Source organism: Pseudomonas sp. GCEP-101 (assembly GCF_025133575.1).
GTDB classification, from domain to species: Bacteria; Pseudomonadota; Gammaproteobacteria; order Pseudomonadales; family Pseudomonadaceae; genus Pseudomonas; species Pseudomonas nitroreducens_B.
In genome coordinates this window covers 3,053,476-3,164,676 of record NZ_CP104011.1, presented here as the reverse complement: position 1 = coordinate 3,164,676, position 111,201 = coordinate 3,053,476, and the positions used below count along the sequence as shown (strand labels likewise).

Here is a 111,201-nt window from a genome sequence, read left to right as displayed (position 1 = left end):
GAACTTGGTCGCCTGCTGCGTGTAGCACTGGCACGACTGGCCGTTCTTCACCGTCTCCGGCGGTCGCCGCTCCACCAGCTTGGGATCACTGGTGGACAGGCAGTAGATGCGCGGCTTGCTGACCGGGGTGTTGAGCTGGTCATACACCGGGGCCGAGGCTGGCAAATCCGCGATGCGGGGTTTTCGCTGCTCGATGTACTGCTCGGGGGTGACCGCCTTCGGGGCTTCGCCGCCGCTGGGGCTGATCAGCGAGCCCACCATCGACTTGGCCTGATCGACCATGCCGGGCTGGTCCTTCGGTGCGATGGTGGTCGCCGCCGCTTCTGCCGGCTTGCTGCCCTGCTGGTAGCGCTCGAAGGCGCGATACACCATGAAGCCGGCGCCGACGATCACCGCCAACGCCAGGATCATTTTCTTCGGCGGCTTGAACTTGAAGTGGTGCTGCGCCTGGGTGCTCGTGTAAACCCCGAAGTACTTCTTATCGAGCTTGATGACCGTCTTGTCGGCGTCCTTAAAGGAGGTCTTTTTCTCGACTGCCTCGATGACCGCCTCGGACTCGAAGCGCAGCAGTTGCTGGCTCTTGAAGACCCGCCAGTAGTGGATGTGCCCATTGCACAGGCGGCGCAAGTGGACATCGATATAGCGCGGGTCCTGCGTCACCAGATGCACTTCGTGGCCCTGGTGGCGCATGGTTTCGAAGCGGGTGATGTGCTCCGGCGGGCGGTTGCGCGGATCGCGGGCGCCGAACCAGCCTTGAGCCTCGTCCACCACGATGATTGCGTCCTGGGGCAGCTCGTACCATTTGAACGGGTCTTCGAACTCGAACCAGGCCGCCTCCAGCTTCTCGGGCTTGAGGCCGGCGACGTTGTGGAAGTAGACGATGCGGCCTTCGGCTTTGGCTTTGGCGTCCACTTCGCGGATGGTGTTGAGGGTTTTGCCGTGGCCGGGCTTACCGGTGCGGATGTAGAGCATGACCGGTCCCCCTTAGGCGTCGATGTAGTCGCGGCCCGGCGGGTTCCACACCTGCCGACGGAGACGGTCCTGTGCCTTGAGCCAGCCCGCCATGAGCGCACGAGTGGTGACGGCCGCGAGGTACATGTTGATGGCCACATCAATCTTCGCGAGGCCGAGGATCTGCTGGATCGGCACGGCGACATTGCCCATCTGCGACATCAGGTAACTACGGGCCATGTCGATCAGCAGGTTGAAGCCGACGTAGCTGACGACCGCGAAGCCGATGGCGCGCAGGACCATCTTCACGATGGGGACGGCGATGATCAGTAGCATCTGGACGATAAAGGCGTATTGCATCATTCACCTCCGAGGGAGCGTCCGACGTAGAGGACGCAGAAAGCCCCGACCGCAATGACGATCAGGTAGCCAAGGTCAGTGGCAGCCGCGCACAGCGGCTCATAGGTCACGGCGAAGGTGCGGCCGCCGTTGGTTCTGAGGGAGAAGGTCTTGTCAGCCGGGCAGGACGCCGGGAGAAAGCGCGTGCCCTGGTTGATGAAGGACGGGATTTGAATCTCGGTGCTGTCGTCCATTTCGAACTTGGCACCGGTGACGGCGGCCTTAATGTCGGCCTCGTGCTTCTCGTAGTCACTCTGCTTTTCGTAGGCACAGCGCAGGGCTTTTTCCTGGGTCAGCACTGCGCAGTCGATGGCGTCGCCCGAGCAGGACAGCGGCACATCGCAAGGTTCGCCAGAGGCGAGGCGTTCGGGCTTTTCCTCTTCCTCCTTGTCCTTTTCGTCCTCGGGCTTTTCCTGCGGCTCACCTTCATCGGAGGTGGTTTGCTCGCCGGTCTTTTGGCCGTCCTGATAGGTTGTCGTGGTGGTGACGGTGTCGTAGTCGAAGTACGTATCGCCGTAGCGGATGTTGTAGGTGGTGTTGGTTGTCGTGGAGGTGTTGCCGAGGGTGCCGTCCGGCCGGTTGTAAGTGCCGGTGGTGGTTTGCTTCGGCCCCTGGACGGAGGTCGGCCCAGAAATGATGGCGGCACTCTGTTTCTGAAGACCGTCGTAACAGGACTGAGGATTGACACCGCCATACGTACCGCCGCAAACCTCGCTCAGAAGCCCCTTAAGCCACGTGGCGGACTGGGCAGCAACCCATGGATCAACGGCGTCCCAATCAGTTGGTGAAAGATCGGCCTTGGTAGTCGTGGCACAGGCAGCAAGAGTGCCGCTGTATGCGGTGCCGCCATAACAAGTAGTGCCAGTACGCCAGACGTCTGTGGTTACACCACCGAACTGAGCGCCGAGAACCGCACAGGTGTAGTGGGTGTCGTTGACCTTTGTAACGACAACCTTATCCGGACCGTTCTGGTTGTAATTAATTACGGTATCGCGATACGCGCAATACGCTTGCGGAGATGGAAAGGTGCCAGCGGTGCCATTAGTTCCAGAAGGACCAGCCATTGATACTGGTTCTTGTCGGCGACCGTATCGACAGGCATTACCTCTTTTTTCTGAATCTTGGTGTTGTCGTCCGACATGACCCAGCCCACAGCGGCGACAGCGCCGGAAACAGCCGCCCCAAGAACAAGCTGACCAGCATTTGTCTTCAGGCCAGCTTTCAACCTGGAAGAGAGCCCACCGACGGGAACAGTAACCTTGGGCTTGATGGTCACAGGCGTCTTCGCCGTGCCAGACCCCATCCAACCTTTGCGCTCGGCTTCGAGCAGAAGATCGGCGTTGGACTTGGAGGGCACGTAGCCTGTGATCGAGCCATTGGCGGCGCTGTAGCCCGGGCCGGCCTTGATGAAGGGATCTACCTTCACTCGCTCGGTGGCAATCGTCGGCGTGGCGACCAGGGCGGCAAGCAGCAGGATCAGGAAACGGCCCATGGTCAGACCCGCCCGAACAGGACCACGGCGAAGGCCACGGTGGAGACGATGAGGACGAACCATTGAACGGACATTGTTCGGACTCCAGAAGAAAGAACCCCGCCGGAGCGGGGTTCGGTGCTTCGGCTGTTAGGCCGGGTGGGCTTACAGGGCGCGGCGCATGTACTTGAACGCCGCGGCGGCAACCAGCACGGCGAAGACGGCCCAACCGATGGTGTTGGTGTCGTCGCCGGCAGTGGTCAGGGCGCCGGTGGCTTCTGCCGGGACAGCGGCATAGGCGGTGGCCGCCAGGGTGGAGCCGACAGCGGCGATGCCAACCACGGCTTGGCGGGCGCGACGGCCGTAGCCGGCGGCGCGGTTCTGCAGGTGGGTCTTGAGCTGTTTCATGGGTACTACCTCGCTACTTGAGCAGTCGTTTCAGGACCAGGAAGCCGAAGGCGATGCAGAACAGCGTGAGGACTTCGCCACGCAGTTCCGCGACCTGATCCCAGGTGAGTGCAGAGCCGAACTCGCTCTGCATTTCCTCGCTGGTGACTACGTGCAGGGTGCCGGTGCAGATGGCGGAACCATCGGCGCTGACCGCCCAGCTGCCGTCACAGGCGAGGAAATTCATAGGAAGCGCGCCACGCCATCGACCCAGCCCCACAGGTAGCCAGTGGCAAGGCCCACAGCGAACAGGGAGAGGTACTTAGTCATGGCAGCGCTCCCGAATTAGCTCTTGGCCGAGTCGCCGGGTTTCTCGGCGGCGGGCTGGGAGGGGCGCTGGGTTTGCTGGGGAGCAGCCGGGCGGGCGGGAGCCGGCGCGGCAGCGTCTTTGCCGGTGGCGAGCAGTTCGGTCAGCACCTGGGTGTTCTTGGTGTTGCCGAAGCGGTCTTTGGTCGGGCGGACCACGGTGGCGAACTTGCACAGCACCGGGGAGCCTTCGAAGACGATGCCGTCGAGCAGGGTCGGCTCGATGTCGTACTGGGTGATTTCGAAGCCACGGGCATTGCCACGTGCGCCTTCGGGTATCGGCGAAATCGCCTGGACACTGGCGAAGATTTCGCCGGAGGTTTTGGAGGTGAAGGTGTCGGTCTGGGTGACCCACAGTTCAACGATTCCGCCGGTGGTTGCAAACATGTTCATCTGAAGCTCCTTTGCCTTTTTTGGGCATGAGTTGGCCCGCTGCTGCAAATTGGGCGCGTTGGTGGCCGTCTTTCAGCGGGTGTGGTGGTGCCTGGGTTTTGCTTGGGTGCGGGTGGCGAGATTGGAAACACCAAGGGCGCTGCCCTTGTCATCCCGCTCTCGCCGCCGAGGGCTCAGGAGCGCGGGGCGGTGGTGCTGCCCCTTACTCCCGAGCGGAGGCTATTCAGGGCGGGGGACGGTCAAGGGTGCGCTTCGCCCGGCGCTCCGTTTGTCCGAACGGAAAAGCGCGTTCGGACAAGCCGGTGCGGCGGCCCTGGACCGGTTTGGCCTGAGTGCAGTTGTTGCGGTCGGCCCACTTCGAAATTTCGTGGGCCACGCACATCAGCGGAAAGCCCACACAGGTGAGGAGAGCGAACAGCAAGGTAAGGCTAAAGGCGGCGTCAGTGTGCATGGCTCAGGCCTCCAACTCGAAGGGCTCGCGGATCGGCACGAAGGGAGTCGGTTTGCCGCTGTCGTACACAACGTGCCAGTACTTCGGCGGACGGAGCGCGGGCATGTGTTTCGCGCAGGTAAAACCCGGTTCCACCCGGTACGTCGAGTGGATCGAGCGCCACACTCCCGCGACCAGCGCCATCGTGGTAACGACCGTGAAGACTCGCGTAGGGCGGCACTCGGTGCAGGGTGTGGACTGGAAGACTACGGGCTTCGCCAGTTCGCGACGGGACCAACAGACAGAGCAGTCGCAGTCCGGGGCGTGCGGTTGGTGCGGGCGGTTCGAGGGAATCATCAGCTATCGCCTCCCCTGCTTTCTGGCAGCGTTTGAACGCCTCCCAAGACGGCATCACAGGACCAGCATTGAGAGCGCTGGGGAATGGACGGCCGCTGTATCCGATCACGTTAAAAACGAGGGCTTCCATGCGGGAGAACTCGTCGTATCCGATCTCCCCAGCCATTTCGAGAGCGTCGATAAATCCCAGCAGACGGCCATAGCAACTGGCGTTGTGATCCCGCGCCCAAGTGCCGAGCTGCAAATCAGAGCAGCAAAAAAGAGTCAGCGTCCGCAGAAACTCGGCACGAATCTCAGCCTTCATGCCGTCCACTCCTGTTCCAGCAGCCACGTACGAAGCAGCGCGCTATTCACCATGCGAAGCTTGCCGAGCTTCACCGAGGGCAGGACGCCCCGGTACACCCAAGCGCGGGCCGTGCCGAAGGTGACGCCGTTGCGTTCCGCCCACTTCTCGATGGGCTCTACGTCCTGTTGCGGCCCTACCAGGGCATTGGGAGACAGCTCTTCCAGTTCCATGCTCGTTCCGTCACTATTCATTCCATTAGGACGAGAAGCTCTAATAAATTATTTATCACAGGCCAATCCTAGCACTGATAAATAATTCATCAATAAATTATTTATTATCTCTTAGAGCGTTTTGGAATGATAGAAGAGCGGGTTAGAACCCTTGTAAGGTTTATCGGTGCGACAAAACTGGCCGAAACCACCGCTATTACAGAGCGACAGCGCTGGCAGACCGTCGCGACTAACCGCAAGGTCAAAGCCCGCATAGAAGACTTGGAAGAGCTGTTACGAGTGTTTCCTCAATACGAGCTATGGCTTCTGAAAGGTGACGTAGATCCGGCTCGAGGTCAGATAGCCCCTGGCTACGAGGAAGCAGATGCCAAATTAGCCGTACCCGGCGCGGGATAGAGCTAACACGGACAGTGGCACTGCGTTGGTACGTCAAAAAAGGGAATTAAGCACAAGGAGTGTAATTAAATGCCTAGCTACCACGAATCACTTAAAAACCCTTTGCCCCTCTGCTTAACTCAGCACGACCATCTAAATTTCGCCCACTTTCATCGAAGCCATTGATATGTTGAATAGTACATTAATTAAGTGGCTGTCTAGAGATGTCCCGGACAAGAGCAGTGGACTGACAGCAAGAAAAAACATCGCACTATTTACGGACATTGGTTTAAAGAGATCACAGAACCAAGACCGCGTTGCCTGCTTAAAAGTTAGCGGGAACGAAAAAAATGACGGTGGCTTTTTAGCGATTGCCATTTCGGATGGAATGGGTGGAATGAAGGATGGAGCAGAGTGTGCTACTAGAGCAATAGCCTCCTTCTTCAATTCGCTAATAAAATACCGGCACCGCCCAGAAATGGAAAGGTTGCGGCAGTCGACCATAGACTCTAACGACTGTGTTTACGATTTTTCCGGTGGAGCCGGCGGCGCAACTCTTTCAGCATTACTAATAACAGAAAAACATGGAACATTTTCGGTTAATGTCGGAGATAGCCGAATTTATGCCGAGACGATTGAGTCACCTAGACAACTACGCAGACTGACGACAGATGATTCTTTAGCAGAAGCAGTAGGTGGTCATGGCCGAGAGCTACTTCAGTTCATGGGAATGGGCCCAGGAATACGGCCTCACATTAGCTTCATTAATAACACCTATAACCGCTTCCTCTTGACGACTGATGGCATTCATTTCCCTGAAGAGAGCATGTTTTCTTCAATCTTCATAAACTCTGCGGATATCTATCAAGCTGCTCAGCGACTGGGGACTCTCGCTCGCTGGCTAGGTGCTCCTGACAATGCTTCTGGCGCAGTCGTTTCTCTACAAGATGCAAAAGAACTCATCACAAAAGATGAATCCTCCATTCAAATCCTTGACCCATTCAGTGAACTTCACATTGCTTGGATCAAAGATGAGGTGAGAAATCATTCACCAAATGAACTCCGTCCTATAGAAAGACAACCACCGGCGCCTAGCTCTACGCCAGCATTGCCAGTCGAAATTGGTAACGAACCGGAAGCTAAAACTCCGCCTGACAACGACCAAAGACCTAGCCCAAACAAGAACAGAAAAAGCAAGGCAAAAAAGAAGACAAAGCTTCCAAAAGTTGAAGCACCAAAAGATGAAGATCTTCAAATCGTAATTGAAATGGATATAGAGCATAAGGATAGTGCTGATGATTCTTCCAAGTAGATATGAACTATCCGCCCCTTTGACTGCCGGCGGAATGGGTGAAATATATAAATGCACCGACACCCACCTCAACAGAGAAGTCATCCTCAAAGTCCTAAAAAAGGGCGAAGAGGCCCGTCGACTGCTAGATGAGCAAAAAGCCCTTCTTCAAATTCGCTCAAGGCACGTTGTTCAGCTTTACGACATAATTGAGATAAAAGAAGACGGAAACACAAACCAGGCACTAATTCTAGAATTTATCGATGGAGACACTCTCACACCCGGCTGCCAAAGCTTAGACAATGAATATTTGAAAACACTTTGGCAAATAGCTTGCGGACTCTCAGCCATACATGCTTCGGGAATTATCCACCGAGACATCAAACCTTCCAACATAAAAATTGACTCCAGTGGAAATCTGAAGATTCTCGACTTCGGACTTTCCCGGAGGCATGGCGAGGACGCAGCTACAGTTAACGCCATTGGCACCCCTATTTTTATGGCTCCGGAATTGTGGAAAAAGAGTGATGTCAGCTTCGATAACTCGATTGATGTATACGCCTTCGCAATAACCGCGCTTGCGCTGAAAAAGGATAAGCGAATCCCGGCAACGCTCACAGCTTACCCGCCGGGAAAAATAGAACCGGGAGAGCTGAATGAATATCTCAAAGGAATACCTTCCGACATTATAGGTTTACTTGAAGATTGCCTCAGCCATGACACACAAAAGCGCCCCCACATTAGCGAAATAGAGAAAACTCTAAATCGTCACTTGCTTCACAATAAGCATCGAGCACTGTTAGTTGCAAACGGAGCCACGTACGAACTGAATAAAGACTCGACTAACGTCAACGTAAAAATCGCATCACTCGGGGAAATAAGTATTAACTATGACGGCTATCAATTCATAGTCAAATCCCAATCCGGACAAGTCACCGCCAACAATAGAAATATCGCAAATGGTGAAGCTCTGCCTCACTGCTGCGTCCTGACATTCGGCACAGGATCTAGCAGAAGATTTATAACTTTCGACGTGTCTAATCCGGAGGTAATGCCATAATGAAAAAAGACCTTCTGATATCTAATAGATACCAAGTAATAAAACATATCGGCAGTGGCGGCATGCAAGATGTATATCTCGCAAACGATAAGCTACTAGGAATGCACGTCGCGCTAAAAACTCCACAAGCCGGGCAAGCCGAAAAACGATTCAAGAACAGCGCTATTATTGCGGCAAAAATCAACAATCACAATGTTGCAAAGACATTAGACTACATCGAAGAAGACGAGCAATTCTTCTTGATTGAAGAGTTTGTTGAAGGGGAAACCCTTGACGCGAAGTTAAAGAAATTTGGATTCCTTGACCCCCACTTAGCAGCACACGTTCTTCATCACCTAGCTAAAGGCATACTGGCATCGCATAGAGCAGGTGTAATTCATAGAGACTTAAAACCAAGCAATATCATCACCTCCCACGGCGTGAATTTATACGAATTAAAGATCACAGATTTTGGTATCGCCACCTTAACTGAAGAAGTTTTCGAGGACGCACATAGAAAGGGGGACTTCACCAACTCAACATCAGGAACAATTAAAGGAGCCCTTCCATTTATGGCTCCTGAAATGATGTTCAGAAAGGCAGGTGATCGGACTGAAAAACCAGTAGACATTTGGTCCCTTGGCGCAATGATGTTCCTTCTATTAACTGGCGAACACCCTTTTGGTTTATACCTAGATGCGGCGGTTAATGTTAAGACCAAGGATCGAAAACCGTGGCCGGCATTTATGACCTCCAACCCCCAATTCAAACCGCTGTCCGAAGAACTGCAAAGAATTGTAGATAGTTGCTTAGCCTACGAGGCCGAGAAAAGACCTACAGCTCTTCAACTCGCTCAAATGTGCCAAGACTTATGCTATTTAGGAACAGAACGAGAAGAGGCCACAGTTACCAATCTTATTCAGAATGGATTTAGTGGGTTCGCGGAGAACGATAAAAAATCTGTTTTCTTCAGTATGGAAAGCGTATACGGCCCAACCAGACCTAGCGCTGCAGCCAATAGCAATATTTGCTTTTCAAGCTTCCCTGGCCACCCTAGGGAACGGGCGCACCCCATTTTGGTACTCAAATAGACGAGTTGGGCCGGGATTCTGTGTCGAAAAAGTGTCGAAATAGAGGGGACACAATGGCATTAAATGAACATGGCAGGCGGCTGCATTCCCCCTAACGATACTCACTGGGATGCTCTAACACTACATCTTCGAGGGTTCGATTCCCTTCGCCCGCTCCAGAATCCAAGCAAAAGCCCCCAGCAGCGTAAGTTGCCGGGGGCTTTTGCGTTTTTGGTGCTGCCAAATCCCGTCTTGTAGAATCTCCATCTCCTCACATCTCGGACTCGCCGCATGCCCGCTCCCGCCCTGCACCGGCAATCCCTGTCCTGGCTCCTGCTCGCAGCTTTCCTGTTGTTGATCCGCCCCGCCTGGGCCGACTTGGTGGTCGATGCCACCAGCGTGACCACCCAACCGCTGACGCTCACCACGTACGTTTCAGTCCTCGAAGACCCGAGCCGCGCTCTGACGCTGACAGACGTGCTGTCCCCGGAGCAGCAGGCGCGCTTCGAAGGCGGCCAGCCGCCGGGCAGTTCGCTGGCGATGGGGTTCACCCGTTCGGCGTTCTGGCTGAAGGTGCAGCTGAGCAACCCGAGCGACGCGCCGTTGCAGCGTTTGCTGGTGGTGGAGAACCCGCGGGTATCCCATGTGCAGGCGAACATCACCCAGGCGGACGGCTCGTACCGGACCATCAACACCGGCAGCGATGTGCCGCAGTCGAGCAAGGTCTACCCGAATCGCAATTTCGTCTTTCCGCTGGACCTGCCGGCGCATTCGGAGCAGGTGGTGTACCTGCGGGTGGCGTCGAGCATCGGTTTGCTGGTGCCGCTGCAGTTGTGGCCGGTGGAGGCGTTCCACGCCTACGAGCGCGACGATTACACGGGCAAGGCGTGGTACTTCGGCATCGCCATGGCGATGATCCTGTTCAACCTGATGCTGCTGTTCGCGCTGCGCGATCCGATCTACCTGCTCTACGTGGTCTTCGTCAGTTGCACCGCCTCGGCGCTGGCAATCAAGAATGGCCTGGCGCCGGACTGGTCGATCCTCGGCGTGCCGCTCAACGCCAACATCGTCTACTACTCGGGCGTGTCGCTGGCACTGGCGGCGCTGCTGTTGTTCGCGCGGAGGATGATGCAGTTCGAACGCATCCTGCCGCGCCTGGATTGGGTGCTGCGCGGGATGATCGTGCTGTATCTGCTCAGCCTCGTCGCCTATGCGTTCTTCCTGCCGTACGTGTCCCGCGCCGGCATCCTGCTGAACTTCGCCACGGCGGTCATCCTGCTGGCGGGCGCCGTGGCCAGCGTATTCAAGCGCCAGCGCAGCGCGTTCTTCTTTCTCGCGGCCTTTGCGTTGCTGATGCTCGGCGGGGCGATGACGTCGCTACGGGCCATGGGTCTGGTGCCGACCAACCTGTTCACCGTGGATGGCCTGCAACTGGGCTCGGCGATGGAAATGATCGTGTTGGCCTTCGCCCTCGCCGACCGCTTCAACGTGATGCGTCGGGAAAAGGCGCGGGTGCAGGAGGAGTTGATCCGCACCCAGCAGCAGTTGGTGGACAACTTGCGCACCTCCGAGCACGAGCTGGAGCTGCGCGTGGCCGAGCGCACCGACGAGCTGCGCGAGCTGAACAGCCAGTTGCACGCCATGAGCCTGACCGACGCGTTGACCGGCATCGCCAACCGCCGCCGCTTCGACGGCGTGCTGGAGCAGGAATGGGGCCGTGCGCGCCGCTCGGGCGAGTGGCTGGCCCTGGCGGTGGTCGATGTGGACTGGTTCAAGCGCTACAACGATCACTATGGCCACCCGGCGGGCGACGCCTGCCTGCGGCGGATCGCCCAGACGCTGGCGGCCACGGTGAACCGCTCCACCGACCTGGTGGCGCGTTATGGCGGCGAGGAGTTCGTCTTCCTCGCGCCGACGACCGACCTCGCCGGCGTGCAAGGCATGGCGAACAAGCTGCTGCAGGCGGTGGAGGCCCTCGCCCTGCCCCATGAGTTCTCGCCGCTGGGGCGGGTGAGCGTGAGCATCGGTGTGGCGGCAATGGTGCCTGGGCAGGAAAGCGCCGCCGACGCGCTGGTGGGGCGGGCGGATGCGGCGTTGTACGAGGCGAAGAGGCAGGGGCGGAATCGGGTGGCGGGATGAAGCTCTATTCAAAAGGCCCGACAAGGCAGTAACGAATCAGTTGCTGCTGCACACTCTGCTTCTGCCGCAGCACCAGAATGACGGCGATTTCGCTCAGGTGTTCATGCACCTCATAGAACACGCGGTACGGCCCCGTGTTGAACTCGCGGAAGTGCAATACGCCCAGCAGGCTCGCTTGCTCGCTGACAGGATATCCTGCCGGCGCTCGCGGCAGCTTCTCTTCGATCTCGACGATCAGTTCAAGGAGCGAATCCAGGGCATTCTGCTGCCCCAGGAACGGAACCAGGTGATGAACCTGGTCCTGGATGCTCTGTTCTGCGGTGTGGGTAAATCGGACGACCAACCTGGACACGCTCGATCCTCAATCAGACGGCGAGAATCTTTTGGCAAGCCGGGCCTTGAGGTCGTCAGCTGAACTGTGTTTGCCCTCTGCATATTGCCGAGAGCCCATGGCCAACAGCTTGACCAGGGCAATCGCCTCGTCGCGCTGCTGACGCTCGGCGTAGGACTCGACAACATAGGCTGGCACGCCATTCTGGGTGACAACCATGGGCTCGGTCAGATCCAGGTCGGCAGCGTGACGCTTCAGGTAACTGATAGTCTCGACGCGCATGAGACATTCCTCCGGTAATGAAGGACATCCGCTTGGGATGCCCTCGGCCCGAGCACTATAGCCTGAATTCGGTCTGAATTTAAACCGAACCGGCTTCATCCCTGAAGCCGGACAATTTCATCGAGCGTCACGGGATTGGCTTTTTTCCCTCGTTCAAACCCCTGCCTTTCCCTGATCCCTCTCCTTCAACAACGCCTGGATCACCTGCTCCTGCTCCTCATACCCACCCTCGCCGATGGACAGGTGGCGAATCCGCCCTTGGGCGTCGATGAAGTAGTGCGCCGGCCAGTACTGGTTGGCGAAGGCATTCCAGAGGCGGTACTGGTTGTCCAGCGCCACGGGGTAGTGGATGTCGTGTCGCTTCACCGCTTCGCGGACATTGGCCGGCACGCGTTCGTAGGGGTACTCCGGGGTGTGTATGCCGATCACCACCAGGCCCTGGTCCGCGTACTTCTTCGCCCAGGCGTTCACGTACGGCAGGCTGTGCTGGCAGTTGATGCAGTCGTAGGTCCAGAAGTCGACCAGCACGACCTTGCCGCGCAGCTCGCGCAGGTTCAGTTCGGGGCTGTTGATCCACTCCACCGCGCCTTGCAGCTCGGGCGCCGGGCCGAGGTCGGGCAGGCGCTCGGCGCCGTGTGCCATGTCGCCGGGCATCAGTTGGCTGATCAGCGCGGGCACCCCGTCGATGACCTTGCGCTCCAGGCTGTTCACCAGCGTGGATGAGCGGCCGGCGGCCAGTTGTGCGCTGGCACCGCTGGCGATGCCGACGACGGCCAGCAGGGCGAGCAGGCCGGTAGCGCGGCGCAGCCCCTCGATGACCGCCATGCGCGGGCGCACGTGCTGCATCAGCCGGCGGCCGGCGAAGAGCACCACACCCAGCACCGTCGCGCTGCCCAGGCCGTAGGCGAACAGCAGCAGGCTGGTCTGCGCACTCGGGCCTTGCAGCATGGCGCCGGAGAGAATCAGCCCCAGCACCGGCCCGGCGCACGGCGCCCACAGCAGGCCGGCAGCGAAGCCCAGTACCCACGCGGAAACAGTCGGCGGCAAGCGCCGGGACTCACCGTGCAGGCGATCACCGAGCCACGCCCAGGGCTTGGCCATTACGTCGCTGAAGCGCGGCCACAGCAGCGCCAGCGCGGACACCGCGAGCAACACGAGGGCGACGTAGCGGCCCCATTCGCTGGCGGCGATCACCCAGTTGCTGGAGACGGTCGCCAGGCTCGCCAGCACGGCGAAGCCGCTGGCCAGGCCGAGCAGCGTGAACCAGGGCGACCACGCCGGGCCGCCGGCGCGCTGCAGCAACAACGGCAGGACGGGAAGGATGCAGGGGCTGAGCAAGGTCAGCGCCCCGCCGAGAAAGGCGATGAGCAACATGGGCACCTCGATGGGCCGTCGGCCCGGGAGTCGCGATGGTTAAGCGCCAGGGAAAAAACGTCGCGGCCGTTCCGTGGCCGCGGCCCAGGGGAATCAGCCGCCTTCGTTGCAGTTGGTGGCGAACTTGCGATAGGCCAGGCTGTGCGGCTGGCCGTGGGAATCCAGGTAGTCCATGCGGGCGTTGACGATGCCGCAGTCGAACGGCGAGGCGTTCTCTTCGTGGATGGCCAGGACGCGCTTCACGTCCAGTTTCTGTCCGTAGTGGTACTGCTCGGCGGGCGGGGTGTCGGCAGCCTGGGCGCCGACGCTGGCAAAGGCGGCGATGGCAGCGAAGAGGCAAGCTTGGGCGATGTGAGCGGATTTCATGGTGGTTCTCCTGTCCTGTGTCGGGTTTGATCGGCGGGGGGCTGTGTGCCTTGCCGTTGGTGCCCATTTCACGTTCAGGAGGTATCGGGCTTGTGTCGCGCAGGCCCTGGGTTTGCCGCGCCGGGTATCGCCGGCGGGGTTGGATACAGTGGAATACAAAGCACGGCAGGCAAGCACGGCGCTGCGCTATACACTCGCCTCAACCCACTACGAACGAGGCACCGGCATGGACCATGTCGATCACGTACTGATCGTCGACGACGACCGCGAGATCCGCGAGCTGGTCGGCAACTACCTGAAGAAGAACGGCCTGCGCGTGAGCCTGGCGGCGGACGGCCGGCAGATGCGCGCCTTTCTCGACGCCAACGCGGTGGACCTGATCGTCCTCGACATCATGATGCCCGGCGACGATGGCCTGAAGCTGTGCCGCGAGCTGCGCGTGGGCAAGCACAAGTCCACCCCGGTGCTGATGCTCACCGCGCGCAACGACGAGACCGACCGCATCATCGGCCTGGAAATGGGCGCCGACGACTACCTCACCAAGCCCTTCTCCGCCCGCGAGCTGCTGGCGCGGATCAACGCCGTGCTGCGCCGCACCCGCATGCTGCCGCCGAACCTGCAGGTCAGCGAGGCGAGCCGGCTGATCGGCTTCGGCCGCTGGAAGCTGGACACCACCGCGCGCCACCTGCTCGACGAAGACGGCACCCTGGTCGCCCTCAGCGGCGCCGAGTACCGCCTGTTGCGCGTGTTCGTCGATCACCCGCAGCGCGTGCTCAGCCGCGAACAGTTGCTGAACCTCACCCAGGGTCGCGAGGCGGACATCTTCGACCGCTCCATCGACCTGCTGGTCAGCCGCCTGCGCCAGCGCCTGCTGGATGACGCCCGCGAGCCGGCCTACATCAAGACGGTGCGCAGCGAAGGCTACGTCTTCGCCCTGGCCGTCGAACTGCTCGAGCCGAACGAATGAAATCCCTCCTGCACTGGCCACGCACGCTGGCCGCGCGCCTGGCGCTGATCTTCCTCGCCGGGCTGGTGTTCGCCTACAGCCTGTCGTTCTGCTCGCAGTTCTACGAGCGCTACCAGAGCGCGCGCAACATGATGCTGGGCAACCTGGAGACCGACGTCAGCACCGCCGTCGCCCTGCTCGACCGCCTGCCCCGGGACGAGCGCCAGGCGTGGCTGCCGATGGTGCAGCGCCCCAACTACCGCTACCTGCTCAGCGAAGGCCAGCCGGGCGAGCCGATGAACATGGCGCAGGCGCCAATGGCCGCCCAGTCCATTGCCGACGTCGTCGGGCCGCGCTACCCGCTGCGCTTCGAGAACATCCCCGGCGCCATCCCGCACTTCCAGGTGCACCTGACGCTCAAGGACGGCAGCCCGCTGACCATCGACGTGACGCCCAAGGGCGTGCCTGTGGCGCAATGGCTGCCGTGGGTGCTGCTGGTCCAGCTGGCGCTGTTGCTGTTCTGCACCTGGATCGCCGTGCGCCTGGCCATCCGCCCGCTCACCCAGCTGGCGCAGGCGGTGGACGACCTCGACCCCGACGCCCCGGCGCCGGAACTGGACGAGCGCGGCCCCAGCGAAGTCGCCTACGCCGCCCGCGCCTTCAACGCACTGCAGGGCCGCATCGGCAGCTACCTCAAGGAGCGCATGCAACTGCTCGCTGCCATCTCCCACGACCTGCAGACGCCCATCACACGGATGAAGCTGCGCGTCGAGCAGATGGACGACTCCCCCGAGCGCGAGCGCCTGTGGAGCGACCTGGAGGAAATGCAGCACCTGGTCCGCGAGGGCGTCGCCTACGCGCGCAGCATGGACGGCGCCAGCGAGGCGGCGGTGAAGGTCAACCTCGACGCCTTCCTCGACAGCCTGGTGCTGGACTACCAGGACAGCGGCCAGGCCGTGGAACTGCTGGGCAGCAGCCACGCGGTGCTGGAAACCCGCCCCCATGCCCTGCGCCGGGTGCTCACCAACCTGGTGGACAACGCCCTGAAGTTCGGTGGCTCCGCCCAGGTGGAGGTCGAGCGCGACACCCAGGGTACGGTGTATGTGCGTGTGTTGGACGACGGCCCGGGCATCCCCGAGGACGAGCTCGCCGAAGTGGTAAAACCTTTCTACCGGGTGGAAAGTTCGCGCAACCGCAGCACCGGCGGCACCGGCCTGGGCCTGGCCATCGTCCAGCAACTGAGCCAGGCGCTGGGCGGCACGTTGACCCTGTCCAACCGCGCCAGCGGCGGGCTCTGCGCGCAGCTGCAGTTGCGCCCGGCGCCGTGAGCGGTTTGTACAGAGCGATACAAGACGCCTGTCCCCGGACACATCCGGGATAAGCCCTGCCCCCAGGATGGCTCCACGAACAGCGGCGGCACCCCGCCCGCCGCGTTCCTCCAAGGAGCCCGCCATGAACCGTCCCGCCAACCCCGCCCGCCTGCATGGCTGGCGCCTGTTTTGCCTGCTGTCGCTGCTGGTGCTGATCGTCACCGTCCTGGCCCTGTGGTCCCAGCCGCAGTGGGTGGAAGCGCTGCGCAGCGCCATCCGCGTCACCGCCCGCACCTCCTTCGCGCTGTTCCTCGCCACCTTTCTCGCCTCGTCCCTGGCGTCGCTGCTGCCGGGCGACTTCACCCGCGGCCTGCTGCGCGAGCGGCGCTTTCTCGGCCTGGCCTTTGCCTTCTCCCACGCCGTGCACGCCGTGCTGATCGTCTTCTACGTAAAGTTCTTCCCCGAGACCTTCTGGCACGGCCGCAGCGCCGCCGCGAACATCCCCGGCTCGGTCGGCTACCTGTTCATCATCCTGCTGACCCTCACCTCGTTCCCCTACGCGGTGAAGCGGCTCGGCGCCCGCACCTGGAAGCGCCTGCACAGCACCGGCACCTGGGTCATCGCCCTGGTGTTCCTGCTGTCCTTCTACAAGCGCCTGCCGCTGGGCTCCTGGTACCCACTGGGCTTCGGCCTGATCTTCAGCGCCATCGCCTTCAAGCTCCTCGCCAAGCTGGCGGTGCGCCTGCGCCGTGGCGCCCGTCCCGCCCTGCCGAACGCCTGACTCCTATGCCTGCCACGACCGGGCCTGACCTGCGCCCGGCCGCTGATCCCCTGCCCACGACTCCGCCTTCGAGGTGTGCCATGACCCTGCTGACCCTGAACCCGATCAAGACCGTTTTCGCCCAACTCGACCGCCTCGCCGCCTGGGGCTGGGACATCCCGCTGCGGCTGTTCCTGGCCTGGGAATTCTTCGAGTCGGGCCTGGAGAAATGGCACGGTGACAACTGGTTCGAACAGATCCACGCCAACTTCCCTTTCCCCTTCAACCACTTCTCCGCCGGCTTCGACTGGCAGGTGTCGATGTGGGCCGAACTGATCGCGCCGGTATTGCTCCTGCTCGGCCTGGCCACCCGCTTCGCCTCGGCCTCGCTGATCGTCGTGACCCTCGTCGCGATTGCCGCGGTGCACTGGCCGGCACAGTGGTCGAGCCTGGCGGAACTGGCCCAGGGCTACTCGATCACCGACCATGGTTTTGGCAACTACAAGCTGCCGCTGATCTACCTGGTGGCGCTGCTGCCGCTGGCACTCAAGGGGGCCGGGGCGTTGAGCCTGGATGGAGTGGTGCGGCGAGTCCAGGGGGCTTCGCGGAGCGCCTGATCGGCTGGCCATTCGTCTGCTAGACCCGCAACGCCCTCTCCCTGTGGAGAGGGCGTTTTTGTTTGTCTGCGGGAAGTCGGTGCAGGAGGTTGAACGCGGACTTCGTCCGCCGTTCGCGGGCATGGCCCGCTCCTACAAGGTGCGAATTACCCTCGGGGTTTCATGCCAGTCCGGACACCGCCGCAGCGATCGTAGGGCGCATAACGCGCCAGCGTTATCCGCCGTCGAGGTATCGGCGGATAACCCGTTCCGGGTTATTCGCCCTACGTGCAGCCCTAGCTTTGGCTTTGGCTTTGGCTTTGGCTTTGGCTACTCAAGACGTCCAGAAGAGCATCCGCATGCTCCGAATGCCCCGTTCAGGAGGCCTCGTTGAAGCGGAGTTTCAGGGGTTGAGCGACATGGATGTCGCGAGAGCCGCGATGGGCCAGGGATGGCCCTTCGCGGCGGGCCCCTGAAACTGCGGTTCAACGAGGGCATTTTTCGCCCCAAGCGAAAAACCGGATGTCCGGGGCAAGCCTTTTGGTTATTTTTCGGCGTTTGGAAAAGTAACTCGCCCGAGGGGGCGAAACATGAAGCCTACGCGCAAACCGAGGCGGCGCAAAAACTCCCAGCCCGAAGCAAAAGCATCGCGGACAAAGTCCGCGCCTACGCGGTCGGGAATACCGGCGCCAACCTGCAGGAGCGCCCCATGGGCGCGATCGCGGGCATGGCCCGCTCCTACAGGGAAGCACCTCGCGCGCCGATGAGACACAAAAAAAACCCGCGCACCGATGAAGGTGCACGGGCTGCGCGGTGAGAAGGGATCGATCAGGGAATGACGAACCCTACCTCGATATTGCCGCGGGTAGCTTTGGAGTACGGGCAGATCTGGTGCGCTTCTTCCACCAGTTTCGCCTTGTCCTCGGCGGCCAGCCCCGGCAGGTGCACGGTGAGTTGGGCGGCCAGGGCGAAGCCGCCGTCGGCGGTGTTGCCCAGGGACACGTCGGCGCTCACCGCCACGTCGGCCGGCAGGCGCAGGTTCAGTTTCTGCCCGGTGCGACGCAGGGCGCCGATGAAGCAGGCGGACCAGCCGATGGCGAACAGCTGCTCGGGGTTCGTGCCGGGGCGGCCCGAACCGGGCGGGCTCAGGGGCAGGTCCAGCTCGCCGTCGGCGGTCTGGCCGCGGCCGTCGCGGCCGCCGGTGGTGTGGGTGTGGGCGGTGTAGATCACGGTTGCGAGGGTGTCGGTCATGGCGCTTCTCCTTCAGGGGCGGTGCAAGAGGGGACGACGGGGGGTGGTGCAGTTGGGGCGGGTGCCGAGCACCACGCCCTGTTCTTTCAGGCTGCGCAGCAGGGCGATGCCCTGCGCTTCGATGGCGGCCGCTTCGACGCCGGCAATTTCCGCCAGCGCCGTGAGGTGTTGGCGCCCGGTGAGCTGCCACTGTTGCAGCGACACCAGCAGCGCATGGGCCAGCGGTGCCAGACGCGAGAAGTACACCTTCAGGTCGGTATCCCGGCGCGCCAGCAGCAATGTCGGCTCGGCCGGCGCCTGCGACGGGAGGTGCTCGGGGCCGATATGGCTGACCGGCCAGGCGTAGGCCAGCGGCACGGCAAGGCTGGAAAGCAGCGGCACGCCGTCGAGCAGGTCACCGTGCGGATCATGGGGTGGCTCGGCGTTGTCGCTGAGCAGCAGCGCCGTCTCGATGAACTCGTAGTGCGCCAGTTCCGCCACCCAGCCGGGCTGATCGGTGCGCCCCTCCAGATATTCGACGAACTCGCCGGCAACCTCGGTGAACAGCGGCGTCTGGCAGCGGAAGGCCGCGTAGAAGTCCTCGGTCAGCGCCTGCCAGTGCTCGCGCGCCAGGCTGGCGTGCAGCACCGGGAAGTTGCCGGCGAGTAGCGACTGCAGGTTGCCGAAGAACAATTGCCGGTACACCGCCAGGCGCCGCGCCTCGATGCCGGGCGGCGGCTCGTTGGCCTGCGGGTCACGGATGTAGCGGGTCATGCGCAGTTGCTGGTCGCGCAGGGTCTCAGCCATGGCGCACCTCCGGCCGGCGCGCGGCGGCTTGCAGGCGGCGGATGGTGTTCACTTCGCCGAGCAGTTCGGCCAGCGGCGGCAGGTTGAAATCACGCTCGAGCAGGGTCGGCACCGTGCCCAGGTACTGGTAGGCGCTGGCCAGCAGGCTCCAGACGTCGTCCTTCACCTCGGCGCCATGGGTATCGATCTTCAGGTCCGGCGCTTCGTCGTAGTGCCCGGCGACATGCAGGCAGACGACGCGCTCGGCCGGCACGCGGGCCAGGAAATCGGCGGCGTCGTAGCCGTGGTTGTGGGCATTGACGTAGAGGTTGTTGACGTCCAGCAGCAGGTCGCAGTCGGCCTCGCCGAGCACGGCGCGGAGGAAGTCGATTTCGCTCAGCGCCTGGTAGGGCGCGGCGTAGTAGGAGATGTTCTCCACCGCGATACGGCGGCCGAGGGCGTCCTGCACTTCGCGGATGCGCCCGGCGATGTGGCGCACGGCCTCGTCGGTGAAGGGCATGGGAATCAGGTCGTAGAGGTGGCCTTCGTCGGAGCAGTAGCTCAGGTGTTCGCTGAACAGCGGCACCTGGTGCTGGTCGAGGAACTCGCGGATGCGGCCGAGGAACACGTGGTCCAGCGGCTCCGGGCCACCGAGGGACAGCGACAGGCCATGGCAGGACAGCGGGAAGCGCTCGGCCAGGCGGGCCAACCCTTCGCCGTAGGTGCCGCCCACGCCGATCCAGTTGTCCGGGGCGACTTCGAGGAAGTCCACGGCGCGGTCGTCCAGGGTCAGCAGGTCGGGCAGCAGGGCGCGGCGCAGGCCCAGGCCTGCCCCCTGTAGGGGTGCGGTGGTGCTCATGGCGGTCTCCTTGGCGAAGTGCCCTCCCCGGCCGGCGGCGCGGGGAGGTGGTCGGCTCGGCTCAGTTCCTGGCCTGGCTCAGCTTGCTGTACAGGTCGGACGGGAAGGGTTTGCCGTTGGAATCGAACTGGTGCTTGCGGAACTGGTAGACCTCAGCCTCGGAGAGGTAGCCGTCGTGGTTGGCGTCGATGGCATCGAACTCGGCATTGGCCTTGGGCGCCACGGCCAGCAGTTCGGCGCGGGAGACACGGCCGTCGTGGTCGGCGTCGGTACGGGCGAAGGAGGCATCGCCACATTTGCCTTCACCGCACTTGCCTTCCGCACCGCTGGCCTTGGCCTGGGCACCGTCGGCGCCGCATTTGCCTTCGCCACACTTGCCTTCGCCCTGGCTGGCCTTGGCCTTGGTCTGGTTGGCGCCGCACTTGCCCTCGCCACATTTGCCTTCGCCCGCCTTGGCGGCAGAGGCCAGTTGGTAGCCCTGGGGCAGGGCTTCGACAGCGAAGGCGGAGGATGCCAGGTTCAGGCTACCGGCCAGGGCGACAGCGAGCAGGCCCAGTTGAGTCTTCGAGGTACGGGTCATGGTGCTTCTCCAGATGCTGTGGCGCGGGCTGCGCCGGGGTCATGCCGCAAGGGCGAATCCCTGGGGACGCTGCGCTGGAGGGGTTGCCCTGCCCAGGCGCCGTGTCGTTCGGGTAGGGCTATTTCGCCTGGGCGATGTATCGCGGGCGTATCGGCGGCTGGAGGCTTTTGTATGCGTGTACCGGCGCAGGGAGTGGCAGATACACAGCAATACATTCGGGCGGCGGGATCGGAGGGGAGCGGTTCGCGAGCAAGGGCTGGGCGTCTGCCTCGCTCTACAGATCCGCGTTGCTCTTCGTAGGAGCGAGGGTGCTCGCGAACCCGCGGCGTCACCATGCAAGGGAGAAAAAAAGAAAGGGCCGCAAAGCGGCCCGATCGAGCGACGACGGGGAATCAGCCCGCGCGCTTGGCCGCGATGGCGGTGACTTCGACCTTCATGCCCTCGACCGCCAGCTCGGCGATCCCCACGGCGGCGCGCACCGGGTAAGGCTTGGCGAAGAAGCGGCAGTACACCTCGTTGAACGCGGCGCGCTCGGCCATGCTGGTGAGGTAGATGGTCAGGTGCAGCACGTGGTCCAGGCCGCTGCCGGCCTTTTCCAGAGCCACTTGCAGGCTGCGCAGGGTGGCTTCGCTCTGGGCGGTGATGTCGCCCAGTTCCAGGCTGCCGTCCTCGCGGGTGGGGATCTGCGTGGACACCAGCAGGCCGCCGAAGCCGGCGACGTCGGAGGAGATGGATTCGGGGTCCGCGTCGGGAATGAAGGTAGGCATCATGGGACAAATCTCTGCAATCGATGGGGGACACATCGCCGCATCGTGCGGCGACCGGGGCGCGCAGCTTAGCGTCATCGCAGCGCCGGCCGCCATGCCCATCGATATTCTTGGAGCTCCTTGCGCGGGCCCGCGAGTATTGTCGTCAGTCAATACTTCCAGTCCATGAGCGCGCACTATCCCCACTGAACTTCAGCGAGGGATTATTACACTTTGAGACATAGACCTTTTCATATTCCGTCATTTAAATCGGGCACTCGTTCGGCATTATGGGCGCTGGCTTTTACCGGTCTGGAGCGGACGGGTAAAAGTTCATAGCAACAATGCCAACGCAACTTCCTGCGATTTCCGTCGTGGTCAATCCATGTTCGGGTTCATTGTGCCTGCCTATAAAAATGTCCGGTTCTCACGCATCTCATCGAGCCGGCCCTCCAAGACTCTAGGGGCAATATCCATGAAGCACCTCAAACGCAGCGTCATCATGCTCGCTGTTTCCGCCGCCGCCAGCCAGTTCGCCAGCGCCGAACCCTTCGTCACCAGCCAGGCCGACGCCAAGGGCTTCGCCGAGGACGCCAAGTTCGACATCCTGCTGCGCAACTACTACTACGACCACGACGGCAAGAACGGCCGCGACGACAACCGCGACTGGACCCAGGGCTTCCTGGCGAACTTCTCCTCCGGCTACACCCAGGGCACCGTCGGCTTTGGCGTCGATGCCTTCGGCTACCTGGGTATCAAGCTCGACGCCGGCGGCGGGCGCACCGGCACCGGCAACCTGCCGGTGGACAACCATGGCGACCCCGAGGACGACTACGGCAAGGCGGGCGCCGCGCTGAAAGTGCGCCTCTCCAAGACCGAGCTGAAATTCGGTGACATGCAGCCGGTAGCGCCGGTCTTCGCGGCCGGCGGTTCGCGCCTGATCCCGCAGACCGCCTCGGGCTTCAACCTGCTGAGCAGCGAAATCGACGGGCTGGACGTGGAAGCCGGCCACTTCACCGCGGGCACCAGCCCGATCACCACCAGCCATGACGGCGGCCTGTACGCCACCTACGCCAACGTCGAGGCCGACAGCGTGGACTACGTCGGCGGCAAGTACGCCATCACCGACCACCTCAACGTGTCGCTGTACGGCTCCGAGTTCGAGGACATCTGGCGCCAGTACTACGGCAACGTGAACTGGTTGCTGCCGATGACCAGCGACCAGTCGCTGGGCTTCGACTTCAATATCTACAACACCCGCGACCATGGCCAGGCCAAGGCCGGCAAGATCAGCAACACCACCTGGTCGCTGGCCGCCGCCTACTCCTTCCTGCAGGCGCACACCTTCACCCTGGCCTTCCAGAAGGTCAACGGCGACACCCCGTTCGACTACGTCGGCTTCGGCGACAACGGTGCCGGCGCGGGCGGCGACTCCATCTTCCTCGCCAACTCCGTGCAGTACTCCGACTTCAACGGCCCGGGCGAGCGCTCCTGGCAGGCCCGTTACGACCTGGCGATGGATACCTACGGCGTGCCCGGCCTGAGCTTCATGGCCCGCTACATCAAGGGCGACAACATCGACGGCACCCACGCCGACCCGAACGGCCAGTACGTCGGCCTGTACGGCGAGGATGGCAAGCACCACGAGACCGACCTGGAGGCCAAGTACGTCGTCCAGGAGGGCCCGGCGAAGGACCTGTCGTTCCGTATGCGCCAGGCGTTCCACCGCTCCAATGGCGACCAGGGTGAAGCCGACAACAACGAACTGCGCCTGATCGTCGAGTACCCGCTGTCGATCCTGTAATTCAGCGCGGAAACTATTCGCTCATTCGACCGGGGCAACTTTCGGATTCATCTGAATGTTTGCCCCGCGTTCTGGCGAGATTATTACGCCCGTGCAGAAAGTCTCTTCCCGGATTAACGGTTTATCCCGCGCAGACAACTTTCTAGAATCAACTCCATCTTCCCGCTTCCGCACTTTTCCGGCGGAAGACACCTCCTGACGTTGATATTGTGATTGCTCCTTCGACGTCCTTCCGAGCCGCTCCCATGGAGCGGCTTTTTTTATGTCCGGCATTTGTCATCCCTATCCGGTGCCCGAATCGGCCACTGCGCATGCACCCGCCCGCCCGCCAGCTGCAACCCGGCAGATACGCACGTTCGTCGTCCGTGTCGCAGGCGGAGATTGTGGCCGCTCATCCGCCGTGATTTCATAAAGCCACTGCGTCGGCTCGCCGCATGTCCGGTGCCGACCATCACGCAGAATCGTGCCTATCCTCCGTCGAGAAGCTGCTATCGGATGCGAACTTCCAGTAATCCCGGGGTAAAGGAATACGAGCGATACGAGGGCCTGCTGCGGCTAGCCCGCCACGCCGGTGGGGATTGCGCCGTGCTGCTTATCGATATGCACGGCCAGTTGCTCGGCCAACTCGGCCTCGACGGCGCCGGTGCGCTTTCCCTCGCCACCCTGCTGTCACTCAATGCCGCCACCAGCCCGCTGAGCCATCAGGGGCAACGGCTGAACCTGCTGGCGAGCCGGGTCCTGCGCGACCCGGAAGGCTTTCCCCAGGCACGGTTGCTGCTGCTGGGCAATGGCGACAACGTGCTCAGCCAGGAGCAGCAGAACTTGCTGCGCGATGTGCTGGAACTGGGCGAGGCCCTGCTCGACCGCGCCCGCTCACCGCACAAGGAAAGCGCGCGGCGCATGGCCCTGGCGGTGGACGGCAGCGGCACCGGCATCTGGGACCGGCATGTGCCCACCGGCGAGATCCACTACTCCAGCGCCTGGAAATCCCTGCTGGGCTACAGCGAGGATGAAATCGGCAGCCGCATCGAGGACGCCTACACCCGGGTACACCCGGATGACCTCGACTATGTGCAGAACACCATGCGCGAGCACTTCGAGGGCCGCACCGAGGCCTACGAGGTGGAACACCGCCTGCGCCACAAGGACGGCCACTACATCTGGGTCTGCAGCCGCGGCAAGGTGGTCGAGCGCGATGCCGCCGGCAATGCCCTGCGCATGCTCGGCACCACCACCGACATCACCGCCCTGCGCAGCATGGCCGAAAAGCTGCGCGAGAGCGTCGAACTGCTCACCGACCTGACCAACGAAATCCCCGGCATGGTCTTCCAGTTCCGCCGCCAGCCCGACGGCACCGGCTCCTTCCCCTACGTCAGCGCGGGGGTGATGGACATCTACGGCGTGCCGGCCGAACAGATGCAGCAGAACTCGGTGTTCCTGCGCGACCTGATCCACCCCGAGGACCTGCCAGCCTGCCTTGCCTCGCTGGAAACCTCCGCCGCCCAGATGCAACCCTGGCGGCACGAATACCGCGTGCAGATCGCCGGGCGCGGCATCCTCTGGCGCCAGGGCAACGCGCACCCCAAGCGGCTGCCCGACGGCAGCCTGATCTGGCACGGCTTCATCACCGACATTACCGAACGCAAGCGCATCGAAGCCGAACTGCAGGTGCTGGCCACCACCGACTTCCTCACCCAGCTGCCCAATCGTGGCCACTTCATGCGCCTGATCGAGGCCGAACTGGGCCGCGTGCAACGCTCGACGACGCGTCACGCGGCGATCCTGATGTGCGACATCGACCACTTCAAGGCCATCAACGACCGTTGGGGGCACGCCGTGGGCGACGAGGCCCTGCGCCATTTCGCCTGCATCCTCGGGCGCGACATCCGTCGCGTGGATTTCGCCGGACGCATGGGCGGCGAGGAATTCGCCGTGGTGCTGGGCGACGCCGACGTCGCCGCCGCGCAGATATTCGCCCAGCGCCTGCAACAACAGCTGCAGGAACTGCCGCTGATGCAGGGTGGCCAGCGCATACCGCTGAGCATCAGCATCGGCATCGCCGCGCTGGAAGCGCACGACACCTCCGCCGAAGCCGCGCTGTCGCGCAGCGACACCGCCCTCTACCGCGCCAAGCAGAACGGCCGCAACCGCATCGAGTGCTTCTGATCGCCCCTCGTGGCAAACCCGCGCGGCAGAGCGTGCCGCCTGCGCGGGCGTTGCCGATCCTGCACAGGCGGCGTGAAAAAGTGTGCGGAATTTTTCACCATTATGACCGTGCGTTTTAAATAATGGACTTTTCAGAGCGCCGGGAAATTAATAAAAACCCTTTAAAAACAGTCAGATAGAAATATCCCGCCGCAGGATTTCGGCCATTATTTTTGACGCCCCGCGTCGAATTCGTTTGACATATTTAACGGCTCTGGCAGGCTGGTAGGCAGGTTTCGACCGGGAAACTTCGCCTTCTGTGCGCTCCCGGCAGTGCTCGAAGCCTCAGGTAGCGCGCCTTTTCGCTGCGCGCCTGCACAAAAACGATGGGCTGCAGCCCGTCCAAAGGTGACATATGTCCAACAGCAACATTGGCAACAAGAAACAGACCCTCCGTAAACCCGTCGTACTGATGTCCATGGGCAGCCAAGAGCGCAAAGGCCACGACTATCAGGTCATGACCCACAAATACATCGTGCCCCTGGTCGAACAGTCCGATTGCGTGCCGGTACTGGTACCGACCTGCTGCGGCATCGAAGACCTCGAGCAGTACCTGGACATGGCCGACGGCGTGTACCTGACCGGCGCCGGCAGCAACATCGATCCGACCCTCTACGGCCAGGAGAACCAGACTCCCGGCAAGGGCCAGGACAAGGACCGCGACAACTTCGACATCCCGCTGATCAAGGCCGCCATTGCCCGTGGCCTGCCGATCTTCGGCATCTGCCGCGGCATGCAGGAAATCAACGTGGCCCTGGGCGGCGATATCTACCAGAAGGTCTACGCCGAGCCCGGCTTCAACGACCATCGCGAGAATCCCGACGACCCGGTCGACGTTCAGTACAGCCCGGCCCACGGCGTTCGCCCGGTCCAGGGCAGCTGGCTGCAGCAGCTGCTAGGTGACGAGATCCGCGTCAACTCGCTGCACGGCCAGGGCCTGAAGAACCTGGGCAAGGGCATCGAAGCCATCGCCCACGCCGAAGACGGCCTGGTCGAGGCGATCCACGCACCGACGCTCTCGCCCTTCCTCTTCGCGGTGCAATGGCACCCGGAGTGGCAAGCCGCGAAGAACCCCGACTCGGTGAAGATCTTCCAGGCGTTCGGCGATGCCTGCCGCGCGCAGGTGAAGAAGAAGCAGGCCCGCGCACTCGCTGCCTGATTCGCTTCCCGCGTCATGAAAAGCCCGGCCCTGCGCCGGGCTTTTTCTTTTCCGCGGCGTTACAGAAGCCATCGTCTTCCCCACGGAGACCGTGCTTGGGTCCCCTCACCCCGCCCTCTCCTTCAGGGAGAGGGGGCAGATCGTGCCGGCTGACGCCACTGTTTCATCCTGCGTCCCCTCTCCCCCTGGGAGAGGGCTAGGGTGAGGGCCGGTCCCGAGCACTAGGCTACCGGGTAGAGGAAGGTCGATTTCCAGAAGACCTTGCGAGCACTCTGCTCCACGTCATCAGTCGCGCGAATGGCGCACCCTGCACGCCCTTGAGAGCACCTCGGGCTACCCTTGGCGGCCAGCGATTTCGCTCTGACGAACAAGGTGCAGCCATGAGCAACGACCTCTTCTCCCTCGCCGGCAAGACCGTGCTGGTCACCGGCGCCTCCAGCGGCATCGGCGCCCACCTGGCGCGCGTCGCCGCCGCTGCCGGTGCCCGTGTGGTGCTGGCGGCGCGGCGTACCGAGCGGCTGGCGCAACTGGCTGAGGCCATCCGCGGCGACGGCGGCCAGGCCCACGCGGTGGCGCTGGACGTGACCGACCGCGCCAGCGTCGAAGCCGCCTTCGACAGCGCCGAGGCACAGTTCGGCGTGGTCGACGTGGTGCTCAACAACGCCGGCATCGGCAACGGCCAGCGCGCCCTGGACATCAGCGAAGAAGACTGGCGCGCCATGCTCGCCACCAACCTCGACGGCGTCTGGCGCGTCGCCCAGTGCGCGGCGCAACGCCTGGCCAGGGCCGGGCGCGGCGGCAGCATCGTCAACATCGCCTCGATCCTAGGCCTGCGCGTGGGCGGCGGCTACAGCCACTACTGCGCGGCCAAGGCCGGCGTGGTGCAGCTGAGCAAATCCCTGGCGCTGGAGCTGGCGCGCTTCAACGTGCGGGTCAACGCCATCGCGCCGGGCTACTTCAAGACGGAAATGAACGACGCCTTCTTCGACAGCGACAAGGGCCAGGCCTACATCCGCGACACCGTGCCGATGCGCCGCCTCGGCCAGCTGAAGGAACTGGAAGGGCCCTTCCTGCTACTGGCCAGCGAGGCCGGCGCCTTCATGACCGGCGCGGTGCTCGCCGTGGACGGCGGCCACCTGGTGAGCAGCCTGTAGCGCACACCGCCTGGCCGCTGGATGTCCCGCGGCCACTCAGCGCTCCAGTTCGCGCAGCCGCTGCTCCAGGAAGCGCCGCTCCGGCTCCAGCTTCGCCAGCGCCAGGGCGCGGGCATAAGCTTCCCGCGCCTCGTCGCGGCGCTCCAGGCGCCGGCAGAAGTCGGCGCGGGCGGCGTGGGCCAGGTGGTAGTCCTGCAGGTCACCGCCGGCAAGGATGGCGTCCACCTGCGCCAGCCCCGCTGCGGGGCCATCGCGCATGGCCAGGGCCACGGCGCGGTTGAGCGCGATCACCGGCGAGGGCTGCATGGCCAGCAGCAGGTCGTAGAGACCGACGATCTCCGCCCAGTCGGTGCCGGCCATGTCGGGCGCAGCGGCGTGCACGGCGGAAATCGCCGCCTGCAGTGTGTACGGGCCGACGCGCCGGGTGGCCAGCGCGGCATTGATCAGTTGCTGGCCCTCGTCGATCAGGGCACGGTTCCAGCGCGAGCGGTCCTGGTTCTCCAGCAGCACCAGTTCGCCATCCTCGGCGGTGCGCGCCTCGCGCCGCGACTCGTGCAGCAGCATCAGCGCCAGCAGGCCCATGACCTCGGCCTCGGGCAACAGCTCGAGGAGTTGCCGGCCCAGGCGGATGGCCTCGGCGGACAGGTCGGTGCGGGTCAGCGAGTCGCCGGCCGACGCCGAATAACCTTCGTTGAACACCAGGTAGATGACCCGCAGCACGCTGGCCAGGCGCTCGGGCAACTCGGCGGCTTCCGGCACCTGGTAGGGGATCTTCGCGTCGCGGATCTTCGCCTTGGCGCGGACGATGCGCTGGGCGATGGTGGACGGCGTGGCGAGGTAGGCGCGGGCGATTTCCTCGGTCTTCAGGTCGCAGACTTCGCGCAGGGTCAGTGGCACCTGCGAGTCCGCCGGCAGCGCCGGGTGGCAGCAGGTGAAGATCAGCCGCAGGCGGTCGTCCTCGACGCTTTCGTCGGCCAGCTCCTCCACCGATTGCGCGTCGATCTCCAGTTGTTCGGCGATCTGCGCGAGCGAGGCATCGAAGCGCGAGCGGCGACGCAACCCGTCGATGGCCTTGAAGCGTCCGGCGGAGACCAGCCACGCACGCGGGTTGGCCGGCACGCCGTCGCGCCGCCACTGATCCACGGCGGCAAGGAAGGCTTCGTGCAGCGCCTCCTCGGCCAGGTCGAAATCGCCCAGCAGGCGGATCAGCGTGGCCAGCACCCGGCGCGATTCGCGGCGGTAGACCTCGTCGACCACATCGCGCTGGGGCTGCGGAGCGTAATCGTGCATGGGGCCGGACGTCCTTGGCGGGGTAAGGTCTGCCTATCCTGCACGGATTCCCTTCAGGGTGGGAAATGGTCGGACGGATGCGACGGGCGATCGTTGCGGGGGGTTGCGTTGGGGCGGGAAGGCCGAGCGGGGTGTTGCCCTCACCCCAGCCCTCTCCCAGAGGGAGAGGGGGCCGATTGTGCTGACGCCATGGTTTCATCCTGCGCCGAACGGTCCCCTCTCCGCTTGCGGGAGAGGGTTAGGGTGAGGGGCCTTTGCTCTTGCAGGAGCGGGCATGGCGCACTCCTGCAAGCCAACCGGGTTACGGCTTGGCATCGAACAGCAACTGCCCCGTCGCCGGGTCGAAGGGGATGGAGAAGTGCTCGTGGGCGATCTTCCAGCGCCCGGCCTCGCGGCGCAGGCCGACCGTCACGCGTGCCCAGGAAGCATTGTGCTGGCCCTTGTCGTCGGTGCCGCCGCAGTAGGCGAGGTAATGCCCGAACGCGGTATCGCCGCCGCTTTCGAAGCTCAGCTGGTGGATATCGAAGGTTGGCTCCCGGCACATCTGCGTACAGTCGCGCCAATGGCTGGCGTAGGCCTCGACGCCCTTGAACTGCAATTGTTTCACCGCGTCGAAGGCGAGGATGTCGCGGGTGTAATGGCTGGTGATGCCCTCGACGTCCGAGGCCCGCACGGCGTTCAGCCAGCTTTCCAGCACGGCGTGCAGCTCGCCGTGGTCTGCATTCTTGTCGCCAGTCATGGGATTTGCTCCTGTTCGAGGTTCAGGAACCGCAGCAGCTGCGCGGCTGCGGGGCGTCGTCGTATTCGTCGTGGAAGCGCGTCCAGTTCATGCCCTTGCCCTGGTAGTCGGGCATCCCGCCCCAGCCTTCGCCACGCCCCAGCGGGGTGAGGTCGAGCAGGTGGTAGGTGAACAGCGGCGCCTCCAGCCCGCGGCCATAGGTCGAGTAGCTGTGGTAGACCTGCTCGCCGTCGCGCAGGAACACGCTCATGCCCGGCTGCTCGCCGCGCACGTGGTAGCCCTGGCCGAGTCGCTCGAGCTCCGCCTTGTCACGATAGTTGTATTCCACCGGGGCGACGGACTCGTCGATGCTGACGTGGAAGTCGTAGTTGAAGTCGCTGCCGAACGACGAGTACCAGGGGAACTGCCAGCCCATGCGCGCGCGAAACGGCGCGATCTCCTCCAGCGGCGCGCGGGAGACCATGGCGAAGGTGGTGCCGCGGGCGTGCAGGTGCTCCAGCCGGCCGAGGTTGTCGATCAGGTAGGAGCAGCCTTCGCATCCCAGGCCGGTGTCGCGGTGGAACATGAAGTGGTAGACGATCAGCTGCGGCCGCCCCTCGAACAGGTCGAGCAGGCGCAGCGGGCCGTGCGGCCCTTCGAAGCGATAGTCCTTGTCGATGCGCACCACCGGCAGCTCGCGGCGTTGGGCATTGAGCGAATCGCGAGCGTGGGTGGCGGCCTTTTCCTGCTCCAGCAGGCGAAGGCGCGCCTGCCGCCAGGCGGCCGGGGAAACCACGCGGGGGAAGTCCTGGTTGGCCAATGTCATGTCGCACGCTCCTGGGGGCGTTCCCCCTGCGGGTGGGGCCGGGCGCGGCGTTTGCCGCGCAGGCGGGTGACGGCGAACGCACTGACGCCGCCGGCGGAAAGAACGCTGGTCAGCGCCAGCGTCAGGGTCGATACGCACACGGGGCACATGGCTCACCTCCTTCGCATCGTGGGTCGCGTCAGCCTTTCTCGGCCAGCGCCTTGAGGTTGCCCAAGCCCGCTTCGAAGTCCTTGCCGACCATGCTGTCCACATCGAAGAACAGGTGCATGATCTTGGCCACGAAGGGCACCGGGCCGAACATCGCCCAGGTCACGTCGGTGCCGCCGTCACGCGGCGCCAGGGTGAACTCGGCGGTATTGCTGGCCCTGAACGGCTTGAGGAAGTCCAGGGCGATGGTCACGCGGCTACCGGGGTCGCTCTCGAGGATCTGCATGCGCCCTGCCCCTGCCTTGCCGTTGCCTTCCCAGGCGTATACCGCGCCCGGGCCCTGCGCGGCGCCGGAAAAGCTGCGCTGCATCTGCGGGTCGAGCTTCTCGAAGGGCGACCATTGCGGCCAACGGTGGAAGTCCTCGATATAGCCCTGGATTCTCTCCGGCGGCGCCTGGATGCGCAGCGTGCGCTCCACCCGAAAGGTGTCCGGCCGGTTCGCCGCCAGCACCAGCACCACCGCCACGACCACTATCACCAGCACCGCTATCCACTTGAGCATTCCATTCTCCTGACGTTGCTTTCTTCAAGGCGCCGGGCCTCAGCGCCCGGCGAAGTATCGATCCCAGTCGCGCACCGGGCGGACCTCCACGGCGCCGAGACGGCCACTGGGGATCCGCTCGGCGATCTGCAGTGCCTCGTTGAGGTCGCGGGCATCGATCAGCACGAAGCCGCCCAGGTACTCGCGGGTCTCGGCGAAGGGCCCATCGGTGATCGACAGGCCGGCGGCGCCATGCCGCAGCGTCGTGGCCGTTGCCACCGTTTCCAGCGCCTCGGAGGCCAACACGCGCCCGGCCCGGCGCTGGTACTCGTCGTTGGCGAAGCACTCGTCCATCAACCGCCGGTACTGCGCATCGGACAGGCTCGCCAGGCGCTGCTCATCCACATAGATCAGGCAGAGGTACTTCATGCTCGTCTCCCGCACAGTGCGCTTGCTGTTACGTCCTAGTCGAAGCGCGCGGATGGGAATCGACAGCGGGATGAAAATTTTTTTCCGCAGGCGCGGGCGAATGCCTGGCCAGCGGCCCGGGGCCGCGCTCATCCGTGGCACGCCGGCCCTTTCAGATTCGTCTCAGAGCCTTCAGGGCGCGGTGTGGCGAAGATGGCCGTGGGAAAACCCCCCGTGACCATGGAGCTCAAGAGAATGAAACTTCACGCAACCGCCCTGGCTGTCGCAGCCGCTTTCGCTGTGCCGGGCTTTGCTTTCGCCGCCAACACCATCAACTTCAGCGGTGAAGTGACCGACCAGACCTGTTCGGCCGTGGTCGATGGCAACACCGACCCGACCGTCATCCTCGACAGCGTGCCGGTCAGTGCCCTGAACGGCTCCGTCGGCCAGACCACCGGTGAAACCAGCTTCACCCTGCAACTGACCGGTTGCGCCGCGCCCAGCGGGGCCGCCGAGCACTTCACCACCCTGTTCCAGGCCACCAACGCCACTGCTTCGGGCAACCTGACCAACACCGCCGCCAGCGGCGCCACCGGCGTCGCCCTGCAACTGCTCGACGCCCCGGCCGGCAACCCGGTGAACCTGGCGGGCGGCGCGGCCGTGGCCGCCGGCGACATCGTCCTCGCCGACGGTGAGACCAGCGCCAGCTACGACTACGCGGTGCAGTACGTCTCCGAAGCCACCACCGTGACGCCTGGTCCGGTACTCGGCTCGGTGACCTACACCCTGCGCTACGAGTGATACCCCGCGGCACCGCCCCCCGGTGCCGCTTTTTCGCATTGCGCCGCGTCGCCCAGGGGAACAGCCCCTCGAGCGCCCCGGCAGGACAGGTGAACCGGATGAATGCCCTTCCACTGCGCCCTCTGCGCGCGGCGACGCTCGTGCTCGCCCTGCTGGCAGCCTTCAGCGCCCCGTTGGCCCAGGCCAGCGTGGTGATCACCGGCACCCGCGTCATCTACCCTGGCGATGCGCGGGAAAAGACCGTGCAACTGACCAACAAGGACGGCTTCGCCAACGTCATCCAGGCCTGGATCGACGTCAACGATCCCGCCTCCACGCCGGACACCGCCAAGGCGCCCTTCGTGGTCAACCCGTCGGTGTCGCGCATGGCACCCGGCAGCGGCCAGACCCTGCGCATCCTCTACACCGGTTCCGGCCTGCCCCAGGACCGCGAGTCGCTGTTCCACCTCAACGTGCTGCAGATCCCGCCACGCAACGCCGCCAAGGCCGAGCAGAACCAGATGCTGCTGATGCTGCGCAATCGCCTGAAGCTGTTCTATCGCCCGGCCGGTATCGCCGGCAGCCCGGAGCAGTTGTCGGAGAAGCTGCGCTTCTCCCTGGTACAGAGCGGCAGCACCTGGAGCGTAAAGGTGGAAAACCCCACCGGTTACCACGCCTCCTTCGGCAGCGCGACGCTCAGCGTCGGCGAGCGCCAGTGGACGCTGCAGGCGGGCATGATCGCCCCCCTGGGCCAGGCCCTCTGGCAGGCGGAAAAGCCCTCGGCACTCCCCGCCGGCACGCCGCGGCTGTCCGCCCTGCTGATCAACGACTACGGCGCAAGAGTGGAACTTCGCCATGATCTGCCGCGTTGAACGCCCCCCCCGAGCATTGCTGCCGTTCGCTCTCGGCGGCCTTGCCATGGTGGTCGCCGGTCTGGCCCAGGGCGAAGCGGATTACCGCTTCGACGACAGCCTGCTGATGGGTTCGGGGCTGGCCGGCGGCAGCCTGGAGCGCTTCAACCGCGCCGACCAGGTGGACCCTGGCACCTACCATGTCGACCTCTATCTCAACGGCCAGTACGCCACCCGCGCCGAAGTGGAGATGCGCCAGTACGGCGAGCGCGCCGAGCCCTGCTTCAGCGAACGCTTCCTGCGCCAGAGCCTGGGGGCGCGTCCCGACCCGAACGCCGGCAAGGACGACCAGGGCATCTGCCACCGGCTCACCGAGCGCCTGCCGGATTCGACCTGGAACCTCGACACCGCTCGCCTGCGCCTGAACCTCTCGGTGCCCCAGGCGCGGCTCGACATCAAGCCGCGCGGCTATGTCAGCCCGGACGAGTGGGATGCCGGCAGCACCATGGGCTTCGTCAACTACGACGCCAACCTCTACCGTTCGAGCTTCGAAGGCTCCGGCAGCGGCGATTCGGACTACGGCTACCTGGGCCTGAACGGCGGCCTCAACCTCGGCCTGTGGCGCCTGCGCCACCAGTCCAACTACACCTATTCCAGCTACGCGGGGGACACCCGCAGCGACTGGAACAGCATCCGCACCTACGCCCAGCGGGCGGTGCCGGGCCTGCGCAGCGAACTGACCCTGGGCGACAGCTACACCGAGGGCAACCTGTTCGGCAGCATGGGCTACCGGGGCGTGCGCCTGGCCAGCGACGACCGCATGCTGCCCGACTCGCAGCGCCAGTACGCGCCCCAGGTGCGTGGCACCGCGAACACCAATGCGCGCGTGGTGATCAGCCAGAACGGCCGGAAGATCCACGAAGCCACCGTGGCGCCCGGCCCCTTCGTCATCGACGACCTCTACGGCACCGCCTACGACGGCGACCTGGACGTGCAGGTGATCGAAGCCGATGGCAGCGTCTCGCGCTTCTCCGTGCCCTTCTCCGCCGTCCCCGAGTCCATGCGCCCGGGCCTGTCGCGCTACAGCGCCACGGTCGGGCAAGCGCGCCAGTATGGCGACGGCAACGACCTGTTCGGCGACCTGACCTACCAGCGCGGCCTGACCAACGCCCTCACCGCCAACCTCGGCACCCGCGTCGCCGAGGACTACCTGGCCGTGCTCGGCGGTGGCGTGCTGGCCACGCCCTATGGCGCCTTCGGCGTGAACACCACCTTCTCCAGCGCCACCGTGGAAAACGACCAGCGCAAGCAGGGCTGGCGCGTCGGGCTGAACTACAGCCGGACCTTCCAGCCGACCCAGACCACCCTGACCCTGGCCGGCTACCGTTACTCCACCGAGGGCTACCGCGACCTCGGCGATGCGCTCTCCGCCCGCGACGCCAGCGACCACGGCGACAGCTGGGACTCGAGCAGCTACAAGCAGCGCAACCAGTTCACCCTGCTGGTCAACCAGGGCCTGGGGCAGTACGGCAACCTCTACCTGTCCGGCTCCACCGCCGATTACTACGACGGCAAGAGCCGCGATACCCAGCTCCAGGTCGGCTACTCGAACACCTGGCGGCAGCTCAGCTACAACCTCGCCTACTCGCGCCAGCAGACCACCTGGTACCGCGACGTCAACGACGACTACGACCCGTCGCAACCGCCGCAGTACAACCTGCAGCACGGCAGCAACCGCAACAACACCCTGACCCTGAGCCTGTCGATGCCACTGGGCTCCACCAGCCGCGCACCGAACCTCAGCGCCATGGCCTCGCGACGCTCCGGCGACAGCAGCGGCAGTACCTACCAGACCGGCCTCAACGGCACCCTGGGCGAAGAACGCAGCCTGAGCTACGCGCTCTCTGCCGGCCGCGACAGCGAAGGCCAGGGCACCGACTTCAACGGCAGCGTGCAGAAGCAGACCGCCGTCGCCACGCTCAATGCCGGCTATGCCGAAAGCTCCAGCTATCGCCAGGTCAACGCCGGCATGCGCGGCGCCGCCGTGCTGCACAGCGGCGGCCTGACCCTGGGCCCCTATGTCGGCGACACCTTCGCCCTGGTGGAAGCCAAGGGCGCCAGCGGCGCCGGCGTGCGCGGCGGCCAGGGCGCGCGGGTGGACGGCAACGGCTATGCCGTGGTGCCGTCGCTCTCGCCCTACCGCTACAACCCCATCAGCCTCGACCCGCAAGGCATCGACGAGAACGCCGAGCTGGTGGAGACCGAACGCAAGATCGCCCCTTACGCCGGCGCCGCCGTGCGCGTCGAGTTCAAGACCCTCACCGGCCATCCGCTGCTGATCCAGGCGCAACTCGCCGATGGCCAGCCGCTGCCGCTGGGCGCCGACGTGTTCGACGGCAAGGGTGTGAACATCGGCATGGTCGGCCAGGGTGGCCAGGTCTACGCCCGCGCCGAAGGCGAGAAAGGCCGGCTGCGCGTGCAGTGGGGCGAGCGCCCGGAAGACGCCTGCCTGCTGCCCTACGACCTCAAGGACGCCAAGCTCGACCAGGTACTGGTCCGCCTGCAAGGCACCTGCACACCGGAGGCCTCATGAACCCCATCCTGCGCAGCCTGCCGCTGCTCGCCCTGCTGCTGGCGCCAAGCGCCTGGGCCACCTGCTACAAGGTCACCAGCGTGGGCAGCGCCACCACCACCTCCAATACGGCGATCCGCCCCGGCGAAGGCGTGGCCGGCGCCTGGCCCGGCGATGGCGCCTGCGATACCTGCAACGGCTCTCTCGGCCTGCCCAGCGTGATCAACGTCAGCGATGCCAGCTTCCAGCCCGACGGCAGCGTGATCGCCAGCTCGGTGGCGCCTTTCACCCAGTACGGCGCCACCGCCGGCCATGATCCGGAGCGGGTGTTCTTCCGCTGCGCGCCGGAAGACGCGGTCTACGAGATGTTCTCCAGCAACGCCGACAACCTCTACAGCGGCTACTACAACGGCGGCGACAGCGTGGGCAACTCCATCGGGCTTCAGTCGGCCTACCGCACCGCCTGGCCCAACGTCCTGCTGCGCCTGACCCACGTGGAAACCGGCGAGTACTTCACCGACATCTGGCGCGAACGCCAGCTGACCGGCCTGGACATCGACTCGCGCGGCTATCAGCTGGTCAAGGCCAAGAACCTCAGCGCGGTGCGCGCCGAGCTGTTCCGCGCGCCGCTCGAGGCCACCCGCTACTACTCGGCGACCATCGCCTCCCAGGCCTATCTCTACACCCAGCCGGCCGGCTACATCGCCATCAAGGGCCCCGGCCTGGCCTACCCCACCGTCGGCCAGAGCCATATCGGCAACTACCCGGGCTGGCATTACAACTGGCCAGGCGCCATCGGCCTGTACAACAAGGTCACGCTCAAGCGCTACCCCACCTGCGCTGTCACCAACGTCACGCCCCACGTGGTGTTCCCGTCGATCTCCATCGGCGAGATCAACGCCGGCGCCAGCCGCGAGATGCCCTTCCAGGTCGATTTCAAATGCCAGAGCGGGGTGATCAACAGCACCGCCGCCAATGGCACGGCGCTGGGTATCAAGGTGTCCGCCGGCGCACTGGCCGCCTCCTCGGGCCTGGGCCTGGTGAATGCCAACGGCGGATTGTCCTACCTGGTTTCCGACCGCTATGGCCAGCCCGGCATGGCCCAGGGCGTGGGCATCCGCCTGCTGCGCGACGGCAGCCCGATGAACCTGCTGGCCAACGAGGATTCGGCCAACGGCAGCAACGCCGAAGCCCGTGGCTGGTACCCGGCGATCGGCAACGCCTCGAACAAGTCCGGCGAGGTCAGCGGCATCACCCAGTACACCGAAACCTTCCGCGCGCGCTTGGAAAAGCTCAGCCTCGGCAGCATGCCAACGGTCACTCCCGGCCGCGTGGAAGCCACGGCGCAGGTGGTGATCCGTGTGCAGTAGGTCGCTGCGCGCCGCGCTGCTCGGCCTGGCCGTGCTGGTCGGCGCGAATGCCTATGCCGGGGTCACCGCCGAGCGCACGCGGGTGATCGTCACCGAAGGCCAGCGCGAAGCCTCGCTGGCGCTGGTGAACCAGAACCACTACCCGGTCATCGTGCAGACCTGGGTCGACGACGGCGACCTCGAGGCCGCGCCGCAGACCGCCCAGGCGCCGATCATGCCGCTGCCGCCGGTGTTCCGCCTGGACCCCGGCCAGCAGCGCAGCCTACGCCTGCTCTACACCGGCGAGCCGCTGCCCACCGACCGCGAATCGCTGTACTGGCTCAACCTCTACGAAATTCCGCCGCAGCCTGGCGAGGCGCTGGCCGACGGGCAAGCGCGCCTGACCGTGACCCTGCGCACGCAGATGAAGGTCATCCATCGGCCGCGCAGCCTGGTGAACGACGCCGAAGAGGCGCCGCGCCGCCTGGTGTTCCGCCGGGCTGGCGAGCAGGTGCAGGTGGAGAACCCCACCGCCTACTTCATCACCCTGGCCGGCGCCGACGTAGGCCAGGGTGAGGCGGGTTCGCCGCTACCGGGCGAACTGCTGCCGCCGTTTTCCCAACGCACCCTCACCCCCACCCGGGCCCTGCCGGCCAGCGGCGGCGAGGTGCGTTACCTGTGGATCGACGACGGCGGCAACAGCCAGCCGGGGCGCTCGCCGCTGCGCTGAGGATTGACGCGCAGTATTCCCCTGTAGGAGCGCGCCCTGCGCGCGATCGCGGGCATGGCCCGCTCCTACAAGGGCGCTCGGTTTCGGGCGGTTCTGCTCAATGTCTTTCTCCGAACGTCCGCGCCGGGAACTTCCCTAACCCTGCTACGCACCCCGCTCCGAAGGGAGAGGGAGCCGCCTGTGCCGGCTGACGCTCATCCTGCTCCGAACCAGTCCCCTCTCCCTTCAGGGAGAGGGTTAGGGAGAGGGCAAGCCACGACGCAGGAGTTGACGTACGCGGACCTTGTCCCTCCCCTCGCGTGGCGGTGGGACTTCGCGGACAAGGTCCGCTCCTACAGGGGAAGGCCGGCGTTGGGCGGTTCGCGAGCAAGCTCGCTCCTACGAAAAGCCCCCCGGTTTGATTTGGCTTTTCAGAAGGCTTCCAGATAACTATCCGCGCGCGCCGAATGCCCGTTCAGGAGGCCTCGTTGAATCGGCGTTTCAGACCGTAGGGCGCATAACCCGGAACGGGTTATCCGCCGATGACGGATACCCTTGAGTCAGCCTGCGCCAGTCGGACCACTCTCCCTCCGGGGTTCGTGATCTCGTAGGAGCGGACTCCGTCCGCGATAGGTTCGTATTGCGCCGGAGACCATCGCGGACAAAGTCCGCTCCAACCTGAAAAATCGCGCCGGGGCGTGCCCTTCTCCCCCGCCCTGGCTGCGCGCCCCGCTCCGAAGGGAGAGGGAGCTGCCCGTGCCGGCTGACACCTTGGATTCCTCCTGCACCGACCGGTCCCCTCTCCCTTTAGGGAGAGGGTTAGGGAGAGGGAAGCCCTCGGCACGGACCTTCAGAGAAAGACAGTTGCTCCTAAGCCGCGAGACATGGCACGGCCGCCTGCAGGAATGCAGCGTCAGGCCTACTGAAACAGGTTCGCCATCACACAGAAGGTCAACAGCGCCTGGTCGGTCTCGACGTTCAGCTTGCGCATGGCGGAAATCTTCTGCGCGCTCACGGTCTTCACGCTGCGGTTGAGCAGCAGGGCAATGTCGCGCACGCTCATCCCCGAGACGAAGTGGCGCAGCACCTCGTACTCCTTCGCCGACAGGCTGGCGATACGCCCCTCCACGTCATCGCCGCTGGCCAGCACGCTGCTGGCGGACTGCATGCCCGGGCCGCGGTAGATACGGTCCTGGGCCAGCGCCTTGAGCGCCACCAGGATCTCGTCGAGATCGCCGTTCTTCAGGATCACCCCGGAGACCCCCAGGTCGTACAGGCTGGAGAGGATCAGCGGGTTGGACAGCATGGTGAGGATGAGGATGCGCGTGCCGGGGAAGTTACGCAGCAGGAACTCGATGAGCTTGAGGCCGTCGCCGTAGGTCTGGTCGCCCGGCATGTTGTAGTCGGTGATGACGATGGCCGGGTGCTGTTCTCGGTACAGGGCCACCAGTTCGCTGGAGTTGTGTGCCTCGCCGATCACCTCGAAGCGATCGTCCCGCTCGATCACCTCGCGAACCCCCATCAGGACGATGGGATGGTCGTCCGCTAGTGCCACTCTGACTTTTTCCATGAGTTTCCTGAGTCCCAACGTTTGCGATCGTCGGCCGGCCACAGGGGCACGGCCACTTTTCCAGAGTAGCCCCGGTTTGCGCGCAGGCTGTCAGAGCCGCGCCAGGGCTGCCTCGATTCGTCCCAGCAGCGCGCTCACCGCCGCGGACAGTTCCGGCCCGGCAGGCTGCGCGATCAGCGCTTGCTCCACCGCACCGCAGGCATCACTGAGCCCGTGGGCCTGGACCACCGCCAGCGCGCCGCGCAGGCGATGCACCTGCTGGCGAACGGTAGCCAGGTCGCCGTGCTGCAGGGCGTCGCCCACGCCCTGCATGTCCTGGCGCATGGTGCGCAGGAACAGTTCGCGCATCTTATCCGAGACCTCGATGCGGTCCGCCACCGGCGCCGCCGAGGGCTCGTCGTCCGGCGCCGGCTCGGCCGGCAGATGCCCGCACACCTTGAGCAACCCGTCGTGCAGGGTACGCAGGCTCATCGGCTTGACCAGCCAGAGGTTCATGCCCACCGCCATGCAGCGCTCGCCCTCCTCGCGCAGGGCGTTGGCGGTGACGCCGATGATCGGCAGCCAACTGTCGTGGCGGCGCAGTTCGCCCACCAGTTCGTAGCCATTCATCACCGGCATGTTCACATCGGTGAGCAAGGCGTCGAACGCGCCTGGCGCCCAGCGCTGCAGCGCCTCGCGGCCGTTGCTGGTGAGGGTCACGCGGCAGCCCAGTTCTTCGAGCTGCTCCTTGAGCAGCGCCTGGTTGATCGGGTTGTCCTCGGCCACCAGCACGCGCAGGCCCAGCTTGCCCAGCCGGGGGATACGCGGCGCCTGGCGAGCCTCGATACTGCCGCCCTGCTGGGCCAGGCGCAGGGCCTGGGCGATGCCGGCGAGGTGGTAGAGGCTGGCTTCCCAGCCCTGGGCCGACGCCTGCGGATGGGCGCCACCGTCGGTCAGGGCACGCACGCGCGGGCCGTGCCACAGCGGCGCGTCGCCGGCGTCGAGCGCATCCAGCAATACCGCGCCGGGGGGTGCATCCGCGGGCAGCTCGTCCTGCACCAGCGCCGAGCCGCCCCAGCAGTCGACCCAGGCGGCCAGACTCTGCGCCAGCTCCTTCACCGGTGCCCGCACATACACCGGCTGCGGCAGCAGCGGCGCGGCATCGGCCAGCGGCTGGTCGTGTTCGAGCACCGGCAAGGCCAAGGTGAAGGTGAAGCTGCTGCCCAGGCCGGTTTCGCTCACCACGCGCAGGTGGCCGCCCATCAGCTCGCTCAACCGCGCACAGATCGACAGGCCCAGACCGGTGCCGCTGACCGTGTGCTCGTGGCCGTGGGCCTGGTAGAACGGCTCGAACAGGCGCTGCTGCTGGGCATCGGACATGCCGATGCCGGTGTCGGTCACCTGCCACTGCAGGGCCGTCTCGCCGTGCTCGCTGGCGACGCTGCGCAGGCGCAGCACCACGCGGCCGATGTCGGTGAACTTCAGCGCGTTGCTCAGCAGGTTGGCGAGAATCTGGCGGATGCGCACGGCGTCGCCGCGCACCAGGCCGGGAATGTCCGCGTCGATGCAGGCGTAGAGCTGCAACTGCTTGCCCTCGGCCACCCCGGCGTACCCGGCGACCACGTCCTCGGCCAGCTCCAGCGGGTTGAATTCCACCGCTTCCAGGGCCATCTGCCCGGCTTCGATCTTGGACACGTCGAGGATGTCGCTGATCAGTTGCAGCAGGGTCGAGGACGAGCGCTGGATGGTGGCCAGGTAGTCGCGCTGCTGGCCGGTCAGCTCGGTCAGGCCGAGCAGTTCCAGGGTGCCCAGCACGCCGTACAGCGGCGTGCGGATTTCATGGCTCATGGTGGCGAGGAACACCGATTTCGCCTCGCTGGCGGCGTCCGCCGAACGCTTGGCGTCGGCCAGCATCTGCTGCGCCTGCTTGTGCGCGCTGATGTCGTTGAAGGCGCACAGCACCACGTTCTCGCCGCGGTAGCGGGTCGGGGCGAAACTGGCATGCAGGGCGCGGCCTTCCAGTTCGAACACCAGCTCGCCGGCGCCTGCGCCGATCCGCCCGCTGAGGTCCCAGTCGCGGCTGATGCGGGTGATGGCGTCGGCATCGCCCAGCCAGAGTTCGGCCAGGCGATTCTGCATCACCACCTGGTGGCTGCCGTGGCGCAGCACGCACAGCGCCACCGGCGCAGTCTGGATCACCGCGCGGCTGAAGGCGTCGCTCTCGACGATCTCCAGGTGTGCGCGGCGTGCCGGCCGGATCACCCGCCGCGAGTACCAGCGGATGGCGAACCAGCCACCGGCCAGGCTGCCGAGGATCAGCGCCAGGCCACCGAGGAACTGCCACTTGGCGTAGCGGAAGAAGCTGGCGTAGCTCAGCCGGTAGAGTGCGGTCCAGCCGCCGTTGAATTCGCTGCGGACCTTGAACACCAGGCCGTCGCTGCTGACGTTCAGGCCCTCGTGGTAGTCCTTCTCGCCGCCGGGAAAGTCGATCAGCACCTGGCCGCTCGGCGACACCAGTTCCAGCTCGTCGAACACCGGACGGTCGAGGACCTGTTCAAGGTCATTGATGCGTTCGAGATCCAGCAGCGAGACCGCGACGACGCGGCGATCCAGGTCCGACTCCCACCACAGCGCATCGGGCAGATCGAGGCTGACATACGCCAGCAGCTCGCGGCTCTCGCCGCCGGTGTAGGGCAGCGCGGGCGCCCAGTGCACCTGCGTATCGCTGCGCTTGGGCGAACGCGCCTCCAGCGCCTGGTGCACCCGCTCGATCACCGGCAGGTAGCTAACCCGGGTCAGCGGCCGCTGCCCGCGGAAGTTGCCGATGGAGGGCACCGCGAGGCTGGTCGGCCCATGCAGGTCGAGCACCAGGACCTGCGGCGAGGGGAACGACGAGGTGCTCCAGTAGCTGCTGTAGAAATTCGCCAGCATCACGCCGAAGGAGAAGGTGCCGGGCCGGTCGCGCGGATCGACATGGCGCACCTGCTGCGCCAGGGTGAAGGACATGGCGAAAGAGAATTCCCGCCCCTCGTGGATCTCCATGCCGTTTTCACGGATCAGCAGGCGCCGCTGCAGTGGGATCACGTCCAGGTCCTGGCGCTGGGTCGACTCGTCGCTCTGCTGGGCGATGCGGTTGAGGAAGGCCTCGTGCTCGTGGATGTCGCCCACCAGGCGGGTGAAGTGAAAATGCACCTTGTCGCGCTCTTCCTGCACCACCCGGCCCAGCGCCCAGTAGCAGGCACCCACCAGCATCAGGGCGAGGGAGACGGCGCACAGCAGCACGACGTTCAGGCGCAGCGACGAGCTCGCGAGTTTACGAATCGAGCCGTGGTCATGTTCCATCATGCAAAACATCCGGTGTCGCGGAAAGTGGCGGCGGAGGGCCCGCCGGATACCAGCGAACTGTAGATGTGAGTAACGAATTAGGCGACCTGCGGGCGGATGCCGCGCCGACGAGCGCCGTGGCATCTGCGATCTGTCTGCCATGGATCAATGAGCCATGGCGGCGCGCTCCTGCAGCAGCTGGCGGGTGAACACGTCCGGCGGCACCGCCTCGGAAATGAGGAAGCCCTGGGCGCAATCGCAACGCAGGCGGCGCAGCAGCGCCAGCTCCTCTGGGTGCTCGACGCCCTCGGCGATCACCTCCAGCCCCAATTGCCTGCCGAGCTTGACGATGCTCTCCAGCGCCGCCGCCAGGCCTTCGTCGTCCACGCAACCGTGCACCAGCGCGCGGTCGATCTTCAGCTCCGTGAACGGCGTGGAGACCAGGTTGTACAGCGAGCTGTAGCCCTGGCCGAAATCGTCCTGGGCCAGGCCGAAGCCCTTCATGCGCAGGCGGCAGGTGCCGGCGTAGTAGTTGGCCGGCGTCGCCGTGCTGCTGCATTCGAGCAGTTCGAAAACGATGTGCGCCGGCACGCCGCCCTGGGTGGCGACGAAGGCGGCGAGGCGATCCGGCAACTCGGCATCGTCCAGCAGATGGGTCGGCAGGTTCACCGCCACCGACAGGTGAAAGCCGAGCTGGCTCCAGTTGGCCTGGGCCTGCAGCGCCTGTCCGAGCACCGTCCATAGCAATGCCTCGTCCAGCCCGGCGGCGGTCAGCGCCGGCATGAAGCTCCCCGGGTACAGCACGCCGTGGACCGGATGTTGCCAGCGCACCAGGGCTTCGGCCGCGACGATGCGGCCGTCGATCAGCGAGGCCTTGGGCTGGAACCAGGCGCGGAACTGGCCTTGCGCCAGGGCTTCTTCCAGCGCTTCGCGGGTCGGCGTCGGGATGACCGGCGCACGCCGCTGCTCGGCGCGCTCCTGGCGTACGACGAGCTTCTCTAGCAGGCGGCGGATCACCGGCGCACGAGCCGGCTTGGCGATCTGTTCGAGCACGGTGATGCCATGGGCGCGGGCGACCATGCAGGCGCTGCCCATCAACGGGCGCGACGCCGAACTCATGATCGCCAGCAGCGGCGGATCGCTCAGCGCGGCGAGCCGCTGGATCAGCTGCACACCATCGAGACCGGGCATCATCAGGTCGCTGACCACCAGGTCGAAACGCTCCCGCGCCAGCCAGCGCAGCGCCTCGGCGCCATCCTCGGCGGCGCGCAGTTCCAGCACGCCCTGCTCGCGGAACAGGTTGAGCAGGTACTCGCGCTGGAAGGGTTGGTCTTCGACGATCAGGATTCGCTGATGTCGCATGGCGGCACCTCCGCGGGCAGGCTGGTCAGGCAGTGGCGCAGGGTGCGCAGGTCCACCGGCTTGAGCAGGCAGAGGTTCATGCCGGCGGCGAGGCAACGGTCGTTTTCCTCGTGCATGGCGTTGGCGGTGGCGCCGATGATCGGCCCGCGGTAGCCGCGCTGGCGCAGCGCCCGGGCCAGTTCGTAGCCGTTGAGGTGGGGCATGTTGACGTCGGTGAGCACCACGTCGAAGGACTCCGGCTGCCAGCGGGCGAGTGCCTGCCGGCCGTCGCTGGCAAGTTCGACGGTGCAGCCGAGCGTCTCCAGCTGGTCACGCAGGATCAGCTGGTTGATCGGGTTGTCCTCCACCAGCAGCACGCGCAGGCCGAGGCCGATATCGGGCAGTGACTCGTGCAGGCGCGCGGCTTCGCCGCCGACGCAGCCCTGCGCGGAGGCCAGGGCGCGGCGCAGTCCTTCGAGGTTGTAGCGCCCCACGTGCCAGTCGCAGCCCTCCTGGCGCGGCAGCTCGCCGCCCAGGTCGCTGATCAGCACCCGGCAACCCCGCCAGGCGGGCAGCGGCGTGCGGTCATGGGGATTGACGCGCAGGTCCACCAGCACACTGGTGGCGTCGTCCTCGACCGGCTGATCGCACGCCACCACCTGGGCGCGCGCGCCCCAGCGGGTGATCCAGCCGCACAGGCATTCGGCCAGCTCGCGGTTGGGCGCATGCACCCAGACCATGGCGTTGCTCAGCCGGGGCTCGCCGGGGGGATGCCGGTCCACGCAGTGCAGCGGCAGGCTGACGGAGAAGCTGCTGCCCAGGCCAACGTCGCTGACCACCCGCAGGCGCCCGCCCATCAGTTCGGTGAGGCGCTTGCAGATCGACAGGCCGAGGCCGGTGCCGCCGGCCATGCGCGCCTGGCCGGAGACCTGGTAGAAGGCGTCGAAGAGGTTCGCCTGCTGGTCCTCGGGAATACCGATGCCGGTGTCCGCCACCTGCCAGTGCAGGGTGTCCTGCCCGTCCTCGCCCGGCTCTGCGCGAACACGCAGGACGATGCGCCCGCTGTCTGTGAACTTCACCGCATTGCTCAGCAGGTTGTTGAGGATCTGGCGGATGCGCACGGCGTCGCCCAGCATCCGCTCGGGCATCTGCGGGTCGCAGCAAGCGTAGATCTGCAGGCCCTTGGCGCGGGCCGCGGCGGCGTATGCCTGGACGCTGTCGAGGCTCAGCTCCAGCGGGGAGAACTCCACCGGTTCCAGGCCCAGTTGGCCGACCTCGATCTTCGAGACGTCGAGCACGTCGCTGATCAATTGCAGCAGGGTCGAGGAGGAGCGCTGGATGGCGCGCAGGTAGCCCGACTGCTGGTGGTCCAGGGCGGTGCGGCCAAGCAGTTCGAGGGTGCCGAGCACGCCATACAGCGGGGTGCGGATCTCGTGGCTCATGGTCGCCAGGAACAGCGTCTTGGCCTCGTTGGCGGCGTCGGACAGGCGCTTGGCTTCGGCCAGCGCCGCTTCGGTCTGCTTGCGCGCGCTGATGTCGCTGAAGGCGCAGCAAAGCACTTCCTCGCCCTTATAGCGGGCGGGCGTGTAGCTCAGGTAGAGGTGCCGGCCGGTGTGGGTTTCCACCTCCTCGCAGCCGCCCTCCTCGCCACTGTTGAAGCCGCGCTCCAGCCAGCCGTGGCTCCAGTAGCGGCGCTCGTCGCCCGTGCCGAGCCACTGCTGGGCGAGACGGTTCTCCAGCACCACCTCGGCATCGCTGCGACGCAATACGCAAAGCGCCACCGGGGCGGTCTGGATCATGGCGCGGGAGAAGCCCTCGTTCTCCACCAGGGCGTCCAGACGGTGCTGCGCCGGGCCGATCAACCGGCGGTCGATGCGCCGGCACATGCCCCAGACCAGCAGCGAACAGCCCAGCAGGAACAGCAGCGAGGCCAGCACCCGCGGCCACATCGGCACCAGCAGTTCGGCCAGGTTGAAGTAGTAGATCAGCGACCAGTCGGAGCTCCCTAGGTGCTTGAGCAGCGCCAGGTGGCTGGGCAGCAGGCCGGGGCCGCTGAAGGCGAAGTGGTCGCCCTGCCAGATGTCGCTGAACTGCAGCCCGAGCTGCGGCGTGACCGCGCTGCCGAGGATCGCCCGGTGCTCGCGGTCCAGCAGCAGGAAGCGCCCGGCCTCGGGCACGCCCAGGGCGGCGGCGAGGTCGGCGCCGTACAATTCCAGGCCCAGCCAGCCGTTGTCCTGTTCGCGGGTCACGCGGGTGAACAGGTACTGCCGCGCCTGCGGGTCGGTCGGGTCGGCGAGCCAGCGCACCTGCTGCTCTTCCTTCGGCGTGCCGGGTTGCCCGAGTGCTTCGAGGACCGCGGGCGGCACCACGGCGTTGAGCGCCGGCGCCCCGTACAGGCGGGTGACGACCCGGTCCCCCGCGGGCGATACGTAGATCAGGTTCAGTCGCTTGGCTTCCAGCTCCGACAGGTCGCGGCCGGACAGCGCCAGGCTCCAGTTGGAATCCGGCTCGCCAAGGGTGACGAAGACCTGCTCATGGGGCGGCACCGGCACGCTCAGCTGGCGCCATTGCAGCAACGGCTCGCGGGCCCTCCAGGTGACGCCACGGCTGAGGTGCTCCAGCAGCGATTCGCGTTGGCCGAGGTAGTCCTGGGCCTCGTACATGGCGGCATTCATCTGCCGGCGCAGCTGCGACACTTCGCTGTTGAAACTCGCGGCGAGGAACAGGCCCAGGGTGAAGAACAGGCAGGCGATCACCACCCAGGCCAGCAGACGAAGGAGCTTTCGGGCCGCCTTCGGGGTGGAAAAGGATGAATCCTGACGACGAAGGAACTGCTTGAGTTTCATGGCCGCCAGCCTGGCGAAAAGCTTGCCAGGCGGACATCAGACAAATCTAAAAAGCGGGGAAATGCGGGCTGGAACCCGTCGCGGCTCCACACCTCTGATACAGACATATGCTTGGCATATGTTAAACTATGGACCTCAGGTTTCGTTCCCCTTGACCAGGAGGTGCACCATGCCGACCACCACCGTTTCCCTGTTCCGCAATGGCAAGAACCAGGCCGTCCGAATCCCCCGGGACATGGAGTTCAAGGGCGTGACCGAGTTGGTGATGACCCGTGAAGGCGACACCCTGACGCTGCGTCCGGCCCGCCCCACCTGGAGCAGCCTGGCCGACCTTGAGCCCATCGATGCCGACATCCTGTCCGATCGGCCCACGATGATCGAACCCGGCCGGGTCGATTTCAGCGACGACGAGGAGTGACCTGTGGCGGCTCCCGTGACCTACATGCTCGATACCAACATCTGCTCGCTCATCATGCGCAAGAACCCACCGCAGGTTCTGCAGCGACTGCAGCACGCCGCGGAAGCCGGCAATCGGCTGGTGATCTCAGCCATCACCTATGCGGAGCTGCGCTACGGCGCGGCATCGCCCAAAGCTCCCCGAGCAGTGACGGCATGGATCGACGCGCTGGTTCAGCGTCTGGATGACGTGCTGCCCTGGGATAGCGACGCCGTGGATGCCTCCGCGAAGCTGATGCGGCAACTGCTCGACGCGGGGACGCCGATCGGCCCGAACGACACGGGCATCGCCGGGCATGCCCTGGCGACCCAATGCATCGTCGTGACCAACAACACCCGCGAGTTTCGCCGGGTACCGGGGCTGCTCGTCGAGGACTGGTGCAGCGATCAGCCGACCTGACGGAGCCTCATGGCGCCAGGGCGCCCCGGCCAGCGTCGCTACCTCACGACCGATCCAGCAACCCGCTCGCCCGCTGCACGCGCCGCTCCGTCGCCGCTTCCAGCACCTGCCAGCCGCGCCCGGCGCTGGCCAGGGTGAACCATTGGCGCGCGCGGGTGATGCCGGTGTAGACCAGTTCGCGGGTGAGGATGGGGTTGAGGCTGTCGGGCAGCAGCAGCGCGGCGTGGGTGAACTCCGAGCCCTGGGACTTGTGCACGGTCATGGCGAACACGGTTTCCACCGCTTGCAGGCGGCTGGGGAGGATCCAGCGGATGGCATCGGTGCCGTCGCCGGCCGGGAAGGCCACGCGCGCCACCCAACGCACCGTGCCGTCGTCGGCCGCCTGCGGTAGCGCCAGGGTGATGCCGATGTCGCCGTTCATCAGGCCCAGGCCGTAGTCGTTGCGGGTGACCAGCACCGGGCGGCCGGCGAACCAGCCGCTCGCCGAGGGGATCAACCCTTCGCGCTGCAGCAGTTCGCCGACCAGGCTGTTCAACCCCTCCACACCCCAGGGCCCGCGACGCAACGCGCAGAGCAACTGGAACTGGCCGTGGGCCTGCAGCACCTGCCTGGCCCAGCCGTCCAGCGCGGCCTGGTCGGCGTCGTCCGCCGGGCGGGCGCCGCTGACCAGGCGCAGGTAGTGGGCGTACCCCACCGGGCCGAACAGGTCGCCACAGCGCCCGCCGTCGATCACCAGGTCGCGCAGGCGGCGGGTGTCCTGGGCGTCCACGGCGATGCGGGCGAGGTCTTCGTGCTGCGCCTTCCACACCTGGCGCAAGGCCGGGACATCGCCGGCGTTGACCGCCTCGGCCAGTTGGCCGATACCGCTGGCGGCGCTGAAACGGTGGCTGTGGCGGAGCATGGCCACGGCCTGGTCGAGGTCGCTGCCCTGTTCGTCCAGCAGCACCGGATCGATCTGCTCACCGGTCACCGCTTCCAGCCAGTCACGGGTGGCCGGGCGATAATGGCCTTCGCGGGCGCGGCTGCACAGCTCGCCCAGCACCGCGCCGGCTTCCACCGAGGCCAACTGGTCCTTGTCGCCGAGCAGGATCAATCGCGCACGCGGCGGCAAGGCGGCGAGCAGCGAGGCCATCATCTCCAGGTCGACCATCGAGGCTTCGTCCACCACCAGCAGCTCCAGCGCCAGCGGGTTGCCGGCGTGGTGGCGGAACTGGCGGCTGTCCGGCCGGCTGCCGAGCAGGCGGTGCAGCGTGGTGACGTCGGTGGGGATCTCCCGGCGCACGGCTTCGCCATCGGGCAGCGCGTCCAGCTTCAGGCCCTTCACCGCGCCGGAAATCGATTCGTTGAGGCGCGCCGCCGCCTTGCCGGTGGGCGCGGCGAGGCGGATACGCAGCGGTCGGCCGCCCTCCTCCAGCGCCAGGCTTTGCAGCAGCGCCAGCAGCTTCACCACGGTGGTCGTCTTGCCGGTGCCGGGGCCGCCGGTGACGATGCCGAAGGCGTTGCCCGCGACCAGTGCGCAGGCGAGCTTCTGCCAGTCGGCCGGCGCGCCGGGCTTCTTCGGGAACAGCGCATCCAGCGCCCGGCGCAGGGGCGCGGCGGGCAGCGCGGCACGCAGCGCATCGCCCTGTCGCAGGCGTTGATCGATGCCGGCGCGCACGTCGCGCTCGTACTGCCAATAACGACGCAGGTACAAGCGTCGGCCGGCCAGCACCAGGGGCGTGTCGCCGGGGCCGTCGCCGACCAGCCGCGGGTCGTTGAGCACGGCGCGCCAGCCGTCGAGGTCGAAGCCGTCCAGCAGCACGCCGGGCAGCTCCGGGGCATCCTTGGCCGAGTCGCCTTCCGGCGGCAGGGACAGGGCGAAGCGGCTGTCGGCCAGGGTCGCTTCCAGGTCGAGGCAGACGTGCCCACGGCCGAGCTGGTGACTGGCCAGGGCGGCGGCGAGAATCAGCAGCGGGTTGGCATCCGGCGCGCGCTCCACCAGGAAGATCGCGAAGGCGCGGTCCAGCTCGCGCAGCCAGCCGCGCTCGGCCCAGCGGCCGATCAGGTCGAGCATCTGGGTGGTGCTCTTCATGCGGTCACCTGTGCTCGGAACAGCCGGTCCAGCTCGTCCATCAGCGCCTTGGGCGGCCGCTCCAGGTACATGCCCTGGGTTGCCGAGGCACTGCCGCGCAGGAACAGGTACATCGCGCCTCCGATGTGGCGGTCGTAGTCGTAGTCGGGCAGGCGCGCCTGCAACAACCGGTGCAGGGCGAACAGGTAGAGCGCGTACTGCAGGTCGTAGCGGTGCTCCAGCAAGGCCTCGCGCAGCGCCGTGGCGGTGTAGGCCTCGTCGTCGGCGCCCAGCCAGTTGGACTTGTAGTCGGCCACGTAGTAGCGCCCTTCGTGCTCGAACACCAGGTCGATGAAGCCCTTGAGCATGCCGTTGAGCTGGTTCGCCTGCAATGTCGGCCGAGGCGCGCCGCCGAGGGTATGGCGGATCACGGCGGCGTCCAGGCGTTGGGTGTCGACATGGCGGGTGGCGAACCAGAACTCCATTTCCTTCTGGAAGGTGGTCAGCCCGGCGAGGCTGACCGGCGCCGCGTCGGGCACACGGAATGCCGTGCGCAGGTACTGGCCGAGCCAGCCGGCGAGCGGCTCGATCCACTCGTCCCAGCCGCGCACGGCGCAGCGCCGGGCGACCTGGTCGCGCAACGTGTCGTCGTCGGCGTTGAAGCCCTCGTCGGCGGCCCACTCCAGCAACCCATGGAGGAAGCTGCCGGGGTTCGCGCCGCGCGGGAAGGCGTGCAGGCTGAACGGCGCGGGCACGGCCTCGAGCACCCGCTGTTCTTCCAGGCTGCTTTCGCGCAGCAGGTCTTCGTCAGCGCTGATGGGCTCGTCGGCGGCCGGCGCCGGGGCGACGTCGTTGTCGCCCTCCTCGGCTCCCTCGGTGGCCAGGTTCGCCAGCGCGGAATAGCTGGCGATCCACCATTTCTCCGCCACGCGGCGGCGTGGCTCCCGAGCGGCGCCCAGCTCACCGCGTTGCACACCGACGAACAGGTCCGTGCCGATGTCCGGTGCCGGCTGCAGGACGATTTCCGCAAGGCCAGCCTGCAGGTCGCCCAGCCGCGCGGTCACGTCCTCGACGCTCAGCGCGTTGCCGCCACCGAGCAGGTAGCCCATGGCGCCCTTGTGCAGTTCGGGGTTCTTGCTGTTGCTCATCACCAGCGGCGCCATGCCCAGCCAGACGGCGTGGCGCGCCCGGGTCAGGGCCACGTAGAGCAGGCGCATGTCCTCGCTCAGGCGCTCGTCGTTGGCCTGCTGGAACGCCGCCTTGGCCAGCTCCTTGTCGCGGGACAATTCCACCACGCGCGCCTCGCCGGACTGGAAGCTCGGCGGCGTGCCGCTCTTGCCGTCCAGCTCGCGCCAGGTGCAGATGAAAGGCAGCAGCACCAGCGGGTATTCGAGGCCCTTGGACTTGTGGATGGTCACCACCTTGATCAGGTCGGCGTCGCTTTCCAGGCGCAGGATTTCCTCGCTGGAGGGATTCTCCAGCTGTTCGGCGAGCACCCGCAGCAACGCGTGTTCGCCGTCCACTTCAACGGCCTCGCGCTGCAGCCATTCGGCCAGGTGCAGCAGGTTGGTCAGGCTGCGTTCGCCGTCGGCTTCGCGCAGCAGGCGCGCCGGCAGGGCGAAGTCGGCGAGCAGGCGGCGCAGCATCGGCAGCACGCCCTGCTGCTGCCAGAGCACGCGATAATCGCGGAAGCGCAGGACCATGTCTTCCCAGAAGCGCTCGTCCTGGTTCAGCCGCTCCAGGGTCGCCCAGTCCAGCGCCAGGCTGCGGGTGGCCAGGGCGATGCGCAGGGCGCCGTCATCGCCGGGGTCGGCACAGGCGCGAAGCCAGTGCAGCAGGTCGATGGCTTCGGCGCTGTCGAACACCGAATCACGGTCGGACAGGTAGACGCTGGCGAGCCGGCGCTTCGCCAGTTCGCCGCGCACCGCTTCAGCCTCGCTGCGGCCGCGCACGAGGATGGCGATATCCGCGGGGCGCAGCGCGCGCCATTGGCCATCCGCCGCGCGGAAGCCGCTCTGCGCGGAGCTCAGCCAGCGCTGGATGGCGCTGGCCGTGCGCGCGGCCATTTCCTGGCGATACAGGGTGGAGCCGCAGACCTGGCCCTCGTTGTCCAGCTGCCAGAAGGTCATGGCCGGCGCTTCGCTGCCTTCGAGCAGCAGCGCTTCATCGCGCCCGCGCGCGCCCACGTCGAGGAAGGGCACGGGGTTGTCCTGGCCCTCCACGGCGAAGCGGAAGGCCCCGCGCGGGTGGCTTTCGGCGAACAGGAAGCAGCGGTTGGCCGCCTTGACCATGGCCAGGGTCGAGCGGAAGTTGGTGCCCAGCGTGTAATGCCGCCCGGCGGTGGCGGCGCGGGCGCGCAGGTAGGTGTGGATGTCGGCGCCACGGAAGGCGTAGATCGCCTGCTTGGGGTCGCCGATCATGAACAGGCCGAGGTTCCTCGGGTTCTCGCCGATGCGGTAGACGCGCTCGAAGATGCGGTACTGCAGCGGGTCGGTGTCCTGGAATTCGTCGATCAGGGCGACCGGGAACTGCTCGCGGATGCGCTCGGCCAGGCGCTCGCCGCCGCTGCCGGCCAGCGCGCGGTCGAGGCGCACCAGCAGGTCGTCGAAGCCCAGTTCGGCGCGCTTCTGCTTTTCCACTTCGAGGGTGTGCCGCACTTCGCCCAGCGCGTGCAGCAGCAGTTGCGGGGCGATGTCCGGGCGCCCTTCGGCGCGCTCGACCCAGGCGTCGATGGCCAGCAGCGCCGGGTGTTCCGGCACCACGGCCTTGGCTTTCACCTTGATCCGCGTCTGGCCGAACTTCGCCAGGTTGTCCGGCGCGTCCGCGCCTTCGCTCCAGGCATCCAGCGCGTCGATCCAGCCGGCGAACACGGCGTCGTCATCCTTGCCGCGATAGCTGTTGCCGTTGAGGTCGCCGCGCAGGTTGCGCAGCAGTTCGGCGATGCCCTCGCGGTCCGCCGCCCAGGCTTCGCGGGCGCGGGCTTCGGCGGCCGCGAGGTCGTCGTAGAACTGGCCGGTGGCCTCCAGCAGCTCGGCCAGCGAGGCCGGCGCCGTCAGCGGCTGGTCCGCATAGCGGAAGCCGGCTTCCTGCGCCGCCAGCAGCGGTTGCAGTGCGCGGGCCAGGGCTTCGGGGCCGGCGTAGCAGTGGCGCACGGCATTGGCCGCGGCCACGCCCAGCGGGTAGAAGTTGCGCCGCCAGTAGTCGCGCACGGCTTCGGCGAGCAGCTCGCTCTGGTCGGCGGCGAGGTCCTGGGTGAACAGGCTGCCGCTGTCGAAGGCGTGCTCGCGCAGCATGCGGTAGCACCAGCTGTGGATGGTGGAGACGGCCGCCTCGTCCATCCACTCGGCGGCCAGGCGCAGCAGTCGCGCGCAGCCGGGCCAGCGCTCGGGGGCGTAGCTGTCGCGCAGCGTCACCAGCAGGCCGTCGTGTTTCTGCACGGGCTCGGCGAAGCAGCGCGCCGCCTCGCCCAGGCGCGCGCGGATACGCTCGCGCAGCTCCTGGGTCGCGGCTTCGGTGAAGGTCACCACGAGGATTTCCGGCGGGCTCAGCGGCCGGCCGAACGCTGCCTGCTCACCGCCGTGGTCCAGCACCAGGCGCACGTAGAGCAAGGCGATGGTGAAGGTCTTGCCGGTACCGGCGCTGGCCTCGATCAGCCGGCTGCCGTGCAGCGGGAACTCGAGGGGATTCAGCGCTTGTGCGACGGCGCTCATGAGTCCTGCTCCTTGCGCTGCACAATCGAGAACAGCGGCCCGTACAGCGCTTCGGCCCAGGCGCCGAATTCACCGCTGGCAGCGAGCGCGGCGAAGTCGGGATAGACCCGCGCCAGCGCCGCCGACGACGACGCCTCGCCGCTCAGGTTGAAGCCGCCGTCATAGCGCTTGGCGGCTTCGCGGGCGGCGCGCTCTTCATCGTCTCCGGCGGCGAGCCAGGCGAAGGCCGCCTTGCACGCCACCGGCAGCGGACGGCTCATGCCCTCAAACCACGCCTGCATCAGCGCATCCAGTTCGGCGCGCGCGTCCTGCGCCGGCAGCGGCGGGAACTCCAGCGTGCCGGTCAGGCCGATCAACACGCTGGTCACCGGTTCGCCACACAGTTGCAAGGCGAGATGGCGCACCCACGGACGCACCAGGCCATGCCATTTGTAGCCCTTGCCTTCGTGCAGCTTGCCGCTGACCAGTTGCAGGCTGGCGAGCTGGCCGTCGGCGTTGCGGCGCAGGCCGCCGAGCCAGTCGGCCAGTTCGATGCCGGCATGTACGTGGCTCAGTTCGCGCTGCTCGTCCTCCACCTGCGACCAATGCTCCAGTTGCTCGCGGTAGCGCGCCAGCAGGTCGTGCAGCGGCGCCACCAGCGCCTGGGCGGAAAAGTCTCCGAAGGCCGCCAGCGGCAGGCGGCCCTCGCGGCGCAGACGTTCGACCTGGGCGGTGAGCTGCGCCGCCAGTTGCTCGCCCTGCCAGTGCTGCTCCACCCAGGGGCGCAGGCGCTCGCAGAGTTCGAACTGCAACTGCCACACGTCGAGGCCATTCAGCTCGAACGGTTCTTCGTCCTGGCCGATGAGTTGCTCCTCGCCGAAGCGCACCTTCAGGCGCTGCAGGAAGAATGCACCGACCGGGTTGGCGAGGAAGTCGGCGAGCACGCGCAGGCCAATGGGTGCGTCCAGCACGGGGGGCGCTAGCGCGGCCTCGGTCGTCGCGGCGTCATGCTCCCGGTGCACATCGCGCCACTCCCGGGCATAGGTGTAGAGGCCATCGATGCCGTGCGCCGCAGGCGCCTCGAAATAGGCGCGGCTGAAGGGTTGCAGCGGGTGTTCCAGGGTCAGCGCGTGCAGCAGGTCGCCGCCATCGGCGCTGCGCCAGCCGGCGGCGAGGTGATCGCGCAGTTGGCCGATCAGCACCGACGGCGGACGCTCGCTGTTGTCGCGGATGCTCCGCCCCACCCAGCTGACGTAGAGCTGGCGGCGCGCCGAGAGCAGCGCCTCGAGCAGCAGGTAGCGGTCGTCCTCGCGCCGCGAACGGTCGCCGGGACGGTAGTCATTGCGCATCAGGTCGAAGTCCAGCGGCGATTGCGGGCGCGGGTAGTCGCCATCGTTCATCCCCAGCAGACAGACCAGCTGGAAGGGAATCGCGCGCATCGGCATCAGCGTGCAGAAGCTCACCGCACCGGCGAGGAAGCGCTGGTTCAGGCCGCCGGCATCCAGGCCGCCGAGCCAGGCCTCGCGCACCACCGAGAGTGGCAGCGGGTCCGTGAAGCCGGCGTGGCCGCAGGTTTCCAGCCAGCCTTCGAGCAGGTTCAGCAGGTGCTGGCGCAGCAGTTCATCGTGGTCGTCGGTGCCCCGGAAGAAGTCGTCCAGCAGGCGGCGCAGGCGCTGCACCCAGGTGCTCGCATCGGCTTCCTCGGCGAGCAGTTCGCAGGCGTTCTCCAGCGCGCCGAGCAGCCCGGCCAGCGGGCCGAGGGCGGCGGCGTCGAGACCGCCGATTTCCCCGTAGGGCTGGATGCCCTGGAAGGCCTCGCCCTCGCCCACCGCGAAGCCCAGCAGCATGCGCCGCAGGCCGAAGCGCCAGCTGTTGGCTTCGGCGGCGGCGGGTAGCCCCAGGCGTTCGCGCTGCTGGCCGTCGAGGCCCCAGCGTACGCCGGCGCCGTCGATCCAGCGGCGCAGCAGCGGCAGGTCGGCGTCGGCCAGGCCGAAGCGCGCGCGCAGCGCGGCGACGTCCAGCAGGTCGAGGATTTCGCTCACCGCGAAACGGCTGTCGGGCAGCCGCAGCAGGTGCTCCAGCGCCACCAGCAGCGGCTCGCGGCCGCGCTGGCCCTGGTCGGCCAGGGTGTAGGGGATGAAGCGCTTGTCGTCACGGGCGATCTGGCCGAACACGGCTTCGATGTGCGGCGCGTAGGGGTTGATGTCCGGCACCATGACGATCACGTCGCGCGGCCGCAGCGTGGGGTCAGCGTCGAAGCGCGCGAGCAGCTGGTCGTGAAGGATTTCCACTTCGCGCTGGGCGCTGTGGGCCACGTGGAAGCGCACCGAGTCGTCGACCTGCGGGTCCACTGCCGGCCAGTGTTCGCGGGTTTCGTCGAGCGGCCGCAGCTCGAGGATGTCGTCCTGCAACTGGCCGAGCAGGCTGGACGGCTCCACCTCGCTGAACAGGTCGATACGCCCGTTGCTCACGGCGCCCAGGCGCGCGCGATAGCTTTCCGGGTCGTCGTACTGGTCGAGCAGGTTGATGTAGTCGCGGCCCTGCTTGCCCCAGGCCGCCAGCAGGGGCTGGGCGTACTGGTGCTGCTGGTCGTCGCTGAGCAGCTCGGGGGTGCCGGCGCGGCGGCGCTGGCGGCGGTATTCGTGGCGCAGCAGGTCCTTGTCGGCAACGATGTCGGCCCAGTGGTGGCGGCAGGGGTTGTGCACGCACAACAGCACCTGGGCGTGGCGCGCGAGCACCGCCAGGGCCTCCACGGTCTGCGCGGGCATCGCGGAGATGCCGAACACGACGACACGGCGCGGCAGGTTGGGCAGCGGCTGCTCGGCGCCCTTCAGCCGCTCGATGAAGCGCCCGTGCACGCCGGCCCGGCTGGTGGCCAGCCCTTCGGGGCCGACATCCTCGAGCAGCGCGCGCCACAGCGCGGCCTGCCAGCGGTTGTCGGCGTCCAGTTCGCGCACGCTGCCGTTGGCCAGGCGCAGCTGGTCGACGCCGCGGCTCCAGTCCTCCAGCCAGTCGGCGCGATAGACCTGATACTGGTCGAACAGGTCGGCCAGGCGTTCGGCCAGTTGATGGCGCTTGCGCAGGTCGGCGTCGTCGGCAAGGAAGCGCTGCAGGGTGGCGAACTCGTCCCGTTCCAGCAGCGTCGGCAGCAGGCGCATCAGGCGCCAGGTCAGCGGGCCCTTGTCGAGCACCGAGACCTCGGGAATCTCGTCGCGCCCCAACGCGCCGCGATAGGCGCGCCAGAGAAACTGCGCGGGCAACTGCACGTCCACGGCCGCGGTGACACCGCAGCCGCCCTCCGCCACATCGCGCCCCAGCGCCAGCTTCAGCCACTGCGCGATGCCGTTGCTCTGCACCAGGATGACCTCGTTCTCCAGCGGCGCCAGCGGGTGCAGGCTCATCCACTGCACCAGCAGGTCGCGCAGCGCTTCCGGATGGTTGCCGTGGATCACCATCAGGCCGGGGGTCAGTCGCTGCTCGGTCATCGTGTCTCCAGGGTCGGGCGAGCAGCCGTTGCCCGCGAAGTACGACGGGCATTTCACCAAAACGGGACCGAACGGGATAGCCTTTTACGACGGGGCCGCCGCGCTCAGCGGGTGCCTTGTGCAGCCCGGTCGAGCGCCCAGGCCTCACGGATCTGCGCGAGCGCGGCGTCACGCAAGGCCTCGCGGCGCCGAAATTCGCTGCGCCGCTGGCTCTTTACTTCGGCGATATCACGAGCGGGCTCGCATTCGGGCAGGCGATACCAGTGCTGCTCATGAGCCACCCCATGCAGCTCCTGCCAGAAGGTGTCATAGCTGGAACGCAGCTTGTCGGAGCAGCTGTGCGCCGCGTCGCTGATGCCCAGGATCAGTGGACATCCGAGGCACCGGGCCAGTTCGTACAGGGCGGAGATCAACAGGTTCTTCGGCCGCAGGCCGTGCATCTCCTTGCCCAGCCATTTGACCATGCCTTCCTCGACGCTCGGGCGCGGCCCCTGCAGGCCCCCGATCATGATGCAAGCCTTGCCCAGGCAGAAGCTCAGGGAGTACAGGCGCTCACCGGCAGCGTCGCGCAGGAACAGACCCAACTCCCCCTCCTTGGCAAACTCCGAGGGTTCCAGCGACAGGTGCAGCCACTCGCCACCCTTGAGCTCAACGTCGCACAAGGCGATGCCCAGGTGGCGGAGCAGGCGCTGCGACCAGGCCGCCGGCAACTGGTCCATTTGCCGGTAATGCTCGTGCAGCGCGCGCAGGCGGCGGGCGATGCTCCAGTGGCGGCACAGGTAGGTCTTGCGGTGGCGGCGAGCAGGAATCAATTGCCCCTTGTAGGAGGCATTCAGCGCCGGATAGCGCTCCCGCTGGCGCGACCACAGCCAATGCAAACGAGGGGCGGTAATCAGGGCCACCACTTTCTGGGCGGCGTTTCGCAGAGAGCGCAGATGCATGAAGGTCACAGGGTGGCAAACGAGACGGCAACAGGGTGCTGGCGGCACCTTGTGGAAGGCTTAAGGCCTCCCAAGGCGGGCGGCTGTTGCGCCGTTTTGCGACCGGCCCCTCAGGAACTGGCAGTCGCTCTCCCACATGTTCGAAAGCCCGTTGCCTGGGCATTCGTTCTGCTGGTCAGCGGCTATGCTGATTTCACGGCCGTCCCAGGCCAGCCATGGAGGAAATGATGGGCAAGAAGAGCAAGGCAAAGAACCCGGCCGCCGAACAGACCGGGAAGATGAAGAACAAGGAGTACGAGGAGCACCTGCGCAAGCTCTCGGTGGAGCTGGTCAAGCTGCAGCGGTGGGTGGTGGAGAAAGGCCTGAAGGTCTGCATCGTCTTCGAGGGCCGCGACGGCGCCGGCAAGGGCGGGACCATCAAGGCCATCACCGAGCGCGTCAGCCCGCGGGTATTCCGCGTGGTGGCGCTGCCCACGCCGACCGAGCGGGAGAAATCCCAGCTCTACGCCCAGCGCTACATCAAGCACCTGCCGTCCGCCGGCGAGGTGGTGATCTTCGACCGCAGCTGGTACAACCGCGCCGGCGTCGAGCGGGTGATGGGCTTCTGCACCGAGGAGCAGGCCGACAAGTTCCTTGCCGTGACCCCGCTGTTCGAGCGGATGCTCACCGAGTCGGGGATCATCGTGCTGAAGTTCTGGCTGGAGGTCAGCCCCGAGGAGCAGGAGCGCCGCCTGAAGGACCGCATCACCGACGGCCGCAAGATCTGGAAGCTGTCGCCGATGGACGTGAAATCGTTCACCCGCTGGGACGATTACACCCGCGCCCGCGACCTGATGTTCGCCTCCACCGACTCGCCCTGGGCGCCATGGATCGTGGCGCCGTCCGAGGACAAGAAGCGCGTGCGCCTGAACGTGATCAACCACATCCTCAAGCACGTGCCGTACAAGGATCTCCCGCGCGAGGAAGTGAAGCTGCCCAAGCGCGGCAAGATCGGCAAGTACAAGAGTCCGGACTACCCCGTCCACTACATCGAAGAAGCCTATTGAGGCGCACCGGGGCCGGCCCCTGCCGGCCCTGGATCGGGTCGCGACTGCCGCGTCTGCCTGGAAATCCTGCACCTGCGCGGCGCCGTCCCTCATTCGATGGAGTGCAGATAGGCCTTCACCTCATCCGCCAGCCACCCGGCAAAGGCCGCGACCTTGGCCTGGGTCGCCTCGCGCTCGGGCCACACCAGCCAGTAAGGAAAACCGTAGGGAACGCGCAGGTCGCTCAGCGCCACCAGTTCGCCGCGTTGCAGCGCGCCGGCCACCAGGCTGCGGCGCTCCAGGCCGATGCCCTGGCCCATGCGGATCGCCTCGATGCTCAGGTTGGAATCGTTCACCACGAACGCTGCCGGCTCGTGCGGCACGGCCACGCCGGCCGCCTGGCACCAGCCGAGCCAGGATTCGAATCCGGTCACGCGCGGGCAACGGAGGATTTCCGCAGGGCTGCGCGGCAGCCGGCCGCCGTTGAAGTCCGGCGCGGCGACCACCACCACCTCGTCGTCGAACAGGCGCTGCTGCGCCAATCCTTCCCAGTGCCCCTGGCCGATGCGCACGGCCACGTCGGCCAGGCCCTGGCGCAGGTCCATCACCTCCAGGCTGGCGAGCAGGCGCAGGCGGTACTGTGGATAACTCGCCCGGAAGGACGGCAGGCGCGGCAGCAGCCACTTCTGGCCGAAGGACGGGGTGAGCGCCACCACCAGTTCGTCCTCGCCGGGGCGCGCCTTCGCCAGCCGGGTGGCCTCGGCGATGTCCCGCAGCGACGCCCGGATCTGCAGGGCGTACAGCCGCCCCTCCTCGCTCAGGCGCAGCCCCCGGCCTTCGCGCAGCAGCAGGGTGATGCCGAGCAGGCTTTCCAGCTGGCGCACCTGCTGGCTGATCGCCGAGTGGGTGACGTGCAGCTCGCTGGCGGCCAGCGTCACGCTGCCGAGCCGGGCCACGGCTTCGAAACTGCGTAGGGCGGAGAGTGGCGGCAGTGCGCTCATGTAAGTTTTCCTAACTGAATCGGTCACTAATCGTCGCTATTTCCCAGCGACCAAAGCCGCTAGATTCATGGCCACCACGCGGACAACCGCGCCAGCCCCCTGCAATTTCCACTAACAGGACGCCCCCATGCAACAGAAGCTTCCGCACCTGATCGGCATGCTCGACTCACCCTATGTGCGCCGTGTCGCCATCACCCTGCGCCTGCTCGGCATCGAATTCAGCCACCAATCGCTGTCGGTATTTCGCACGTACGAGGAGTTTCGCGGCATCAACCCGGTGGTGAAGGCGCCCACCCTGGTACTGGGCGACGGCCAGGTGCTGATGGACTCCACGCTGATCATCGACTACCTCGAACACCTCGCCGGGCGCAGCCTGATGCCGGCCGCACCGACCGCGCGACTGCGCGCCACGCGGCTCCTGGGCCTGGCCCTGGCGGTGATGGAGAAGGCCGTGCAGCGCTACTACGAGCAGCAGCGGCCGCAGGACAAGCAGCTGGCCAGTTGGCAGGAACGGGTCGACCAGCAACTGCACGCCGGCCTGGCGCAGTTGGAAAGCGAACTGCGGGAGATGTCGCTGGACGCCGGCGCCCCGCTGGACCAGGCCGGCGTGAGCATCGCCGTGGCCTGGACCTTCGTGCAGTTGCTGCATTCGGAAGACATTCCGGCGGACAGCTACCCGGCGGTGGCCGACTGGACGGAGCAGGCCGAGGCGCTGGACGTCTTCAAGGCGTTTCCGCCGGTGTGATGCGGCTCGCGAGCAAGCTCGCTCCTACAGGTCCGTGCCTCGGCGGCCGGCCTTTTGTAGGAGCGAGCTTGCTCGCGAACCCGGCCGGTGCCCTCCCATCAATCCTTGGGCAGTTCCTCGTGCCGCTGCCGGGTGAAGCGCAGCAGGCCGAAGCAGATGACGAAGCCGCACAGCGCTAGGCCCGCTGCGGCGAGGAAGATCGATGCATAACCGTGGCGGGCGGCGACCAGGCCCATCAGCGGGCCGGCAACCCCCATCGCCAGGTCGAAGAACAGCGCGTAGGCGCCCAGGCCCGCGCTGCGGCTGCTGGCCGGGATGCGCAGCACCGCCTCGACGCCCAGCGACGGATAGACCAGCGACAGGCCGCAGCCCGTCAGCGCCGCGCCCAGGAGGGCAAACCCCGGCCCCGGCGCCTGCCAGAGCAGCAGCAGGTCACACACTTCCACCCCGAGGCAGACCACCGCGACGGCAAAGCCGCCGAAGCGATTGACCATGCCGGAAAAGATCAGCCGCGCGCCGACGAAGCAGACGCCGAACGCCGTCAGGCACCAGGCCGGGTTCGCCCAGCCCTGGTTGCCGTAATACAGGGTGATGAAGGTCGCCAGGGTACCGAAGCCGATGGAGCCCAGCATCACGCACATGCCGTAGGGCAGCACGCGGCCGAGCACGGCGTGGAAGGCCATGCGCGTGCCAGGGATGGTCGGCACCTCGTCCCGGCCACGGGCCGCCAGCCAGCCCAGCGCAGTGAGCGCGAGGATGCTCGCCCCCAGGCTCCACAGTCCCAGCGAGCCGGACATGGCCACCCCCAGCGGCGCGCCGATGGCGATGCCGCCGTAGCTGACGATGCCGTTCCAGGAAATCACCTTGGCGGTGTTCTGCGTGCCGACCAGGGCAATCCCCCAGCTCGCCGTGCCGATTCCCAGCAACCCCTGCGCCAGGCCGAACAGCAGGCGGCTGAAAAGCAGCAGCGCAAGGCTCAGCCAGGTCACCGCGCCGACGCTGGTGGACGCCAGCACCAGCGCGCCGCCGGCGCCCAGCACACCCAGGCCGTACAGCACGGCGCGCTTGGCGCCGTAGGTATCGGCCACGTGGCCGGCCAAGGGGCGGGAGACCAGGGTGGCGATGTACTGCAGGCCGATCACCGCCCCGGCCACGACCGTGGAGTAGCCCAGGCTGTCGTGGACGAAGCCGGGCAGCACCGGCAACAGCAGGCCGATGCTCAGGAACAGGACAAAGGTGAAGAAGACGGTCGCGAGGATGCGCAGGGTGACGGAGGCGGTTCGCTGCTCGGATGAGCTCATGGACGGGCCTGACGGTGGGTGGCGGAGCGGGTAACGGGACGATTGAAAGCAGGCTATCTATTTCCGCCCCACTTGCCAATCTGTGCCCTGCCCGGCGGCGCTGGCTCCTATAGTTGTTGCACTGCCGCACGCCATGCCGGTGTGCCCAGCCTGTGAAGGAGCCTCCGATGGACACCACGCCGCACACCCTGGCCAACCTGTTCAAGCAACTGGGCCTGCCCGACGGCCGCAGCGAGATCGATGCCTTCCTCGCCGGCCACCGCCTGGCCGAAGGCCAGAAGCTGCCCGACGCACCGTTCTGGAACCCCGGCCAGGCGCAGTTCCTGCGCGAGGCATGGCAACAGGATTCGGACTGGGCCGAAGACGTCGACGAACTGGCGGTGCGCCTGTCCCGCTGAGCGGCGATCCGCCGGTTTACTTCAGATAGGAACGCAGCACGCCCATGACCTGCTCCAGGTCCTCGTGGCGCTGCTCCGCGGTGCGGTCCTCGGCGCCCAGGTGGTCGCGCAGGTGGCCTTCGAGCACCTCGGCCATCAGGCCGTTCACCGCACCGCGGATGGCGGCGATCTGTTGCAGGATCGCCGTGCATTCGCTGCCCGCCTCCAGCGCCCGCTCCAGCGCCTCGCTCTGGCCCTTGATGCGCCGCACCCGGGTCAACAGCTTCTTCTGATCCTTGATGGTATGTCCCACGTCAAAACTCCAAAGGTATACTGGGGTATAGTATCCAGACCGATCCTACGGACCATCATCATGCAGCACGCCGCCCACCCGCAAGACGGTCGCCACGACCATCAGTTCCACGAAGGCAATCCCCTGGCCGAACGCAACACCCTGCGCGCCGCGCTGCTGACGGTGGTGATGATGGTGGTGGAGATCGCCGGCGGCTGGATCTTCAACTCCATGGCGCTGCTGGCCGACGGCTGGCACATGAGCTCCCACGCCCTGGCGCTGGGCCTGGCGTTCTTCGCCTATGTGGCCGCGCGGCGCTTCAAGGGCGATGCGCGGTTCGCTTTCGGCACCTTCAAGATCGAGATCCTCGCCAGCTACACCAGCGCCATCCTGCTGCTGGGCGTGGCGGCGCTGATGATGTTCGAGTCCGTCGCCCGGCTGCTCTCCCCGTCGCCGATCCATTACCAGCAAGCCATCGCCATCGCGGTCGGCGGCCTGCTGGTGAACCTGGCCTGCGCCTGGCTGCTGCGCGGCGAGCACCACCATCATGGCCACGATCACCACCATGATCACGACCACGGCCACCATCATGGCCATGATCATGACCACGACCTGAACCTGCGTGCCGCCTACCTCCACGTGCTCGCGGACGCGGCCACCTCCGTGGCGGCCATCATCGCCCTGATCGGCGGCCTGATCTGGGGCGCCGCCTGGCTCGACCCGCTGATGGGCATGGTGGGTGCGGTGCTGGTGGCCGTCTGGTCGGTCGGCTTGCTCAAGCAGAGCGGCCGGGTGCTGCTGGATGCGGAGATGAACGACCCGGTGGTGGAGGAAATCCGCGAGGTGGTCGCCGCGCTGCCGCAACCGGCGCGCATCACCGACCTGCACCTGTGGCGCGTGGGCAAGTCGAGCTACGCCTGCATCCTCAGCCTGGCCAGCAGCAACGAGCTGACGCCGGAACTGGTGCGCCAGCGCCTGCAGGTTCACGAGGAGCTGGCGCACATCACCGTGGAGATCAACCCCACCACGACCTGACGCCGGAGGTCGCGCCGGCTTTGACGCACGGCCGCCGCTGCGGCCTAATGCGCAGCCTGTCGAACCCCGGTTGCCCCGACGATGTCCAGCCCGCACTTCTCCGCCGCCCAGCAACGCGCCAGCACCCTGCACCTGCCCGCCGGCCCCTGGGCGACCGTGCTGGATTGCCTGTGCGCGCGCTTTCCGGCGATCAGCCGCGATACCTGGCTGGACCGCATGGCGCGGGGCAGGGTGCTCGGCAGTGACGGCCAGCCCATCGGCCCCGAGCATCCCTACCGCGAAGCGCTACGCATCCATTACTTCCGCGAAGTGGCGCAGGAAGCGCCGATCCCCTTCCGGGAAAGCATCCTGTATGCCGACGAGCACCTGGTGGTGGCGGACAAGCCGCATTTCCTGCCGGTGACGCCGTCGGGGCAGTACGTCGAGGAAACCCTCCTCGCGCGCCTGGCCCGCCGCCTGGACAACCCGTTGCTGGTGCCGCTGCACCGCATCGACCGGCTCACGGCCGGCCTGGTGCTGTTCTCCGCCAAGCCGGACAACCGCGACGCCTACCAGGCGCTGTTCCGCGAGCGGCGCATCGACAAGCTGTACGAGGCCATCGCGCCCGCCCTGCCGCACAGGGAGTTTCCCCTGGTGCACCGTTCGCGGATGGTCGAGGGCGACCCGTTCATCCGCATGCAGGAAGTGGACGGCACGCCCAACAGCGAAACCCGCATCGAGGTGCTGGAGCGGCGCGGCGAGCTCTGGCGCTACGGGCTGCACCCTGTGTCCGGCAAGCGCCACCAGTTGCGCGTGCACATGTCCGGCCTGGGCGCGGCGCTGTGCTTCGATCCGCTCTACCCGACGCTGCCGCCGCGCGGCGAGCGTCCGCCGGAAGACTTCGACAAGCCGCTGAAGCTGCTGGCCCGGCAGCTGGCGTTCATCGACCCGGTCACTGGCCAAGCGCGGCAGTTCACCAGCCAGCTGGAGCTGACCTGGCCTTCCATCAATTTCATCGATGGTCACCCTTAAGGCGATCCATTTCCGTCGATAGTGGCCCGGGTGTTTTCATAGCTCCACCCCAAGGAGAGCAAGCACCGGGAGCCAGTCATGAGCTACAGCGCCAAGTCCTTTTCCGCCCTCGTCAACGCCCTGCGTGCCGACGGCATCACCCGTCCCGAACAGATGGCCCGCCAGCCCTTCCGCAACGCCCAGGGCTTCTGGTCCGCGGTGGCCAAGAAATGAACCTGGTGCGGCGACTCCCGCCCGCGCTACGCATGGATGCGGCGATCGTCCTCTACGCCCTGGCCGCGGCCTGGCTGGTGTTTTCCGGGTTGTAAGGGCTCACCACGGTTCGCCAGCAAGCTCGCTTCTACGACGAGCGAGCGCGCGCTGGATTCGATCTGTAGGAGCGAGCTTGCTCGCGAACCTTCAAACACAAAAAAGGGCAGCCGTGGCTGCCCTTTTTCGTATCCCGCGCGGCCCTGCCGCGCTCCATCCTCACTTCTTCAGGCAGGTGCTCATGAACGCCTTGCGTTCATCGCCCTTGAGCGCCTTCTTGGTCGCATCGGCGTTGCAGGTCTTCATCTTCTCCTGCTGAGGCGTCATCGCCTTGGTGTCGCCGCCGCCAGCCTTCAGGCAGGTGCTCATGAACGCCTTGCGGTCGTCGCCCTTGAGCGCCTTGGTGGTGGCGTCGGCGTTACAGGTTTTCATCTTCTCCTGCTGCGCGGTCTGCGCGGCGGTGGCGGCAAAGCCTTGCGCCGAGAACAGCAGAGCGAGGACGAGCAGCGGAATCCGAACGGTGGTCATGGAGTGGTCTCCCAGGATGGAATTGCCACTCTGAGCGTAGCTTGCAGCCCAGCATTCGCGAGGCCTGCGACGCAACGCGGCGGCGCCGGGCATGAAGTCCGTGACGGCCTCCACGGGCATGAAAACAAAACTGTTATATATAAATTCGAATTGATAATTTTTTGAAATAACTAAAATGTCGCAGTATGGCGCTGCCCCTTCTTTCGGTCCGCCAGGAATCTGCCATGTCGCTCTTGACCCTTCCCAATGCCCGCGAGCAAACCAAGTCGGTCCGCGCCACGGTGCTGGTGTTCAAGGACCCGCGCTCGCAGGAACTGCTCAACCGCATCGAACGCCTCGCCCCCAGCGAGGCCAATGCGCTGATCATCGGCGAGACCGGCACCGGCAAGGAGCTGGTGGCGCGCCATATCCACAAGCTCAGCCGACGCAGCACCGCGCCATTCGTGGCGGTTAACTGCGGCGCATTCTCCGAGACGCTGGTGGAAAGCGAGCTGTTCGGCCACGAGAAAGGCGCCTACACCGGCGCCACCAGCAGCAAGGCCGGTTGGTTCGAAGCGGCCAACGGCGGCACGCTGTTCCTCGACGAGATCGGCGACCTGCCGCTGAACATGCAGGTGAAGCTGCTGCGTGTGCTGCAGGAGCGCGAGGTGGTGCGCCTGGGCTCGCGCACGCCGGTGCCGATCAACGTACGGGTGGTCGCCGCGACCAACGTCAACCTGGCCGACGCCGTCGTGGCCGGGCACTTCCGCGAGGACCTGTTCTACCGCCTGCACGTCGCCACCATCCGCCTGCCGCCGCTGCGCGAGCGCCCCGGCGACATCCTGCCGCTGGCCGAATTCTTCCTCGAGGAGCACTGCCAGCGCCTGGGCTACAACCGCGCCTCGCTCAGCCCCGAGGCCGAGCGCAAGCTGCTGGGCCACACCTGGCCGGGCAACATCCGCGAACTGGAGAACGCCATTCACCATGCCCTGCTGGTCTGCCGCAACCAGCAGGTGCAGCCGGGCGACCTGCAGTTGGCCGAACTGCCGTCGGCCCCGCGCCATGATGCGCTGCGCCACGAAGCCTTCCCCCATGCCCTCGCCCCGCGGGTGGAAGCGACCCTGGAACAGGCATTGCTGGAGCTGTTCGAAAGCAACAAGCCCGACCTCTACGAGCATGTCGAGGAAGTACTGTTCCGCACCGCCTATCACTTCTGCCATGGCAACCAGTTGCAGACCGGCCGTCTGCTGGGCATCAGCCGCAACATCGTCCGCGCGCGGCTGGAGAAGATCGGCGAACTGAACCTCAGCCGCACCGGCTGAGGCAGGTCCAGGGCGCGCCAGCCCTGGCCCCAAACCGTCCGTCGGCGGTCCTCGCCCGGCCTCCCCCCGCCAAAGGTTATAATCCGCGCCGCATTTATCGCCGGCACGCCCGCGCACCCGAGCGTCTACACTGCCAGGGTGCCGATCGCCAGTGCACGGCCCATCGTCAGCGTTTCAAGTCATCAGATTCACAGTCATCAGGAACCATCGTGACCAAAGACGAACTGCGCGCGGAACTTGAGCGCCAGGAGCAACGTTTCAAGGATGAACAGGGCGGCGAAGTGACCCTTTATGCCGCCCAGCCCGAACCCGAAAGAAAGCCCTGGCGCAAGCGACCCAGCGTGCAGGACAAGGCCTTCGACCGGGAACTGGAAAGAATCGAAGAAGAACGACTGAAAAAGGATCAGGAAGCCGCTTCCCTTTAATCGCAGGTACGACCCCAGGCTGAAGGATTTGCCCGCAAATACGGCGGAAAAGTCTTGAAGCGATGGGCGAGCAGCGCTCCGTGGGGGAGCCCGCCAGTTGGCCTGCAAACACTCATCCGATGGGCCGGCGGCCCGCGTGGAAGCATTGCAAACTTTTTCCACCCTGCCTGAAAGCGCCGTGCGACGAGGCGTCGCGCAAATTGGAGAAACCGTTTCAGGCTAAATACGGTGCTCCAAGCTTCTGGCATAATCGCCGCCCCGTCTCCGACCGGTCATAGAATTTTCATGTTCGATCTCTTCAGCGGACTCGATGTCTGGGTGGGTGTCAGCCTGGTGCTGGCGCTCACGTTCGTCCTGGCCTTCGAGTTCATCAACGGCTTCCACGACACCGCCAACGCGGTGGCCACGGTCATCTACACCAAGGCCATGTCCCCGTACCGCGCGGTGATCCTCTCCGGCATCTTCAACTTCCTCGGCGTGTTGCTCGGCGGCGTCGGCGTCGCCTACGCGATCGTCCACCTGCTGCCGGTGGAACTGCTGATCAATGTGAACACCGGCCACGGCCTGGCCATGGTGTTCTCGCTGCTCGCCGCCGCCATCACCTGGAACCTGGGCACCTGGTACTTCGGGATCCCCGCCTCCAGCTCGCACACCCTGATCGGTTCGATCCTCGGCGTTGGCCTGGCCAACGCGCTGATCACCGGCGTTCCGGTGGCCGACGGGATCAACTGGGGCAAGGCCATCGACATCGGCCTGTCGCTGATCTTCTCGCCGCTGGCCGGCTTCCTCGTCGCCGGCGCCCTGCTGATCGGCCTGAAGTGGCTGTACCCGCTGTCGAAGATGCACAAGACGCCGGAAACCCGCCGCGACGTCGACGAGAAGAAGCACCCGCCATTCTGGAACCGCCTGGTGCTGGTGATCTCGGCGATGACCGTGAGCTTCGTGCACGGCTCCAACGATGGCCAGAAAGGCATCGGCCTGATCATGCTGGTGCTGATCGGCATCGTCCCGGCCAAGTTCGTCCTCGACCTGAACAGCACCACCTACCAGATCGAGCGCACCCGCGACGCCGCCGTCCACCTGCAACAGTTCTACAACCGTCATTCCGACACCCTCGGCGAGATGCTCGCCCTGGGCAAGGCCAGCGAGGCCGACCTGCCGGACCTGTACCGCTGCGAGCCGAAGCAGACCGAGGCGACCCTCAAGGGCCTGCTCAAGGACCTGCATGGCGTCTCCAGCTACACCGACCTGAACGACGACGAGCGCGTGCAGGTGCGCCGCTACCTGCTGTGCCTGGACGACACCGCGAAGAAGGTCGGCAAGCTGTCCGACCTGCCGTCGCGCGAGAAGGCGGACCTCGAGAAGCTGCGCAAGGACCTGACCAGCACCACCGAGTACGCGCCCTTCTGGGTGATCATCGCGGTGGCCCTGGCGCTGGGCATCGGCACCATGGTCGGCTGGAAGCGCGTGGTGCTCACCGTCGGCGAGAAGATTGGCAAGCAGGGCATGACCTATGCCCAGGGCATCGCCGCGCAGCTCACCGCGACCGCCGCCATCGGCATGGCCAACATCTACAGCCTGCCGGTGTCCACGACCCACGTGTTGTCCTCGGGCGTGGCGGGCACCATGGTGGCGAACCGCAGCGGCCTGCAAGGCAGCACCATCCGCAACATCCTCATGGCCTGGGTACTGACCCTGCCGGTGTCGATCGCGCTGGCCGCCGGGCTGTTCTGGTTGTCCTCGCGCTTCGTCGGCTGAGTCCGCGCCGCGCGCCACGAAAAACGCCTGCCTCCGCAGGCGTTTTTCATTTCCGGGTCTTCGATTGCAGGAGGCTCAGAGCGTCACCGGCTGGCGCGGCAGGCGGATGACGAAGCGCGCGCCGCCCTTGAAGTTATCCACAGACAGGCTGCCGCCCATGTTGCGGATCAGGTCGTGGCTCACCGAGAGGCCCAGGCCGGTGCCCTTGCCGATCGGCTTGGTGGTGAAGAACGCCTCGAAGATCCGCTCCATCACCGCCGGGTCGATGCCGCCCGCGTTGTCGCGCACATGCAGCTCGACCCAGCCGGGATCGGTGCAGGGTTCCTGCGATACGCCGACCCAGCGCGCGCCCTCGTCGCCGCGCCCGAGCAGCGCATCGCGGGCGTTGGCCAGCAGGTTGATCAGCACCTGTTCGAGCTGGTCGGCGTAGCCGCGCACCACCACGCGCTGCGCCGGCGGCCGGCACTCCAGGGTGATGCCCTGCTGCGTCAGGCTTTCCCCCAGCAGCGCGACGGCGCCCTCGCAGGCGTCGTAGGGGTCGAAGGGCGCCGCCTCCAGCTCCGACTTGCGACTGAACACGCCCATGTGGCTGATCACCCGCGAGAGCCGGTCGATCTGCGCATCGGCGCGTTCCAGCTTGTCCTTCAGGTACTCCGGCTCGCCGAGCTTTTGCCGGGCGTTGTACAGCGACATGCGCATGACGTGCAGCGGCTGCTTCATCTCGTGGGCCATGCCGCTGACCATCTCGCCCAGGCTGGCCATCTTGGCGCCCTGGGCCAGCTGCTGCTGGGCGTGGCGCACGGCGGTGTTGTCGCGGCCCACGGCCTGGATTTCGACGAGTTGGCCCTGGGCATCCAGCAGCGGACGGTCCGACCAGATCAGCCAGAGGTTGCGCTGGCCGGGCAGGCAGAAGCGCAGCTCCCAGGAATCGTCCGCCGCGCCCTGGCCGCCGCCCACCAGGCGGGCGCGCAGGGCGCTGCAGTCCTGCGGCGAGAGCCACTCGTCCAGCCGCCGGCCGAGCAGCGCATCCACCGGCTCGCCCAGCACCTGGGCGAAGGTGTGGTTGATGAAGGTCAGTTGCAGGTCGGGGTTGTAGCGGCAGATCAGCGCGGGGGAATCTTCCACCAGCACGCGGTAGCGCTCCTCGCTTTCGGCAATCTGCAGGGCGGCCAGGTGTTGCTCGGTGACGTCCAGCCAGAGGCCGACCGCCTCCTGCGGGATGCCCTGGATGTCGCGCAGCAGCTTGGCTTCGTCGTACAGCCAGTGCCATTCACCGGCGCTGTCGCGCAGGCGGTATTCGGTGCGCACGCGACCTTCGCGCAGCAGTTCGCGGCCACGGTCGAGGAAGGTTTCCAGGTCCTCGGGGTGCACGCGCTCGGCCAGCGCCTGCCAGTTCTGTCCCTGCAGGTCGAGGCCGAGCAGGTTGCCGGCGCTCTCGCTGTAGAACTCGGGGATCAGGTGGCCCTCCTCCACGCGCTGCACGTAGATCACCACCGGCGCGCTGTCGATGAGGTTGCGCAAGCGTGCGTGGGCGGCCAGCGCCTGTTCTTCCTGCAACTTGCCTTCGCTGATGTCCAGCAGCACCCCGTCCATGAGCTGGTCGCCGGCCCGGGCCTGGCGCCGGCCCTGCAAGCGCAGCCAGCGCCGCGTCTGGGTGGGCGCCGTGCCGCGCAGGCGCAGGTCCTGCACCAGCCGCCCGCCGGGTTGCAGGTTGCGCAGGCGCAGGCAGAGTTCATCGGCGTCGGCCGGGTGCAACTGGCCGAGCAGGTCGTCGAGTGCCAGTTGCAGTTGCCCGGCCGGCAAGCCGAGGCTGGTGGCCACCGCCGGCGAGAGCTCGAACACGCCCTCGTCCACCCGCAGCCGCCACCAGCCGCCGCCGACCATGTCCTGCAGCAGGTTCAGGCGGCGGCTGCTGTCGCGCAGGCTGTGCAATTCGGTGCGCTCGTGGACGAGGTTGGTGAGGATTTCCGCCAGGTACTGCCAATCGCTGGGCGCCAGCCCCGGCCAGGGGCTGCCGTGCTCCATCGGCTCGGCGAGCAGGCCGGCAAGGCGGCCGCCCCGCACCGGTGCGGGAATCAGGTACAGCTGGTCGCAGCACAGCACGCGCAGCAGCTCGGACGGGCTGTTGTCCGCCCCGAGCAGGCTGGCGCCGCTGGCCGCACGCAACTCGTCGCCCGGCAGCGCCAGGTTTTCCCGCAGCAGGCTGTCGAAGCCGGGCTGCACGTAGCAGGCAAACACCCGCAGGCTCTGGTCCGGCGCCTCCAGCAGGAGGGCCATGCTGCGCATGTGGAAATTGCTGCAGAAAGCTTCCAGCACCTCGCCCACCGCCTCGCCCAGGCGGCGTTGCGAACTATGGCGCAGGCGCGCCAGCAGCAGTTTGCTGAGGTTCAGGCATTGCAGCTTGTGCTGCTGGCTGTCGGACTGCCAGTTCAGGTCGGAGATGTCGGTACCCAATAACAGGCAATGTTCGTTGGCCTGCAGGACGGCCTGGAAGCGGCAGACCAGCGGCAGGTCGCCGCTGCTGCGCAGCACCAGGTCGAGCCGCTCGCCGCCGCGCAGGCTGGAGACGTGCATGCCGCCGGGCATGCGCCGCTCCAGATAATCGCCAAGCCCCGGCGGCTCGCCGTTGCCCGGCGTGGGCGGCAGCAGCCGGTGCGCCACGCTGCCGCCCCGGGCGATGACCCGATCGCGGCTGTCCAACTCCAGCCACAGGTCCCAGTGGCCGGTGATGACCGGCTCGGCCACCTCCTCGGCGGGCAGCGCCGGGCGCCGGCGCGCGGCCAGCGGTCGGCTGGGTGGCGGGGTGTCCGCCGGTTCGGGTTGGTCGGTGGAGCGCGTACGCCAGAAATCGAACATGCAGCCGCCTCACAGCAGAACGCTGGCGGTGCCGCTGAGCACGTCGGGCAGGCGCGGCACGGTGCCGATACCCGGCAGCGTGAGCAACGGCACGATGGGCGACGTGGCGTAGGGATAGCTGACGCAGACCCGCACGCGGGTGTAATCGCGACCGGAAATGGTTTCGGTGACCGGGGTATCCATGAACTGGCCGCCGTAGCAGCCGTTGCGCCAGCTGGTCGGCATCCAGCTCAGGCGCTGGGTCACGGCGCTGTCCACGGCCGCCTTCAGCGCGGCGTTGTAGCCCCCGGCGGCCTGCGGATTCACCGAAACGGCCACCCGTGCCCCGGCCGCGGCCGCGTCGTTGAAGGCCTGCAGCATCAGCAGCGGCACGCAATAACCGAGCAGGCCATAGAGCACAGCGAAGAACAGGACAAATACCGCGGCGAACTCGATAGCCACCGCGCCGTGTTGGCGGCGCGAACTTCTGCTTCCTTTCATGTGCACTACGCCTCGAACTTTTTCGACAGTTGCACTCTCGGTAAGTTATCGGCAGGCGTTACCGCTGCCAAAGTACCGATTCGCTATTGGCGCCCCTGCATCAATACTAGATTCTGTCGGCGAATAAACGAGTTCGCGGCAACAGTATTAATTCCCCTTCCCGGAATAAGGACATTCCCCATGTTCGCCAAACTTCTGCTGCTGGCCTGTTTCGCGATGGGTGCCTATCAGGATCTGCGCAGCCTGCGGGTCAGTAATTGGCTGACCCTCGGTGGCGCGCTGGCGGCAGGCCTGTGGTTGTGCGCCAGCGGCCATAGCCTGACCGGTTATCCGCCCGCGGTCGTGCTGATCGGCCTGGCGCTGGCGCTGGCGCTGAGCGTGCCGGGCTACCTGCTGGGTCGCCTGGGCGCGGCCGATGTGAAGGCCCTGGCCGCCCTTGCCCTGGCCAGCGACCCCCGCACCGTGCTGTACACCCTGGCGCTGGCCAGCGTGTTCTGCGTGGTGGCGATGTTCGCCAGCAAACTTTTGATTGATTCGGATAAGTTGCCTGCTAATTGCCAATCGCAATTAGCGAGACTGCAACCGTCAAAGTTCAAGTCATTTCCGTTCGTGTTCGCCTTGTTCGTCGGTCTTCTGGCGACCCTTTCATTCATCCGTTAAATGATTCCGCAGATTGGCGGAGTCCAAACTTAACGACTATATGCTAAGGGTTAATACCACCTATCGGCTGATAGGACGATCCGGCTGCGGTATTTGAACGGCCGGACGATAACAACAATGGAAAAGGTCTTTTCAAGGAGCGTGCAGTCATGGAAAAAACGGCCAATCGCCGTTTCAGCGTGCTGGTCATCGATGACGAGCCCCAGGTTACTTCCGAGGTCTCCGAACTGCTGGAAAACAGCGGCTATCGCTGCGTCATCAGCGACAGCAAGGACAGCGCGCTGCAACGGTTCCGCGACGATGCCTCGATCGGCCTGGTGGTCTGCGACCTGGGCCTGGGTCGGGACAACGGCATCCGCGTGGTGGAGGCGCTCAAGGAGGTGGCCGGCTCGGCGCGCTTCTTCGAGACCATCATCCTCACCGGCCAGCAGGGCAGCCAGGAAGTCATCGAGGCCATGCGCGTAGGCGTTGCCGATTACTACCAGAAGCCGGTGGCGCCGATGGACCTGCTCAAGGGGCTGGAGCGCCTGGAGAGCCGACTGCACGAGCGCATCCGCAGCCAGCTCAGCCTCAGCCATGTGAACCAGCGGCTGGAGTACCTGGCCGAGTCGCTCAACTCGATCTCGCGGGATATCCACAAGATCAAGTACGAGGTCCATGGCGGCGGCCAACCGGCCAGCAACAGCGCGCTCAAGCAGGAGCAGCCGGAAGCTCCGGCCAGCGCCGCGCCGAGCAACGCCGAGCAGATGACCCCGGTGGTCAACAACCCGCTGTTCAACAAGCTGTCGCCGCGCCAGCAGGCCGTGGCGCGCCTGGTGAGCAAGGGGCTGACCAACTACCAGATCGCCTACGACCTGGGCATCACCGAGAACACCGTCAAGCTCTACGTCTCGCAGGTGCTGCGGCTGATGCACATGCACAACCGCACCCAGCTCGCCCTCGCCATCTCCCCCACCGCTTCGCAGAGCAGCGCGGTGCACTGACCCCGGCAGCGGCTCGGCCGACCTTCAGATCAGCAGCTCTGCGCCGCCGGTCTGGAGGTCGATGAGGCGGACGTCGAGGATGCCGGTCTGGATGCCCAGGAGCTTGAGCAGCGGGTCGATCAGCGCGTTGCCCAGCGCCGTCACCAGGTCCGCCAGGGCCTTGGTCAGAAGCTTCTCCAGGTCGGTAGCAGAGTTGATCACAGCTCCGGCGACTCTATCCACCAGCTTGCCCAGGTCGCACAACAGCCACCCCAGCAACGGGTTGCATAGCAATCCCTGCGAGCCCAGCGTTACGTCGATATTCAATCCGTTGCTCAGGCTCGCCAGCCCTGCGCCGAGGGAGGCGCCAAGAGGGCTTTGCGCTCGCTGGACGGCACTGGGCAGATCGCGGGGACCGGTCACGGTGAAGGTCAGCTCAGTCGGGCTGGTGGTGGCGATCGTCACTGGCCCCGACGGCGTGGTGATGTCGACCTTGGCCAGATAGCCCGATCCGAGATTGATCACGCCGGCCGAGGCGGCAAGTCTCAGCGACGCGATGCCCGGCTGCGCCTGAACGCCTACTTTCACCGGCTTGCCGACACCGCCGCACTGAATGCTCTCCAGCGCAGCTGACCCCGGCGCGACGGACGCCACCAGCGTCACATCGGACTTCACCAGGCCCAGGTTGAGCAGGTCCACGCTGGCCTTGATTGTCAGGTCGATCTGCGATGAGTGCGCCTGCGTCCGCCAACTGCCATCGCTGTTCTTGCCCGGATAGCCAATGGCAATCTGCGGGGGATTGATCACCGAGAGGGTCAGGCTCTGCGTCAGCAGGCCGGGCACGGCGAGCTTCTGGGTGGGAATGGTGACTGCGTTGCTCTTGTTCGCCACCAGCGCCGTGGCCATCAGCAGGTCGAGCATATTGACCCCGGCACTGAGCGCCGTATCGCGCACGCTGTCCGGCGCCACCACGCTGAGAATCTGCCCCAGGGTCAGCTGCGCGGTCGGCACGTTGATGGTCGCCAGCGCGGTGCGCAGCAGCGCCGTGTTCACCCCGGCCAGCTGTGAGGAATCCGCGGCGTTGACCATGGCCTGCAGCAATTGCGCGGCGGTGACGTTGGCGCCCAGCAGACTGTCGATCTTGCCTAGTTCCAGGTTCACCCCGGCCGCCTTGAGTTGCTGACTGAGGGCGAGCAGAGAAACATTGGCCCCGGCGATGCCCTGGTAGGTCACCACGTCCAGGTTGAGCGAGGTGCCCAGCAGGCCGCCGAGCAGCGCATTGAGCAAGGGCGAGTTGCTCGAATCCAGGCTCAGCACGCCGCTGCCGGCGGATATCCCGGCCAACGCGGGGCGGCGCGCCACCGCCTGGGCGTTGAGCACCGTGGTACTCGACGCGCCGCTGAACAAGCTGGCGACGTTGAGCACCAGGCTCGACGGCACGCTATGGGTGGCCTGCACCCGAACGGAGTCGGCCAGGTCGCCGCCGGCGTTGAACACCCGCTGGGATTGGGCACTGCCGTAACCGGCCGCGAAGCTGACGGTGCCCAGCGTGCCCACCAGCGTATCGCCAGCACCGGGCACGAAACCGTTCTTCGCCGCGCTGGCCGTGACGTAGCCCTGGATCTCCGCGGCCAGTTGCGAGCCGCACATGCCGCCCTGGCTCGCCGCCTCCAGCGCCGCCATGTCCGCCACGCGCTGCAGTTTGCGCTGTTCGAAGTACAGGCGCCCGGTGTCGACCACCAGGGCCAGGCAGATCAGCGCCAGCAGCAGCGTTGCCGCCGCCATCACGCCGATTGCGCCTCGCTGCCGTTCACGTCCCATGGCAGCCTCCGGAAGGGATCAGTTCTTGTCGGTGCTGAAGCCGTTGTTGTCGTCGAGCAGGTATTCGGGAATCTCCCGGGTATAGCTCTTCAGGTAGCGCTGGTAAGCGCGGTCGCGCTCGGCCGCAGTGGCGCTCTGCCGATGCGGCGAGGCGGCCCTGCCGCTGCTTTGCAGATCCAGCCAGGTCAGCACTTCCTGCTGGTCGCGGGCGGTGGTGCCAGCCTCGGTGTGGGTGGTGCCGCTCTCCACGGCCAGGGCCAGTGCCGGCATCGCCAGCAGTGCACCGGCCAGAATCCATGTCTTCATCCTGTCCTCTCTGCCCGCCTCAGCGGGCCTTGACCAGCAGCTTGGCGTCGCGCGCCACCGCCGGTGTCGACTCGACCAGCGCGGGGGACGCGTCCTCCACCGGGTCATCCACGTAGCTCACGCTTTCCACCTGCACCGGGGGCTGGCTGGCCGGGCTGGCGGGGCTGGCCGGGCGCAGGTCCCTGGCCTGCTCCTGGGCCGCGCGGACCTGGTCGGCGGACAGCCCGACGCTCTGGATCAACCGGCTGGCCTCGCTGCTCTCGCCCTGGATGAACATGACGCTGAGCAGGTTGGTGGCCGGCAGCTTGTCGTGCTCGTCCAGCTCCATGGCGGTGATGAATTCGAAGCGCGCCTTCTCCAGCTCGCCGCGCCGCAACAGGACGTAGCCCAGGTCATTGCGCAGCGCGCTGTCGGTGGGCTGCAGGCGCGCCGCTTCGCGCAGTTCGCGCTCGGCCTCGGCGGTCTTGCCGCCGCGCATGGCGATCTGCCCCAGGCCGTGGTGGGCCTCGGCGGATTTGCAGGTGCCCAGCAGCCCTTCATAGACGATGCGCGCCTTGGGGTCGCCGATGCGGCGCAGCGCCAGGGCCTTGCTTTCGCGCACCTCCAGCGAATTGGGCGGCAGGGTTTCCAGGTTGGCCAGGGCGGCATGGGCGCGGCCGCTGTCGAGCATCTCGCGAGCCAGGTTGAGCTGCAGCTCCACCGCCTGGCCAAGCTTCTCGTCGCAGTTCTGCCCGACGCTCGGCCCGCCGCCGAGGCTGTCGAGGTTGGCGCAGCCGCCGAGGCTCAGCCCCAACAGGCCGATCACGCATGCGTTTCTCATCCCATTCTCCCCAAGGCCTTGGTAATCGCGAGGAAGCCGGGCCCGGCCAGGATGATCAGCAGCGCCGGGAACAGCAGCGTCATCATCACCAGGCTCATCTTCGCCGACATCTTGCTGACCTTTTCCTGCAGGCCAGTCAGGCGCCGGTCTTCGAACAATTGCTTGAGCGTCAGCAGCGAGGTGCGCGCACTGCCGCCCTGGCGCACCATCTGGCGCAGCACGTTGCAGCAGTCGGTCAGTTCCCCCACCGCCAGGCGCTTGCTCAGCAGTTCCAGTTCGTCGGCCAGGTCCAGGCCGCTTTCGGCGTGGGCCAGAACCCCATCGAGCTCTTCCACCAGCACCGGCACGATGCCCCGCCCTTCCCGGCAGACCACGTGCAGGCTCTGCTCCACGGTCAGGCCGGAATCGAAGAGGATGCGGATCAGCTGGATGAACAGGATCACCTCGTCCGCCAGGCGCTGGCGGCGCTTGCCGGCAAAGTGGGCCAGCACCCGCTTGGGCAGCAGGAAGCCGATGCCGGCGGCGAAGGACAACGGCAGCAACGGCGAGGTGTGCGCGTGCCCCGGCGTGGCGAGGATCACCAGGACGATGGTGACGAACACCACCGGCACCAGGAAGATCGACATCAGGTACAGGCTGCGTGGCGTGTTGCCGGACCACCCGGCCTGGTTCAGCAGCAACCGGACCTCGTCGTCACGCAATTGCAGGCGGCGGCCCAGGCCGCTGTCGCTCATCCGATCGAACAGCTGTGCCACGCGCTGGCCGGCGCCGCGCGGCAAGGGCTGGCTGCCCAGGCGCTGTTCGATCAGGCGTTGCTCGCGCCCCGCCGCGCGGCTCTGCGACAACAGCAGGAGGATCGCCGCGAGCGCGAGGATCAGCACCATCAAACCGTAGAACAGGGGCATGCCGGCCTCCTCAGATGCTCTTGAGCATGCGCCAGAGCGTGTAGCACCCCAGCACCTGCAACCCCAGGGATGTCAGCAGCATCAGGCGGCCACCATGGTCGTTCCACATGTTCATCAGGTAGCCGGGATTGCTGAACAGGATGTAGGCGCCCAGGCTCACCGGCAGCAGCGCCAGCACCAGGGCGCTCAAGCGCGTTTCGCCGGTCATGGCGCGCAGCTGGCGGCCCAGTTTCTCCCGCTCGTGGATGACCTTGATGATGTTCTCCAGCAGGTCGGTGGTATTGCCGCCGTAACGGTGGTTCACCGCCACGCCGAGGGAGAGCACGTGCAGCTCCTCCACGTCGTACAGCTCGGCCACTTCCTGCAGCGCCTCGGGCAGGCTGATGCCCAGCAGCACGTGGTTGTTCACCAGCGCGAAGATTTCCCGCAGCGGGTCGTCGGCGACGGTCACCGCCTGGGTGATGGCATCGCCCAGGGTGCGGCCGGAATGCAGGCTGCGCACCACCTGGTCGAGGAAGTTGGGCATCTGCCGGATCATCTTCTGCAGACGTCGCCGGTACAGCACGTTGAGCAGCGTATGGAAGCCCAGCACACCCAGGCCGATGCCGCACAGGGCGCCGACCGGCCCGGCCAGACGCTGGCCGAACAGCGCCAGCAGGATGCACACCACCCCCGCGCCCAGCACCCAGCGGCGCATGTCGGCGATGCCGGCACGGCGCATGCGGCGTGCCAGCCAGTGGCTGCTGCGGACGCGGCTACCACTGGCGGCTGCCCCCTCCCCGCTCAGCCGGCGCATCACCAGTTCGTGGTGCCGCGCACGCCAGCCCATCCCGGCCAGCAGCATCCCGAAGGCCGCCAGCGTCAGGCTCGCCACCACCAGCCAGAGGGCGCCGCTCACAGCAGCACCTGGCGGAATTTCACCCCGCCCGGCTGGGCGGTGCGGACGAACTGCCCGGTGCCGCGCCGGTCGAGGCTGAACAGCGAGTTGGTGACGTAGACGCCGTCGCGCACCTCCAGCACTTCGATGATCTCGCTGACGCAACGGCGGCCGTTGGACAGACGGGTGATCTGCACGATGATGTCCAGCGCCGAACAGAGCATCTGCCGCAGGGTCTGCTCCGGCACGCGCTGGCCGGTGAGGCCCACCAGCATCTCCAGGCGCAGCAGCGAATCCATCGCCGAGTTGGCGTGCACGGTGCTCATCGACCCGTCGTGGCCAGTGTTCATCGCCTGCAGCACGTCGAGCACTTCGACGCCGCGGATTTCGCCGAGGATGATGCGGTCCGGGCGCATACGCAGGGCGTTGCGGATCAGGTCGCGGGCGGTCACTTCGCCGAATCCCTCGGCATTGGGCGGGCGTGTTTCCAGGCGCACCACGTGGTCGTGGCCCAGTTGCAGTTCGGCGGTGTCTTCGATAGTGACGATGCGTTCGCGCTCGTCGATGAAGCTGCTCATGACGTTGAGCAGCGTCGTCTTGCCGGTGCCGGTGCCGCCGCTGATGAGGATGTTGCAGCGGCTCGCCACCGCCTGGCGGAGAAATGCCAGCATGGCTTCGTCGACGCTCTGGTAGGCCAGCAGGTCGGCGCTCTTGAGCAGCTCCTTGCTGAACTTGCGGATCGACAGGCACGGCCCGTCCAGCGCCACCGGCGGGATGATCGCGTTGACCCGGCTGCCGTCGGGCAGGCGCGCATCCACCATCGGGCTGGACTCGTCCAGGCGCCGCCCCAGCGGGGCGAGGATGCGCTGGATCACCCGCTGCACGTGGTGGTCGTCGATGAAGCGCAGGTCGCTCTGGTACAGCCGGCCTTCATGCTCGATGAACACCCGGTCCGGGCCGTTGACCAGGATTTCGGAGATGCCCGGGTCGCGCAGGAGGATTTCCAGCGGGCCGAAGCCGGTCAGCTCGTCCACCACCTCTTCGGCGAGGCGGTCGAGTTCGTAACGGGAAATCGCCAGCTGGCGGCGCGAGGCGTATTCGCAGACCTTCTCGGAGACGTACTGCGCCACCGCCGGCCGCGCGCCCTCCAGCAGGTTCATGCCGTCTTCGTCGATCTCGTCGATGATGTAGCGGTGCAGGCGCATCTTCAGCGTCTGCAGGTCCTGGTCATGGCGGCCGTGACCGCCGCCGTAGTGCTGGCTCATGAACGTGCGGCCCTGGCCCGGCCGATCCAGCGCAGCAGCCCGCGCTTCTCGGCCACGCCCGCACCCAGCGCCTCGGCAAGGTCACGCAGCTTCACCGTCAGCGGGTCGCGCGGGGCCAGGTCGAACAGGCTCTGGCCGACGTTCTTGGCGCGCAGGCGCGCTTCCGGGGAGGCCGGCAGCACGCCGAAGAGTTCCAGGCCGAACATCTTGCCCAGCGCCGGCGCATCCGGCGGCACCGAGGCCCAGTAGCGCTCGATCAGCAGTTCGATGCGCGGCAGCGCGGGCGAGCGCTCGCGCAGGCGGCGCAGGCGCTCCAGGCCCTTCTTGCACGACGGCACGCTCTGGTCCACTAGCCACAGCACGCGGTTGGCCTGCATCAGCAACTGCCCGCTGAGCTCGCCTTCGGCGACGCCGGTGAGGTTGATCAGGATGTGGCTGAAGGCGCTGCGCAGGTTGCCCAGCAGCAGGTACAGCTCGGCGGTGGTGATGCGCTCCAGCACGCCCGGCTCGTCCGACAGGCTGAGCACGCGCAGGCCGGATTCATGACGGGTGAAGGCGCTGTCGATCAGCGTCTGGTCCAGGCGGCGCAGGTTGCGCAGGGCATCGGCGAAGGTGAACGAGGGCTCCATGCCGAGGATCGCCAGCGCCTCGCCGGTGGGCTGGCCGATGTCCACCAGCAGCACGCGGTGCTCCGCCTGGCGTTGCAGCGCCAGGGCCAGGTGCAGGGCGACGAAGGCCCCGTCGGCATCCGGCCGGGCGCTGATCAGGCTGATCAGTTCACCCTGCTGGGTGGCGCTCACCGGCACCGTGGGCAGGCGCCCGCCAAGGCGCCGGACCAGCCCGCTCAATTCGCTGGCACGGGCGCCGTAGGTGACGAAATCCCGCGCGCCGGCGCGCATGGCCGCGAGCACCAGCTGGTTGTCCAGTCCATCGCCGACAGCGACGACGGAGAGCAGCGGCCGGGCGGAAACCAGCCCCTCGATCAGCGAGCCCTGGGACACCAGGTTGGCCTTGTTGAGGCTGGTGAAGAGCACCGTGGCGCCGGTGACGTCGAGCAGCGACAGCAGCTCTTCCAGGGTCCCGCTGTTGGCCAGTACCACCTGCCCACAGCCGGCCAGGCTGCTCTGCAGCCATTCCTGCTCACCGGGATGCTGGATCAGCGCGACGAAAGTCTGACTCATGCCCGTGCTCCCTTGTTTTGCCTTGCCTCCCGCTCTGGGGCGGGTCAGCGCTTCGTAGATTTCCATCAGTGCGACATCCCGCTGCTGGCCTTGCGCTTGTCGAAGCGGCCGTCCTCGAGGAAATAGAACTCGCCGAAGCCCGGGTCATACTCCCGCAGCCCTTCGCCGGGGAGCTTGGGCAATGCCGCATTGGCGGCCAGCGGCTGCACCAGGTGCGGGGTGACGATCATCAGCAGTTCGCGGTCGTCCTTGTCCAGGCTGGAGGAGCGGAACAGCGCGCCGATGATCGGGATGTTGCCCAGGAAGGGGAACTTGTCGACGTTGCTGATGGTGCTGCTGCTGATCAACCCGCTGATCACGAAGCTTTCGCCGTCGGCGAGCATCACGCTGGTGTCGGTGCGCCGCACGGTCAGCGCGGGCACGGCGATGTCGTTGGTGCGGATGCCGCTGGAGAAATCCAGCTCGCTGACTTCCGGGGCGACCTTCAGGGCGATGCGCTTGTCGTTCATCACGGTCGGGGTCAGGGTCAGGCGCACGCCGAATTCCTTGTACTCGATGGTGATGGTGTCCTTGTCGCCGTTGGGCACGGGAATCGGGAACTCGCCACCGGCTAGGAACGAGGCGCTCTGGCCGCTGGTCGCCACCAGGCTCGGACGCGCCAGGGTGTAGGCGAAGCCGCTGCCTTCCAGGGCATTGATGAAGCCCAGCCATTTGCTGCTGCCGCCGCCCCAGATGATGTTGAAGCCGCCATTGGCACTGCCGAAGGTGCCGTCCAGGTTGCCAATGGGATCGACGGAAATGTTGCCCAGGCTGCCCGGCGAGCCCAGCACGAAGGTATTGGAGCCGCGCCGCACCAGCGAGGTGCTGGCCTGCTTGAGCTTGCTGCGGCTGACTTCGACGAAGCGGATGTCGGTCTGCACCTGATTGGGCAGGCTGCCGGCGCCGACGCCGGTCGCTCCGGCCACATCGCCCACGGCGCGCGCGCCGACACGCACCACGGTGCGGATCGGCTGGTCGCTGCAGCTGGTCCAGATCAGCAGGCTGGTCAGGCCCTCGGCCTTGCCGGTGACGAGGAAGTCGCGCTTGTCGAGCACCTGCACGTCGGCGATGTTCGGGTCGCCGATGGCCAGGCGCTTGATCGGCACGGGCAGTTGCTGGTCGCGCTGGGCGCCCTGCTCCACGTCGAGATTGAGTTGCTGGTCAGCAAAGCCCGCGCAGGCGCTGGGCACGGCCTGCGCCGCGGCGTGCACGGCGCAGGCCAGCAAGGCGGCCAGGGTCAGGATGAAGCGCTTGGACATCGATGCACTCCTTGCTCAATGTGCTTCACGGGTGACGGCGGTGCCGCGGTAGACCACCACGCCGGCGTCGACCTGCGGGGCGGAAACCTGGCGGACGGCGGGAGCCGCTGCCGGGCGCGGCTTGCCGATCAGTTGCTCGAGGGTGATCGGCGCGCTGGAAGGATTGCCGAGCGAGGCCTGGAGGTAGCGGCCCTGCTGCTCCTTCTCGTAGAGGTTCTCGTCCTTGCTGCGCACGGCCAGGCGCAAAGAGCCGGCCTGGCTGGCCAGCATCAGGCGCGAGGCGGCTTCGGCCGGCACGGCCAACACGGCGGTGCGCGGCGGCTTGGGCGTCTTGTCCTTGGGGTCGCCGGCGGTGCGCGCCTGGCCATCGCTGGACACGGCGATCTGCTCGCCGTAGGTCAGCACCCGTACACCGGGCAGCACTACCTGGGCGCTGAGGCTGCGCTCGGTGCTCTGCTGGTCCTGGACGAAGAGCATGACGTCGACATAGTCACCCGGCAGTACGAAGCCGCCACCGCCGATGACGTCGTCGACAGCGATCGCCATGGCGCGCTCGTCCGGGCGGATGGTGCGGGCCAGGGGGCCGCCCGGTTCGGTAATGGCGGACGTGAGAATATTGCCCGCCGGGACCGCGACCCAGACACGCTGGCCGATGACCACCTCTGGTTTGGGAAAGCTGCCGGCGGGCGCGGTACGCAGCATCTCCACGCTGACGTCGTCCTTGCCGATCACCGTCAGGGCCGGCAAATCGCGGGCCGCCACCACCACGGCGGTACGTTGCAGCTTATCGGCTTCGGCCATCGCGGCGGGCGCCGCCTCCTGCACCACACCGGCAATCGGCGCGGCCGGCTTGCCCACCTGCAACCCCAGATACCCCACTACACCGGCGCACACCAGCAACAGCCCGGCGAATACCATCAGCACCTTGCTATTCATGACCACATCCTTGGGCAATGTCGGGAATGCGGACCAAGGGTCCACGGCCTTGTCGTAAGAAGTGCCGGCAGCGGCATCGCCAGTGCGCGTCCTTCAGACCTTTATTGTTGTTTCGGCCAGGCTAGGAATTAGGATAATAACCATTCCTCATAATCAGCTTTTACTTGTTCCAAAGCTGAATCTAGTAGCTGTGTTTAGAGCGTCAACCACGCGGATTAAATTTCCAATCCTCAGTTGGTTCTACTTCGCCATGACTATTACTTTGGTATTAGTGCTATTTGAACAATTGCATTCGGCCATACGACGCCTAGCCTGACGATGAAGTCGGGGCGCCGCCCCGGTGGTATTCGAGGGAGCTCTCGCGATGGATCTGACAATAAAAAACCTGTCCCTGAAACTGTATTGCAAGGCCAAGGCATTCATGGCCGACAAGGAAGGGGCAACGGCGATTGAATATGCGGTAATTGCAGGTTTGATCTCGGTAGTCGTTATCAGTGCGGCCGCGCTGATCGGAACCGATCTCGGCAACATCATGGACAACATCAAGACCGAAGTTGCCAAAGCGAAATAAGATATATTCCAGAACTGATTGCTTCAGTACTTCCGGATAAATAGTTCCCGCGCCGGGCGCGGGAACTAGCTATTTTATTTTCTAAAGTTTTTCTAAAGCTTCGCCCTCCCCTGCCGATACTGCCTGCTCAAACCCGTTTTGCAGCAGGATGCTTTACCCATGCTTCATTCGCTGTCCTTCTCCAGGAAGATTCTCCTGGCCGCCTCCCTGGTGGTCACCTTTGCCTTCGCCTGTTTCATCGTCTTCAACGATTTCCGCCAGCGCGAGGCAATCCATTCCGACACCGAATCCTACCTCTCCGAGGTGGGCAGCCTGACCGCCAGCAATATCCAGAGCTGGCTGGAAGGCCGCATCCAGCTGGTGGAAGCCGAAGCTGCACAACTGGCCGATGGCGAGCCGACGCCCGAGCGCATCCAGCATGTGCTGGAGCAGCAGGTGTTCCAGAAGAACTTTGAATCGGTGTACCTGGGCGAAGCCGCCAGCGGCGTGTTCACCATGCGCCCCTACGCGCCGATGCCCGACGGCTACGACCCGCGCACCCGCGGCTGGTACAAGGACGCCGTGGCCGCCGGCCGGCTGATCGTCACCGAGCCCTTCCTCGATGCCGGCACCAACGAGCAGATTCTCGCCATGTCCATGCCGGTGATGCGCAACGGCCAACTGGTCGGCGTGGCCGCCGGCGACATGAAGCTGGAAACCATCACCGCGATCATCAACTCGCTGAAATTCGACGGCGACGGCTACGCCTTCCTGGTCAGCGACGCCGGCAAGATTCTGCTGCACCCCGACAGCAGCCTGATCTTCAAGAGCCTCGCCGAGGTCTACCCGCAAGGTGCGCCCAAGGTGCAGCCGGGCGTGCAGGAAGTCAGCGTCAATGGCGAGGACCAACTGGTCTCCATGACGCCGGTGAAGGGCCTGCCAGGTGTGACCTGGTACGTCGCGCTGGTGCTCAACAAGGACTCCGCCTACGCCATGCTCAGCGACTTCCGCAACACCGCGATCATCGCCACGGTCATCGCCATCGTTGCCATCCTGTTCCTGCTGGGCATGCTGATCCGCGTGCTGATGGCTCCGCTGACCGACATGGGCCGCGCCATGCAGGACATCGCCCAGGGCGAAGGCGACCTGACCAAGCGCCTGAACGTCGCCAGCAACGATGAATTCGGCGTGCTGGCCAACGCCTTCAACCGCTTCGTCGAGCGTATCCATGAATCCATCCGCGAAGTCGCTTCCACCGCGCGCCAGCTGCACGACGTTTCGCAGCTGGTGGTCAACGCCTCCAACTCCTCGATGAGCAACTCCGACGAGCAGGCCAACCGCACCAACAGCGTGGCCGCGGCGATCAACGAACTGGGCGCCGCCGCCCAGGAAATCGCCCGCAACGCCGCCGACGCCTCGCACCATGCCACCGATGCCAGCCACCAGTCCGCCGACGGCCGCCAGGTGGTGGAGCAGACCATCAGCGCGATGAACCTGCTGTCGGACAAGATCAGCTCGGCCTGCGCCAACATCGAGTCGCTGAACAGCCGCACGGTGAACATCGGGCAGATCCTGGAAGTCATCAAGGGCATCTCCGAGCAGACCAACCTGCTGGCCCTGAACGCCGCCATCGAGGCCGCCCGCGCCGGTGAAGCCGGCCGTGGCTTCGCCGTGGTGGCGGACGAAGTGCGCAACCTGGCGCACCGCGCCCAGGAGTCCGCCCAGGAAATCCAGAAGATGATCGAGGAGTTGCAGGTCGGCGCCCGCGAAGCCGTGGACACCATGACCGAGAGCCAGCGCTACAGCCTGGAAAGCGTGGAGATCGCCAACCGCGCCGGCGAGCGCCTGGCCAGCGTCACCCACCGCATCGGCGAGATCGACTCGATGAACCAGTCGGTGGCGACCGCCACCGAGGAGCAGACCGCCGTGGTCGACTCGCTGAACATGGACATCACCGAGATCAACACGCTGAACCAGGAGGGCGTGGAGAACCTGCAGGCGACCCTGCGCGCCTGCGCCGACCTGGAGAACCAGGCCGGCCGCCTGCGCCAGCTGGTGGACAGCTTCCGCATCTGATCGCGGCAGGCATGAAAAAAGGCGCCTTCGGGCGCCTTTTTTGTTCGCGAGCAAAGCCGCAGCCCTCTGTAGGAGCGAGCCACGCTCGCGATCGCGGGCATGGCCCGCTCCCCCGGCAAACACCGCTGGAACACCCGCCACATCGGCACCCCTACCGTTCGTCCGACTTCCTAAAGCTTCCCTCGGGCGCGCCGAAATCAAGGGTGAAGGCCTTTGATACCAACCAACAAACCGGGCCTCTCGTCACCGCCGGGACATGGGAGTTCCGGCCCCGCCCGCACGGCTATCCGCCGCGCCGGCGCCGCCCGTTTCACACCACGGGAACGGGCGTTCTGCGGCGACACCGGATCTGTCGCCCGGACCAACGCCGCTCAGGCATCCCCTTACTTCCGGACTCGACGCAGCATGATCAAGAGCCTGAAATTCAGCCATAAGATTCTCCTGGCCGCTTCTCTTGTGGTTTTCTCGGCATTCGCCCTGTTCACCGCCTACAACGACTATTTACAGCGCAATGCGATCCGCGAGGACCTGGAGAGCTACCTGCGGGAGATGGGTGACGTCACCGCCAGCAACATCCAGAACTGGCTGAGTGGCCGGCTGCTGCTGATCGAAAGCACCGCCCAGACCCTGGCTCGCGACAGCTCCGCCGAGCACATGACCGGCCTGCTGGAGCAGGACAGCCTGCGCAAGACCTTCAACTTCGCCTACCTGGGCCAGGAAGACGGCACCTTCACCATGCGCCCCAACAGCGCCATGCCTGACGGTTACGACCCGCGCACCCGCCCCTGGTACAAGGATGCCGTGGCCGCCGGCGGCACCACGCTGACCGAGCCCTACATCGACGCGGCCACCCAGCAACTGATCATGACCGTCGCCACCCCGGCCCGCGCCGGCGGCAAGACCCTCGGCGTGGTCGGCGGCGACCTTGGCCTGCAGACCCTGGTGCAGATCATCAACTCGCTCGACTTCAACGGCATGGGCTACGCCTTCCTGGTCAGCGGCGACGGCAAGATCCTCGTCCACCCGGACAAGAACCTGATCATGAAGACCCTCGCGGACGTCTACCCGCAGAACACGCCCAAGATCGGCGGCGGCTTCAGCGAGGCCGAGCTCAATGGCAAGACGCGTATCCTCAGCTTCACCCAGGTGAAGGGCCTGCCGTCGGTGAACTGGTACATCGGCCTGTCCATCGACAAGGACGCGGCCTACTCCATGCTGAGCAAGTTCCGCGCCTCGGCCATCGTCGCCGCGGCGATCGCCATCGTCGCCATCCTGCTCCTGCTGGGCATGCTGATCCGCGTGCTGATGCAGCCGCTGACCACCATGGGCCGCGCCATGGAAGACATCGCCCAGGGCGAAGGCGACCTGACCAAGCGCCTGAAGGTCGCCAGCAACGACGAATTCGGCGTGCTGGGCAATGCCTTCAACCGCTTCGTCGAACGTATCCATGAATCCATCCGCGAAGTCGCTTCCACCGCGCGCCAGCTGCACGACGTTTCGCAGCTGGTGGTGAACGCCTCCAACTCGTCCATGAGCAACTCCGACGAGCAGGCCAACCGCACCAACAGCGTGGCCGCGGCGATCAACGAACTCGGCGCCGCCGCCCAGGAGATCGCCCGCAACGCCGCCGACGCCTCGCACCACGCCACCGATGCCTCGCACCAGGCCGGCGACGGGCGCCAGGTGGTGGAGCAGACCATCAGCGCGATGAACCTGCTGTCGGACAAGATCAGCTCGGCCTGCGCCAACATCGAAGCGCTGAACAGCCGCACGGTGAACATCGGGCAGATCCTGGAAGTCATCAAGGGCATTTCCGAGCAGACCAACCTGCTGGCCCTGAACGCCGCCATCGAGGCCGCCCGCGCCGGTGAAGCGGGCCGTGGCTTCGCCGTGGTGGCGGACGAGGTGCGCAACCTGGCGCACCGCGCCCAGGAGTCGGCCCAGCAGATCCAGAAGATGATCGAGGAATTGCAGATCGGCGCCCGCGAAGCCGTGGACACCATGACCGAAAGCCAGCGCTACAGCCTGGAGAGCGTGGAAATCGCCAACCGCGCCGGCGAACGTCTGGCCAGCGTCACCCACCGCATCGGTGAGATCGACTCGATGAACCAGTCGGTGGCGACCGCCACCGAGGAGCAGACCGCCGTGGTCGACTCGCTGAACATGGACATCACCGAGATCAACACACTGAACCAGGAAGGCGTGGAGAACCTGCAAGCCACCCTGCGCGCCTGCGCCGACCTGGAGAACCAGGCCGGCCGCCTGCGCCAACTGGTGGACAGCTTCCGCATCTGATCGCGGCAGGCATGAAAAAAGGCGCCTTCGGGCGCCTTTTTTGTTTGCGAGCAAAGCCGCAGCCCCCTGTAGGATCGAGCCACGCTCGCGATCGCGGGCATGGCCCGCTCCTACAGGGGAAACCGGCGCATAACCCGGAACGGGTTATCCACCGATGCCAACCTCAGCGCCGCTTGCTGCCGCCCAGCAGCGCTCCCATCAGCCCACGCACCAGCTCGCGGCCGATCTGGTTGGCAGCCTGGCGCACCACGGTCTTGCTCACCTGGCTGGCCAGGGAGCCGAGAATCTCGCCGGCGATGCCGCCGAAATCGGTTCCTTTCTGCTCGGTTGGCACCATCTTGTCGTCCGCGCGGCCGGTCAGCTTCTCGTAGGCGGACTCGCGATCGATCGGCTGGTCGTAGCGGCCGGCCAACGGCGAACGGCGGATCACGTCGGCACGCTCGGCATCGGTCAGCGGGCCGATACGCGACTGCGGCGGCGCGACCGCCACGCGCTGGACCATCGCCGGCGTGCCCTTCTCTTCCAGCGTGCCGACCAGCGCTTCGCCGATGCCCAGTTCGGTGAGCACCTTGAGCGTATCGAACGCCGGGTTGGGGCGGAAACCATCGGCCACCGCGCGCAGGGACTTCTGCTCCTTGGCGGTGAAGGCGCGCAGGCCGTGCTGGATGCGCAGGCCCAGCTGCGCCAGTACGTCGTCGGGCAGGTCGCTGGGCGACTGGGTGACGAAATAGACCCCCACGCCCTTGGAACGGATCAGCCGCACCACCTGCTCCAGGCGATCCTGCAGGGCCTTGGGCGTTCCGTTGAACATCAGGTGCGCTTCGTCGAAGAACAGCGCGAGGATGGGCTTGTCCGCGTCACCGCGCTCAGGCAGTTGCTCGAACAGTTCGGCCAGCAGCCAGAGCAGGAAGGTCGCGTAGACCTTCGGCGCGTCGTGCACCAGCTTGCTGGCATCGAGCAGGTGGATGCGGCCACGGCCGTCGGCCTCGGGGCGCAGCAGGTCTTCCAGTTGCAGCGCCGGCTCGCCGAAGAAGTCGTCCGCGCCTTGCTGTTCCAGCAGCGCCAGGCGCCGCAGCAGGGCCTGGGAGGACGCGGCGGTGAACAGCGCACGGTCCTCGCCGAGGATGTCCGGATGGTCCTTGAAGTGGTTGAGCAGCGCCTTGAGGTCCTTCATGTCCAGCAGCAGCAGGCCCTCGCGGTCGGCCACCTTGAACGCGGCGAACAACGCCGCCTGCTGGCTCTCGGTCAGCTCCAGCAGGTTGGACAGCAGCAGCGGGCCCATCTCCGTCAGCGTGGTGCGCAGCGGGTGGCCGGTCTTGCCGGCGACGTCCCAGATGCTCACCGGGTAGGCCTTGGGCGTGTGGTTCAGCCAGGGCATGCTGGCGATCCGCTCGGCCACCTTGCCCTGCGGGTTGCCGGCGGCGGCGATGCCGCACAGGTCGCCCTTGATGTCTGCGGCGAACACCGCGATGCCGGCGTCGCTGAAGGACTCGGCCAGGTGTTGCAGGGTCACCGTCTTGCCGGTGCCGGTGGCGCCGGCGATCAGGCCGTGGCGGTTGGCGAGCTTCCAGGGCTGGCCGACCGGCTGGCCGTCGGGCCCTGCGCCAATGATGAGTTCGTTCGTGGCTGACATCCGTGATTCCCCTTCGGTGGCCTGTCGCGATGCGCGCATCGCGTTAGAGTGGCGCGTCCCGCTGCGCTGCGCAATCCGCTAACCCGGTACTTTGAACACGTGCTTGAGGTAGTGCAGGAAGTTCTCGTCCTTGCATTGCGTCTTGCCCGGCGCGTCGGAAATCTTCGCCACCGGGTGACCGTTGCAGGCGGTCATCTTCAGCACGATGTTCATCGGCTGCACGCCCGGCACATCGCAGGTGAAGTGGGTGCCGATGCCGAAGCTGACGTCGATGCGCTCGCGCAGCGCGCGATAGATTTCCAGCGCGCGCGGCAGGTTGAGACCGTCGGAGAACACCAGCGTCTTGGTCCGCGGGTCGATGCCCAGGCGCTCGTAGTGCCCGATGGCCTTTTCCGCCCATTCCAGCGGGTCTCCCGAGTCATGGCGCAAGCCATCGAAGAGCTTGGCGAAATACAGGTCGAAGTCGGCCAGGAAGGCGTCCATGGTGATGCAGTCGGTCAGGGCGATGCCCAACTGGCCGCGGTATTCGCGAACCCAGGCGTCCAGGGCGGCGGCCTGGCTGTCGATCAGCCGCGGCCCGAGCTGCTGGTGCGCCATCAGCCACTCGTGGGCCATGGTGCCCAGCGGCTTCACTCCCAGTTCGCGGGCCAGGTGCACGTTGCTGGTGCCGACGAAATGCCCGGGGAAGCCATCGCGCAGGTCGCGCACCACCGCTTCCTGTACCGGATAGGAGAAGCGCCGGCGGGTGCCGAAATCGGCCATCTTGAAGCCGGCCAGTTCCTCGGCGCTGGCCTCCTGGCGCAGCCAGTCGAACTTCTCCTGCAGGCGTTCGCGAACCATCGTCAGCGTCGTGCCCGGATGGCGGTGGCGGTTGCGCACTTCGCTGATGCTCGCCAGCAGCGGCACCTCGAAGAGAATCACGTGCAACCACGGGCCTTTGAGACGCAGGAACAGTTCGTCGTCCTCCACGCCCAGTTGCACGTAGCAGGGATTGAAGCGGAACAGGCCGAGGAAGCGGATGAAGTCCGGCTTGAAGAACGGAATGCGTTCCAGGAACGCCAGGTCCTGCGGTGCGAAGGACAGCTCCGCCAGGCGCTCGATCTGCTCACGCAGCGGGTCCAGGTAGGCGCGCAGGTCTTCCTCGTTGCGGCAGCGGAACTCCCATTCCACTTCCGCGTTGGGGTAGTTGTGCAGCACCGCCTGCATCATGCTCAGCTTGTAGAAATCGGTATCCAGCAGGTTCTGCACGATCCGCCGGGAAAATGCGCTGTCGCTCATGCTTGTCTCTTTGCAGGCTTCGAATCGGCAGTCTAACCCGTCGCCCACAAAAAACCCCGCCGAGGCGGGGTTTTGGAGTTGAAACAGAAATCAGCGGGCCTTGCTCTGCGACATTCCGAAGAGGAACAGCAGCAGGTCGTCATCCGGACGCAGGTCCTGTTGCTTGGCGCGCTGGTTGGGCGGCATCGGGCAGCTGTCCAGGCCGCCTTTTCCGGAAATGACCGAAGGCCCAGGCTCATGCCAGGCCGCCGCCGCCAGGGTCGCCACCCCGAGCGCGCCGATGAGGAGCAAACCTCGCGTAATTTCTAACTTCATGTCTGCAACCCTTTGATGGCGCTGCCAAACGCCGCTTGGTAACCATAGACAAAGGCCTGCCATTGCGCCTCTGTCCACGACGAGCGGCGTTTTACCTGGCGAAGATCATGACGGGCAGCACGCTGGGCGCTGAAGCGCTGGCGGGCTTTTTCCATGTCGATCAGGGCCACTTCGATCTTCTCGCCGTCCACCTTCACGAACACGTGCTTGAGGTACAGGCAGCCGTGCTGCCAGCGGCCGGCGTTAAGTTTTGCCAGGGTACTGCCGTATTGTTGCAGAATTCTTTGGTGCAGGGCTTCGCCCCACTTTTCCTGGTCGCCACGGGCGTAGCAGTCTTCCAGGCTGGTGAAGCCGTCGAGGGATTCGGTGACCAGCAGCGCCTGCCATTCGCCATCCACCTTGCGGCAGCCGGCATAGACCAGGGTCGGCACTTTAACGCCCAGCGCTTCGGCCGCCTTGAGGGCGTTGCGCTCGCGGATCGCCGTGGGATAACCGAACGGGTGCAGCAGGTCACGGTAGATGTGACCCATCTGCTGCTTGCGATAGAGCATACGGCCGTCGGAGGTCAGGACTCGCTGCACGCCACTCTCGCCGCCGCGCCGACGGTTGGGTTCTTCCACCCACTTGCCGGGCACCTGGAGCCAACGGTCGATGGCGTTCTCACCGGAAATTTGCTGCAGCGACGCCAGATCAACGGCCATCCATCACTCCTTACGCAGAATGTAGACCCGCCACATATGGATAAGCGGGACGAAATCAATGTGATCCTGAACCTTGAAACCAGCCTGGCGGAACTCCGCCTCGATGGTCTTGGCAGGAATCACGAAGCGGTTCTGGTAGGTGTGCTTCTTGCGAGTTGCCTCGGCGCGTGCACGTTTCCAGGACTTGAAGTTGCCATCGACCCACATCGACAGGATCACCGAATCGCGCGTTACGCGGTGAAATTCGCGCAACATCGTCAAACGGTCATCCGATTCGCCGATGTGGTGCATCAGGCGCATCGAGAAGATGCTGTCGACGGCATTGTCCGGAAGGTCAATGGCAAACGCGGAAGTCTGCAAAGGTCGGACGCGTTTTACAACCTCATTCGGTTGACCGGCACAGGCCACCGCGATCATGTCGGGGGAATTGTCCGCCCCGATGATCACCCGGTTCTCCTTTTCCGCCAGCATCGGCCAGAAGCGACCGGCGCCGCACGGCAGGTCGAGTACCAGGTTGGGTTGCCCGGCCAGCTTGAGCGCCTGGCGGCCTATCTGGACATCGCGCCAATGGGAAAGTTTCCTGGAGAGTCCGGCCTGGTGCTTGCGCAGGTAACGCTCTGCGTGTTGCCGGTCGTACTTTTGGGAGAACTCCAGGTCGACGGATTTTTCAGTCATCGGATTAATACCTTTCCCGAATTCAGGGCGAACGATACGAACCAGCCTGTCACAGCCGGGTCATGCACTTGTGAAGATTTCGTCAAACCACGGCTAGGCGAACTTCGAAGCGACAGCCATGGGGTTCGACCGGACGCAGGGTGACGTCCCAGCCTTCGGAGGCGCAGATCCGCTTGACCAGCGACAGCCCCAGCCCAAGCCCCTCGCCACGCGGGTTCTGGCCGCGGACAAAAGGTTGGAAGACGCGCTCGCGCTGCTCTTCGGGGATGCCGGCGCCGGTGTCTTCGACCCAGAATCCGTTCGGGCCAAGTTGTAAGCGGATGCTGCCGGTTTCGGTGTAATGCATGGCATTGCGCAATAAATTGCTCATTACCGAGCGCAGGAAAGGCCCGTTGAATTGTCCGGGCATCTCCTGTTTCGCGTCGTATTCCAACGTCAGGCCTTTCGCCTCGATCGGTCCCCGCCACTGCGCCACCAGCTCGTCACCGATCTGCCGTAACCCCGCCTGGGGCACGATGGCCATGTCCTTGCGCTGGGCCCGCGCCAGCATCAGGAAGGTCTGCACCAGATCGCGCATTTCCTCGCAGGCGCCGCTCATCCGCGCCAATTGGGCGCGGGCGCGGGCGCTGAGCCCCGGTTCCTCCGCCAGCAATTCGCAGCTGGTGGCGATCACCATCAGCGGCGTGCGCAGCTCATGGCTGACGTCGCTGGTAAACAGCTTTTCCCGGGTCAGCACGTCATGCAGCCGCCCCATGGCGTAATCGAAGGCGGCCGCCAGCTCACCCACTTCGTCATTGGCGTAGTCCGGGGACATGGGCGGCGCCAGTTCCAGCAGCTGGTCGCGGTGGCGAACCTGCCGCGCCAGACGCGACACCGGCTCCATGACCTTGCGCGCCAGCAGCCAGCCGAGCAGCCCGGACAAGGCCAGGCTGAGCACGTAACCCGTGACCACGGCGGCATACAGAATCTGCTCGCGGGCCTCGAAATCGCTCTGGTCCTGCAGCAGGACGAAACGGCGACCGTCGATGTCCCGCGTCAGTGCGTGGAACGACAGCTCGCCGTCGAACACTTCATGGAACCCGGCATCCAGCCGGCGCAGCGCCGGCGGCATGGCGTAGACGCCGACGCCATCACTGATGAAGAAGCGCATGCCCGGGTCGAGCTTGGGTGCCTGGCCGTTGCCCAGGTCCTCATTGATGATGCGGTCCAGCTCGCCGCCCAGGTCGCGGGAGATCAGGCGCTCCTCGACGATGTGGACGACGCCGACGATTCCCACCGAAAACAGGCCACCAACGGCGGCGGTCATGAGTACGAAGGCAAAGACAATCCGTCGGGAAAGGCTCTGCTTATACTCCATGCGCTTCCTCCGCCAGCTTGTAGCCGACGCCATGCACCGTGTGCAGCAGGGAGGATGCGAAGGGTTTGTCGATCACCTGGCGCAACTGGTGCACGTGGCTGCGCAGGCTGTCGCTGTCGGGGCAATCGTCGCCCCATACGGCTTCTTCGAGCACGTCGCGGCGCACCACGTGCGGGCTCTTCTGCATCAGCACGGCCAGCAGCTTGAGGCCGATGGGGTTGAGCTTGAGGGGTTTGCCGGCGCGGTTCACTTCGAGGGTATCGAGGTTGTAGCTCAGGTCGGCGACCTGCAGCTCGCGGCGCCCGCCGCCCTGGCTGCGGCGCAGCACGGCTTCGATGCGGGCGGCCAGCTCGGACAGGGCGAAGGGTTTGAGCAGGTAATCGTCGGCGCCGGAGCGGAAGCCTTGCAGGCGGTCATCCAGCTGATCGCGGGCGGTGAGCATGATCACCGGGGTGTCGCGGCGCGCGTCTTCGCGCAGGCGGCGGCACAGGGTGAAACCGTCCAGCCCGGGCAGCATCACGTCCAGTACGATCAGGTCGTAGTGCGACGTCGCCGCCAGGTGCAATCCGGACAGGCCGTCCTGGGCGCAGTCCACCGTGTAGCCCTTGAGCCCCAGGTAGTCGGCCATGTTGGCCAGGATGTCCCGATTGTCTTCAACCAAAAGAATGCGCATAGGCTCTCCTCGAACGCAGTGCACAGTAGCCTAACCAGCTTAAATGGAACTTAAGCGCCTTTGACGGAATTTTCACATTCCTCCGGTGAATCCTTCACCGCTGTACCACGTCTCGCTTTGCGAAATCTCCAGACCTAGCGCCCCATCAACGTCTGCACCGACCAGAGCCCGGCCAGGGTCATCAGCAGGGAGCCGGCCAGATGCGTGGCGATGGTGCCCATCGCCCAGGCGAGCCGCCCCTGCTGCAGCAGCACGACGACTTCCGCGGAGAAGGTCGAGAAGGTGGTGAGGCCGCCACAGAAGCCGGTGATGATCAGCAACCGCCATTCTGGCGCCAGGCCAGGCGAGTTGGCGAAGAAGGCGATGGCCGCGCCGATGATGTAGCCGCCGACCAGGTTGGCGACCACCGTGCCCGGCGGCATGGATGGCAGGAGGGTGTTAAGCTTGAGCCCGAGTACCCAGCGCAGCAGTGCACCGAGGGCGGCTCCGAGGGAGACGGCGAGAATGGATTTCCACATGGTCCTGTCCTGGGGAAGGTGGCTTGGACAGGCTGCAGGCATGCGCCTACGCGCCTTTCCAGGTCAATGCGTAGGCATCATCAGCCACGAGGGCGGTTGAAGGAGGAATGCCATCTCCTGCGGCGCAGTCTGGCATATCCGCCGCCCATGAAAAAGCCCCGCCTAGGCGGGGCTTTTTCGTACAGCAGGTGCCGGGTGGCTTACATCATGCCGCCCATGCCGCCCATGCCGCCCATGTCCGGCATGGCCGGAGCGGCTTTGTCGTCGACCACTTCGGCAACCATGGCTTCGGTGGTGACCATCAGGCCGCCGATGGAAGCAGCAGCTTGCAGCGCCGAACGGGTGACCTTGGCCGGATCGAGGATACCCATCTCGATCATGTCGCCGTACACGCCGGTAGCGGCGTTGTAGCCGAAGTTGCCCGAACCTTGCTTGACCTTGTCGACCACCACGCTCGGCTCGTCGCCGGAGTTGGCAACGATCTGGCGCAGCGGCGCTTCAACAGCGCGACGCAGCAGGGCGATACCGACGTTCTGGTCTTCGTTGTCGCCCTTCAGGCCTTCGATGGCTTGCAGAGCACGGACCAGGGCGACGCCGCCGCCAGGCACCACGCCTTCTTCCACAGCAGCGCGGGTAGCGTGCAGGGCGTCTTCAACGCGGGCTTTCTTCTCTTTCATCTCGACTTCGGTGGCAGCGCCAACCTTGATCACCGCAACACCGCCAGCCAGCTTGGCCAGGCGCTCTTGCAGCTTCTCACGGTCGTAGTCGGAGGAAGTCTCTTCGACCTGCTTGCGGATCTGCAGGACGCGAGCTTCGATGTCGGCTTGAGCGCCAGCGCCATCGATGATGGTGGTGTTTTCTTTGCTCAGAACCACGCGCTTGGCGTTACCCAGGTGCTCCAGGGTGGCGCCTTCCAGGCTCAGACCGACTTCTTCGGAGATGACGGTGCCGCCGGTCAGGATGGCGATGTCCTGCAGCATGGCCTTGCGGCGGTCGCCGAAGCCCGGAGCCTTGACGGCCGCGACCTTGACGATGCCACGCATGTTGTTGACGACCAGGGTAGCCAGGGCTTCGCCTTCGACGTCTTCAGCCACGATCAGCAGCGGACGGCCAGCTTTGGCAACGGCTTCCAGGACCGGCAGCATTTCGCGGATGTTGGAGATCTTCTTGTCGACCAGCAGCAGCAGCGGGCCGTCGAGCTCGGCCACCATGGTGTCCGGCTTGTTGATGAAGTAGGGGGACAGGTAGCCGCGGTCGAACTGCATGCCTTCTACGACGGACAGTTCGTTTTCCAGGCCCGAGCCTTCTTCAACGGTGATCACGCCTTCTTTACCGACTTTTTCCATGGCTTCGGCAATGATGTTGCCGATGGATTCGTCGGAGTTGGCGGAGATGGTGCCGACCTGGGCGATGGCCTTGGTGTCGGCGCACGGCTTGGCCAGGTCCTTCAGCTGGGCAACGATGGCCACGGTGGCCTTGTCGATGCCGCGCTTGAGGTCCATCGGGTTCATGCCGGCAGCGACGGCCTTCAGGCCTTCGTTGACGATGGCCTGGGCCAGAACGGTAGCGGTGGTGGTGCCGTCACCGGCAGCGTCGTTGGCCTTGGAGGCAACGTCTTTCACCAGCTGGGCGCCCATGTTCTCGAACTTGTCTTTGAGTTCGATTTCCTTGGCGACGGAAACGCCGTCCTTGGTGATGGTCGGAGCGCCGAAGCTCTTGTCCAGGATGACGTTACGGCCTTTCGGGCCCAGGGTCGCTTTAACCGCGTCGGCCAGGACGTTTACGCCAACCAGCATTTTCTTGCGGGCGGAATCGCCGAACTTAACTTCTTTAGCAGCCATGTTCTGTTTCCTCTAAATCGAATTCAGTGGGTTGGATTGGACGCGGGAATCAGTCTTCCAGGACGGCGAGGATCTCGGACTCGCCCATCACCAGCAGCTCTTCACCGTCGACCTTGATGGCGTTGCTGCCCGAGTACGGGCCGAAGACCACCTTGTCACCCACTTTCACTGCCAGAGCGCGAACTTCACCGTTGTCCAGCACGCGACCGGTGCCGACGGCGACCACTTCGCCACGGTTCGGTTTTTCGGCGGCAGAACCCGGCAGCACGATGCCGCCTGCGGTCTTGGTCTCTTCCTCGCTGCGACGGATAACGACGCGATCATGCAGAGGACGAAGCTTCATAGTCGTAACTCTCCCAAAACAGTGATTTCCAACGGCCGGATCGATGTCCGGCAGGTTTTGTTGAATCCGGCGGCGCCGGTTTGCGACTCGACGGGCGAGTCGCGAAAAGAGCAGCCTGTCGTAGACAGGGACCTTGCGGTGACCGGTACATAAGGTCGCTACAAGGCATTTCAAGGGTGTGACGAAAAAATTTTTGCAGGCGGGGTGCGCAAAGCGGCCGACGCCACTCCGGCTCAACGCAGGCGGTCGCGGTCTTCCTCGCGGCGCTGGTACTCGCCTTCGATCACGCTGGGGCCGCCACGCTGCTGGGCGGCCGGATCGTCGGCGAAGGCGCGGCGGCGCTCGGCCTGCTCCTGCATGCGCTGGCGCACGCGGCCCAGCATCAAGCGGCGGGTGAAGGGAATCAGGCAGAGCAGGCCGACCGCATCGCTGATGAAGCCCGGCAGCATCAGCAAGCCACCGCCCAGGGCGATGACCAGGCCTTCGAGCATTTCCTGCTCGGGCAGTTCGCCGCGGTTGAGGCGCTCGCGGGCGCGCAGTGCGGTGGCGACGCCGGCCACACGCAGCACCGCCGCGCCGATGAAGGCGCCGGCGATGATCAGCAGCAGGGTCCAGCCCACGCCGATCACGCTGCCGACCTTGATCATCACGGCCAGCTCGATCAGCGGGAAGAGCAGAATCAGGAACAGGGGAACTCGCATTGAAAAAATCCTTGGCGGGGTCATTGCCCGGGTAGAAAGCTAGGTGGCGACGCCCCGCGCCCTTTTCAAGGGAATGACCAAGGCTTGCTAGGCCTGGATCACCTCGTTGCCCGGCCAGGCGTCCGCCTTGGCGAGCTGCACCAGCGCCTGGCGCACCGCGCCGGCATTGCCGCACGGCGTCGGGAACGGCAGCCAATGCAGGCCCTGGCCGATGCGCAGGTGGAAACCTTCGGTATCAATTCCCGCCAGTTGCGGTTCCTTGTCGGCGGGCAGGCCGGCCAGTTCGACGTAGTGCGCAATGGCGTTGGCGTGGTCGCTGTTCATGTGCTCGACCATGCTTTTTTCCGTCTCGCCGACGAAGGGATTGGCCAGCGGCACGCTGTTCGCCCCCAGCCAGTGGATATCGCCGAAACCGCCGATGAAGCGCCACTGCACCGGCTCCAGCACCCAGAAATCGAAGTCGTGGACGATGTGGTAGTCCTGCGAACCGGGGAAGTAGCGGTAATAGCGCTCGGCGGCGCCGGCGATGGCGTCGACGTCTTCGATCAGCAGCGCCTCGGCCAGCAGGGTCAGGCGGCCGGCGGCCTGGATGTCGTCGACGCCGCGCTCGCCGATGAGCAACGAGCACTTGCCGTCCATCTGCAGGTTATGGGTGTGCTGGGCGATGCGGCTGATCAGGATCAGCGGGCGGCCCGCCTCGTCCAGGCAGTACGGCACGACGGAACCGAAGGGGAAGCCGGGCCACTTTTTCGAGTGGGTGGAGAGAACGCCGCGGTATTCCTTGAGCAGCAGTTCTCGGGCATGCTTGGCAGCTTTCACGCTCAACTTATGACTCCTCGCAAAGAATCCGTCGTAAACGGACGGGCAGGACTGACTCTGTGCACAGCTGCCGGCGGGGCCTTTCACCAGAAACTGTTCGTGGGGTTGTTCCGATGCAATTGAAAGACAAGGTCATCATCATCACCGGTGGCTGCCAGGGCCTGGGCCGCGCCATGGGCGAGTACCTCTCCGGCAAGGGCGCGCGCGTCGCGCTGGTTGACCTCAATGCCGAAAAACTGGACGAAGCCGTGACTGCCTGCAAGGCCGCCGGCGGTGACGCCCGGGCCTATATCTGCAACGTCGCCAATGAAGAACAGGTTACCCACATGGTGGCCCAGGTCGCCAGCGACTTCGGCGCCATCAACGGCCTGGTCAACAACGCCGGTATCCTGCGCGACGGCCTGACCATCAAGGTCAAGGACGGCGAGCTGTCCAAGATGAGCCTGGCGCAATGGCAGGCGGTGATCGACGTCAACCTGACCGGCGTGTTCCTCTGCACCCGCGAAGTGGCGGCGAAGATGATCGAGCTGAAGAACGAAGGCGCGATCGTCAACATTTCCTCCATCTCCCGCGCCGGCAACATGGGCCAGGCCAACTACTCCGCGGCCAAGGCCGGCGTTGCCGCCGACACCGTGGTGTGGGCGAAGGAGCTGGCGCGCTACGGCATCCGCGTGGCGGGCGTGGCACCGGGCTTCATCGAGACCGACATGGTCGCCAGCATGAAGCCCGAGGCCCTGGAGAAAATGACCGCCGGCATCCCGCTCAAGCGCCTGGGCAAGCCGCTGGAGATCGCCCACTCTGTGGCCTACATCCTCGAGAACGACTACTACACCGGCCGCGTGCTGGAGCTGGACGGCGGCCTGCGCCTGTAATCCGCCCGCCCATGAAAAAGCCCCGCCAGTGCGGGGCTTTTTTTGTGCCTTTGCAGGAGCGAGCTTGCTCGCGAACAGACCCCGTACCGGAGTTGAAAGCTTCGCGAGCAAGCTCGCTCCTACAGGTATACGGCCTACCAGCCCACCCCCAGCCCCAGGGTGTAGCGGCGCTCGTTGACATCGCCATCGTTGCCGCTGAGCTTGTCCCACTCGGCCTTCAGGCTCAGGGATGCCCAGGAGGTGAGCTTGTAGCGCAGGCCCGCCTCGCTCTCCAGTTCGTAGTCGACGTTGGACTCCAGCGGCTTGCTGACTTCGCCGTTGGTGAACAGCTCGAACTGCTTGGCCAGCAGGTAACGGTTGTAGTCCCACTTCAGGCTGGTGCTGTAGAAGTGCGACTTCTCGTCGTCGACGAATTCGTAGTCGTTGCGGTTGACCAGGGTGGCCAGGGAGAACGCGCCCAGCTCGTTGTCCCAGAACTGGTAACCGGGGCCGGTACCCAGGGTGCGTTTCTTCTGCAGGTCCTCGACCCAGTCGCGCTTGTACTGCGCCTGGCCCTGCCAGAACCAGTGCTCGTCCAGGAAGCGGTCCAGCGCGTACTCGGCCGAGTAGTTGTTGGTGCTGACCGACTCGTTCTTCTTCTCGCGGTTGTACTCGCCCTGCAGGTTGTGGCGCCAGCGGCCGTGGCGGGCGTTGGTCTTGAAGTCGATGTCGTAGTCCTCGACATCGTTCTCGGCGCGCTTGTGGTCCAGGGAGAAGTCGACGTTGCCGGTCCATACCCAGTCTTCCAGGATCGGCTTGGGCGGCATCATCTGCTCGATCTTGGCCAGCTCCACCGTGCGTGCCTCACCGTTGACCAGCGTGACCTTGCCCTGGTCGGAGGCCTTCAGGCCCTTGGAGTGCTCGCCGTTTTCCTCGTCGTACTTCACCAGCAGGTTCTGGTCGGTCTCCAGCGTCTTGATCTTGTCCGCCTTCAGGGTGATCTCCCCGCCGTAGTCGGTCGCCAGCAGCAGCTTGCCGCCGTCATACAGCTTGATGGTGCCGCTGAGGCGGTCGCCATTCTTCAGCCAGACGGTGTCGGCAAGGGCGGACAGAGAGCAGGACGCGAGGGCAAGGGAGAGCAGGGTTCTGGGGAACATGAGTCAAATTCAACTGGATTGAATAGGCAAAAAGCCGGGCATTATCCAGAAGCCCGACGCGAGAGCAACGACTGACCGGCTCAGTTGCAGGGAGTTCACAATGACTGACGGAAGGGTCTGACAGATGTCGCGGCTTGTCAGACCTGCGCCAGCCGATATCCTGAGCGTCAGCCCCTCTGCCACGGTGCATTCGATGCCCACACCCAAGCTCCCGGCCAACACCCCGACTGCCGACCTCGGCCTGGAAAGCCTGCAGGTGCGTCGCGAGGCGATTTTCCTGGTGATCGCCCAGGTGCCCGAAGGGTGCGTCATCACCTATGGCGACGTCGCCCGGCTCGCCGGGCTGGGCCGCTCCGCGCGGCTTGTAGGACGCATCCTCAGCCAGTTGCCGGAGGGCACGCGCCTGCCGTGGCACCGCGTGATCGCCGCCGGCGGACGCATCAGCCTGCCCCTGGGCAGCGTCTCGGGTAACGAGCAGCGCGCACGTTTACGTGCGGAGGGTGTCAGAATCCATAACGATCGGGTGGACATACGTCGGCACGGCTGGCCTAGCGGCGAGCAGTCCTAGTAAAGTTCGCGAGAATTTTTGACCTGCTGGAAAACACCCCATGAAAGAGCATTCCTGGCGAGAGGCATGGATTGCCTACAAGTCTCCCGCCAGCCTCGCGCTTTTGCTGCTGGGATTCGCCGCCGGCCTGCCGTACATGCTGGTGCTCTCCACCCTCTCGGTGTGGTTGCGTGAAGCGGGTGTCGCCCGGGAAACCATCGGATTCGCCAGCTGGATCGGGCTGGTGTACGCCTTCAAGTGGGTGTGGTCGCCCATGCTCGACCAGTGGCGCCTGCCCTTCATCGGCCGCCTCGGCCGCCGCCGCTCCTGGCTGGTGTTCTCCCAGGGACTGATCGCCCTCGGCCTGCTCGGCATGGCCCTGTGCAACCCGCAAGCGCACCTCAACTGGCTGATCGCCCTGGCCATGGTGGTGGCGTTCGCCTCGGCCACCCAGGACATCGCCATCGATGCCTACCGTCTGGAAATCGCCGAGAACACCCGCCAGGCCGCCCTCGCCGCCTGCTACATGACCGGCTACCGGGTCGCCGTGCTGTTCGCCACCGCCGGCGTGCTGTTCCTCGCCGAATGGGCCGGCTCCAGCGCCCTGCACTACAGCCAGTCGGCCTGGGCGCTGACCTATGCGGTGTGCTCCCTGGCCATCCTGCCCGGCCTGATCACCACCCTGCTGATGAAAGAGCCGCCGGTGAACGTGCAACCGCAGGCCGGCAGCTCGGCGTTCGCCTTCAACCACCAGTTGCTCTCGGTGCTGACCCTGCTGGTGCTGCTGATCTCCGTGCCGGCCATGCTCACCGCGCTGACCGCCCAGGCCTGGCCGCGCGCCGCGCTGTACGCGATCTTCATCGGCGTGTGCATGACGCCCCACGGCCGCCGGCAGATCCGCCCGGTGCGCGAGCTGCTGTCGAAGGTGCGCCGCCCGCTGTTGCTGGCCGTGCACGGGCGCGGCCTGCCGCAGTTCGACTTCGTCCACCAGGCCGTCTCGGTGATCGTGCTGATCATTCTGCTGGTCACCGGTACCGCGTTCATCAACATGGTCGAAGGCGGCAAGTGGTGGCTCGCCATCCTCTACCTGCTGATCGCCCTGAGCTGTATTTCCGCCCCCGGCCGCCTGCTGATGGCGCCGGTGCTGACGCCGATCACCGAATTCGTCCGCCGCTACCGCTGGCAGGCGCTGTTGCTGCTCGGGCTGATCTCCACCTACCGCATGTCCGACACCGTCATGGGCACCATGGCCAGCGTGTTCTACATCGACATGGGCTTCTCCAAGGACACCATCGCCACGGTCAGCAAGCTGTTCGGCGTGGTCATGACCCTGATCGGCGCGGCGGCCGGCGGCGTGCTGATCGCCCGCTTCAGCATCCTGCCGATCCTGTTCATCGGCGGCGCGGCATCGGCGGCGACCAACCTGCTGTTCGCCGTCCTGGCGCAGATGGGCGCGATCGACGACCCGCACCTGATGGGGCAGAACGTCTTCGCCCTGCTCAAGGTGCTGGAGCCCCACGTCACCATGCTGGTGGTGACCATCATGCTCGACAACTTCAGCGGCGGCCTCGCCACCTCGGCCTTCGTCGCCTACCTGTCGAGCCTGACCAACCTGAAGTTCTCCGCCACCCAGTACGCCATGCTCAGCTCCACCATGCTGCTGCTGCCGCGCTTCATCGGCGGCTATTCCGGCGCGATGGTCGAGAGCATGGGTTACGAGCACTTCTTCTTCTTCACCGGCCTGCTCGGCGTCCCCACGCTGCTGCTGATCGGCTGGCTGTGGCTGCACAATCGCGGCGACATGACCAACGGCGGCGCCGAGGAAGCGACCGAGGCGCCGGCGCCACAGGCCAGCGCCGAACGTCACTGAGCGCCGCGCAGGCGCCAGCGCCCATGAAAAAGGCCGGCAATCGCCGGCCTTTTTTCGTTCCTGCCGGGGATCAATCCGCCAGCACGGAGCCCTCTTCGCCCTTGACCACGCGCACCACCTTGTTGGGTGCCAGGTCGATACCGGCATCGCGCAGACGCTGGCGCACCTGCTCGTTGAGCATGAAGGTGACGGCCCAATAGTCCGAATTGGCCGTCCACAGGCGCAGCGACAGCGTCACCGAGTTCTCACCCAGGCCCGCAACCACCACCACTGGCGCCGGCGACTTGAGCACGCGGGGATCCTCGGCCAGTTCCTTGAGAATGGCGCGGGCGCCATCCAGGTCGGCGTCGAAGGCGAGCTTCACGTCGAAGGTCACCTGGCGGGTGGTCTGGGTCGAGGTGTTGGTGATGATGCCGTTGGACAGCGCGCCGTTGGGCACGATGACGGTGCGGTTGTCACCGGTGCGCAGCACGGTGTGGAAGATCATGATGTTGTCCACGGTGCCGGAGACGCCCTGGGCCTCGATCCAGTCGCCGATCTTGAACGGGCGGAACAGCAGGATCAGCACCCCGCCGGCGAAGTTGGACAGGCTGCCCTGCAGCGCCAGGCCGATGGCCAGGCCGGCGGCGCCGATGGCGGCGACGAAACTGGTGGTCTGGATGCCAATCATCGAGGCCACGCTGACCATCAGCAGGATCTTCAGGATGATGTTCACCATGCTGCCGATGAAGCCCTGCAGCGTCTTGTCCACGTGCTTGGTGGACAGCAGCCCGCCCACGCGATTGGTGAACAGGTTGATCACCCACCAGCCGATCAGCAGGGTCAGCAGCGCCAGCAAGGCGTTGCCCAGATAGGCCAGGACGACGGGCGTCCAGGCCTCCGCACTGTTGACGATGTGCTCGTAATTCATATCCATGGATGCAGGCCCCTTGTCTATTGCCATTTCAAAAACAAAACCGCCATGGCAAGCCATGGCGGTCGGGTGTTCGCCGAGCGACTCTTAATTGCGACGTCGCCCGGGCGATGAGGTTCCGCTGCGGTGGTCAGGCAGCGAATCAGTCGCGGAAATTGTTGAACTGCAGCGGCATGCCGAGGGATTCGCCGCGCAGCAGCGCGATGGCTTCCTGCAGGTCATCGCGCTTCTTGCCGGTGACGCGCACCTGCTCGCCCTGGATCGCGGCCTGGACCTTGAGCTTCTTGTCCTTGATCAGGGCGACGATCTTCTTCGCCAGATCCTTGTCGATGCCCTCGCGGAAGTTCACTTCCTGCTTGACCACCTTGCCCGAGGCGAAGGGGTCCTTGGTCTCGATGCACTGCACATCGATCTTGCGCTTGACCAGGCTGGAGCGAAGAATGTCGAGCATCTGCTCGAGCATGAAATCCGCCTCGGCGGTCAGGGTGACGGACTTGTCCTTGGTTTCGAAGCTGCACTTGCCCTTCAGGTCGAAACGGCGGTCCAGTTCCTTGGCAGCGTTATCCAGGGCGTTGGTCAGTTCGTGTTTGTCCAGTTCGGACACCACGTCGAACGAAGGCATGACATCTCTCCAGATGGACGGCGCGATGCGGTTCACAGTCAGCATCGCGCCTGGCTTGACGATAAAAATGCGCGGTCATTATAACTGACAGACAAGACCGCGCCCGGCCTCTGACACCGAGAGTCGGCATTTCCCACCCGTTGCGAGACAATCCTTTCCATGCCAACCAACCATCTCAGCATCCTGGTGGTCGACGATGCCAAGTTCTCCAGCGCCATGATCGGTCGCGCGCTGAGCCAGGCCGGCTACCAGAACGTGCGCTTCGCCAGCAGCGCCAGCGAAGCGCTCGACCTGCTGGAAAAGGAGCCGGTGAGCGTGCTGCTCGCCGACTGGCTGATGCCGGAGATGGACGGCCTGGAGCTGACCGCGCGGGTGCGCCAGCTCGACGAAAGCGGCGACCACTACACCTACATCATCCTGCTCACCGGCAAGGAGGGCGACAACGCCCTGGCCGAGGCCTTCGACCGTGGCGTGGACGACTTCGTCAGCAAGTCGTCGATGAACGAGCAACTGGTGCCCCGCGTGCTCGCCGCCGACCGCCTGAGCAACACGCTGCAGCGCCTGCTGATGGAAAACCGCCTGCTCACCGAGAACATCACCAGCCTGGAGGAGCGCAACCTGGTGGACAGCGCCACCGGCCTGGGCAACCAGCGCTACCTCAAGCAGAAGCTGGCCGACAGCATCCGCCAGGTGGAATCCCGCGGCGGCGCGGTGTGCTACATGCTGATCGGCCTGCCGGAGGTGGCCGAACTCGGGCACAGGCACGGCCAGCCGTTCCAGAACGAGCTGCTGCACGGCGTCGCCCGGCGCCTGCAGCAACTGGTGCGACCGCTGGATGTCCTGGCGCGCCTGGACAGCCAGCACTTCGCCCTGATCACCCTGCTCGAAGACCTGCAGGAATGCTCCCCCAGCAGCTTCCGCCGCCTGCACGAAGGCTTGAACCTGAAGGCCTTCAAGACCAGCGAAGGCTTCATCACCCTCAAGGCCGGTATCAGCCTGGTCGGCCTGGACGCCAAGGCACTGCCGCTGGACGTCGAGCAGGTGATGCAGCAGGGTCGCACCCTGCTGCCCGATGCCTTCGCCAGCGGACGAATCAACGCCAGCCGCCTGACCGGCCTGCGCTAAACTTCGCGGTAAGCCCTCCAACCGCGAAGTTTCCCCCATGACCTGGACTATCCTCGGCGCCGGCAGCCTCGGTTGCCTGTGGGCCGCCCGCCTGTCCCGCGCCGGCCTGCCGGTGCGCCTGCTGCTGCGCGACCGCCAGCGCCTCAATGCCTACCGCGCCCTGGGCGGCATCACCCTGGTGGAAGACGGTCGCGCGAGCCTCTACCCCATACCCGCGGAAACCGCCGCCCAGGGCGCGCCGATCCAGCGCCTGCTGCTGGCCTGCAAGGCCTACGATGCCGAATCCGCCGCCGCCAGCGTGGCCGCACGGCTGGCGCCGGGCGCCGAGTTGATCCTGCTGCAGAACGGCCTGGGCAGCCAGCAGGCGGTCAGCGCCCACCTGCCACGCGCCCGCTGCCTGTATGCCTCCAGCACCGAAGGCGCCTTCCGCGAAGCCGATTTCCGCGTGGTGTTCGCCGGCAAGGGCCAGACCTGGCTGGGCGACGAACAGGGCGGCCCCGCGCCCACCTGGCTGGCGGACCTGCACCGGGCAGAGATTCCCGTGCAGTGGAGCGACGACATCCTCGAACGCTTGTGGCGCAAGCTCGCGCTGAACTGCGCGATCAACCCGCTCACCGTGCTGCACCAGTGCCGCAACGGCGAACTGGCCGGCCACCCCGGCGAAGTGGCCGGGCTCTGCGACGAACTCGGCCAGCTGCTGCATGCCGCCGGTTACTCCGCTGCCGCACGGGAGCTTCAGGCCGAGGTGGAACGGGTCATCAACGCCACCGCCGCGAACTTCTCCTCCATGTACCAGGACGTCGCCCAGGGCCGGCGCAGCGAGATCGCCTACCTGCTCGGCCATGCCTGCCGCGAAGGCGACCGCCTGCACCTGGCGCTGCCGCGGCTGCGCGCCCTGCACGAACGGCTGCGGGTCTACCTGGTGGCACGTGGATTGCCCGACGACTGATGGCGGGCTACCCTGCCCGCCTCCCCTGATTTTCTCTTTGACGCGCCCATGCCTTCTCCCATGAACCTGCGCCAGCGCCTGGAAGACCTGCCGGTCGGCCAGAAAATCCTCGCCGCCCTGCTGGTGCTGCTGGCGACCGTCATGCTGGTCGCCAACCTCGCCTTCATCAGCGCGGCCTACTGGATCTCCCAGGACAGCGTCGCCCCCCAGGCCCTGCAGACCATCGGCCGGCTGATCGCCAACCCGGCGCTCAGCGAGCCGGCGCTCTCCTCGCCCACCCAGGCCCAGGTGCTGCTGCGCCAGCTGGATGACTACCAGCCACTGCGCGCCGCCGCGCTGTACGACAGCAATGGCGAGCGCATCGCCCAGACACCGGGCAACGGGCCGGTGGCGCTGCCCGAGCGCCTGGACCACCTGGAACGCTGGCGCGAGCACGAATACCGCCTCAACGCCCTGTTCGAATTGCCCCAGGCCGGGCGCAACAGCGGTTACCTGCTGCTGGTGGCCAGCAGCGAGCTGCCCGGCGCCTTCTACACCGGCACGCTCACCGCCAGCCTGGTGATTCTCGCCGTGTCGGTGCTGCTCTGGCTGCTCATCGCCCAGCAGATCCGCCGCCTGATCACCCGGCCGATCCGCAGCCTGGAAGAGCTCTCGCGCCAGGTGACGCGCGAGGAGAACTACGCCCTGCGCGCCGAGCGCGGCAATGCCGACGAGATCGGCCGCCTGGCTGACGCCTTCAACACCATGCTGACCCGCATCGAAGCCCGCGAGCACCAGCTCAAGCGCGCCCGCGACGACGCCCAGGAGGCCGTGGAGCAGGCCCAGTCGCTGGCCGAGGAAACCCGCCGCTCGAACCGCAAGCTCGAGCTGGAAGTGCAGGTGCGCAGCAAGATCGAGAAGAAGCTCACCGGTTTCCAGCACTACCTCAACAGCATCATCGACTCCATGCCCTCGGCGCTGATCGCGGTGGACGAACAGCTCTACGTCACCCAGTGGAACCAGGAAGCCAGCCAGCTTTCCGGCACCAGCCTGGACGACGCCGTGAACCAGCCGGTGTTCCTCGCCTTCCCCTCGCTCAAACCCTTCCTGCCGCAGCTCACCCGTGCCGCCGAGCAGCACAAGGTCGAGCGCGTCGAGCGGGTGACCTGGGCCCTCACCGACACCCCACGGCACTACGCCCTGACCTTCTACCCACTGATGGGCGGCACCGGCCGTGGCGCGGTGATCCGCATCGACGACATCACCGACCGCCTGGGCATGGAAGAAATGATGGTGCAGTCGGAGAAGATGCTCTCCGTCGGCGGCCTCGCGGCCGGCATGGCGCACGAAATCAACAATCCGCTGGGGGCGATCCTGCACAACGTGCAGAACATCCGCCGGCGCCTGTCGCCGGACCTCACCAAGAACCTCGAAGTGGCCGGCGAAGTCGGCGTGCGCCTGGACGATCTCAACCACTACCTCGAAGCGCGGGAGATTCCCAAGCTGCTGGACGGCATCCAGTACGCGGGCTCCCGGGCGGCGAAGATCGTCAGCCACATGCTCTCCTTCAGCCGCCGCAGCCACCGCCAGATGGCCGCCTGCGAGCTGCCCGCGCTGCTGGAACAGGCGGTGGAGATCGCCGGCAACGACTTCGACCTCACCGGCGGCTTCGACTTCAAGTCGCTGGACATCGTCCACGAGTACGACCCGCGCCTGGGGCCGGTGCCGGTGATCGCCAACGAGATCGAGCAGGTACTGCTCAACCTCTTGAAGAACGGCGCCCAGGCCATCCACCAGCGCGACGACGAGGAAGAAGGCGAACTCGGCCGCATCACCCTGCGCACCCGGCTCAACCCGCCGTGGGCGGAAATCCAGGTGGAAGACAACGGCTGCGGCATGCCGGAGAACGTGCGCAAGCGCATCTTCGAGCCGTTCTTCACCACCAAGGAGGTCGGCCAGGGCACTGGGCTGGGCCTGTCGGTCTCGTACTTCATCGTCACCAACAACCACAAGGGGCAGATGGAGGTGCAGTCCGAGCTGGGCGTGGGCACCTGCTTCACCATCCGTCTCCCGCTGGGCGCCGAGATTTCCCCGCCGCTACCGCTGCTGGCGCCGGGCGACAAGGAGCATTGAGCCATGGGCAACCGACTGTCGAAAATCTACACCCGCACCGGCGACGCCGGGGAAACCGGCCTGGCCGACGGCCGCCGCGTGCCCAAGCACCACCCGCGGGTGGAAGCCATGGGCGCGGTGGACGAGCTGAACAGCCACCTCGGCCTGCTGCTGGCCGGCTTGCATGAGGCGCGCAGCAGTGCGCTGGAAGAAGCGATCGGCGTTCTGGCTCCGATCCAGCATCGCCTGTTCGACCTCGGCGGCGAGTTGGCGATGCCGGAGTACCGAGCGCTGAACGACGCGGAAGTGGAGCGCCTGGAGCAGGTGATCGACTGCTGGAACGAAGAGCTCGGGCCGCTGAAGAACTTCATCCTGCCCGGTGGCTCGCGCCTGGTTGCCCTCGCCCACCTGTGCCGCGCCCAGGCGCGCAACGCCGAACGCCGCTGCCAGCAACTCAATGCCGAGGAACCGCTGGAAGGCGCGGGCCTGCGTTACCTGAACCGGCTATCCGACCTGCTGTTCGTCGCCGCACGCTTCATCGCGAAGCGCCAGGGCGTGGAAGAGATTCTCTGGCAGGCCGCCGAAAAGCCCGCCTGATCGCAACCGCGGGAGCGCCGGTGCCTTGCGTAGGAGCGGACTCTGTCCGCGATATCCCTCGCGGCGGAATCTGTCATTACCGGGCCACGACAGAGCGTGGCGCCACCTTGTAGGAGCGCGCCATGCGCGCGATCGCGGGCATGGCCCGCTCCTACAGGGGAATTTCAACGCCGCCGGCGGGTGTAGGAGCGGACCCTGTCCGCGAAATCCATCGCGGCGGAACCTGTCATTACCGGGACACGACAGAGCGTGGCGCCAGGTTGTAGGAGCGAGCTTGCTCGCGAACCGCACGGCAATGCAGCGCGGCCTGTTCGCGAGCAAGCTCGCTCCTACGAAGAGCCGTCAGTTCAACGCCGGATCAGCCTTCGCTCTTCGGCCAGAACGCCCGGATCCCCGCCACGCCCTGCGCGCCAGCCTGCCAGGCGCGCTCGACGTCCTGCGGGCCGACGCCCCCCAGCAGGAACACCGGCTGGTTGAAGCCATCGATCAGCTCCGCCGCCGCCTCCCACCCCAGCGCCGGCTCACCCGGATGGCTCTCGGTGGCCTGCACCGGCGACAAGGTGACGAAATCCACGCCCATGCGCGCCGCCAGCTGCAACTCTTCGGCGCTATGGCAGGAGGCTGCCAGAAGCCGCTCGCGGGGGAACGGCCGGCCGTTGGGCGCGTACTTGCGCAGCTGCTCGGAGGTCAGGTGCCAGCCAGCCGCCGGGAAGTCGCCCAGCCACTCCAGCGGGCCCTTGAGCATCAGCTGCGCCTTGCCGGCGCACAGGCCCTGCACGTCGACGGCAAGGTCACGGTACTCCGGGCTGTACATGTTCGGCGCGCGTAGCTGGACCAGGCGGATGCCGCTGGCGATCGCAGCGCGCACGCCCTGCACCAGTTGCGGGATTTCCAGACCGTCCGGGGTGATCAGGTAGCGATCCGGCAGGCGCGCAGCCTGCACGATGGGCTGGTTGGCGGCGGGGAACTCGTAGTCCGGCAGGTCACGCGGAGCGACCCAGGCCAACGGCTGGCCCTCGGCGCCATGGGGCTCGCCGGAGAAGGCAGAGACCTCCCAGACATCCAGCAGCACATGCTTGTCGCTGTAGTCGTGCTGCACGCGAATCAGCGGCCGCGCCTGCTCGACGTCGATGCCCAGCTCTTCCTTCAGCTCGCGCGCCAGGGCGACCTGCACCGCTTCGCCCTCCTCGACCTTGCCACCGGGAAACTCCCACAGACCGCCCTGGTGCTTGTCGTCCGGACGCCGGGCGATCAGCACCCGGCCATCGAGTCCGCGAATCACGGCGGCGGCGACATGTACTCGTTTCACAGTGCTACTCCTCAATCCGATTCAGGCAGGGCCCGC

General features: G+C 65.8%; 105 protein-coding genes and 1 riboswitch (1 of these 106 only partly in view). Of the genes, 41 read left to right on the top strand and 64 right to left on the bottom strand.

The window, feature by feature from the left end; genetic code table 11:
- From N0B71_RS14510 to N0B71_RS14465, 10 genes are all read right to left on the bottom strand, one after another.
- A protein-coding gene (locus N0B71_RS14510) for a zonular occludens toxin domain-containing protein (protein ID WP_259753270.1) crosses the window boundary here: on the bottom strand, positions 1-972 show its 5' portion. The gene continues 210 nt to the left of window position 1, outside the view; 972 of the gene's 1,182 nt are visible here — the first part of the coding sequence; the start codon lies at positions 970-972; its stop codon lies beyond the left edge, outside the window.
- A gap of 12 nt (positions 973-984) precedes the next feature.
- Positions 985-1,311 (bottom strand): DUF2523 domain-containing protein, encoded by a 327-nt coding sequence (locus tag N0B71_RS14505; protein ID WP_259753269.1) that lies wholly within the window; start codon positions 1,309-1,311, stop codon positions 985-987.
- Complete coding sequence (locus N0B71_RS14500; protein ID WP_259753268.1) at positions 1,311-2,414, bottom strand: virulence factor TspB C-terminal domain-related protein; 1,104 nt, start codon at positions 2,412-2,414, stop codon at positions 1,311-1,313. Before N0B71_RS14500 ends, N0B71_RS14505 begins: the two co-directional genes overlap by 1 nt.
- Positions 2,333-2,842: a hypothetical protein gene (locus tag N0B71_RS14495; protein WP_259753267.1), complete on the bottom strand. Its 510-nt coding sequence runs from the start codon at positions 2,840-2,842 to the stop codon at positions 2,333-2,335. The genes N0B71_RS14500 and N0B71_RS14495 overlap by 82 nt, the downstream gene beginning before the upstream one ends.
- A 144-nt stretch (positions 2,843-2,986) precedes the next feature.
- A complete protein-coding gene (locus N0B71_RS14490) occupies positions 2,987-3,229 on the bottom strand; it encodes a major capsid protein (RefSeq protein ID WP_259753266.1) in 243 nt (80 codons plus the stop codon).
- 13 nt (positions 3,230-3,242) lie between these two features.
- On the bottom strand, positions 3,243-3,455 hold the full coding sequence (locus N0B71_RS14485) for a hypothetical protein (RefSeq protein WP_259753265.1): 213 nt from the start codon (positions 3,453-3,455) through the stop codon (positions 3,243-3,245).
- A gap of 98 nt (positions 3,456-3,553) precedes the next feature.
- The gene (locus N0B71_RS14480; RefSeq protein ID WP_259753264.1) at positions 3,554-3,967 is read right to left on the bottom strand and encodes a DNA-binding protein; all 414 of its coding nucleotides are present in this window, start codon (positions 3,965-3,967) and stop codon (positions 3,554-3,556) included.
- Between the two features lie 223 nt (positions 3,968-4,190).
- A complete protein-coding gene (locus tag N0B71_RS14475) occupies positions 4,191-4,418 on the bottom strand; it encodes a hypothetical protein (protein WP_259753263.1) in 228 nt (75 codons plus the stop codon).
- Positions 4,419-4,421: 3 nt separating this feature from the next.
- Positions 4,422-4,754: a DUF5447 family protein gene (pflM, locus tag N0B71_RS14470; protein ID WP_259753262.1), complete on the bottom strand. Its 333-nt coding sequence runs from the start codon at positions 4,752-4,754 to the stop codon at positions 4,422-4,424.
- Between the two features lie 300 nt (positions 4,755-5,054).
- Positions 5,055-5,270 (bottom strand): DNA-binding protein, encoded by a 216-nt coding sequence (locus N0B71_RS14465; protein WP_259753261.1) that lies wholly within the window; start codon positions 5,268-5,270, stop codon positions 5,055-5,057.
- A 562-nt stretch (positions 5,271-5,832) separates the two neighbouring features.
- On the opposite strand from N0B71_RS14465, the gene N0B71_RS14460 reads away from it, so the two are divergent.
- From N0B71_RS14460 to N0B71_RS14445, 4 genes are all read left to right on the top strand, one after another.
- The gene (locus N0B71_RS14460) at positions 5,833-6,957 is read left to right on the top strand and encodes a PP2C family protein-serine/threonine phosphatase (RefSeq protein WP_259753260.1); all 1,125 of its coding nucleotides are present in this window, start codon (positions 5,833-5,835) and stop codon (positions 6,955-6,957) included.
- Positions 6,941-7,996 (top strand): serine/threonine-protein kinase, encoded by a 1,056-nt coding sequence (locus tag N0B71_RS14455; protein ID WP_259753259.1) that lies wholly within the window; start codon positions 6,941-6,943, stop codon positions 7,994-7,996. Before N0B71_RS14460 ends, N0B71_RS14455 begins: the two co-directional genes overlap by 17 nt.
- Positions 7,996-9,066 (top strand): serine/threonine-protein kinase, encoded by a 1,071-nt coding sequence (locus N0B71_RS14450; protein WP_259753258.1) that lies wholly within the window; start codon positions 7,996-7,998, stop codon positions 9,064-9,066. Before N0B71_RS14455 ends, N0B71_RS14450 begins: the two co-directional genes overlap by 1 nt.
- 270 nt (positions 9,067-9,336) lie before the next feature.
- On the top strand, positions 9,337-11,184 hold the full coding sequence (locus N0B71_RS14445; protein ID WP_259753257.1) for a sensor domain-containing diguanylate cyclase: 1,848 nt from the start codon (positions 9,337-9,339) through the stop codon (positions 11,182-11,184).
- A gap of 4 nt (positions 11,185-11,188) precedes the next feature.
- Here N0B71_RS14445 and N0B71_RS14440 read toward each other — a convergent pair whose 3' ends face one another.
- From N0B71_RS14440 to N0B71_RS14425, 4 genes are all read right to left on the bottom strand, one after another.
- The gene (locus N0B71_RS14440) at positions 11,189-11,536 is read right to left on the bottom strand and encodes a type II toxin-antitoxin system RelE/ParE family toxin (protein WP_259753256.1); all 348 of its coding nucleotides are present in this window, start codon (positions 11,534-11,536) and stop codon (positions 11,189-11,191) included.
- A gap of 9 nt (positions 11,537-11,545) precedes the next feature.
- Positions 11,546-11,797, bottom strand: a complete 252-nt coding sequence (locus N0B71_RS14435; RefSeq protein ID WP_259753255.1) for a type II toxin-antitoxin system Phd/YefM family antitoxin — start codon at positions 11,795-11,797, stop codon at positions 11,546-11,548.
- 153 nt (positions 11,798-11,950) lie between these two features.
- The gene (locus tag N0B71_RS14430; protein ID WP_259753254.1) at positions 11,951-13,171 is read right to left on the bottom strand and encodes a cytochrome c biogenesis protein DipZ; all 1,221 of its coding nucleotides are present in this window, start codon (positions 13,169-13,171) and stop codon (positions 11,951-11,953) included.
- 93 nt (positions 13,172-13,264) lie between these two features.
- Complete coding sequence (locus N0B71_RS14425; RefSeq protein ID WP_259753253.1) at positions 13,265-13,537, bottom strand: DUF2790 domain-containing protein; 273 nt, start codon at positions 13,535-13,537, stop codon at positions 13,265-13,267.
- Positions 13,538-13,763: 226 nt separating this feature from the next.
- Here N0B71_RS14425 and N0B71_RS14420 point away from each other — a divergent pair, with 226 nt between their 5' ends.
- From N0B71_RS14420 to N0B71_RS14400, 5 genes are all read left to right on the top strand, one after another.
- A complete protein-coding gene (locus tag N0B71_RS14420; RefSeq protein ID WP_259753252.1) occupies positions 13,764-14,504 on the top strand; it encodes a response regulator in 741 nt (246 codons plus the stop codon).
- Positions 14,501-15,811, top strand: a complete 1,311-nt coding sequence (locus N0B71_RS14415) for an ATP-binding protein (RefSeq protein WP_259753251.1) — start codon at positions 14,501-14,503, stop codon at positions 15,809-15,811. Before N0B71_RS14420 ends, N0B71_RS14415 begins: the two co-directional genes overlap by 4 nt.
- 124 nt (positions 15,812-15,935) lie before the next feature.
- A complete protein-coding gene (locus N0B71_RS14410) occupies positions 15,936-16,574 on the top strand; it encodes a ferric reductase-like transmembrane domain-containing protein (protein ID WP_259753250.1) in 639 nt (212 codons plus the stop codon).
- Between the two features lie 80 nt (positions 16,575-16,654).
- Complete coding sequence (locus N0B71_RS14405) at positions 16,655-17,170, top strand: HvfX family Cu-binding RiPP maturation protein (RefSeq protein ID WP_259753249.1); 516 nt, start codon at positions 16,655-16,657, stop codon at positions 17,168-17,170.
- 430 nt (positions 17,171-17,600) lie between these two features.
- The gene (locus tag N0B71_RS14400) at positions 17,601-17,966 is read left to right on the top strand and encodes a hypothetical protein (protein WP_259753248.1); all 366 of its coding nucleotides are present in this window, start codon (positions 17,601-17,603) and stop codon (positions 17,964-17,966) included.
- Positions 17,967-17,977: 11 nt separating this feature from the next.
- Here the strand turns inward: N0B71_RS14400 and N0B71_RS14395 are convergent, their stop codons facing one another.
- The 5 genes from N0B71_RS14395 to N0B71_RS14375 all read right to left on the bottom strand — a co-directional run bounded on the left by N0B71_RS14395 (position 17,978) and on the right by N0B71_RS14375 (position 21,374).
- Positions 17,978-18,400: an organic hydroperoxide resistance protein gene (locus N0B71_RS14395; RefSeq protein WP_259753247.1), complete on the bottom strand. Its 423-nt coding sequence runs from the start codon at positions 18,398-18,400 to the stop codon at positions 17,978-17,980.
- Positions 18,401-18,412: 12 nt separating this feature from the next.
- Positions 18,413-19,186, bottom strand: a complete 774-nt coding sequence (locus N0B71_RS14390) for an HvfC family RiPP maturation protein (RefSeq protein ID WP_259753246.1) — start codon at positions 19,184-19,186, stop codon at positions 18,413-18,415.
- The gene (locus N0B71_RS14385) at positions 19,179-20,024 is read right to left on the bottom strand and encodes an HvfB family MNIO-type RiPP peptide maturase (protein WP_259753245.1); all 846 of its coding nucleotides are present in this window, start codon (positions 20,022-20,024) and stop codon (positions 19,179-19,181) included. Before N0B71_RS14385 ends, N0B71_RS14390 begins: the two co-directional genes overlap by 8 nt.
- Positions 20,025-20,085: 61 nt before the next feature.
- Positions 20,086-20,604 carry an HvfA family oxazolone/thioamide-modified RiPP metallophore gene (locus tag N0B71_RS14380; RefSeq protein ID WP_259753244.1) on the bottom strand — a complete coding sequence of 173 codons (519 nt, stop codon included), beginning with the start codon at positions 20,602-20,604 and terminating at the stop codon, positions 20,086-20,088.
- A gap of 392 nt (positions 20,605-20,996) precedes the next feature.
- Positions 20,997-21,374: a RidA family protein gene (locus N0B71_RS14375; protein ID WP_259753243.1), complete on the bottom strand. Its 378-nt coding sequence runs from the start codon at positions 21,372-21,374 to the stop codon at positions 20,997-20,999.
- A 451-nt stretch (positions 21,375-21,825) separates the two neighbouring features.
- Between N0B71_RS14375 and N0B71_RS14370 the strand changes: the two genes are divergently transcribed.
- From N0B71_RS14370 to N0B71_RS14355, 4 genes are all read left to right on the top strand, one after another.
- Positions 21,826-23,154, top strand: a complete 1,329-nt coding sequence (locus N0B71_RS14370; protein WP_259753242.1) for an OprD family porin — start codon at positions 21,826-21,828, stop codon at positions 23,152-23,154.
- 495 nt (positions 23,155-23,649) lie between these two features.
- Complete coding sequence (locus N0B71_RS14365; RefSeq protein WP_259753241.1) at positions 23,650-25,320, top strand: sensor domain-containing diguanylate cyclase; 1,671 nt, start codon at positions 23,650-23,652, stop codon at positions 25,318-25,320.
- 394 nt (positions 25,321-25,714) lie between these two features.
- Positions 25,715-26,518 (top strand): gamma-glutamyl-gamma-aminobutyrate hydrolase family protein, encoded by an 804-nt coding sequence (locus tag N0B71_RS14360; protein WP_259753240.1) that lies wholly within the window; start codon positions 25,715-25,717, stop codon positions 26,516-26,518.
- Between the two features lie 380 nt (positions 26,519-26,898).
- Positions 26,899-27,672: an SDR family NAD(P)-dependent oxidoreductase gene (locus tag N0B71_RS14355; protein ID WP_259753239.1), complete on the top strand. Its 774-nt coding sequence runs from the start codon at positions 26,899-26,901 to the stop codon at positions 27,670-27,672.
- 36 nt (positions 27,673-27,708) lie between these two features.
- On the opposite strand, the gene N0B71_RS14350 is transcribed toward N0B71_RS14355, so the two are convergent.
- The 6 genes from N0B71_RS14350 to N0B71_RS14325 all read right to left on the bottom strand — a co-directional run bounded on the left by N0B71_RS14350 (position 27,709) and on the right by N0B71_RS14325 (position 31,623).
- Positions 27,709-28,962 carry an RNA polymerase sigma factor gene (locus N0B71_RS14350; RefSeq protein ID WP_259753238.1) on the bottom strand — a complete coding sequence of 418 codons (1,254 nt, stop codon included), beginning with the start codon at positions 28,960-28,962 and terminating at the stop codon, positions 27,709-27,711.
- A 301-nt stretch (positions 28,963-29,263) separates the two neighbouring features.
- A complete protein-coding gene (locus tag N0B71_RS14345; RefSeq protein ID WP_259753237.1) occupies positions 29,264-29,701 on the bottom strand; it encodes a YybH family protein in 438 nt (145 codons plus the stop codon).
- A 22-nt stretch (positions 29,702-29,723) separates the two neighbouring features.
- Positions 29,724-30,506, bottom strand: a complete 783-nt coding sequence (locus tag N0B71_RS14340; protein WP_259753236.1) for a DUF899 domain-containing protein — start codon at positions 30,504-30,506, stop codon at positions 29,724-29,726.
- A complete protein-coding gene (locus N0B71_RS14335) occupies positions 30,503-30,655 on the bottom strand; it encodes a hypothetical protein (RefSeq protein WP_259753235.1) in 153 nt (50 codons plus the stop codon). The genes N0B71_RS14340 and N0B71_RS14335 overlap by 4 nt, the downstream gene beginning before the upstream one ends.
- Before the next feature lie 29 nt (positions 30,656-30,684).
- Entirely contained in the window at positions 30,685-31,215 is a 531-nt protein-coding gene (locus N0B71_RS14330) for an SRPBCC family protein (RefSeq protein ID WP_259753234.1), read from the bottom strand.
- A 39-nt stretch (positions 31,216-31,254) separates the two neighbouring features.
- Positions 31,255-31,623 (bottom strand): YciI family protein, encoded by a 369-nt coding sequence (locus tag N0B71_RS14325; RefSeq protein WP_259753233.1) that lies wholly within the window; start codon positions 31,621-31,623, stop codon positions 31,255-31,257.
- Positions 31,624-31,857: 234 nt separating this feature from the next.
- Between N0B71_RS14325 and N0B71_RS14320 the strand changes: the two genes are divergently transcribed.
- The 5 genes from N0B71_RS14320 (at position 31,858) to N0B71_RS14300 (ending at position 37,884) form a co-directional block, all read left to right on the top strand.
- Entirely contained in the window at positions 31,858-32,403 is a 546-nt protein-coding gene (locus N0B71_RS14320; protein WP_259753232.1) for a fimbrial protein, read from the top strand.
- Positions 32,404-32,501: 98 nt separating this feature from the next.
- Positions 32,502-33,254, top strand: a complete 753-nt coding sequence (locus N0B71_RS14315; protein WP_259753231.1) for a fimbrial biogenesis chaperone — start codon at positions 32,502-32,504, stop codon at positions 33,252-33,254.
- Positions 33,238-35,826, top strand: a complete 2,589-nt coding sequence (locus N0B71_RS14310; protein ID WP_259753230.1) for a fimbria/pilus outer membrane usher protein — start codon at positions 33,238-33,240, stop codon at positions 35,824-35,826. The genes N0B71_RS14315 and N0B71_RS14310 overlap by 17 nt, the downstream gene beginning before the upstream one ends.
- On the top strand, positions 35,823-37,175 hold the full coding sequence (locus tag N0B71_RS14305) for a fimbrial protein (RefSeq protein ID WP_259753229.1): 1,353 nt from the start codon (positions 35,823-35,825) through the stop codon (positions 37,173-37,175). Before N0B71_RS14310 ends, N0B71_RS14305 begins: the two co-directional genes overlap by 4 nt.
- Positions 37,165-37,884, top strand: a complete 720-nt coding sequence (locus N0B71_RS14300; RefSeq protein WP_259753228.1) for a fimbrial biogenesis chaperone — start codon at positions 37,165-37,167, stop codon at positions 37,882-37,884. Before N0B71_RS14305 ends, N0B71_RS14300 begins: the two co-directional genes overlap by 11 nt.
- A gap of 898 nt (positions 37,885-38,782) precedes the next feature.
- Here the strand turns inward: N0B71_RS14300 and N0B71_RS14295 are convergent.
- From N0B71_RS14295 to N0B71_RS14280, 4 genes are all read right to left on the bottom strand, one after another.
- Entirely contained in the window at positions 38,783-39,433 is a 651-nt protein-coding gene (locus N0B71_RS14295) for a response regulator (RefSeq protein ID WP_259753227.1), read from the bottom strand.
- A gap of 90 nt (positions 39,434-39,523) precedes the next feature.
- The gene (locus N0B71_RS14290) at positions 39,524-42,757 is read right to left on the bottom strand and encodes a hybrid sensor histidine kinase/response regulator (RefSeq protein ID WP_259753226.1); all 3,234 of its coding nucleotides are present in this window, start codon (positions 42,755-42,757) and stop codon (positions 39,524-39,526) included.
- A gap of 144 nt (positions 42,758-42,901) precedes the next feature.
- Positions 42,902-44,098, bottom strand: coding sequence for an EAL domain-containing response regulator (locus tag N0B71_RS14285; RefSeq protein ID WP_259753225.1), 1,197 nt, complete (start codon positions 44,096-44,098; stop codon positions 42,902-42,904).
- Positions 44,077-46,923 carry an ATP-binding protein gene (locus N0B71_RS14280; protein ID WP_259753224.1) on the bottom strand — a complete coding sequence of 949 codons (2,847 nt, stop codon included), beginning with the start codon at positions 46,921-46,923 and terminating at the stop codon, positions 44,077-44,079. Before N0B71_RS14280 ends, N0B71_RS14285 begins: the two co-directional genes overlap by 22 nt.
- Before the next feature lie 169 nt (positions 46,924-47,092).
- Here N0B71_RS14280 and vapB point away from each other — a divergent pair, with 169 nt between their 5' ends.
- Together vapB and N0B71_RS14270 are read left to right on the top strand one after the other, a co-directional pair.
- Positions 47,093-47,341, top strand: coding sequence for a type II toxin-antitoxin system VapB family antitoxin (gene vapB / locus N0B71_RS14275; RefSeq protein ID WP_259753223.1), 249 nt, complete (start codon positions 47,093-47,095; stop codon positions 47,339-47,341).
- Between the two features lie 24 nt (positions 47,342-47,365).
- Complete coding sequence (locus N0B71_RS14270) at positions 47,366-47,779, top strand: type II toxin-antitoxin system VapC family toxin (protein ID WP_259753222.1); 414 nt, start codon at positions 47,366-47,368, stop codon at positions 47,777-47,779.
- Positions 47,780-47,822: 43 nt separating this feature from the next.
- Here N0B71_RS14270 and recD read toward each other — a convergent pair whose 3' ends face one another.
- The 4 genes from recD to N0B71_RS14250 all read right to left on the bottom strand — a co-directional run bounded on the left by recD (position 47,823) and on the right by N0B71_RS14250 (position 57,944).
- Positions 47,823-49,850, bottom strand: a complete 2,028-nt coding sequence (gene recD / locus N0B71_RS14265) for an exodeoxyribonuclease V subunit alpha (RefSeq protein WP_259759463.1) — start codon at positions 49,848-49,850, stop codon at positions 47,823-47,825.
- Positions 49,847-53,539 (bottom strand): exodeoxyribonuclease V subunit beta, encoded by a 3,693-nt coding sequence (gene recB, locus N0B71_RS14260; protein ID WP_259759462.1) that lies wholly within the window; start codon positions 53,537-53,539, stop codon positions 49,847-49,849. The genes recD and recB overlap by 4 nt, the downstream gene beginning before the upstream one ends.
- A complete protein-coding gene (recC, locus tag N0B71_RS14255) occupies positions 53,536-57,003 on the bottom strand; it encodes an exodeoxyribonuclease V subunit gamma (RefSeq protein WP_259759461.1) in 3,468 nt (1,155 codons plus the stop codon). Before recC ends, recB begins: the two co-directional genes overlap by 4 nt.
- A 104-nt stretch (positions 57,004-57,107) precedes the next feature.
- Positions 57,108-57,944: a VirK/YbjX family protein gene (locus N0B71_RS14250; protein WP_259759460.1), complete on the bottom strand. Its 837-nt coding sequence runs from the start codon at positions 57,942-57,944 to the stop codon at positions 57,108-57,110.
- 227 nt (positions 57,945-58,171) lie between these two features.
- On the opposite strand from N0B71_RS14250, the gene ppk2 reads away from it, so the two are divergent.
- Complete coding sequence (gene ppk2, locus N0B71_RS14245) at positions 58,172-58,990, top strand: polyphosphate kinase 2 (protein ID WP_259759459.1); 819 nt, start codon at positions 58,172-58,174, stop codon at positions 58,988-58,990.
- 89 nt (positions 58,991-59,079) lie between these two features.
- On the opposite strand, the gene N0B71_RS14240 is transcribed toward ppk2, so the two are convergent.
- The gene (locus N0B71_RS14240) at positions 59,080-59,970 is read right to left on the bottom strand and encodes a LysR substrate-binding domain-containing protein (protein WP_259759458.1); all 891 of its coding nucleotides are present in this window, start codon (positions 59,968-59,970) and stop codon (positions 59,080-59,082) included.
- 127 nt (positions 59,971-60,097) lie between these two features.
- Between N0B71_RS14240 and N0B71_RS14235 the strand changes: the two genes are divergently transcribed.
- Positions 60,098-60,715, top strand: coding sequence for a glutathione S-transferase family protein (locus N0B71_RS14235; RefSeq protein WP_259759457.1), 618 nt, complete (start codon positions 60,098-60,100; stop codon positions 60,713-60,715).
- A 98-nt stretch (positions 60,716-60,813) separates the two neighbouring features.
- Here N0B71_RS14235 and N0B71_RS14230 read toward each other — a convergent pair whose 3' ends face one another.
- Positions 60,814-62,016, bottom strand: a complete 1,203-nt coding sequence (locus tag N0B71_RS14230; RefSeq protein ID WP_259759456.1) for an MFS transporter — start codon at positions 62,014-62,016, stop codon at positions 60,814-60,816.
- A gap of 167 nt (positions 62,017-62,183) precedes the next feature.
- Between N0B71_RS14230 and N0B71_RS14225 the strand changes: the two genes are divergently transcribed.
- A complete protein-coding gene (locus N0B71_RS14225; RefSeq protein WP_259759455.1) occupies positions 62,184-62,414 on the top strand; it encodes a DUF2789 domain-containing protein in 231 nt (76 codons plus the stop codon).
- Between the two features lie 16 nt (positions 62,415-62,430).
- On the opposite strand, the gene N0B71_RS14220 is transcribed toward N0B71_RS14225, so the two are convergent.
- Entirely contained in the window at positions 62,431-62,706 is a 276-nt protein-coding gene (locus N0B71_RS14220; protein WP_259759454.1) for a metal/formaldehyde-sensitive transcriptional repressor, read from the bottom strand.
- Between the two features lie 60 nt (positions 62,707-62,766).
- Here N0B71_RS14220 and dmeF point away from each other — a divergent pair, with 60 nt between their 5' ends.
- From dmeF to N0B71_RS14205, 3 genes are all read left to right on the top strand, one after another.
- On the top strand, positions 62,767-63,720 hold the full coding sequence (dmeF, locus tag N0B71_RS14215; protein ID WP_259759453.1) for a CDF family Co(II)/Ni(II) efflux transporter DmeF: 954 nt from the start codon (positions 62,767-62,769) through the stop codon (positions 63,718-63,720).
- A gap of 81 nt (positions 63,721-63,801) precedes the next feature.
- Positions 63,802-64,731, top strand: a complete 930-nt coding sequence (locus N0B71_RS14210) for a pseudouridine synthase (RefSeq protein ID WP_259759452.1) — start codon at positions 63,802-63,804, stop codon at positions 64,729-64,731.
- A gap of 78 nt (positions 64,732-64,809) precedes the next feature.
- Entirely contained in the window at positions 64,810-64,944 is a 135-nt protein-coding gene (locus N0B71_RS14205; RefSeq protein WP_017519380.1) for a hypothetical protein, read from the top strand.
- 255 nt (positions 64,945-65,199) lie between these two features.
- Here the strand turns inward: N0B71_RS14205 and N0B71_RS14200 are convergent, their stop codons facing one another.
- Complete coding sequence (locus N0B71_RS14200; RefSeq protein WP_259759451.1) at positions 65,200-65,508, bottom strand: PsiF family protein; 309 nt, start codon at positions 65,506-65,508, stop codon at positions 65,200-65,202.
- A gap of 224 nt (positions 65,509-65,732) precedes the next feature.
- Here N0B71_RS14200 and N0B71_RS14195 point away from each other — a divergent pair, with 224 nt between their 5' ends.
- The 3 genes from N0B71_RS14195 (at position 65,733) to N0B71_RS14185 (ending at position 68,992) form a co-directional block, all read left to right on the top strand.
- Positions 65,733-66,809 (top strand): sigma-54 interaction domain-containing protein, encoded by a 1,077-nt coding sequence (locus N0B71_RS14195; RefSeq protein ID WP_259759450.1) that lies wholly within the window; start codon positions 65,733-65,735, stop codon positions 66,807-66,809.
- 209 nt (positions 66,810-67,018) lie between these two features.
- The gene (locus tag N0B71_RS14190) at positions 67,019-67,234 is read left to right on the top strand and encodes a hypothetical protein (RefSeq protein ID WP_259759449.1); all 216 of its coding nucleotides are present in this window, start codon (positions 67,019-67,021) and stop codon (positions 67,232-67,234) included.
- Positions 67,235-67,519: 285 nt separating this feature from the next.
- The gene (locus N0B71_RS14185; protein WP_259759448.1) at positions 67,520-68,992 is read left to right on the top strand and encodes an inorganic phosphate transporter; all 1,473 of its coding nucleotides are present in this window, start codon (positions 67,520-67,522) and stop codon (positions 68,990-68,992) included.
- 75 nt (positions 68,993-69,067) lie between these two features.
- On the opposite strand, the gene N0B71_RS14180 is transcribed toward N0B71_RS14185, so the two are convergent.
- Together N0B71_RS14180 and N0B71_RS14175 are read right to left on the bottom strand one after the other, a co-directional pair.
- Positions 69,068-71,848 carry a PAS domain-containing sensor histidine kinase gene (locus N0B71_RS14180; protein ID WP_259759447.1) on the bottom strand — a complete coding sequence of 927 codons (2,781 nt, stop codon included), beginning with the start codon at positions 71,846-71,848 and terminating at the stop codon, positions 69,068-69,070.
- 9 nt (positions 71,849-71,857) lie between these two features.
- On the bottom strand, positions 71,858-72,328 hold the full coding sequence (locus tag N0B71_RS14175; protein ID WP_259759446.1) for a TadE/TadG family type IV pilus assembly protein: 471 nt from the start codon (positions 72,326-72,328) through the stop codon (positions 71,858-71,860).
- Positions 72,329-72,508: 180 nt separating this feature from the next.
- Here N0B71_RS14175 and N0B71_RS14170 point away from each other — a divergent pair, with 180 nt between their 5' ends.
- Together N0B71_RS14170 and N0B71_RS14165 are read left to right on the top strand one after the other, a co-directional pair.
- Positions 72,509-72,988 (top strand): prepilin peptidase, encoded by a 480-nt coding sequence (locus N0B71_RS14170; RefSeq protein ID WP_259759445.1) that lies wholly within the window; start codon positions 72,509-72,511, stop codon positions 72,986-72,988.
- Between the two features lie 149 nt (positions 72,989-73,137).
- Positions 73,138-73,971 carry a response regulator transcription factor gene (locus tag N0B71_RS14165; protein WP_259759444.1) on the top strand — a complete coding sequence of 278 codons (834 nt, stop codon included), beginning with the start codon at positions 73,138-73,140 and terminating at the stop codon, positions 73,969-73,971.
- 24 nt (positions 73,972-73,995) lie between these two features.
- On the opposite strand, the gene N0B71_RS14160 is transcribed toward N0B71_RS14165, so the two are convergent.
- From N0B71_RS14160 to cpaB, 9 genes are all read right to left on the bottom strand, one after another.
- The gene (locus N0B71_RS14160; RefSeq protein ID WP_259759443.1) at positions 73,996-75,771 is read right to left on the bottom strand and encodes a pilus assembly protein TadG-related protein; all 1,776 of its coding nucleotides are present in this window, start codon (positions 75,769-75,771) and stop codon (positions 73,996-73,998) included.
- 18 nt (positions 75,772-75,789) lie between these two features.
- Positions 75,790-76,077, bottom strand: a complete 288-nt coding sequence (locus N0B71_RS14155; protein ID WP_259759442.1) for a DUF3613 domain-containing protein — start codon at positions 76,075-76,077, stop codon at positions 75,790-75,792.
- Between the two features lie 19 nt (positions 76,078-76,096).
- Positions 76,097-76,897 carry a tetratricopeptide repeat protein gene (locus tag N0B71_RS14150; RefSeq protein ID WP_259759441.1) on the bottom strand — a complete coding sequence of 267 codons (801 nt, stop codon included), beginning with the start codon at positions 76,895-76,897 and terminating at the stop codon, positions 76,097-76,099.
- Positions 76,894-77,802, bottom strand: a complete 909-nt coding sequence (locus tag N0B71_RS14145; RefSeq protein WP_259759440.1) for a type II secretion system F family protein — start codon at positions 77,800-77,802, stop codon at positions 76,894-76,896. The genes N0B71_RS14150 and N0B71_RS14145 overlap by 4 nt, the downstream gene beginning before the upstream one ends.
- Before the next feature lie 10 nt (positions 77,803-77,812).
- Positions 77,813-78,700, bottom strand: a complete 888-nt coding sequence (locus N0B71_RS14140) for a type II secretion system F family protein (protein ID WP_259759439.1) — start codon at positions 78,698-78,700, stop codon at positions 77,813-77,815.
- Positions 78,697-79,944 (bottom strand): type 4b pilus Flp biogenesis ATPase TadA, encoded by a 1,248-nt coding sequence (gene tadA / locus N0B71_RS14135; protein WP_259759438.1) that lies wholly within the window; start codon positions 79,942-79,944, stop codon positions 78,697-78,699. Before tadA ends, N0B71_RS14140 begins: the two co-directional genes overlap by 4 nt.
- A complete protein-coding gene (gene tadZ / locus N0B71_RS14130; RefSeq protein ID WP_259759437.1) occupies positions 79,941-81,125 on the bottom strand; it encodes a type 4b pilus Flp biogenesis protein TadZ in 1,185 nt (394 codons plus the stop codon). Before tadZ ends, tadA begins: the two co-directional genes overlap by 4 nt.
- A gap of 65 nt (positions 81,126-81,190) precedes the next feature.
- The gene (locus N0B71_RS14125) at positions 81,191-82,423 is read right to left on the bottom strand and encodes a type II and III secretion system protein family protein (protein WP_259759436.1); all 1,233 of its coding nucleotides are present in this window, start codon (positions 82,421-82,423) and stop codon (positions 81,191-81,193) included.
- A 15-nt stretch (positions 82,424-82,438) separates the two neighbouring features.
- Entirely contained in the window at positions 82,439-83,359 is a 921-nt protein-coding gene (cpaB, locus tag N0B71_RS14120) for a Flp pilus assembly protein CpaB (RefSeq protein ID WP_259759435.1), read from the bottom strand.
- 376 nt (positions 83,360-83,735) lie between these two features.
- Here cpaB and N0B71_RS14115 point away from each other — a divergent pair, with 376 nt between their 5' ends.
- The 3 genes from N0B71_RS14115 (at position 83,736) to N0B71_RS14105 (ending at position 88,280) form a co-directional block, all read left to right on the top strand.
- Positions 83,736-83,930: a Flp family type IVb pilin gene (locus tag N0B71_RS14115; RefSeq protein ID WP_259759565.1), complete on the top strand. Its 195-nt coding sequence runs from the start codon at positions 83,736-83,738 to the stop codon at positions 83,928-83,930.
- A gap of 159 nt (positions 83,931-84,089) precedes the next feature.
- On the top strand, positions 84,090-85,985 hold the full coding sequence (locus N0B71_RS14110) for a methyl-accepting chemotaxis protein (protein ID WP_259759434.1): 1,896 nt from the start codon (positions 84,090-84,092) through the stop codon (positions 85,983-85,985).
- 405 nt (positions 85,986-86,390) lie between these two features.
- The gene (locus N0B71_RS14105) at positions 86,391-88,280 is read left to right on the top strand and encodes a methyl-accepting chemotaxis protein (protein ID WP_259759433.1); all 1,890 of its coding nucleotides are present in this window, start codon (positions 86,391-86,393) and stop codon (positions 88,278-88,280) included.
- Between the two features lie 163 nt (positions 88,281-88,443).
- Here the strand turns inward: N0B71_RS14105 and N0B71_RS14100 are convergent, their stop codons facing one another.
- The 12 genes from N0B71_RS14100 to N0B71_RS14045 form a co-directional block, all read right to left on the bottom strand.
- A complete protein-coding gene (locus N0B71_RS14100; protein ID WP_259759432.1) occupies positions 88,444-89,913 on the bottom strand; it encodes a DUF853 domain-containing protein in 1,470 nt (489 codons plus the stop codon).
- Positions 89,914-89,991: 78 nt separating this feature from the next.
- Positions 89,992-91,191 (bottom strand): nicotinate phosphoribosyltransferase, encoded by a 1,200-nt coding sequence (pncB, locus tag N0B71_RS14095; protein WP_259759431.1) that lies wholly within the window; start codon positions 91,189-91,191, stop codon positions 89,992-89,994.
- A 90-nt stretch (positions 91,192-91,281) separates the two neighbouring features.
- Positions 91,282-91,506 carry a hypothetical protein gene (locus N0B71_RS14090; RefSeq protein WP_259759430.1) on the bottom strand — a complete coding sequence of 75 codons (225 nt, stop codon included), beginning with the start codon at positions 91,504-91,506 and terminating at the stop codon, positions 91,282-91,284.
- Positions 91,503-92,207 (bottom strand): lipopolysaccharide kinase InaA family protein, encoded by a 705-nt coding sequence (locus tag N0B71_RS14085; RefSeq protein ID WP_259759429.1) that lies wholly within the window; start codon positions 92,205-92,207, stop codon positions 91,503-91,505. The genes N0B71_RS14090 and N0B71_RS14085 overlap by 4 nt, the downstream gene beginning before the upstream one ends.
- 3 nt (positions 92,208-92,210) lie before the next feature.
- Complete coding sequence (locus tag N0B71_RS14080; RefSeq protein WP_259759428.1) at positions 92,211-92,882, bottom strand: class I SAM-dependent methyltransferase; 672 nt, start codon at positions 92,880-92,882, stop codon at positions 92,211-92,213.
- 82 nt (positions 92,883-92,964) lie between these two features.
- Positions 92,965-94,239, bottom strand: a complete 1,275-nt coding sequence (locus N0B71_RS14075; RefSeq protein ID WP_259759427.1) for a sensor histidine kinase — start codon at positions 94,237-94,239, stop codon at positions 92,965-92,967.
- The gene (locus tag N0B71_RS14070) at positions 94,229-94,912 is read right to left on the bottom strand and encodes a response regulator transcription factor (RefSeq protein WP_081517514.1); all 684 of its coding nucleotides are present in this window, start codon (positions 94,910-94,912) and stop codon (positions 94,229-94,231) included. Before N0B71_RS14070 ends, N0B71_RS14075 begins: the two co-directional genes overlap by 11 nt.
- A gap of 134 nt (positions 94,913-95,046) precedes the next feature.
- On the bottom strand, positions 95,047-95,430 hold the full coding sequence (gene crcB, locus N0B71_RS14065; RefSeq protein ID WP_259759426.1) for a fluoride efflux transporter CrcB: 384 nt from the start codon (positions 95,428-95,430) through the stop codon (positions 95,047-95,049).
- Between the two features lie 64 nt (positions 95,431-95,494).
- A riboswitch (Fluoride riboswitch) is annotated at positions 95,495-95,557 on the bottom strand.
- Between the two features lie 73 nt (positions 95,558-95,630).
- Complete coding sequence (gene groL, locus N0B71_RS14060; RefSeq protein WP_207883835.1) at positions 95,631-97,271, bottom strand: chaperonin GroEL; 1,641 nt, start codon at positions 97,269-97,271, stop codon at positions 95,631-95,633.
- 49 nt (positions 97,272-97,320) lie between these two features.
- A complete protein-coding gene (locus N0B71_RS14055; protein WP_003094064.1) occupies positions 97,321-97,614 on the bottom strand; it encodes a co-chaperone GroES in 294 nt (97 codons plus the stop codon).
- A gap of 233 nt (positions 97,615-97,847) precedes the next feature.
- Positions 97,848-98,315, bottom strand: coding sequence for an FxsA family protein (locus N0B71_RS14050; protein WP_259759425.1), 468 nt, complete (start codon positions 98,313-98,315; stop codon positions 97,848-97,850).
- Positions 98,316-98,402: 87 nt separating this feature from the next.
- The gene (locus N0B71_RS14045) at positions 98,403-99,140 is read right to left on the bottom strand and encodes a HugZ family pyridoxamine 5'-phosphate oxidase (RefSeq protein WP_259759424.1); all 738 of its coding nucleotides are present in this window, start codon (positions 99,138-99,140) and stop codon (positions 98,403-98,405) included.
- A gap of 107 nt (positions 99,141-99,247) precedes the next feature.
- Here N0B71_RS14045 and N0B71_RS14040 point away from each other — a divergent pair, with 107 nt between their 5' ends.
- Positions 99,248-100,006 (top strand): SDR family oxidoreductase, encoded by a 759-nt coding sequence (locus tag N0B71_RS14040; RefSeq protein ID WP_184589133.1) that lies wholly within the window; start codon positions 99,248-99,250, stop codon positions 100,004-100,006.
- A gap of 134 nt (positions 100,007-100,140) precedes the next feature.
- On the opposite strand, the gene N0B71_RS14035 is transcribed toward N0B71_RS14040, so the two are convergent.
- Positions 100,141-101,142, bottom strand: coding sequence for a DUF481 domain-containing protein (locus N0B71_RS14035; protein ID WP_259759423.1), 1,002 nt, complete (start codon positions 101,140-101,142; stop codon positions 100,141-100,143).
- A 193-nt stretch (positions 101,143-101,335) separates the two neighbouring features.
- On the opposite strand from N0B71_RS14035, the gene N0B71_RS14030 reads away from it, so the two are divergent.
- Together N0B71_RS14030 and N0B71_RS14025 are read left to right on the top strand one after the other, a co-directional pair.
- Positions 101,336-101,710, top strand: a complete 375-nt coding sequence (locus tag N0B71_RS14030) for an MGMT family protein (protein ID WP_259759422.1) — start codon at positions 101,336-101,338, stop codon at positions 101,708-101,710.
- 40 nt (positions 101,711-101,750) lie between these two features.
- On the top strand, positions 101,751-103,559 hold the full coding sequence (locus tag N0B71_RS14025; protein WP_259759421.1) for an AmpG family muropeptide MFS transporter: 1,809 nt from the start codon (positions 101,751-101,753) through the stop codon (positions 103,557-103,559).
- A 70-nt stretch (positions 103,560-103,629) separates the two neighbouring features.
- Here the strand turns inward: N0B71_RS14025 and N0B71_RS14020 are convergent, their stop codons facing one another.
- Together N0B71_RS14020 and N0B71_RS14015 are read right to left on the bottom strand one after the other, a co-directional pair.
- Complete coding sequence (locus N0B71_RS14020) at positions 103,630-104,475, bottom strand: mechanosensitive ion channel family protein (RefSeq protein ID WP_259759420.1); 846 nt, start codon at positions 104,473-104,475, stop codon at positions 103,630-103,632.
- 139 nt (positions 104,476-104,614) lie between these two features.
- Complete coding sequence (locus N0B71_RS14015; protein WP_259759419.1) at positions 104,615-105,094, bottom strand: YajQ family cyclic di-GMP-binding protein; 480 nt, start codon at positions 105,092-105,094, stop codon at positions 104,615-104,617.
- A 159-nt stretch (positions 105,095-105,253) separates the two neighbouring features.
- Here N0B71_RS14015 and N0B71_RS14010 point away from each other — a divergent pair, with 159 nt between their 5' ends.
- From N0B71_RS14010 to N0B71_RS13995, 4 genes are read left to right on the top strand one after another with little or no spacing between them, the layout of a single operon-like run.
- On the top strand, positions 105,254-106,219 hold the full coding sequence (locus N0B71_RS14010; protein ID WP_259759418.1) for a response regulator: 966 nt from the start codon (positions 105,254-105,256) through the stop codon (positions 106,217-106,219).
- Between the two features lie 37 nt (positions 106,220-106,256).
- Positions 106,257-107,168: a putative 2-dehydropantoate 2-reductase gene (locus N0B71_RS14005; protein ID WP_259759417.1), complete on the top strand. Its 912-nt coding sequence runs from the start codon at positions 106,257-106,259 to the stop codon at positions 107,166-107,168.
- 60 nt (positions 107,169-107,228) lie between these two features.
- Positions 107,229-109,280 carry a sensor histidine kinase gene (locus N0B71_RS14000; RefSeq protein ID WP_259759564.1) on the top strand — a complete coding sequence of 684 codons (2,052 nt, stop codon included), beginning with the start codon at positions 107,229-107,231 and terminating at the stop codon, positions 109,278-109,280.
- A 3-nt stretch (positions 109,281-109,283) separates the two neighbouring features.
- Entirely contained in the window at positions 109,284-109,856 is a 573-nt protein-coding gene (locus tag N0B71_RS13995; RefSeq protein ID WP_259759416.1) for a cob(I)yrinic acid a,c-diamide adenosyltransferase, read from the top strand.
- A gap of 358 nt (positions 109,857-110,214) precedes the next feature.
- Here the strand turns inward: N0B71_RS13995 and N0B71_RS13990 are convergent, their stop codons facing one another.
- Positions 110,215-111,165, bottom strand: coding sequence for a Nudix family hydrolase (locus N0B71_RS13990; protein ID WP_259759415.1), 951 nt, complete (start codon positions 111,163-111,165; stop codon positions 110,215-110,217).
- Positions 111,166-111,201: the final 36 nt, after the last annotated feature.

Excerpts from the sequence above, each read along its gene's own strand:
- N0B71_RS14505 (WP_259753269.1), bottom strand. The coding sequence starts at position 1,311 with ATGCAATACGCCTTTATCGTCCAGATGCTACTGATCATCGCCGTCCCC.
- N0B71_RS14500 (WP_259753268.1), bottom strand. The coding sequence starts at position 2,414 with ATGGCTGGTCCTTCTGGAACTAATGGCACCGCTGGCACCTTTCCATCT.
- N0B71_RS14495 (WP_259753267.1), bottom strand. The coding sequence starts at position 2,842 with ATGGGCCGTTTCCTGATCCTGCTGCTTGCCGCCCTGGTCGCCACGCCG.
- N0B71_RS14490 (WP_259753266.1), bottom strand. The coding sequence starts at position 3,229 with ATGAAACAGCTCAAGACCCACCTGCAGAACCGCGCCGCCGGCTACGGC.
- N0B71_RS14485 (WP_259753265.1), bottom strand. The coding sequence starts at position 3,455 with ATGAATTTCCTCGCCTGTGACGGCAGCTGGGCGGTCAGCGCCGATGGT.
- N0B71_RS14480 (WP_259753264.1), bottom strand. The coding sequence starts at position 3,967 with ATGAACATGTTTGCAACCACCGGCGGAATCGTTGAACTGTGGGTCACC.
- N0B71_RS14475 (WP_259753263.1), bottom strand. The coding sequence starts at position 4,418 with ATGCACACTGACGCCGCCTTTAGCCTTACCTTGCTGTTCGCTCTCCTC.
- pflM (WP_259753262.1), bottom strand. The coding sequence starts at position 4,754 with ATGATTCCCTCGAACCGCCCGCACCAACCGCACGCCCCGGACTGCGAC.
- N0B71_RS14465 (WP_259753261.1), bottom strand. The coding sequence starts at position 5,270 with ATGGAACTGGAAGAGCTGTCTCCCAATGCCCTGGTAGGGCCGCAACAG.
- N0B71_RS14460 (WP_259753260.1), top strand. The coding sequence starts at position 5,833 with ATGTTGAATAGTACATTAATTAAGTGGCTGTCTAGAGATGTCCCGGAC.
- N0B71_RS14455 (WP_259753259.1), top strand. The coding sequence starts at position 6,941 with ATGATTCTTCCAAGTAGATATGAACTATCCGCCCCTTTGACTGCCGGC.
- N0B71_RS14450 (WP_259753258.1), top strand. The coding sequence starts at position 7,996 with ATGAAAAAAGACCTTCTGATATCTAATAGATACCAAGTAATAAAACAT.
- N0B71_RS14445 (WP_259753257.1), top strand. The coding sequence starts at position 9,337 with ATGCCCGCTCCCGCCCTGCACCGGCAATCCCTGTCCTGGCTCCTGCTC.
- N0B71_RS14435 (WP_259753255.1), bottom strand. The coding sequence starts at position 11,797 with ATGCGCGTCGAGACTATCAGTTACCTGAAGCGTCACGCTGCCGACCTG.
- N0B71_RS14430 (WP_259753254.1), bottom strand. The coding sequence starts at position 13,171 with ATGTTGCTCATCGCCTTTCTCGGCGGGGCGCTGACCTTGCTCAGCCCC.
- N0B71_RS14425 (WP_259753253.1), bottom strand. The coding sequence starts at position 13,537 with ATGAAATCCGCTCACATCGCCCAAGCTTGCCTCTTCGCTGCCATCGCC.
- N0B71_RS14420 (WP_259753252.1), top strand. The coding sequence starts at position 13,764 with ATGGACCATGTCGATCACGTACTGATCGTCGACGACGACCGCGAGATC.
- N0B71_RS14415 (WP_259753251.1), top strand. The coding sequence starts at position 14,501 with ATGAAATCCCTCCTGCACTGGCCACGCACGCTGGCCGCGCGCCTGGCG.
- N0B71_RS14410 (WP_259753250.1), top strand. The coding sequence starts at position 15,936 with ATGAACCGTCCCGCCAACCCCGCCCGCCTGCATGGCTGGCGCCTGTTT.
- N0B71_RS14405 (WP_259753249.1), top strand. The coding sequence starts at position 16,655 with ATGACCCTGCTGACCCTGAACCCGATCAAGACCGTTTTCGCCCAACTC.
- N0B71_RS14400 (WP_259753248.1), top strand. The coding sequence starts at position 17,601 with ATGGCCCTTCGCGGCGGGCCCCTGAAACTGCGGTTCAACGAGGGCATT.
- N0B71_RS14395 (WP_259753247.1), bottom strand. The coding sequence starts at position 18,400 with ATGACCGACACCCTCGCAACCGTGATCTACACCGCCCACACCCACACC.
- N0B71_RS14390 (WP_259753246.1), bottom strand. The coding sequence starts at position 19,186 with ATGGCTGAGACCCTGCGCGACCAGCAACTGCGCATGACCCGCTACATC.
- N0B71_RS14385 (WP_259753245.1), bottom strand. The coding sequence starts at position 20,024 with ATGAGCACCACCGCACCCCTACAGGGGGCAGGCCTGGGCCTGCGCCGC.
- N0B71_RS14380 (WP_259753244.1), bottom strand. The coding sequence starts at position 20,604 with ATGACCCGTACCTCGAAGACTCAACTGGGCCTGCTCGCTGTCGCCCTG.
- N0B71_RS14375 (WP_259753243.1), bottom strand. The coding sequence starts at position 21,374 with ATGATGCCTACCTTCATTCCCGACGCGGACCCCGAATCCATCTCCTCC.
- N0B71_RS14370 (WP_259753242.1), top strand. The coding sequence starts at position 21,826 with ATGAAGCACCTCAAACGCAGCGTCATCATGCTCGCTGTTTCCGCCGCC.
- N0B71_RS14365 (WP_259753241.1), top strand. The coding sequence starts at position 23,650 with ATGCGAACTTCCAGTAATCCCGGGGTAAAGGAATACGAGCGATACGAG.
- N0B71_RS14360 (WP_259753240.1), top strand. The coding sequence starts at position 25,715 with ATGTCCAACAGCAACATTGGCAACAAGAAACAGACCCTCCGTAAACCC.
- N0B71_RS14355 (WP_259753239.1), top strand. The coding sequence starts at position 26,899 with ATGAGCAACGACCTCTTCTCCCTCGCCGGCAAGACCGTGCTGGTCACC.
- N0B71_RS14350 (WP_259753238.1), bottom strand. The coding sequence starts at position 28,962 with ATGCACGATTACGCTCCGCAGCCCCAGCGCGATGTGGTCGACGAGGTC.
- N0B71_RS14345 (WP_259753237.1), bottom strand. The coding sequence starts at position 29,701 with ATGACTGGCGACAAGAATGCAGACCACGGCGAGCTGCACGCCGTGCTG.
- N0B71_RS14340 (WP_259753236.1), bottom strand. The coding sequence starts at position 30,506 with ATGACATTGGCCAACCAGGACTTCCCCCGCGTGGTTTCCCCGGCCGCC.
- N0B71_RS14335 (WP_259753235.1), bottom strand. The coding sequence starts at position 30,655 with ATGTGCCCCGTGTGCGTATCGACCCTGACGCTGGCGCTGACCAGCGTT.
- N0B71_RS14330 (WP_259753234.1), bottom strand. The coding sequence starts at position 31,215 with ATGCTCAAGTGGATAGCGGTGCTGGTGATAGTGGTCGTGGCGGTGGTG.
- N0B71_RS14325 (WP_259753233.1), bottom strand. The coding sequence starts at position 31,623 with ATGAAGTACCTCTGCCTGATCTATGTGGATGAGCAGCGCCTGGCGAGC.
- N0B71_RS14320 (WP_259753232.1), top strand. The coding sequence starts at position 31,858 with ATGAAACTTCACGCAACCGCCCTGGCTGTCGCAGCCGCTTTCGCTGTG.
- N0B71_RS14315 (WP_259753231.1), top strand. The coding sequence starts at position 32,502 with ATGAATGCCCTTCCACTGCGCCCTCTGCGCGCGGCGACGCTCGTGCTC.
- N0B71_RS14310 (WP_259753230.1), top strand. The coding sequence starts at position 33,238 with ATGATCTGCCGCGTTGAACGCCCCCCCCGAGCATTGCTGCCGTTCGCT.
- N0B71_RS14305 (WP_259753229.1), top strand. The coding sequence starts at position 35,823 with ATGAACCCCATCCTGCGCAGCCTGCCGCTGCTCGCCCTGCTGCTGGCG.
- N0B71_RS14295 (WP_259753227.1), bottom strand. The coding sequence starts at position 39,433 with ATGGAAAAAGTCAGAGTGGCACTAGCGGACGACCATCCCATCGTCCTG.
- N0B71_RS14290 (WP_259753226.1), bottom strand. The coding sequence starts at position 42,757 with ATGATGGAACATGACCACGGCTCGATTCGTAAACTCGCGAGCTCGTCG.
- N0B71_RS14285 (WP_259753225.1), bottom strand. The coding sequence starts at position 44,098 with ATGCGACATCAGCGAATCCTGATCGTCGAAGACCAACCCTTCCAGCGC.
- N0B71_RS14280 (WP_259753224.1), bottom strand. The coding sequence starts at position 46,923 with ATGAAACTCAAGCAGTTCCTTCGTCGTCAGGATTCATCCTTTTCCACC.
- vapB (WP_259753223.1), top strand. The coding sequence starts at position 47,093 with ATGCCGACCACCACCGTTTCCCTGTTCCGCAATGGCAAGAACCAGGCC.
- N0B71_RS14270 (WP_259753222.1), top strand. The coding sequence starts at position 47,366 with ATGCTCGATACCAACATCTGCTCGCTCATCATGCGCAAGAACCCACCG.
- recD (WP_259759463.1), bottom strand. The coding sequence starts at position 49,850 with ATGAAGAGCACCACCCAGATGCTCGACCTGATCGGCCGCTGGGCCGAG.
- recB (WP_259759462.1), bottom strand. The coding sequence starts at position 53,539 with ATGAGCGCCGTCGCACAAGCGCTGAATCCCCTCGAGTTCCCGCTGCAC.
- recC (WP_259759461.1), bottom strand. The coding sequence starts at position 57,003 with ATGACCGAGCAGCGACTGACCCCCGGCCTGATGGTGATCCACGGCAAC.
- N0B71_RS14250 (WP_259759460.1), bottom strand. The coding sequence starts at position 57,944 with ATGCATCTGCGCTCTCTGCGAAACGCCGCCCAGAAAGTGGTGGCCCTG.
- ppk2 (WP_259759459.1), top strand. The coding sequence starts at position 58,172 with ATGGGCAAGAAGAGCAAGGCAAAGAACCCGGCCGCCGAACAGACCGGG.
- N0B71_RS14240 (WP_259759458.1), bottom strand. The coding sequence starts at position 59,970 with ATGAGCGCACTGCCGCCACTCTCCGCCCTACGCAGTTTCGAAGCCGTG.
- N0B71_RS14235 (WP_259759457.1), top strand. The coding sequence starts at position 60,098 with ATGCAACAGAAGCTTCCGCACCTGATCGGCATGCTCGACTCACCCTAT.
- N0B71_RS14230 (WP_259759456.1), bottom strand. The coding sequence starts at position 62,016 with ATGAGCTCATCCGAGCAGCGAACCGCCTCCGTCACCCTGCGCATCCTC.
- N0B71_RS14225 (WP_259759455.1), top strand. The coding sequence starts at position 62,184 with ATGGACACCACGCCGCACACCCTGGCCAACCTGTTCAAGCAACTGGGC.
- dmeF (WP_259759453.1), top strand. The coding sequence starts at position 62,767 with ATGCAGCACGCCGCCCACCCGCAAGACGGTCGCCACGACCATCAGTTC.
- N0B71_RS14210 (WP_259759452.1), top strand. The coding sequence starts at position 63,802 with ATGTCCAGCCCGCACTTCTCCGCCGCCCAGCAACGCGCCAGCACCCTG.
- N0B71_RS14205 (WP_017519380.1), top strand. The coding sequence starts at position 64,810 with ATGAGCTACAGCGCCAAGTCCTTTTCCGCCCTCGTCAACGCCCTGCGT.
- N0B71_RS14200 (WP_259759451.1), bottom strand. The coding sequence starts at position 65,508 with ATGACCACCGTTCGGATTCCGCTGCTCGTCCTCGCTCTGCTGTTCTCG.
- N0B71_RS14195 (WP_259759450.1), top strand. The coding sequence starts at position 65,733 with ATGTCGCTCTTGACCCTTCCCAATGCCCGCGAGCAAACCAAGTCGGTC.
- N0B71_RS14185 (WP_259759448.1), top strand. The coding sequence starts at position 67,520 with ATGTTCGATCTCTTCAGCGGACTCGATGTCTGGGTGGGTGTCAGCCTG.
- N0B71_RS14180 (WP_259759447.1), bottom strand. The coding sequence starts at position 71,848 with ATGTTCGATTTCTGGCGTACGCGCTCCACCGACCAACCCGAACCGGCG.
- N0B71_RS14175 (WP_259759446.1), bottom strand. The coding sequence starts at position 72,328 with ATGAAAGGAAGCAGAAGTTCGCGCCGCCAACACGGCGCGGTGGCTATC.
- N0B71_RS14170 (WP_259759445.1), top strand. The coding sequence starts at position 72,509 with ATGTTCGCCAAACTTCTGCTGCTGGCCTGTTTCGCGATGGGTGCCTAT.
- N0B71_RS14165 (WP_259759444.1), top strand. The coding sequence starts at position 73,138 with ATGGAAAAAACGGCCAATCGCCGTTTCAGCGTGCTGGTCATCGATGAC.
- N0B71_RS14160 (WP_259759443.1), bottom strand. The coding sequence starts at position 75,771 with ATGGGACGTGAACGGCAGCGAGGCGCAATCGGCGTGATGGCGGCGGCA.
- N0B71_RS14155 (WP_259759442.1), bottom strand. The coding sequence starts at position 76,077 with ATGAAGACATGGATTCTGGCCGGTGCACTGCTGGCGATGCCGGCACTG.
- N0B71_RS14150 (WP_259759441.1), bottom strand. The coding sequence starts at position 76,897 with ATGAGAAACGCATGCGTGATCGGCCTGTTGGGGCTGAGCCTCGGCGGC.
- N0B71_RS14145 (WP_259759440.1), bottom strand. The coding sequence starts at position 77,802 with ATGCCCCTGTTCTACGGTTTGATGGTGCTGATCCTCGCGCTCGCGGCG.
- tadA (WP_259759438.1), bottom strand. The coding sequence starts at position 79,944 with ATGAGCCAGCACTACGGCGGCGGTCACGGCCGCCATGACCAGGACCTG.
- tadZ (WP_259759437.1), bottom strand. The coding sequence starts at position 81,125 with ATGAGTCAGACTTTCGTCGCGCTGATCCAGCATCCCGGTGAGCAGGAA.
- N0B71_RS14125 (WP_259759436.1), bottom strand. The coding sequence starts at position 82,423 with ATGTCCAAGCGCTTCATCCTGACCCTGGCCGCCTTGCTGGCCTGCGCC.
- cpaB (WP_259759435.1), bottom strand. The coding sequence starts at position 83,359 with ATGAATAGCAAGGTGCTGATGGTATTCGCCGGGCTGTTGCTGGTGTGC.
- N0B71_RS14110 (WP_259759434.1), top strand. The coding sequence starts at position 84,090 with ATGCTTCATTCGCTGTCCTTCTCCAGGAAGATTCTCCTGGCCGCCTCC.
- N0B71_RS14105 (WP_259759433.1), top strand. The coding sequence starts at position 86,391 with ATGATCAAGAGCCTGAAATTCAGCCATAAGATTCTCCTGGCCGCTTCT.
- N0B71_RS14100 (WP_259759432.1), bottom strand. The coding sequence starts at position 89,913 with ATGTCAGCCACGAACGAACTCATCATTGGCGCAGGGCCCGACGGCCAG.
- pncB (WP_259759431.1), bottom strand. The coding sequence starts at position 91,191 with ATGAGCGACAGCGCATTTTCCCGGCGGATCGTGCAGAACCTGCTGGAT.
- N0B71_RS14090 (WP_259759430.1), bottom strand. The coding sequence starts at position 91,506 with ATGAAGTTAGAAATTACGCGAGGTTTGCTCCTCATCGGCGCGCTCGGG.
- N0B71_RS14085 (WP_259759429.1), bottom strand. The coding sequence starts at position 92,207 with ATGGCCGTTGATCTGGCGTCGCTGCAGCAAATTTCCGGTGAGAACGCC.
- N0B71_RS14080 (WP_259759428.1), bottom strand. The coding sequence starts at position 92,882 with ATGACTGAAAAATCCGTCGACCTGGAGTTCTCCCAAAAGTACGACCGG.
- N0B71_RS14075 (WP_259759427.1), bottom strand. The coding sequence starts at position 94,239 with ATGGAGTATAAGCAGAGCCTTTCCCGACGGATTGTCTTTGCCTTCGTA.
- N0B71_RS14070 (WP_081517514.1), bottom strand. The coding sequence starts at position 94,912 with ATGCGCATTCTTTTGGTTGAAGACAATCGGGACATCCTGGCCAACATG.
- crcB (WP_259759426.1), bottom strand. The coding sequence starts at position 95,430 with ATGTGGAAATCCATTCTCGCCGTCTCCCTCGGAGCCGCCCTCGGTGCA.
- groL (WP_207883835.1), bottom strand. The coding sequence starts at position 97,271 with ATGGCTGCTAAAGAAGTTAAGTTCGGCGATTCCGCCCGCAAGAAAATG.
- N0B71_RS14055 (WP_003094064.1), bottom strand. The coding sequence starts at position 97,614 with ATGAAGCTTCGTCCTCTGCATGATCGCGTCGTTATCCGTCGCAGCGAG.
- N0B71_RS14050 (WP_259759425.1), bottom strand. The coding sequence starts at position 98,315 with ATGCGAGTTCCCCTGTTCCTGATTCTGCTCTTCCCGCTGATCGAGCTG.
- N0B71_RS14040 (WP_184589133.1), top strand. The coding sequence starts at position 99,248 with ATGCAATTGAAAGACAAGGTCATCATCATCACCGGTGGCTGCCAGGGC.
- N0B71_RS14035 (WP_259759423.1), bottom strand. The coding sequence starts at position 101,142 with ATGTTCCCCAGAACCCTGCTCTCCCTTGCCCTCGCGTCCTGCTCTCTG.
- N0B71_RS14030 (WP_259759422.1), top strand. The coding sequence starts at position 101,336 with ATGCCCACACCCAAGCTCCCGGCCAACACCCCGACTGCCGACCTCGGC.
- N0B71_RS14025 (WP_259759421.1), top strand. The coding sequence starts at position 101,751 with ATGAAAGAGCATTCCTGGCGAGAGGCATGGATTGCCTACAAGTCTCCC.
- N0B71_RS14020 (WP_259759420.1), bottom strand. The coding sequence starts at position 104,475 with ATGGATATGAATTACGAGCACATCGTCAACAGTGCGGAGGCCTGGACG.
- N0B71_RS14015 (WP_259759419.1), bottom strand. The coding sequence starts at position 105,094 with ATGCCTTCGTTCGACGTGGTGTCCGAACTGGACAAACACGAACTGACC.
- N0B71_RS14010 (WP_259759418.1), top strand. The coding sequence starts at position 105,254 with ATGCCAACCAACCATCTCAGCATCCTGGTGGTCGACGATGCCAAGTTC.
- N0B71_RS14005 (WP_259759417.1), top strand. The coding sequence starts at position 106,257 with ATGACCTGGACTATCCTCGGCGCCGGCAGCCTCGGTTGCCTGTGGGCC.
- N0B71_RS14000 (WP_259759564.1), top strand. The coding sequence starts at position 107,229 with ATGAACCTGCGCCAGCGCCTGGAAGACCTGCCGGTCGGCCAGAAAATC.
- N0B71_RS13995 (WP_259759416.1), top strand. The coding sequence starts at position 109,284 with ATGGGCAACCGACTGTCGAAAATCTACACCCGCACCGGCGACGCCGGG.